The following is a 113,208-nucleotide window of genomic DNA, read 5'->3' as shown; positions in this document are numbered from 1 at the left end:
TCGCGTCTGGCCGGTAACGTGCTGCTGGTGCACGAGACCCTCAACCAGGTCAAGGAACCGCGTCTGGCCTGGCTGTACAACGCCGGTCAGCGTCGCGTGCGCCGCGCTCCGCAGGTGTCCTACGACGGTCCGGGTACCGCCTCCGACGGCCTGCGTACCTCCGACAACTTCGACATGTACAACGGTGCACCGGACCGCTACAACTGGCAGCTCAACGGCAAGAAGGAGATCTTCATCCCCTACAACGCCTACAAGCTGGATTCGCCGAGCCTGAAGTACTCCGACATCATCAAGGCCGGCCACATCAACCAGGACCTGACCCGTTACGAGCTGCACCGCGTCTGGCACGTGACCGCGACCCTGAAGGACGGCGAGCGCCACATCTACGCCAAGCGTGACTTCTTCATCGACGAGGACACCTGGCAGGCCGCGCTGATCGACCACTACGACGGTCGCGGTACCCTGTGGCGCGTGGCCGAGGCTCATGCCCAGTACTACTACGACAAGCAGGTGCCCTGGTACACCGTCGAGACCCTGTACGACCTGCTGTCCGGTCGTTACCTGGCCCTGGGCATGAAGAACGAGGAGAAACAGGCCTACGACTTCAACTACAAGGCAGCCGGCAGCGACTACACCCCGGCGGCGCTGCGCCAGGCGGGCGTGCGCTAAACCCTCGCGTCCTGCAACACGGAGAAGCCGGCCTTGTGCCGGCTTTTTCGTTGCTGCGCGCCGGCTTTCTTGGGCTGAGCACATGGCGCAGCCTGGTCAGCCGGTGTCGGCATCGCGGCGGACAAGCCTCTGGTATGTCCGCCCTACGGGGCCGCGGCCAGTCGAGGCCTGGTCTGCCAGGCGCAGCGCTTGCGCTTGCCCACTGGCTTTTTCGTTACCGACTGTAGCCGGCGCTTCAAATGGTCAGTGCAAGCCGCTAGGCTGGGTTCAGGTCGCGCCCGCTGCAGACACGAGACTTCCAAGAATTGGCCGATGACTGACCTTTCCCGTTCGCCAGGTTTCCCCTACATGCCGGCCACGCCGGTCGAAGCCCGTTTCTACCGGCCGCCGCTACCGGCAGGGCATACGCCCCGCGAGCGCTTGTGCCAGCGCCTGGAGGAGGGGCTGCAGGGGCGTCTGCTGCTGGTCTGTGCGCCGGCCGGGTTCGGCAAGAGTTCCCTGGCCATCGAATTCTGCGAGCGCCTGCCGGCCCATTGGCACAGCCTGTGGCTGGGCCTGAGCGAGCGCGATCGCGATCCCGGGCGTTTTCTCGAACGCCTACTGCAGGGCCTGCAGCAGTTCTACCCGAGCCTGGGGGAAGAGGCGCTGGGCCTGCTGAAGATGCGTCAGCGCCATCAGCCCTTCGCCTTCGAGCAGTGGCTCGACGGCCTGCTCGATGAACTGGCCCATGAACTGGACGGCGGTCAGCCGCTGCTATTGGTGCTGGACGACTATCACCTGGCCCAGGGGCCGGTGCTCGACCGTTGCCTGCAGTTCTTCCTCAATCACCTGCCACCCGGCGTCCTGTTGCTGGTGACCAGCCGCCAGCGGCCGGACTGGCACCTGGCGCGTCTGCGCCTGTCGCGCCAGCTGCTGGAGCTAAGCGAGCAGGATCTGCGCCTGACCGCCGACGAGCTGGACGCCCTGCTGGCCAGCCAGGGCGCCTGCCTGGAACGCCAGCAGGTCGCCGGCATCCTGCAGCGCAGCGAGGGCTGGGTCGCTGGCTTGCGTCTGTGGCTGCTGGCCGGCGAGGACCTGGGCGGCGAGGCGCCGGCCAGGCTCGAGCTGCATGGCGGCGAGGGGCTGATTCGCGACTACCTGCTGGAGGAGGTGATCGAGCGCCAGCCGGCCGAGGTGCAGCAGTTCCTCTACGACACCGCCTGCCTGGAGCGCTTCTGCGCCGAGCTGTGCGACGCGCTGCGCGACAGCCACGACAGCGCCGCGATCATCCGCCAGCTGCAGGCCAACCAGGTGTTCCTGGTGCCGCTGGACGAGCAGGGGCGCTGGTTTCGCTACCACCATCTGTTTTCCGATCTGCTCAACGCGCGTCCGGCCGAGGGCCTGAGTCGCTCGCGCGGCAGTTCGCACCTGCGCGCCTGTCGCTGGTTCGCCGCCGAGGGCATGCTCGATGCTGCCATCGAGCAGGCGCTGCTGGCCGGCCAGGCCGACGTCGCCGCCAGCCTGGTGCAGAACCTCTCCGAGGAGCAGCTGCTGGCCGAGCAGAACGTCGCCATGCTGCTGCGCTGGAAGACCAACCTGCCGGACGAGCTGCTGGCCAGCACGCCGCGGCTGATCATGCTCTATGGCTGGGCGCTGGCGCTGGCCTGCCAGCTGGATGCGGCGCAGGAGCTGCTCGAGCAACTGGGGCGCTTCCTGCCGGCGGCGGATGCGCCCAGCCAGTGCAGCCTGCTGGCGCAGTGGCAGGCGCTGGACGGGGTGATCGCCCGCGGTCGCGGCGACGCCGGGCGGGCCGAGCGGCAATGCGCCGAGGCGCTGGCCGGCTTGTCCGCGGAGCGCTACGGCCCGCATTTCATGTGCCTGTCCACCCTGGCCAACCTGGCCATGGTGCGCGGCGATCTGTGGCGCGCGCGCGGCCTCAATCGCGAGGCGCTGGAGCTGGCGCAGCGCATCGACAACCCGCTGTTCGAGGCCCTGGCCCATTACGAGCGGGCGCGCGTGCTGCAGGCCCGCGGCGAGGTGTTGCGCGCCCTGGACGAAGTGCGCCAGGGCCTGGCGCGCCTGCAGGACCTGGCGGCGCAGCGTAGCTATTCGGTGCGCGCGCGGCTGACCCTCTACGAAGGCTACCTGCTCAGCCTGCGTCTGCAGCCGCAGGCGGCGCCACGCCTGCGCGCCGGCATCGCCGAGGCGCGCGCCTGCCGCGATGTCGGCGTGCTGATCGGCTATTGCGTGCTGGCCAGCCTGGAAGGGCGCAGCGGCCGGCCGGCCGAGGCCTTCGCCCTGCTCGGCGAGGCCGAGCGGTTGATGCACGTGTGGGACGTGCCGGCGATCTACTACCTGGCGATGATCACCCTGAGCAAATGCGAGCTGTGGCTGCGCCAGGGCCAGGTCGAGCTGGCGGCGGCCTGGCTGCCGCAACTGGGCGAGACCTACGGTGCCCAGGGGCGGGCCGTGGCGCCGGAGTTCCACCCGCAGCTGGCGCTGCATATCGATGTGCAGCAGGCCGCGCTGGAGCGCCTGCAGGGGCAGACGGAGGCGGCCGAGCGGCGCCTGCGCGCGCTGCAGCAGCGTGCCCACGGCCTGGGCGGGCAACTGGTCGGGCTGATGGCGCAGGCGCAACTGACCCAGTTGCTGCGCCAGAACGGGCGCGAGCGCGAGGCGCAGCAACAGTTCGACGCCTGCCTGGAGGTGGCGCAGGGCGGTGCCTTGCTGCCCTTCGTCGAGCTGCTCCAGCACCAGCCGCAGTGGCTGCGCGAGCGTCTGCTCGCACGGCCGGTTTGCCCGCTGCGCGAGGCCCTGCTCGGGCAGTTGCCGACGGGGCAGGGCGAGGGCGAGGAGGCGCCGACGGAGGAGGGCGTGCTGACCGAGAAACTCAGCGCCCGCGAATTGGCGGTGCTGCAGCTGATCGCCGGCGGCTGTTCCAATCAGGAGATCAGCGAGCGCCTGTTCATCTCCCTGCACACGGTCAAGACCCACGCCCGCCACATCAACAGCAAGCTCGGCGTCGAACGCCGCACCCAGGCGGTGGCGCGCGCCAAGGGCCTCGGCCTACTGCGCTGAGCCCGGCAGCGACAGGTCCAGCGCCGGTGCCTTGGGCGCAGGTTTCAGCGGCTGCGCCAGCTTGGCCTGCACGTCCCGATGGATCATCTGCAGCACTGGCAGCAGCTCGGCCATATTGCTCTGCACCTGGGGATAACGATGGCCGCTCGCCAGCCCGTCGATGCGCGTCAGCAGCTGCGCCTGCACCTCGGCCGGCAAGTGGACGAACAGCTCCGGCAGTTGCTGGCTCAGTTCGGCGCTGTACAGCAGCAGCTCGTCGCGGCCGAAGGCCTGGGTCAGCTCCAGATAGTCCAGCGCGCTGCCGGTGAGCATCGCCGCCGCCGCCTTGGTCTCCTGCAAGCCCTGCAGGCGCACCGGGTTGCTCTGCTCGCTCTGCGACAGGGTCATCCAGAATTCGGTGGTGAGGGTGAAGAGGATGGCCTGCTGGCGCAGCGAATGGCTCATCAGGCCGAGGGCCTCGGCGGCGTAAGGCTGCTGCTTGGCGCGAAAATCGAAGTACAGGCGCATCAGCTCCTTGAGCTGGAACAGCACTTCGCGCGCCTCGTTCTGCCGCAGCTCTAGCGGCGCGTAGATATTCAGCTGCGGACGAAAGTTCTCCGCCGAGACCATGCGCTGGTAGATCGGCCCGGTGAATTCGCCGCTGCGCCGCGGCAGGGCGCCCGCCTGGGTCTTGTCGATCTGCTCCAGGGCCGCGTGCAACTGCTGGTAGTCGCCGCTGCGCCAGGGCTGGTGGATGTCCGGGATGCGCTGGCCCAGGTAGAACAGCTCGGCGGCGCCGGCCTGCGCCTGGCAGACCAGCAAAAGGATGGCCAGCGGCCAGAGCAGGCGACGTGCTAGGGTGGGCGACACGATGAACTTCCGCGGCTAGAGGCGGCTCCAGAGTACCCAGCTCGGGGGCCGGCGTCACCCGCGCCTTGGTTGGGGAGAGGGCATGGACGAGCTGGCCGAGCACGGGGCGATCCGCGCGGTGTTCGAGGACCTGGGCGGCTACGGCGCGCTGACCTCGCAGCAGGGCGGCGAGGGGCCGCTGGTCGGCCACCTGCAGCGCACCAATATCCAGCTGGCGGCGATTCCGCTGTTCGCCCGCAAGGGCCTGGAGCAGGTCACGGTGAACGACCTGCTGGAGGCCGCGCAGGTGTCGCGGCGCACCTTCTACAAGTACTTCGCCAACAAGATGGAGGTGCTCGAGGGCATCTACCAGACCTCGGTGCTGCTCCTGCTGGCGCGCTTTCGCGAGATGCAGCAGGTGGCCGGCAGCCCGCAGGCCTGGCTGCGCGCCATGGTCGGGCGGTTTTTCGACTACCACCTGGCGGTCGGCCCGATCATCCGGCTGATGCAGGAGGAGGCGTTGCGCGCCGAGTCGCCGCTGGCCGCGCATCGCCAGCGCGCCCATCAGGAGATGCTGCGCCTGCTGGTGGAGCGCCTGGAGCCGGAGCTTTCGCCGCGCGATCCGCTGGTCTATCAGGCGCTGATCTGGGCGCTGGAGGCCGCCTCCCTCGACCTGCTCGGGCGCAGCGCCAGTCGCGCGGAGATCGAGCGGGCCAAGGCGGTGCTCGGCGACCTGCTGATCGCCTCGCTGTGCCCCGGCTCAACCTAGGTTGGGCGGCGCGCGGGGTTTGCCCGTGCTCTGATACAGGGTGCCCATAACAAGATCGAGGTGCCCGCATGTCCGCCAACAGCCTGTCCCTGCAACCGCCCCTGGCCGCCGGTTTCGCCCGTCTGGGCTTCGGCGCCCTGCCGCTGGAGCGCCTCAAGGCCCGCTACGGCAATGCCGAGAGCGGTTCGCGCTATATCGAGCTGGACGGTTTCAATCTCCACTACCGCGACGAGGGCAGCCGCGACAAGCCGGCGCTGGTGCTGATCCACGGCGTGGTCGCCTCGCTGCACACCTGGGATGGCTGGGTGCAGGCCTTCGCCCCGCACTACCGCATCATCCGTTTCGACGTGCCGGGCTTCGGCCTCACCGGCCCGGCGCGCGACGGCGAGTATTCGGCCGAGCGCATGATCCGCGTGCTCGGCCTGTTGCTCGACTACCTGCAGGTGGATCGTGCGGATATCGCCGGCAACTCCCTCGGCGGCTATATCGCCTGGAACTTCGCGCTGGCCCAGCCGCAGCGGGTGAGCAAGCTGGTGCTGGTCGACCCGGCCGGCTACCCCATGGCCAAGGTGCCATGGATGATCGCCGCCGCCGCGCTGCCCGGCGCCACCCTGGCCATGCCGCTGTGGATGCCGCGTGCGCTGATCGCCCAGGGCATCAAGGAGGTCTACGGCGAGCCGGGGCGGATCAAGCCGGGGGTGGTCGACCGCTATTACGACCTGTCGCGCCGGCCCGGCAATCGCCGCGGCATGATGGATATCTTCCGCGTGCTGCTCAAGGTCAATAAGGAGGAGCTGCACGCCACGCCGCAGCGGGTGGCGCAGATTCAGGCGCCGACCCTGCTGCTGTGGGGCGAGCGCGACCGCTGGATCTCGCCCAAGCACGTGCCGCTGTGGCAGCGCGATTTGCCGGGCATCCAGGTCAAGACCTACCCGGGCGTCGGGCATATCCCCATGGAGGAAATTGCCGAGCAGAGCGCGGCCGATGCGATGAGGTTTCTGCTCGGTTGAGCGATGCGCCCTGGGCGTAGGATAGCCTGCGGCGGGTTACACCCGCCCTATCTGTAGCCCGGATGAAATCCGGGGTTTTCGGCGCAGAAGTCCCCGGATTTCATCCGGGCTACAGGTTGATCCATGCCTTGCTTGGCTGGCCCGTAGGGTGGATGTCGCTTTTTACATCCACCGGGGCGGTGGATCGATGAAGCGTGATCCACCTTACAGATGGCGCCGTTCAGGCCGCGCTGGCCTGAGGTTGCGGCGCGCCGTCGAACTCTTCGCGGGTGGCGTGCAGCAGCGCGAGGTTGTCGTGCTCCCAGGGGTGGAAGCCGTCCTTGAAGAAGTCCAGGTAGGTGCGGATCAACGGGCGGAACACGCCGTCCTTGCCCCACATCCAGCGCAGGCCGTCGCGCCACACGCGCCAGTTCCACAGCAGGCCGTCGACCTTGAGCATATGCGCCAGGCCGCGGCTGGTGTCGAGGACGAAGAAGAAGGTGCCCATGACCATCGCCCGGCGCAGCAACTTGCGGCTGCCGCACACCTGGTTGTAGACGTCGAAGGCCACCGCCTTGTGCTCGGTCTCCTCCAGCGCATGCCAGCGCCATAGGCGCACCAGGGTCGGATGGGCGCCGGCCATGTGTGCCGGGTTCTTCAGCAGGCCGTCGGCCATGATCGCGGTGATGTGCTCCAGCGCCGCGGTGGCGGCCAGCTGACGCTGTGGCGAGAACTTCTTCTGGGTATAGCGGATGCGCGCGCGGGCGCGCTTCTCGATGCGCTCGATGTCGTAGCCCAGGTCGCGCAGGCGCTGGCTGTATTCCAGGTGCTCGCGACTGTGATGGCCCTCCTGGCCGATAAAACCGCGGATCTGCTCTTTCAGCAGCGGGTCGTCGATGCGGTCGCGGAACTGGCGCACCGAGTCGATGAAGAAACGTTCGCCGTCGGGGAACAGCACCGACATGGCGTCGAATAGGTGGGTCTTGAAGGCGTCGCCGCCGTTCCAATGGCGCGGCAGCGGATTGGGCAGGTCGAAGTCCATGTGTCGGGGGCGGATCTGCAAACCTTCCGGGGTGGTGCTGGCCATAAGGGCTCCCTTGTGCTGATGAAGTGCCACCGACTATGGAGCCAGCGCGCTTGCCGGCACAGGTTCGCAACAGCCAATGTTGCAGTCATATCCGGCCATTGGCGCTTGGCCAGTGGAAAGTTGGGGAGTAGGGTGCGCCGTGCGCACCGCGTCTTAATTTGGTGCGCAAGGCGCACCCTGCGATGGATGGCCCCGCTACAACCGCTTCAGCTGGCCGGCGCGTCGAACTCGGTGCGGTACTGCTGCAGCAGATGCAGGTTGTCGTGCTGCCAGGGGTGGAAGTCGGCCTTGTAGAAGTCCAGATAGACCCGCACAAGCGGCCGGTAGATGCCGCGCGAGCCCCACAGCCAGGCCAGGCCGTCGCGCCACACCCGCCAGTTCCACAGCAGGCCGTCGCGCTTGAGCAGGTGGATCAGCCCCTTGCTGGTGTCGAGGGTGAAGAAGAAGGTGCTCTGCAGCATCGCCCGGCGGCGCAGCCAGGGGTTGCCGCTGACCAGCTGGAACAGGTCGAAGGCCACCGCCTTGTGTTCGGTCTCCTCCAGCGCGTGCCAGCGCCACAGGCGCGCCATGCGCGGGTCGGCGCCTTCCAGCCAGAGCGGGTTCTTCAGCAGGGCGTCGGCCATGATCGCGGTCAGGTGTTCCACCGAGACGGTGGCGGCCAGCTGCAGCTTGCTCGGCAGGTGCTTCTGCAGAAAGCCCAGGCGCCGCTTGAGGCCGCGCTCCAGGTAGTCGATGTCGTAGCCCAGTTCGCGCAGGCGCTGGCTGTACTCCAGGTGCTCGCGGCTGTGATGACCTTCCTGGCCGATAAAGCCGCGGATCTGCTCCTTCAAAAGCGGGTCTTCGACCCGGTCGCGGAACAGCCGCACCGAATCGATGAAGAAGCGCTCGCCGTCGGGAAACAGCACCGACATGGCGTTGAACAGGTGGCTCTTGAAGGCGTTGCCGCCATGCCAGTGTCGCGGCAGCGGAGCGGGCAGGGCGAAGTCGAGGTGACGCGGGCGGATCTGCAAGCCTTCCGGGGTGGTACTGGCCATGCCTGTTGCCTCCGGTTGCGGGACCATGGTGCAACTATGTGCTTGTCGCTTCGCCGCGGGCAAGGTTAAGGTCTGCCAAAAATTGGGTCATTTACGGCCACTCGCCCATAACAAGACGTGCCCATGAAGCAGCCGCTGAATTTCACCGCCGAACTGGTGCCGGTGGCCTACGCCGAGGCCCTGCTGGCGCTGGCCGAGGAACTGGGCGTGCCGCGCGCCGCGCTGTTCGCCGCGGCGCGGGTGCGCCCCGAGGTGCTCGGCAGCCCCAATGGCCGGCTGTCCTTCGTCGACTTCCATCTGCTCACCCAGGCGGCGCTGCAGCGCTGCGGCGAACCGGCGCTGGGCCTGGTGCTGGGCCAGCGGCTCAACGTCTCCACCCACGGCATCCTCGGCTACGCGGTGCTGTCCAGCGCCAACCTGGGCAAGGCGCTGCAGTTCGCCCTGAAGTACTACCGGGTGCTCGGCCTGGCCTTCGAGCTGGAGCTGGTGGAGCGGGGCGAGGACATGGAATTGCGCGCGGTCGAATCCTTCCCCATGGGGCCGCAGGCGCGCTTCGCCGCCGAAGGCCTGCTGACCAGCATCCACACCATCGCCCGTTTCCTCCTCGGCGAGGAGCTGCAGGGTCTTGCCGTCGGTTTCGCCCATGCCGCGCCGGCCCATGCCGCGCGCTATGACGAGGTGTTCGGCGTGGCGGCGCAGTTCGAGCAGCCCTGTCACTGGCTGCGTCTGCCGCGGCATTACCTGGAGCGACCCATGGCCCTGGCCAACCCGGCCACGGTGCAGATGTGCCAGCAGCAGTGCGAGGCGCTGCTGGCCAGCCTCGATGTGCAGGACGGCCTGCTCACCCGCGTGCGCCGCCTGCTGCTGGCGCGCCCCGGCGATTTCCCCGACCTCGACAGCGCCGCCAGCGCCCTGCACACCAGCGGCCGCAGCCTGCGCCGGCACCTGGCGCAGATGGGCACCAGCTACCAGCAGGTGCTCGACGAGGTGCGCAAGCGCCTGGCCCTGCAGTACCTGACCACCACGCATTTACCGCTGTACGAGATCGCCCAGTTGCTGGGCTTCAGCGACCCGTCCAACTTCCGCCGTGCATTCAGGAAATGGACGGGTAAACTGCCTGGCGATTACCGCAACGAGATCTGATGATGAGCACCGCCGCACAACCTACCCTGATCCGCGAAACCTTCCCCGTCGGCCCCTTGCAGTGCAACTGCACCATCATCGGCGATCCCGTGACGAAGAAGGCCATAGTGGTCGATCCGGGCGGCAACCCCGAGCTGATCATGGCGCGGCTCGAGGCGCACGGGCTCAAGGTGGTGAGCATCATCCACACCCACGCCCATCTCGATCACTTCCTCGCTTCCGGGCAGATGAAGGAGAAAACCGGCGCCACGCTGCACCTGCACAAGGAGGATCAGTTCCTCTGGGACAACCTGGAGATGCAGTGCCGCATGTTCGGCGTGCCCTACACGCCCGTGCCGGCGCCGGACCAGTGGCTGGCCGACGACGAGGCGCTGGCCTGCGGCTGCGGCGTGGCGCTGCACACGCCGGGGCATACGCCGGGTTCGATGAGCTTCTGGTTCGCCGATGCCAAGCTGCTGATCGCCGGCGACACCCTGTTTCGCCGCGGCATCGGCCGCACCGACCTGTGGGGCGGCGACTACGCCACCATCGAACGTTCGATCAAGCAGCGCCTGTACCGGCTGGACGAGGACGCCACCGTGGTCACCGGCCACGGCCCGGATACCCGCCTGGGCGACGAGATGCGCGAGAACCCGTTTATCCGCGCCTGAACCCGGCGCTTTGCGGGCTGTCTACACTGGCATTCTGCCGTCGTCCAAGGAGAGTTCGCCATGTCCCGCCTGACCCTGATCTCCGCCTGCTCCGCTGCCCTGCTGCTGGCCGGTTGCGCCTCGCAAAACCCCTACGATCAGAGCGCGCCGAGCTCGAACAAGACCGCCACTTACGGCGGTCTCGGCGCCTTGGCCGGTGCCGCCGCTGGTGCCTTGATCAGCCACGACGACCGCGGCAAGGGTGCGCTGATCGGCGCCGCGGTGGGCGGTGCGGCCGGCGCCGGCTACGGCTACTACGCCGACAAGCAGGAGGCCGAGCTGCGCCAGCAGATGCAGGGCACCGGCGTCGAGGTGCAGCGCCAGGGCGACGTGATCCAGCTGATCATGCCCGGCAACATCACCTTCGCCACCGATTCGGCGGAGATCGCCAGCAGCTTCTACGCGCCGCTGAACAATCTGGCCAACTCCTTCCGCCAGTACCACCAGAACAGCATCGAGATCGTCGGCCACACCGACAGCACCGGTGCCCACAGCTACAACATGGGCCTGTCTCAGCGCCGCGCGCAGAGCGTGGCCAGCTACCTGCTGGCCCAGGGCGTCGATGGTGGTCGGCTCAGCACCCGCGGCATGGGCCCGGATCAGCCGGTGGCGAGTAATGCTACGGCCGAGGGCAGGGCGCAGAACCGCCGTGTCGAGGTGACGTTACGGCCGCTGCCCGGCGTGCAGTAACGCTTGCAGATTGGGTCTGGGTCGCAGCCCGCTTGCCGGGCTGCTGGTAAGCTGGCGCGGAACTTCGGCCCGCCGTGGCGGCTCGAAGGCTCCGGCATGCTGCCGACACCAGAACCCATCCTAAGGAAGTCCCTATGAAGACCAGGCGTAATCTGATCGCGGCCAGCGCGGTCATGGCCTTGCTGGCCGGCTGTACCACCAATCCCTATACCGGCGAGCAGCAGGCCGGCAAGGCCGGCATCTACGGTGGCATCGGCGCGGTCACCGGTGCGGTGATCGGCGCGGCCACCTCGAGCAAGAAGGATCGCGGCAAGGGCGCACTGATCGGCGCCGCCGTGGGCGGTGCGGCCGGCGGTGGTTATGGCTACTACGTCGATACCCAGGAAGCCAAGCTGCGTCAGACCCTGCAGGGTACCGGCGTGCAGGTGCAGCGCAACGGCGACGATCTGAAGCTGATCATGCCGGGCAACATCACCTTCGCCAGCAACTCGGCGGACATCTCCAGCGGCTTCTACCCGACCCTCAATTCTCTGGTGCTGGTGTTCAAGGAGTTCGACAAGAACGGCGTGAACATCGTCGGTCACACCGACAGCACCGGCTCGCTGGAACTCAACCAGAGCCTGTCCAACCGTCGTGCGATGAGCGTGGCCAACTACCTGACCGCCAATGGCGTACCGGGTCAGCGCATCTCCTCCTACGGCGCCGGTCCCAGCCAGCCCATCGCCAGCAACGCCAACGAATCCGGGCGGGCGCAGAACCGCCGCGTCGAGATCAATCTGCGGCCGCTCTGAGACAGCGTCTTGCCGTAGCAGAGCCCCCGTCATTGGGGGCTTTTTTGTGACCGCCCGTCATCTCTTCTCTGGCAAAAGGCCAGCCATCCGAAACCTGACTAGACTGCTGGCTGTGGTTCTGTGAAGTCCGCGCGTCGGTCTGCTGGCGCGCGTTGGTTCTGGATGACCGAGGGAGAACAGATGGACGACAGGGCTGTCTCGCTGCCACCGAAACCCTGGCTGCCACTGGTCGTGGCGCTGGCCTTGCTGCTGGGCCTCGGCGCACTGATCGTCTGGCAGTGGCAGCTGACGCAGAGCCGCGAACGCGAGGACAGCGAGCAGCGCTTTCTGCTCGAGGCGCAGGACATCGGCCAGCGCGTGCTGAACCGCATGCAGGCCTACGAGATGGTGCTGCGCGGCGTATCCGGGCTGATGACCGGCAGCGATCGGGTCTCGCCTGCGGAATGGGACCGGGCCCTCGATCAACTGCAGTTGCAGGATCGCTACCCGGGGATTCAGGCGCTGGCCTGGTCGCGCTACCTGAGTCCTGCTCAGCTCGCTGGCTATCAGGACGAACTGCGGGCGGAGCAGCGTCTCGACTACCAGCTTTTCCCCGCCGGCGAACGCGACCGCTACCTGGTGATCCGCTACATCAGCCCGCTGGACTGGCGCAACCGCCGGGTGCTGGGCTTCGACATGCTCACCGAGCCGGTGCGCCTGAGCACCATCGAACGCGCCATCGACAGCGGCGAGGCCACCCTCAGCGCGCCGCTGATCCTGCGTCAGGAAACCCAGGTCGACGTGCAGGGCGGGGTGCTGCTGTTTCTGCCGGTGTTCCGCCCGGGCATGCCCTTGAGCACGCCGCAGGAGCGTCGCGAGGCCCTGCTCGGCACGGTGCATGGCGCCTTCCGCAGCCAGGATCTGATGGAAGGCATCCTCGGCCCGCAGAGCCGCCGCTTCGATATCGCCCTTGAGGATCTGCAGGCGCCGGAGGCCATGCTGCTCAGCGGCGATGCGCCGCGCGCCGACTGGCAACCGCGCTTCCAGCGCAGCCTGGAGCTGTCGCTGTACGGCCGCACCTGGGGCCTGCAGGTCAGCAGCACCGCCGAGTACGAGCGCGGCCTGGTCGGCCGCGGCAGTACCCTCGGCCTGTGGCTGGGCTTGGCCGCGGCGGCCCTGCTGGCGCTGCTGGTGGGCGGCCATCTGTACCAACGCGACCGCAAGCTGCACGCCAGCCAGCTGGTGGCGGCCAAACTGCAGGAGCGCGAGGAGCGTTTCCGCCTGCTGGTCGAGCGCCTGCCGGTGGCCACCCTGCTGTGCAATGCCGACGGGCGCATCGAGATGGCCAACCGCAGCGCCGCCGAGTTGCTCGACTGCGCCGCGCCGGCGCTGCTCGGCGAGCCGGTGGCGCGCTTTCTGCCGGCGGTCGATGCGCTGCCGACGCTGCAGGCGCAGCTGGCCGAGGGCGACGAGCTGCAGGCGCGCAGCCAGCGCGGCGAGACGATTCCGGTCAGCCTCAGCCTCAGCCGCCTGCGCGAGGGCGGCGACGCCGACTACCTGCTCAACCTGGTCGACCTGCGCGCGCGCAAGGGCGCCGAGGAGCGTTTCCGCCTGGTGGTCGAGGCCTCGCCCAACGCCATCCTGCTGGTCGACGGCCTGGGCCGTATCGCCATGGTCAACCGCCAGACCGAACTGATGTTCGGCTACGAGCGGCAGCTGCTGCTCGGCGAGCCGGTGGAGATGCTCCTGCCCAGCGCCCTGCGCGGCAGCCACGTGGCCATGCGCCGCGGCTACCAGGCGCTGCCGGAACCGCGGCGCATGGGTGGCAACCGCGAGCTGTTCGGCCAGCACCGCGAAGGGCGGATGATCCCGCTGGAGGTGGGCCTGTCGCCGATCCGCAGTGGCAGCGAGACCCTGGTGCAGGCGGTGATCATCGACATCAGCGAGCGCAAGGCGGCCGAGCACAAGCTGCGCGAGCAGGCCGAGCAGCTGCTGCTGGCCAACCGCTACAAGTCCGAGTTCCTCGCCAACATGTCCCACGAGCTGCGCACGCCGCTCAACAGCATCCTGATCCTCAGCGACCAGCTGCGGCAGAACCTGGCCGGCAACCTCACCGAGAAGCAGGCCAAGCACGCCGATATCGTCCATCGCGCCGGCAGCGACCTGCTGCAGCTGATCAACGACGTGCTGGACCTGGCCAAGGTCGAGTCCGGGCGCATGCAGCTCAAACTGGAGCCGCTGAACATGCAGGACGTGTTGGTGGAACTGGACGCCAGCCTGCGGCCGATGGCCGAGCTCAAGGGCCTGCGCCTGCACACCCAGCTCGACGCCGGGGTGCCGCGGGTGATTCACACCGACCGCGTGCGCCTGCACCAGATCCTGCGCAACCTGCTGTCCAACGCGCTGAAGTTCACCGAGCAGGGCGAGGTCAGCCTCAGCGTGAGCTGGGAGGAGCGCCTGGACGACGGTCGCGAGCTGCTCGGTTTCAGCGTGCGCGACACCGGCATCGGCATCGACCCGGCGCAGCACGAGCAGATCTTCCAGGCCTTCCAGCAGATCGACGGTTCCACCAGCCGGCGCTTCGGCGGCACCGGCCTGGGCCTGGCCATCACCCGCCAGTTGGTGCTGGCGATGGACGGCGACATCAGCCTGCATAGCGCGCCGGGGCAGGGCTCGGTGTTCAGCGTGCGGCTGCCGGTGCAGAGCGCGCCGGCCAGCGCCGAAGCACCGCTCGAGGGACCGCAGCGCGGCGGCGAAGGGCCGCCGCTGCTGATCGTCGAGGACGACGCCAACTTCGCCGCGGTGATCGCCGAGGCGGCGCATGGCCACGGCTTTTCCAGCGTGCATTGCCGCACCGGCCTGCAGGCGCTGAACCTGCTACAGCACGAGCCCTTCAACGCGGTGATCCTCGATATCCTGCTGCCGGACATCAGCGGCTGGCAGCTGTTTCGCCGCCTGCGCGGCCAGGTCGGCCATCGCCACACGCCGGTGCACATCATCTCCTGCGTGCCGCAGCCGGCCGGCTGGAACGACGACGGCACGCGCTACCTGGTCAAGCCGATCGACCGCGAAGAGCTGGAGCAGGTGTTCCTCGACCTGCAGCACGACCAGGCGGCGGATCAGACGCTGTTGCTGGTGGAGGACGTCGAGATCGAGCGCGAACACTACCGCGAGCACCTGAGCCAGCTGGGCTTCGCGGTGACCGCCTGCGCCAGCGCCGAGCAGGCCCGCGCCGCCTATGCCGGCGGCCAGTTCAGCGCCCTGGTGATCGACCTGGACCTGCCCGACCAGGACGGTTTCGCCCTGCTCGACAGCCTCAACCAGCTGCGCCCGCTGCAGGGCCTGCGGGTGGTGATCAACACCGGGGTCGACGTCACCCTGCAAAGCTTGCAGCGCCTGCGCCGTTACAGCGCGGTGGTGGTGCGCAAGCACGGCGACGACACCGCCGCACTGGATCAGGCGGTGCAGGGTTTTCTCGGCGAGGTGCGCGGCCCCGAGCAGGGGCGGCGGCGCGCCAATCCGCTGGAGGGGCGGCGCATTCTCCTGGTCGACGACGACATGCGCAACGTCTACGCCCTCAGCGCGCTGCTCGACGAAGTCGGCCTGCGCGTGACCGCGGCCAAGGACGGCGTCGAGGCCATCGCCTGCTACCAGCGCGAGCCGTTCGACCTGATCCTGATGGACATGGCCATGCCCAATATGGACGGCTACACCGCCACCCGCCTGCTCAAGCAGGAGCACGGCTGCAGCCTGCCGATCATCGCCCTGACCGCCCACGCGATGAAGGGCGACCGCGAGAAATGCATCACCGCCGGGGCCGACGACTACATGGCCAAGCCGATCAAGCGCGACGAACTGCTGGCCCTGCTGGAGCGCTGGCTCACGCCCATCGCACTGCCGCTGGCCGGCAATGATCTAACCTGAAGGGCAGGAGTAAGAGCGTGTTTACGATCTCGCGAGCTAGAGCCATACAAGGCGCAACGACCAACGGGAGTAACAGCCGAAGGCTGGCCCGAAGGGCAAGCGCCAGCGCGTCAAACAGGCGAGGAACGGTCGGAGTCGCGGGCGACTTTACTGGTGTAAATGAGCATTCCGAGCCTGTTTTTAACGCAGTAGGGCCGACGCGCAGCAGATCGTAAACAGGTTCTGAGCGGTGCAAGGCCAAAAGGACACAGGAGGTAGCATGGCCCAGGCGCAGACCAAGATCGACGCCGAGCAGGGAACGCAGATCCTGCTGGTGGTGGACGACCGTGCGGAGAATCTCGAGGCCATGCAGGCCCTGCTCGACGACGGCGACTGGCAGCTGCGCTGCGTGAGTTCCGGCGAGCAGGCGCTGCGCTGCCTGCTGGAGGAGGAGGTCGGCCTGGTCCTGCTCGATGTGCAGATGCCCAAGATGGACGGCTTCGAGGTGGCCCGGCTGATGCGCGGCAACCCGCGCACCCGCTTCACCCCGATCATCTTCGTCTCCGCCATCGCCCAGACCCAGGACGCCGTGCTGCGCGGCTACAACAGCGGCGCGGTGGATTTCGTGCTCAAGCCGTTCGACCCCACGGTGCTGCGCCACAAGATCCACAGCCTGCTGGATCACGAGCGCAACCGCAGCGAGCTGCAGCAACTGAGCCAGCAGCTCGACCGCGCGCGGGCGTTCAACGCCTCGGTGCTGAACAACGCCGCCGAGGGCATCCTGGTGGTCGGCGAGGACGGCCGCATCCAGTTCGCCAACCCGGCCATGGCGCAGATGCTCCAGGGCGAGGTCGCCGACCTCGAGGGCGCCGAGCTGCTGGCCTTCCTGCACAGCCCGCAGGTCGAGGGCGACTGGCAGCAGTCGGAGTTCTACCGGCACTTCAAGCGCGAGGCCACCTACCGGGTGCACGAGGCCAGCTTGCGCACCTTCGAGGGTGGCTACCTGCCGGTGGCGCTGTCCTGTTCGCCGCTGCCGCGCCTGCAGCGCGCCATGGTAGTGATCGCCCTGGACATGTCGGTGGTGCGCAACCTGCACGCACAGCTGGAGTCGCAGGCGGTCACCGACGCGCTGACCGGCCTGCTCAACCGCCGCGGTTTCCACCGCGCGCTGGAGTCGGCGCTGGCGCGCATCGAGCGCAGCGGCCAGCGCCTCGCCGTGCTCTACCTCGACCTGGACGGTTTCAAGCGGATCAACGACTCGCTCGGCCACGACGCCGGCGACCAGCTGCTGCGCCGCGTCGGCGAACAGCTCAAGGCCTGCCTGCGGCCCTACGACAGCCTGGCGCGCATCGGCGGCGACGAGTTCACCGCGCTGCTCGACAACCTCGGCCACCCCGAGGACGCGGCGCGGGTCGCGGAGAAACTGATCGAGCTGGTCTCGGTGCGCCATCACCTCGACGGCGTCGACTTCACCCTCGGCGCCAGCGTCGGCATCGCCTGCTTTCCCGAGTGCGGGCAGAGCGTCGAGGGCCTGCTGCGCGCCGCCGACATGGCGATGTACGAGGCCAAGCGCGCCGGGCGTCAGCAGTACCGCTTCTTCTCCCCGGAGATGAACGGCCGCGCGCGTTCGCGGCTGATGCTCGAGGAGAGCCTGCGCCACGCCATCGAGAACGACGATTTCGTGCTGGTCTACCAGCCCCAGGTGTATCTGGAGAGCGGCCGGCTGCGCGGTTTCGAGGCGCTGCTGCGCTGGCAGCACCGGGTCGCCGGCACCGTGGCGCCCAACGTGTTCATCCCGCTGCTGGAGGAGACCCGCCTGATCAATCGCCTGGGCGACTGGATCTTCCGCGAAGGGGCGCGTCAGCTGGCCGGTTTCAGCCGCCAGTTCGGCGACGAGCTGGTGCTCAGCATCAACGTCAGCCCGGTGCAGTTCGGTATGCCGCAGCTGGTCGACGACCTGCAGCGGGTGCTCGAAGCCCACGGCCTGCAGCCGCGCCAGCTGGAAGTGGAGGTCACCGAGAGCGCGCTGATGCAGGACCTGGAGCTGACCCAGGCGCAGCTGCGCCACCTGCGCGAGCTGGGGGTGAAGATCGCCATCGACGACTTTGGCACCGGTTACTCGTCGCTGGCCTACCTGCGCCATTTCGAGCTGGATACGCTGAAGATCGACCGCCTGTTCGTCGCCAACATGCTCGATTCGCCGCGCGACGCCGCGGTGGTCAGCACCATCATCGACCTCGGCCATCACCTCGGCCTGGAGGTGATCGCCGAAGGGGTGGAGACCCAGGCCCAGCGCGACTGGCTGGTGCGCCACCGCTGCAGCATCATGCAGGGCTTTCTGGTGGCGCCGGGCATCGCCGCCGAGACCGCGCTGCAGGTGCCGGCGCAGCTGGACTGGGCCAGCCTGCCGCTGTCGCGCGGCGGCCCGCCCGCATCGGACGACGGCCTGTAGGGTGCACCGCGCGCACCAGGGGCGGTGCGCATGGCCTGGGCGGCGCCGCGGCCGCCTTTAGGGGCGGCTACGCCGAGCGGCTGAGTGCGGCCAGTTCGGCGTCCTTCTCTTCCCACAGCTGGTTGACCCACTGCTGGAACGCCAGGCGGTAGGCTTCGTCCTGGTCGTAGTTGCGGCCGATGAACTCGCGCGGGATCGGCACCTGCTGGAAGCGCACCTGCACCGCGTCCAGGCGGCCGCAGAGCAGGTCCCAGAAGCCGGGCACGCCGTGCGGGTAGTGGATGGTGACGTTGACGATGCTGTGCAGCTGCTCGCCCATGGCGTCGAGGACGAAGGCGATGCCGCCGGCCTTGGGCTTGAGCAGGTGGCGGAACGGCGAGTTCTGCTGGGCGTGCTTGGCCGCGGTCAGGCGCGTGCCCTCGAGGAAGTTGAACACCGCCACTGGGTTGCTCTTGTAGCGTGCGCAGGCGCGGCGGGTGGTGGCCAGGTCCTGGCCGCGCTTCTCCGGGTGCTTGGCCAGGTATTCCTTGCTGAAGCGCTGCATAAAGGGGAACTCCAGCGCCCACCAGCACAGGCCGATCACCGGCACCCAGATCAGCTCCTGCTTGAGGAAGAACTTCAGCAGCGGCAGGCGGCGGTTGAGGATGTACTGCAGCACCAGGATGTCGACCCAGCTCTGGTGGTTGCTGGTCACCAGGTAGGAGTGGCGGGTGTCGAAGCGCTCCAGGCCTTGCACGTCCCAGTGGGTGCGGCCGACCAGGCGCATCCACCACTTGTTGATGCCGATCCAGGCCTCGGCGATGCCGTGCATGACGAAGCGCAGCGCGCGTTGCAGCGGGGCGAAGGGCAGCAACAGCTTGAGCAGGGCGACAAAGAACAGCGGCCAGCACCAGAACAGGGTGTTGAGCGCCAGCAGCAGACCGGCGAGCAGGCCGCGAAGCGGCGCGGGGAGAAAGTGCAGCATGCAAAGGAGGCCTTCTGACAGGGGGCTTCTGCCGGCCCCGGGGCGGTACGAAACGGCTGCGGCTATCCCTGCGCAGCTCTATCGGCTGACAAGGTTAACGCCTGTGCACTGACCTGCAAGTGCCAGGGCTGACCGCGAGGTTTCAAGGGCTCGTAGGGTGCGCCGCGCGCACCGGCGTTTCCGGCCGGCGAACGAGGGCGTCCTCCTTGGTGCGCGCGGCGCACCCTACGTTTTGCCCGGCTTCAGCCCGGCAGGTTGGCCGCCTGGATCGCGGTCAGCGCGATGGTGTAGACGATGTCGTCGACCAGGGCGCCGCGCGACAGGTCGTTCACCGGCTTGCGCAGGCCCTGCAGCATGGGGCCGACGCTGATGCAGTCGGCGCTGCGCTGCACCGCCTTGTAGGTGGTGTTGCCGGTGTTCAGGTCGGGGAACACGAACACCGTGGCACGCCCGGCCACCGGGCTGTTCGGCGCCTTCTGCCGGCCGACGCTGGCGATGGCTGCGGCGTCGTACTGCAACGGGCCGTCGAGCAGCAGCTCGGGGCGCATCTCGCGGGCCAGGCGGGTGGCGGCGCGCACCTTCTCCACCTCCTCGCCGCTGCCGGAGTCGCCGGTGGAGTAGCTGAGCATGGCCACCCGCGGTTCGATGCCGAAGGCACGGGCCGAGTTGGCGCTCTGCAGGGCGATTTCGGCCAGCTGTTCGGCGTTGGGGTCGGGGTTCACCGCGCAGTCGCCGTAGACCAGCACCTGATCCGGCAGCAGCATGAAGAACACCGAGGACACCAGGTTGTAGCCCGGCGCGGTCTTGATCAGCTGCAGCGCCGGGCGGATGGTGTTGGCGGTGGTGTGGATGGCGCCGGAGACCAGGCCGTCGACCTCGTCCAGGGCCAGCATCATGGTGCCCAGCACCACCGTGTCCTCCAGCTGCGCCTCGGCCATCGGCGCGTTGAGGCCCTTGCCCTTGCGCAGCTCGACCATGGGCTCGACATAGCGCCCGCGGATCAGGTCGGGGTCGAGGATTTCCAGGCCCGCCGGCAGTTCGATGCCTTGGGCGCGAGCCACGGCCTGCACCTCGTCGGGCTTGGCCAGCAGCACGCAGCGGGCGATGCCGCGCGCCTGGCAGATGGCCGCCGCCTGCACGGTGCGCGGCTCGCTGCCCTCGGGCAGGACGATACGCTTGGCCGCCGCCTTGGCCCGCTGCACCAACTGGTAGCGGAACGCCGGCGGCGACAGGCGCAGCTCGCGCGGGCTGCCGCAGCGGGTGGCCAGCCAGTCGTGGTCGATATGTCCGGCGACGAAGTCGGAGACCTTCTCCGCGCGCTCCTTGTCGTCGACCGGAATCTCCTTGTTCAGCCGGTTGAGGTTGGTCGCGGTGTCGTAGGAACCGGTGGCCACCGTCATCACCGGCAGGCCGCTGGTCAGGGCGCCGCGGCACAGCTCCATGATGCGCGGGTCGGGGGCGAAGTCGCTGCACAGCAACAGGCCGGCCAGCGGTACGCCGTTCATCGCCGCCAGCGCCGCGGAGAGGATGATGTCGTCGCGGTCGCCCGGGGTCACCACCAGGGTGCCGGGTTTGAGCAGCTGCACGCTGTTGGCCACGGCGCGGGCGCAGAGCACGATCTTCAGCATGCGCCGCTGTTCGTACTCGCCGGCGTTGAGGATGCGCGCGCCGAGCAGTTCGGCGACGTCCTTGGTGCGCGGCGCGTTCAGCTCCTCCTGCCAGGGGATGCAGCCGAGCAGGCGGAAGTCGGCGGTCTTGAGCAGCGGCGAGAGTTCCTGCAGGCGTTCGGCGAAGGCCGCCACGCCCTGTTCGCTGCGCACCTTGTTGAGGATCACGCCGAGCACCTTGGGATCCTTCGGCCCGCCGAACAACTGGGCCTGGATCTCGATGCGGTCGGACAGCTCGGTGAGGCTCTCGTCCTCCGGCGCGCTGACCAGGATCACGTCGGCGTCCAGGCTCTTGGCCAGGTGGAAGTTGACCCGCGCGGCGTAGCTGGCGTGGCGGGTCGGCACCATGCCCTCGACTATGACCACGTCCTTGTCCACGGCGGCCTGCTGGTAGAGGCTGATGATCTCCTCGAGCAGTTCGTCGAGCTGGCCGTCGCCGAGCATGCGTTCGACATGGCCGAGCGACAGCGGCTTGGGCGAGTCGAGGCCGTGGGTGCGGGCGATCAGCTCGCTGGAACGCTCCGGGCCCTCGTCGCCGGCATGCGGCTGGGCGATCGGCTTGAAGAAGCCGACCTTGAGGCCGCTGCGTTCCAGGGCGCCGACCAGGCCGAGGCTGATGGAGGTGAGGCCGACGCCGAAACCGGTGGGGGCGATAAAGAAGGTATGCATGGTCTCTCCTGATAGGGGGGGGCGCTGAGCACAGCGAAGCCCTGCGGGCGATTCGGGCTCAGGCGTCGAGCAGGGCCAGGGTATCCAGGGCGATCTGCCGCTCCTCGTTGGTCGGCACCACCAGCACCCGCGGGCTGCCGTCGGCCTGGATGGCCCCGGCGACGCCGCGCACGCAGCGGGCGTTGGCCGGCTGGTCCAGGTGCAGGCCGAGCAGGCGCAGGTGGTCGACGGTCTTGCTGCGGATCAGCGGCGAGTTCTCGCCGATGCCGCCGGTGAACACCAGGCCGTCCAGCCGCGGCAGGGCGCAGCTCATGGCCGCCAGCGACTTGGCCAGGCGGTAGCAGAACACCTCGACGGCCAGGCTGGCGCCGGCATGGCCCTGCTCGCGCGCCTGCTCCAGGGCGCGCATGTCGTTGGACAGCCCGGACAGGCCGAGCAGGCCGCTGTCCTTGTTGAGCATGGCGTCGATCTGCTCCAGGCTCCAGCCCAGGGCGCGCGCCAGGTGGCTGTGCAGGTTGGGATCGACGTCGCCGCTGCGGGTGCCCATCACCAGGCCTTCCAGCGGGGTCAGGCCCATGCTGGTGTCGCGGCTCTGGCCGTCGACTATGGCGCAGGTGGAGCAGCCGTTGCCCAGGTGCGCCACCAGCCAGCTGCTGTCGCCCAGGGCGAGGCCGGCCAGCTCCGCGGCGCGGCGGCTGACGTAGCGATGGCTGGTGCCGTGGAAACCGTAGCGGCGCACGCCGTGCTCGCGGTACAGCGCCTCCGGCACGGCGTAGCGGTAGGCGTACTCGGGCAGGGTCTGGTGGAAGGCGGTGTCGAACACCGCGACCTGCACCAGGTTGGGGAACAGTTTCATCGCCGCCTCGATGCCCAGCAGGTTGGCCGGGTTGTGCAGCGGCGCCAGCGGCGCGGTCTGGCGGATGGCCAGCAGGCTGATCTCGTCCAGCCGGCTGGCGGCGGTGAAGCGCTCGCCGCCGTGCACCACGCGATGGCCGATGCCGTGCAGCTCGCCGCCGGCGGCGCGTTGCACCAGCGGCAGCAGCTGGGACAGCGCCAGGCGATGGTCGGCGCCGGGGATCATCAGGCTGTCCCGGGTTTCGCCCTGCTGCCAGTGCAGGGCCGCCTCCGGGCTGCCCAGGCGCTCGGCCAGGCCGCTGAGGGGGAATGGCTCCTGGGCTTCGTTGACCAGGGCGAACTTGATCGACGAGCTGCCGCAGTTGATCACCAGAATATTGCGTGCAGGCATTTAGGCTTCCTTGAAATCATCGTTCGGCCGTCCCGTGGCGCACCAGCCGCAGGGAAAGGCGCTGCCCAGGCGGGCCTGGCGCTGTTCGGGGTCGAGCACCCAGGGGCGATTCTGCCAGGGCGGGCGATGCCGCAGGTGCTGAGTATGGCCGCAGGACAAGACTGCCACCCAGTCGCCGTGCTCGTCCTGACGGAAGTCAAGCAGGCGCGGCGCCGCGGCCGCCGGCCGTTTGTCCGGGCTCGGGTCGCAATCGCCTGCGGCCTTGGTTAAACTCGCCCGTTCATCATTCTTCTGCAAAAGGTCTCACCCATGCTGATCGCCGCCAACAAGGCCGTCTCCATCGACTATACCCTGACCAACGATGCCGGTGAGGTGATCGACAGCTCGGCTGGCGGCGCGCCGCTGGTCTATCTGCATGGTGCGGGCAACATCATCGCCGGTCTGGAAAAGGCCCTGGTCGGCAAGCAGGTCGGCGACGAGCTGGACGTCTCGGTCGAGCCGGAAGAGGCCTACGGCGAATACAGCGCCGAACTGGTCGCCACCCTCAGCCGCGCCATGTTCGAAGGCGTCGACGAGCTGGAAGTGGGCATGCAGTTCCACGCCTCCGGCCCGGACGGCAGCATGCAGATCGTCACCATCCGCGATCTGGACGGCGACGACGTGACCGTCGACGGCAACCACCCGCTGGCCGGCCAGCGCCTGAACTTCAAGGTCAAGGTGGTCAACGTGCGCGACGCCAGCGAAGAAGAAGTGGCCCACGGCCATATCCATGGCGAAGGCGGTCACCACCACTGATCGGCAGGGCGTGCGGATCGTCCGAAACGACTTTCGGTCGTTCCATCATGGCGATCCGCTGCTAAGCTCAATCTTGTAAAGAAGGCGCCCATGGGGCGCCTTTTTGGTGGTCTGCCATCCATGGCGCCCACCCTGCGGGCCGTCGCAAGCGACGTCATAAAACGCTCCAGGCGTTTTGTTGTCGCAGGCCATCGCAGAGCGCCGCCTTGTGGGCCGTCGCGCCGAATCTGTCGAGGAAGTCCGTCATGAGTGCTTTTCACGATCTCAACCTGCGTGCCCTGGATGGCCAGGACCTGCCGCTGGCGCCATACAAGGGCCAGGTGCTGCTGGTGGTCAACGTTGCCTCCAAGTGCGGCCTGACTCCGCAGTACGCCGGGCTGGAAAAGCTCCATCAGCAGTACAAGGGCAAGGGCTTCACCGTGCTCGGCCTGCCGTGCAACCAGTTCGCCGGGCAGGAGCCGGGCAGCGAGGAGGCGATCCGCGAATTCTGCAGCCTCAACTACGGGGTGACCTTTCCCCTGGGCAGCAAGCTGGAGGTCAACGGCCCCGGCCGCCACCCGCTGTATCGCCTGCTGGCCGGCGAAGGCGCGGAGTTTCCCGGCGACATCACCTGGAATTTCGAGAAGTTCCTGGTCGGCCAGGACGGCCGGGTGCTGGCGCGCTTCTCGCCGCGCACCGCGCCGGACGATCCGGCGCTGATCCAGGCCATCGAGAAGGCGCTCGGGCTGTAGGGGGCCGCGCGGCAGCCTAGGCTGCGCGCAGCGACTCCCGGGCTTCGGTGCCGGACAGTGGCACTGACCTGGATCAAATCGTCTCGTCTTGAATACGGCGTAATCGTCCTTATCTAGTCTTCATCCAGCGGGTATCGGTTTTCGGGGATTGTCGTCCCGGCCCGCGTCTCTAGAAGGAAGGACATTTATGCGTATCGACCGTTTGACCAGCAAGTTGCAACTTGCCCTCTCCGATGCCCAATCCCTGGCCGTGGGCATGGACCACGCCGCCATCGAACCGCTGCACCTGCTGCAGGCGCTGCTGGAGCAGCAGGGCGGTTCGATCAAGCCGCTGCTGATGCAGGTGGGCTTCGATATCGCCAGCCTGCGCCAGGGCCTGACCCGCGAGCTCGACCAGCTCGGCAAGCTGCAGAACCCCACCGGCGACATCAACCTGTCGCAGGACCTGGCGCGCCTGCTCAACCAGGCCGACCGCCTGTCGCAGCAGCGCGGCGACCAGTTCATTTCCAGCGAGCTGGTGCTGCTCGCGGCGATGGACGAGAACACCAAGCTGGGCAAGCTGCTGTTGGCTCAGGGCGTGTCGAAGAAGGCGCTGGAGAATGCCATCGCCAACCTGCGCGGTGGCCAGGCGGTCAACGACCCCAACGTCGAGGAGTCGCGCCAGGCGCTGGACAAGTACACCGTCGACCTGACCAAGCGCGCCGAGGAGGGCAAGCTCGACCCGGTGATCGGCCGTGACGACGAGATCCGCCGCACCATCCAGGTGCTGCAGCGGCGTACCAAGAACAACCCGGTGCTGATCGGCGAGCCCGGCGTCGGCAAGACCGCCATCGCCGAGGGCCTGGCCCAGCGCATCATCAACGGCGAAGTGCCCGACGGCCTCAAGGACAAGCGTCTGCTGGCCCTCGACATGGGCGCGCTGATCGCCGGCGCCAAGTTCCGCGGCGAGTTCGAGGAGCGCCTCAAGGCGGTGCTGGGCGAGCTGTCCAAGCAGGAAGGGCGGATCATCCTGTTTATCGACGAGCTGCATACGATGGTGGGGGCCGGTAAGGCCGAGGGCGCCATGGACGCCGGCAATATGCTCAAGCCGGCGCTGGCGCGCGGCGAGCTGCACTGCGTCGGCGCCACCACCCTGGACGAATACCGCCAGTACATCGAGAAGGACGCCGCGCTGGAACGGCGCTTCCAGAAGGTGCTGGTGGACGAGCCCTCCGAGGAGGACACCATCGCCATCCTCCGTGGTTTGAAAGAACGTTACGAGGTGCACCACGGCGTGACCATCACCGACGGCGCGATTATCGCCGCGGCGAAGTTGAGTCACAGGTACATCACCGACCGCCAGTTGCCGGACAAGGCCATCGACCTGATCGACGAGGCCGCCAGCCGCATCCGCATGGAGATCGACTCCAAGCCCGAGGCCCTCGACCGCCTGGAGCGCCGCCTGATCCAGCTGAAGATCGAGCGCGAGGCGCTGAAGAAGGAAGACGACGACGCCGCGCTCAAGCGCCTGGAGAAACTCAAGGAGGATATCGCCAAGCTCGAGCGCGAGTACGCCGACCTGGAGGAAATCTGGAAGTCGGAGAAGGCCGAGGTGCAGGGTTCGGCGCAGATCCAGCAGAAGATCGAGCAGGCCAAGGCCGACCTCGAGGCGGCGCGGCGCAAGTCCGACCTGCAGCGCATGGCCGAGCTGCAGTACGGCATCATCCCCGACCTGGAGCGCAGCCTGCAGATGGTCGACCAGCACGGCAAGGCGGAGAACCAACTGCTGCGCAACAAGGTCACCGACGAGGAAATCGCCGAGGTGGTGTCGAAGTGGACCGGCATCCCGGTGAGCAAGATGCTCGAGGGCGAGCGCGAGAAACTGCTGAAGATGGAAGGCCTGCTGCACCAGCGGGTGATCGGCCAGAACGAGGCCGTGGTGGCCGTGGCCAACGCCGTGCGCCGCTCGCGTGCGGGCCTGGCCGACCCCAACCGGCCGAGCGGCTCGTTCCTCTTCCTCGGCCCGACCGGGGTGGGCAAGACCGAGCTGTGCAAGGCGCTGGCCGAGTTCCTCTTCGACACCGAGGAAGCGCTGGTGCGCATCGACATGTCCGAATTCATGGAGAAGCACAGCGTGGCGCGGCTGATCGGCGCGCCGCCCGGCTATGTCGGTTACGAGGAGGGCGGTTACCTGACCGAGGCGGTACGCCGCAAGCCCTACTCGGTGGTGCTGATGGACGAGGTGGAGAAGGCCCACCCGGACGTGTTCAACGTGCTGCTGCAGGTGCTCGAAGACGGCCGCCTGACCGACAGCCACGGGCGCACCGTGGACTTCAAGAACAGCGTGATAGTGATGACCTCCAACCTCGGCTCGGCGCAGATCCAGGAGCTGGTCGGCGACCGCGAGGCGCAGCGCGCGGCGGTGATGGATGCGGTGAGCAGCCACTTTCGCCCCGAGTTCATCAACCGCATCGACGAGGTGGTGGTGTTCGAGCCGCTGGGCCGCGAGCAGATCGCCGGCATCGCCGAGATCCAGCTCAAACGCCTGCGCGGCCGCCTGGCCGAGCGCGAGCTGAGCCTGGAGCTGACGCCGGAGGCGCTCGACAAGCTGATCGCCGTCGGCTACGACCCGGTCTACGGTGCGCGGCCGCTGAAGCGGGCGATCCAGCGCTGGATCGAGAACCCGCTGGCGCAGCAGATCCTCGCCGGCGCCTTCGCCCCGGGCGCGCTGGTACATGCCAAGGTGGAGGGTGAGGAGATCGTCTTCGCCTGATCGCTGCCGGTAACAACCAAGGCCCGCCAAATTGGCGGGCCTTGTCTTTTGTAGCCCGGATGCAATCCGGGAAATCGCGGTCAGGTTGCCCCGGATTGCATCCGGGCTACGTCGCTGGGCTTTGGCGTTGTGGGAGTGGCTTTCGGCTCGGGCATCCTGCTTCGCTCTACCTCCTGCATCCATGCAGTCGTAGCCGCGACTGTCGCCGCTGAAGCGCCTCCCACGGGCGTGCTTAATGCTCCTGTCCGCAACACCCACCCCAATGCTTCTGCTTCGAGGTATGGCCGATGCCGGGGTTGAAGCTGTTACTCGGGTCCAGTTCGCGGTAAAAGCCGGCCAGCGCCGGCTTGGCCACGTACAGGTGGCCGACGTTGTGCTCGGCCGGGTACTCGGCGCGGCGCTCGTCGAGCAGCGCCCACATGCGGTGCTCCATCGCCAGCGGGTCGACGCCCTTCTTGACGATGTAGTCCTGGTGGAACACGTGACAGAAGAAGTGTCCGTAGTAGAGCTTGTGCACTATCTGCTCCTCCAGCTCCGCCGGCAGCTGCTCGACCCAGTCGCGGTCGTTGCGGCGCAGGGCGATATCCAGCGCGACTATGTCCTCCACGCTGGCGCGGTGTGTCTCGCGGTAGCGGATCGCCGCGCCGGCGATGGCGAAACGATGGAGGAAGGCCTTGCGCCCCTCCTCGGCGTCGCACTCGAAGTAGGCGCCGCTGGCGCGTCCGGCGAAATACCCGGTGAGAAAGCTGCGGGTCTGTTCCAGGGTGTCATTGGACACCCGCAGCAGCAGGTGATGCTCGTAACGCTCGCGGTACTCGCGCATGCGCTGGGGCAGGTGGCTGGGCAGCAGGTTCATCGCCGCCTGCAGCACCCGGTCGGTCACCCCGCGCAGGCCGAAGCGTTCGAAGAAGCCGTCGATGCGGCTCTTCAGGGCGAAGGCGGCGGGCACCTTGGCGGTGCCGAACTTGTCGATCACCAGGAAGCTGTCCTTGCCGTACTTCTCGCCGATATCGAAGGCGGTGCGGTGGATGTACTCGCCGGCAATCGGCAGGCGCGGCAGGTGGGTGAGCAGGTGGCGGCGCACCTCGGTCAGATCCTGCGGATCGTTGCTGCCGATATAGAACACCGTGCTCGCTTCCTTGGGGAAGGTGTCCAGGCGCACGGCGAACAGGCACAGTTTGCCGGCCGAGCCGGAGGCCTCGAACAGGCGTGAGGGGTCGGCGTTGAAGCGCGCCGGAGTGTCGGCATCGACGTCGCGCACGTGCTCGCTGTAGCGGGCGTCGGAGGCCTTGGCGGTGGCCTCGTTGCGCACCTGTTGCGGTGTGTAATCGCCGTTCTGCAGGCGGGTGAGGATCTCCTCGGGGCTGTCGCCCAGCTCGATGCCCAGGTGGTTGATCAGTTGCAGCGTGCCGTCCTCCCGCACCTGGGCGTACAGCGCCAGCTCGGTATAGGCCGGGCCGCGGCGCACCAGGGCGCCGCCGGAGTTGTTGCAGATGCCGCCGAGCACCGAGGCGCCGATGCAGGACGAGCCGATCACCGAATGCGGCTCGCGGTTCAGCGGCGCCAGGGCCTGTTCCAGGCGGTCGAGGGTGGCGCCGGGCAGGCACACCACCTGCTCGCCGTCGTTGATCAGCTGAACGCCGGCGATGCGCAGGGTGCTGATCAGCACGATCTCGCGGTCATAGTCGTCGCCGTCCGGCGTCGAGCCGCCGGTCAGCCCGGTGTTGGCCGCCTGCATGATGACGATGCGGTCGGCCGCCACCGCCGCCTGCAGCACGCGCCACTGTTCCAGCAGCGAACCGGGGCGCACCACCGCCAGCACGCTGCCCTGGCCGGTGCGATGGCCCTTGCGAAAGCGTCGGGTGGCCTGTTCGCCGGTCAGCACGTAGGCATCGCCCACCACCTGGCGCAGCTGCGCCAGCAGGGCATCACGGGACAGGGCGGTGGTGACGGCAGCGGTCATCGGCTCAAGCCTCCTTTACCAGCAGGTCGGGGTTGATCTCGGCGATCGACTTGGCGCCGGTGAGCACCATGGCAACGCGCATTTCCTTCTCGATCAGCTCCAGCAGGTTGCTCACCCCGGCGCCGCCGGCGGTGGCCAGGGCGTAGACGAAGGCGCGGCCGAGCAGCACGCTGTCGGCGCCGAGGGCGAGCATGCGCACCACGTCCAGACCGGTGCGGATGCCGGAGTCGGCGAGGATCTTCAGCTCGCCCTTGACCGCATCGGCGATGGCCGGCAGGGCGCGGGCGCTGGACAGCACGCCGTCGAGCTGGCGACCGCCGTGGTTGGACACCACTATGCCGTCGGCGCCGAACTTGACTGCGTCGCGGGCGTCGTCGGCGTCGAGGATGCCCTTGATCACCATCGGCCCTTCCCAGAAGTCGCGGATCCACTGCAGATCCTTCCAGGAAATCGACGGGTCGAAGTTGGCGCCCAGCCAGCCGATATAGTCGGCCAGGCCGGTGGGGTTGCCGCGGTAGGCGGAGATATTGCCCAGGTCGTGCGGCTTGCCCAGCAGGCCGACGTCGAGCGCCCAGCTCGGGTGGGTCATGGCCTGCAGCATGCGCCGCAGCGGCGCGTTGGGGCCGCTCATGCCGGAGTGGGCGTCGCGGTAGCGCGCGCCCGGCACCGGCATGTCGACGGTGAACACCAGGGTGCTGACGCCGGCGGCCTTGGCCCGCTCCAGCACGTTCTTCATAAAGCCGCGGTCCTTCAGCACGTAGAGCTGGAACCACATGGGCCGGTCGATGGCCGGCGCCACCTCCTCGATCGGGCACACCGACACGGTGGACATGGTGAAGGGAATGCCCTTGGCCGCCGCCGCCTTGGCCGCCTGCACCTCGCCGCGCCGCGCGTACATGCCGGTCAGGCCGACCGGGGCCAGGGCCACTGGCATCGCCAGCGTCTCGCCGAACAGCTCGGTGGACAGATCCAGCGCCGACATGTCCTTGAGCACGCGCTGGCGCAGGGCGATGTCGGCCAGGTCGGCGACGTTGCGCCGCAGGGTGTGCTCGGCGTAGGCGCCGCCGTCGAGGTAGTGGAATAGGAAGGGCGGCAGCTTGCGCTGCGCGGCGGCGCGGTAGTCGGTGGAGGCAGAAATGATCATGAACTCGTCCTGTGCTGAAAAGGGGGGCGTGGGGCCCTAATACGCGCGCCCCGACGGGTCGGGGCGCGCGGGGCGGCGGCGGTCAGTGGGCGATCAGCGGGTCGCTGACGCCCAGGGCATAGATCGCCACCATCGCGATGACTCCAGTAAAGAACACGTAGTACAGGGTCGGCCAGATGGTCTTGCGCAGGGTGCTGCCCTCGCGGCCGAGCAGGCCGACGGTGGCCGAGGCGGCGACCACGTTGTGGATCGCCACCATGTTGCCGGCGGCGGCGCCGATGGCCTGCACGGCGACGATCAGCGCGCCGGAGATGCCCAGGCTGCTGGCCACGCCGAACTGGAACTGGCTGAACATCATGTTGCTGACGGTATTCGAGCCGGCGATAAAGGCGCCCAGGGCGCCGATGCTCGGCGCCAGCAGCGGGTAGATGCCGCCGACGCTGTCGGCCACCCAGCGCGCCATGAGGATCGGCATGCTGGCCAGCTCGGCGCCATTGACCCCGGAGTTGATCAGGATGCGCACCATCGGCACGGTGAACAGCAGGACGAAGCCGGCGCTGAGCAGCACGCTGGACGATTCCTTCACCGCGGCGGTGAGTTCGCGCAGCTTCATGCCGTGCAGGAAGAAGGTGGCCAGCACCACGGCGACCAGGATGCCGCCCGGCAGGTACAGCGGCTGGAAGTTGGCGCCGATGCCGGCCTCGCCGAGCAGGTCGGGGAAGTTCACCACCACCGCCTTGAGGGCGTTGCCGACCTCGGGGAACACCCGGCTGATCACCAGCAGCACGCCGACCAGCACGTAGGGCAGCCAGGCGCGCAGGGCGCTCATCGGCTTGGCGGTGAGCTCGTCCAGCTTCATCTCGACGCTGCCCAGCCATTCGCTCGGCCACTTGTCGGCCGGGGCGAAATCCCAGCTGGTCTTGGGTACCAGGAAGCCGAAGCGGGCGGCGCTGGTAACGATGGCCAGGCCGATCAGGCCACCGAGCAGCGAGGGGAATTCCGGGCCGAGCAGCACGCCGGTGGCGGCGTAGGGCAGGACGAAGGCGAGGCCGGCGAAGATCGCGAACGGCAGCACTTCCAGGCCGGCCTTCCAGCTTTTCTCCTGACCGAAGAAGCGGGTCAGCATCATCGCCATCACCAGCGGCATGACCACGCCGACCGTGGCATGGATGATCGCCACCTGGCTGGTGATCAGCTGCAGGAACTGCGCCCAGCTCGAGCCCTGCTCGAGCAGCTGCGCGCCGATGCTGGCGGTGTCCAGGCCGGTGTTGACGCCGACGATGATCGGCGTGCCGACCGCGCCGAAGGACACCGGCGTGCTCTGCACCAGCATGCCCATCAGCACCGCGGCCATGGCCGGGAAGCCGATGGCCACCAGCAGCGGCGCGGCGATGGCGGCCGGGGTGCCGAAGCCGGAGGCGCCCTCGATAAAGCAGCCGAACAGCCAGGCGATGATGATCGCCTGGATGCGCCGGTCGGGGCTGATGGTGGCGAAACCGGCGCGGATCGCGGTGATGCCGCCGGAGTGCTTGAGGGTGTTGAGCAGCAGGATGGCGCCGAAGATGATCCACAGCAGGCCGAGGGTGATCAGCAGGCCCTGCAGGGTCGAGGCCAGCACGCGGTTGAGGCTCATGTCCCAGGCGAACAGGCCGACCGCGGCGGTGACCAGGTAGACCAGCGGCATGGCGTGCTTGGCCGGCCAACGCAGGCCGATCAGCAGCACGGCGGCCAGCAGGATGGGGGAGAACGCCAGCAGGGCGAGAATTCCGTTGGACATGGGGCTCACTCCGCGGCGAGGCGCACGCGGCGCAGTGGGGACGAAGCGGTGGCGGGCAGACGTGCGGCGCTGTGGGGTGTCATGGCGTGACCTCGACGACTCGTTCTTGTTATCGGTATGGATTAATTGGTAAGACCAATTTACAAAGTTGCCGGCTCAGGTTAAAAGTCGATCAATGACCTGTCAAATCGTCGGGCTAAGACTTTGGTCGTAGAGGCTCGTCTTGTCCGCGTTCGGCCTGGGCGATAGGCTTGCGCCTCAGGGCCAGGCCTGCTGGTGGCCTGGTCAAACCAATGGAGAAGTTCGGGATGGAAGTAGGGCAGGTGCGGCAGCGCCGTTTATCGGACGATATCGTCGCGCAACTGGAAACCATGATTCTCGAAGGCACCCTGCGTGCCGGCGAGCGCCTGCCTGCCGAGCGCACCCTGGCCGAACAGTTCGGCGTGTCGCGCCCGTCGCTGCGCGAGGCGATCCAGAAGCTGGTGGCCAAGGGCCTGCTGGTCAGCCGCCAGGGCGGCGGCAACTACGTCGCCGAATCGCTCGGCTCCACCTTCAGCGACCCGCTGATGCAACTGCTGGAAAACAAGGAGGACGCCCAGCGCGACCTGCTGGAGTTCCGCCACACCCTGGAAGGCTCCTGCGCCTACTACGCCGCCAAGCGCGCCACCGATATCGACCGCCAGCGCCTGACCGAGGCGTTCCAGGCGCTGCAGGACTGCTACACGCGGGTCGGCAAGGTCACCCGCGCCGAGGAGGGCGCCGCCGATGCGCGCTTCCACCTGGCCATCGCCGAGGCCAGCCACAATGCCGTGCTGCTGCACACCATTCGCGGCCTGTTCGACCTGCTCAAACGCAACGTGGTGACCAATATCGGCGGCATGTACGCCCAGCGCGAGGAGACCCGCGACATGCTGATCAGCCAGCACCGCGCGCTGTACGAGGCGATAGTCGAGGGCCGCGCCGAGGACGCCCGGGCGCTGTCGGATCGGCATATCGACTACGTGCAGGAAGTGCTGGCGGAGGTGCAACTGGAGGCACGGCGGGTGGAGCGGGCACAAAGGCGCGGAGCGGTCAGGCCGTAGGGTGCGCCGCGCGCACCGCTGCTGGCTCGTTACGGTAATCCGGTTGCCAGTCGAAGGGCGGCGGGCGCGCACGATCTAGGCGGTCCCGCGACACCCTACCGAGTGCTCAGTCGTCCTTGCCCTTGCTGCGCATGGCGCGCTGCACTTCGCGGTCGGCGTCGCGTTCCTTCTCGACGTGGCGCTTGTCGAAGTCCTTCTTGCCCTTGGCCAGGGCGATCTCGCACTTGACCAGGTGCTGCTTCCAGTACAGCGACAGCGCCACGCAGGTGTAGCCCTTCTGCTGCACCGAGCCGAACAGCTTGTCCAGCTCGCGCTTGTTCAGCAGCAGCTTGCGGGTACGGGTCGGGTCGGCGATGACGTGGGTGCTGGCGGTCTGCAGCGGGGTGATGTGCGCCCCCATCAGCCAGGCCTCGTCGTCCTTGAGCAGCACGTAGCTGTCCACCAGCTGCGCCTTGCCGGCGCGCAGGCTTTTCACTTCCCAGCCGGACAGCACCAGGCCGGCCTCGAACTTGTGTTCGATGAAGTAGTCGTGCAGCGCCTTCTTGTTCAGCGCGATGGTGCCTTGGGGATGTTTCTTTTGCTTAGCCATAGGGCGCGCATTATAGGGAGTCGCCAACGCCTGCGCCATGGGCGTAATCGGCGCCGAACTTGAGCCCATGCGGCGAATCTCCGACAATGCGCGATCTTTTTCCCGCAGCATGGGTTTGGCCGCATATGGCGAACGACAAAGTCTCGATTCACGGCGCCTGGGCCAGTCGCTGGGTGTTCATCCTGGCGGCCACCGGCTCGGCGGTCGGCCTCGGCAATATCTGGAAGTTTCCCTATATGACCGGGGTCTACGGCGGCGGGGCCTTCGTCGTCATGTACCTGTTCTGCATCGCCCTGGTCGGCGTGCCGATCATGCTGGCCGAGACCCTGATCGGCCGCCGCGGCCGGCAGAGCCCGGTCAACGCCATGAAGAGCCTGGCCGTCGAGGCCGGCGCCGCGAAGCACTGGTCGCTGGCGGCGCTGATGGGCATGGTCGCCGCGCTGCTGATCCTGTCGTTCTACAGCGTGGTGGCCGGCTGGTCGCTGGACTACATCCTGGGCATGGGCCGCGGCGATTTTACCGGGGTCACGGCCGACGGCGCCGGCGCCGCCTTTGGTGGCCTGACCGGCGATCCCTGGCGCCTGACCCTGTGGCACAGCCTGTTCATGCTGCTGACTGCCGTGGTCATCGCCAAGGGCGTGGTCGCCGGCCTGGAGCGCAGCCTGCGCATCATGATGCCGCTGCTGTTCGTCCTGCTGCTGGTGCTGCTGGGTTACAGCTTCACCACCGGACACTTCTGGCAGGGCTTCGATTTCCTCTTCCATTTCGATCCGAGCAAGGTGCAGGACGGCATCCTCGCCGCCATGGGCCACGCCTTCTTCACCCTCAGCGTCGGCGTCGGTTCGATCATGGTCTACGGCGCCTACATGCCGAAGCGGGCCTCGATCGGTGCCACGGTGCTCACCGTCGGCCTGCTCGACACCCTGGTGGCGCTGACCGCGGGGCTGGCGCTGTTTCCCATCGTCTTCGCCGCCGGCCTGGAGCCGGGCGGCGGTCCGGGCCTGATGTTCGTCACCCTGCCCATTGCCTTCGGCAATATCGCCTTCGGCCAGGTCATGGGGCTGATCTTCTTCGTGCTGGTGGCAGTGGCGGCCTGGAGTTCGTCGATCTCCATGCTCGAGCCGGCGGTGGCCTACTTCGTCGAGAAAACCGGGCGCAGTCGTGCCAAGGTAACCGCCGTGCTGGCGCTGCTGTGCTGGCTGGTGGGCATGGGCACCGTGCTGTCGTTCAACCTGTGGGCCGAGGCCAAGTTCTTCGTCTTCGCCGCTGACGGTTTCCACCTGCTTCAGTGGGGCGCCGAGGGCGGCAAGACCTTCTTCGACAGCATCGACTACCTCACCAGCCGCATCCTGCTGCCGCTGGGCGGGCTGTCCTTCGCCCTGTTCGCCGGCTGGGTGCTGAGCCGCGATGCGGTGCGCGAGGAGTTGGCGATCAGCAGCCCGCTGCTGTTCAATCTGGCCCTCTGGCTGATTCGCGTGGTGGCGCCGATCGGCGTGCTGATCGTCTTTGTCGCGGAGCTGAGCAAATAAATGACCACGCTCATCCAACGCTCGGCGCTGCTGCCCTATCCGGCGCAGGCGCTGTTCGACCTGGTCAACGACGTGGCCAGCTATCCCGAGTTCCTGCCCTGGTGCCGCGCCAGCCAGGTGCTGGAGGTCAGCGAGGTCCATATGCTGGCCAGCCTGGAGGTGGCCAAGGGCAGCCTCAGCCAGCGCTTCGTCACCCGCAACACGCTGCAGCCCGGGCAGCGCATCGAGATGAACCTGCAGGAGGGCCCGTTCACCCGCCTGCACGGCGTGTGGGAGTTCAAGGCGCTCGGCGACAAGGCCTGCAAGATCAGCCTGGACCTCTCCTTCGACTATGCCGGCCCGCTGGTGCGCGCTACCCTGGGGCCTCTGTTCAACCAGGCGAGCAACACCCTGGTCGACGCCTTCTGCCAAAGGGCCAAGCAGTTGTATGGATAAGCGCAACATCGCCATCGAAGTGGTCTACGCCCTGGCCGACAAGCAGAAGCTGTTGCGCCTGTCGGTGCCGGCCGGCACCACGGTGCGCGAGGCGGCGCTGGCCTCGGGCATGCAGCAGCATTTTCCCGGCCTGGACCTGCAGCAGGCGCCGCTGGGCATCTTCGGCAAGGCGGTGGCCAAGCCCGAGGAGCGGGTGCTGGAAGAGGGCGAACGGGTGGAAATCTACCGGCCGCTGATCGCCGACCCCAAGGAAGTGCGCAAACAGCGTGCGGCCAAGGCCAAGGCGAAAGACGACGAGTCGAGCTGAGCGCCAGACATGAAAAAGCCCGGATCGCTCCGAGCTTTTTCATGTCTGGGTGTTACTGCGGGTCGGTATCCAGCGGCTCCGGTACCGGTACCGGCACGGTCTCCACCTGATCCACCTCGCGCTGGATCTGTTCCAGCAGCGAGCCCGGTGCGGGCGGGGTGTCATCCTGTTGCTGCGGCTGGGCTTGCGGGGTGGTCACGCCGCTGTCCTCGCCGAGAATCGCCTGGTCGCGGCTGACGCCGGGCATGAAGTCGCCGGCCAGGCCGACCAGTTGATCGTTGCCGTCGAACACCAGGCTGACGCGCTCCTGCAGGCGCTGAGTGCCACCCGGCTGGATGCTGTAGAGATAGTCCCAGCGGTCGGCGTGGAAGGTGTCGGTGATCAGCGGGTTGCCCATGATAAACCGCACTTGGCGTCGGGTCATTCCCGGGCGCAGCTGGTCTATCATGTCCTGTGTCACGACATTGCCCTGTTGGATGTCGATCTTGTAAACCCCGGGGAATGAACAACCGGCGAGTGCGAAGAGCCCGGTCAGCGACAGGCTGGTCAGCAAGAGCTTGGTTTTTTGCATCGGAGGGTGACTTCCACTATCTTGGGCAACTTGAACCCCGGATCATACCCGTATTGAAGGGTGCTGCGAAGCAGCATCCATGAGAAAGCAGACCATGGTTGAAAATAGCGAACTGCGCAAAGCTGGACTGAAAGTGACTCTGCCGCGGGTGAAAATCCTGCAGATGCTGGACAACGCCGAGCACCGTCACATGAGTGCGGAAGACGTCTACAAGGCGCTGATGGAAGCCGGCGAAGACGTCGGCCTGGCCACCGTGTACCGCGTGCTGACCCAGTTCGAGGCGGCCGGCCTGGTGGTGCGCCACAACTTTGACGGCGGTCACGCGGTGTTCGAGTTGGCCGACAGCGGCCACCACGACCATATGGTCTGCGTGGATTCCGGCGAGGTGATCGAGTTCTTCGATCCAGAGATCGAGAAGCGCCAGAAGGAGATCGTCAAGGAGCACGGTTTCGAGCTGGTGGATCACAATCTGGTGCTGTACGTGCGCAAGAAGAGCTGATGCTTCTGCTGCGATAAGAAAGGCGACCCTCGGGTCGCCTTTTTAGTTTTGCGTTTTATCGTAGCCCGGATGCAATCCGGGAAAACGCTGTCCGGCATCCCCGGATTTCATCCGGGCTACGATTTCGTGGGCCTAGGCAGCCTGCGCCTTGCTCACCATCTTGCGCGCGTGGGCCAGGGATTCCTTGGTCAGATCGACGCCGCCGAGCATGCGCGCGATTTCCTCGATACGGCCGTCGTTGTCCAGCTTGCTCACCGCCGTGGCAGTGGCGTCCTCGTCGCGGCGCTTGTGCACGAACAGGTGCTGATGGCCCTGCGCGGCCACCTGCGGCAGGTGGGTGACGCACAGCACCTGGCCGCGTTCGCCGAGGCGGCGCAGCAACTGGCCGACCACTTCGGCGGTGGGGCCGCCGATGCCGACGTCCACTTCGTCGAACACCAGGGTCGGCACGCGCGAGGTCTGCGCGGTGATCACCTGGATCGCCAGGCTGATGCGCGACAGTTCGCCGCCCGAGGCCACCTTGGCCAACGCACGCAGCGGCTGGCCGGGATTGGCGCTGACCAGGAACTCCACGTTTTCCAGGCCGCCGGCCTGCGGCTCGTCGCTGTCCAGCAGTTGCAGCTGGATGCTGAAACGCCCGCCGGGCATGCCCAGCGCCTGCATCTCCTGCTCCACCGCGGCGCTCAGGCGTGCGGCGGCCTGGGCGCGCAGTTTGCTGAGTTCTTCGGCCTTTTCCCGGTAGTGGCGGGCGTAGGCGGCCAGTTCCTCGGCCAGGCGCTCGCCGGCTTGGTCGTCGGCATTCAGCCCTTCCAGCTCCTCGAACAGCTGCTGTTGCAGGCTGGCCAGTTCGGTGGGTTGGATGCGGTGCTTGCGCGCCAGGGTATAGATGCTGTCCAGGCGCTCCTCGAGATACTGCTGGCGCTCGGGGTCGGCGTCGAAGTGATCGAGGAAGCGGTTCAGCTCGCCGACGGCTTCTTCCACCTGGATCTGCGCGCTGGCCAGCAGGTTGCTGGCTTCGCCGAGGGCGCCGCCCTGGCCGGCGAAGCCGCCGAGACGATTGAGGCTGGCGGTCAGCGCCGACAGCACGTTGCCGGCATCGCTCTCGCTGCACAGCTCGAGCACCTGGCGGCAGGCGCCGAGCAGGGCTTCGGCATTGCTCAGGGCCTTGTGCTCCTGTTCCAGCTGTTCCAGTTCGTGCTCGCCCAGGGCCAGGTTGTCCAGTTCTTCCAGCTGGTAGCTGAGCAATTGATGGCGCGCGCGTTGCTCGTCGCCCTGGCTGGAAACGCGCTGCAGCTCGTTGCGCGTCTGCTTCCAGCGCTGCGCGGCCAGTTGCACCTGGCGCGCCAGCTCCTGGCTGGCGGCGTATTCGTCGAGCAGGCGGCGATGGGTGTCGGTCTTCAGCAGCGACTGGTGCTCGTGCTGGCTGTGGATATCGATCAGCAGCTCGCCGAGGGCCTTGAGGTCGCCCTGCGGACAGGGTGAGCCGTTGATATAGCCACGCGAGCGGCCCTCGGCGGTGATCACCCGGCGCAGGATGCACGGGCCGTCGTGGTCCAGGTCGCGTTCGGCGAGCCAGGCGCGGGCTTCGGCAATGTCCGTCAGGTCGAAGCTGGCGAGGATGTCGGCCTTGTCCGCGCCGGGGCGCACCACGCCGCTGTCGGCGCGGTCGCCCAGGCACAGGCCGAGGGCGTCGAGCATGATCGACTTGCCGGCGCCGGTCTCGCCGCTGATGGCGCTCATGCCGCGGTCCAGTTCGAGGTCGAGGTGGTCGACGATGGCGTAGTTGTGAATGGACAGGTGCACCAGCATGGCGAACGCTCCCGAAGTAAAGTCTGGTTATTTATACAGTGTTTTTTCTTTTCCTGGCAATCCTCGCTATCGCCCCTTGAAAGTTGGGGATTTGGCTCCATATAGGCGGGCAGGTGCGCGAGTCGAGTTCGCGCCGGTTTATTCGAGAGGAGAGAGGCATGGCTGACGAACAGACCCTGGATACGCAGAACCCCGAGGCGCAAGCGGTAGATGCGGCTGCGGGCGACGACCTGGCTGCTCGCGTGCAAACGCTGGAAGAGCAACTGGCCGCTGCGCAGGATCAGTCGCTGCGCATGGCTGCCGACCTGCAGAACGTGCGCCGCCGCGCCGAGCAGGATGTGGAGAAGGCGCACAAGTTCGCCCTGGAAAAATTCGCCAACGACCTGCTGCCGGTGGTCGATAGCCTGGAGCGCGGCCTGGAGCTGTCCAGCCCGGACGACGAGGCGATCAAGGCGGTGCGCGAAGGCATGCAGCTGACCCTCAAGCTGTTCCACGACACCCTGGCGCGCTACCAGCTGGAGGCCGTAGACCCGCACGGTGCGCCGTTCAACCCGGAACACCACCAGGCCATGGCCATGGAGGAGAGCATCCACGCCGAGCCCAACTCGGTGCTCAAGGTGTTCCAGAAGGGTTATCTGCTCAACGGTCGCCTGCTGCGTCCGGCGATGGTCGTGGTCAGCAAGGCGCCGCAGACGCCGCCGCCGTCCATCGACGAGCAGGCTTGAAATTTCTGCGGGCGACCCCATTTTTCAGTCAAGCGTTTTAGTGCTACCGCCGCCCAGCCAACGAGGCGACGGGTAATCAAAGTTTCGGGAGAACATTCATGGGCAAAATCATCGGTATCGACCTGGGGACCACTAACTCCTGCGTCTCCATTCTGGAAAACGGCAACGTCAAGGTGATCGAGAACGCCGAAGGCGCGCGCACCACGCCGTCGATCATCGCCTACGCCAACGATGGCGAGATCCTCGTCGGCCAGTCGGCCAAGCGCCAGGCGGTGACCAACCCGCACAACACCCTGTACGCGGTGAAGCGTCTGATCGGCCGTCGCTTCGACGAAGAAGTGGTGCAGAAAGACATCCAGATGGTGCCGTACAAGATCGTCAAGGCCGACAACAACGACGCCTGGGTCGAGGTCAACGGCCAGAAGATGGCGCCGCCGCAGATCAGCGCCGAAGTGCTGAAGAAGATGAAGAAGACCGCCGAGGACTACCTGGGCGAGCCGGTCACCGAGGCCGTCATCACGGTTCCCGCGTATTTCAACGACAGCCAGCGCCAGGCCACCAAGGATGCCGGCCGCATCGCCGGTCTCGACGTCAAGCGCATCATCAACGAGCCGACCGCGGCGGCGCTGGCCTACGGCATGGACAAGGCCAAGGGCGACCACACCGTGATCGTCTACGACCTGGGCGGCGGCACCTTCGACGTGTCGGTGATCGAGATCGCCGAAGTCGACGGCGAGCACCAGTTCGAGGTGCTGGCCACCAACGGCGACACCTTCCTCGGTGGCGAGGACTTCGACATCCGCCTGATCGACTACCTGGTCGACGAGTTCAAGAAAGAAACCGGCATGAACCTCAAGGGCGACCCGCTGGCCATGCAGCGCCTGAAGGAAGCCGCGGAGAAGGCCAAGATCGAGCTGTCCTCCAGTCAGTCGACCGACGTCAACCTGCCGTATATCACCGCCGATGCCACAGGGCCCAAGCACCTCAACGTGAAGATCTCCCGCGCCAAGCTGGAGTCGCTGGTCGAGGACCTGGTGCAGCGCACCATCGAGCCGTGCCGCATCGCGCTGAAGGACGCCGGCATCGACGTGGCCAAGATCGACGACGTGATCCTGGTCGGCGGTCAGACCCGCATGCCGCTGGTGCAGAAGACCGTCGCCGAGTTCTTCGGCAAGGAAGCGCGCAAGGACGTCAACCCGGACGAAGCCGTGGCCATGGGCGCCGCCATTCAGGGCGCGGTACTGGCCGGCGACGTCAAGGACGTGCTGCTGCTCGACGTCAGCCCGTTGACCCTGGGTATCGAGACCATGGGCGGGGTGATGACCGCGCTGATCGAGAAGAACACCACCATCCCGACCAAGAAGTCGCAGGTGTTCTCCACCGCCGACGACAACCAGAGCGCCGTGACCATCCACGTGCTGCAGGGCGAGCGCAAGCAGGCTGGCCAGAACAAGTCGCTGGGCAAGTTCGACCTGGCCGAGATTCCGCCGGCGCCGCGCGGCGTGCCGCAGATCGAGGTGACCTTCGACATCGACGCCAACGGCATCCTCCACGTGTCCGCCAAGGACAAGGCCACCGGCAAGCAGCAGTCCATCGTGATCAAGGCCAACTCCGGCCTGTCCGAGGACGAGATCGAGCAGATGATCCGCGACGCCGAGGCCAACGCCGAGGAAGACCGCAAGTTCGAGGAGCTGGCCACCGCGCGCAACCAGGGCGACCAACTGGTGCACGCCACCCGCAAGATGCTCAGCGAGGCCGGCGACAAGGCCAGTGCCGATGAGAAGGCCGCCATCGAGAAGGCCATCGGCGATCTGGAAGCCGCGCTCAAGGGCGACGACAAGGCCGCCATCGAAGCCAAGATGAACGCCCTGTCCGAGGCCACCACGCCGCTGGCGCAGAAGATGTACGCCGAGCAGCCGCAGGCCGGCGCCGCCCAGCCGGGTGAAGGCGATGCCAAAGGCGCCGCCGACGACGTGGTCGACGCCGAGTTCGAAGAGGTCAAGGAGAACAAGTAAGGGTCGCGGTTCGCACGCGAACCGCCCCTGCTTTCGCTCCACCGTCGCCTGGCGACGGGCAGGATTCGCCGCGCGGGAGCCCTCTCCCGCGTCGGCGTATCTGGAGCTCACGAATCTGAGAGTGCAGCACGACTATGGCAAAACGAGACTATTACGAAGTCCTGGGTGTGGAGCGCGGCGCCAGCGAGGCCGAGCTGAAGAAGGCCTATCGGCGCCTGGCGATGAAGTTCCACCCGGACCGCAACCCGGACGACAAGGGCGCCGAGGAGAAATTCAAGGAGGCCAACGAGGCCTACGAAGTGCTCTCCGACGCCGGCAAGCGTTCGGCCTATGACCAGTACGGTCATGCCGGCGTCGACCCGCAGATGGGCGGCGGTGGCGGTGCCGGTTTCGGCGGCGCCAACTTCTCCGACATCTTCGGCGACGTGTTCAGCGACTTCTTCGGCGGCGCCCGCGGCGGTTCGCGCGGCGGTGCCCAGCGCGGCTCGGATCTGCGCTACACCCTGGAGCTGGACCTGGAAGAGGCGGTGCGCGGCACTACCGTGACCATTCGTGTGCCGACCCTGGTCGGTTGCAAGACCTGCGATGGCTCGGGCGCGAAGAAGGGCACCAGTCCGGTGACCTGTACCACCTGCGGCGGTATCGGCCAGGTGCGCATGCAGCAAGGCTTCTTCTCCGTACAGCAGACCTGTCCGCGCTGCCACGGCAGCGGCAAGATGATCAGCGACCCCTGCGGCAGCTGCCACGGCCAGGGTCGGGTGGAAGAGAGCAAGACCCTGTCGGTCAAGGTGCCGCCGGGCGTCGACACCGGTGACCGCATCCGCCTGTCCGGCGAGGGCGAGGCGGGTTCCCATGGCGGGCCGGCCGGCGACCTCTACGTGGTGGTCAACGTGCGCGAGCACGCGATCTTCCAGCGCGACGGCAAGCACCTGTACTGCGAAGTGCCGATCAGCTTCGCCGACGCGGCATTGGGCGGTGAGCTGGAGGTGCCGACCCTGGACGGCCGGGTCAAGCTGAAGATCCCCGAGGGTACCCAGACCGGCAAGCTGTTCCGCCTGCGCGGCAAGGGCGTGGCGCCGGTGCGCGGCGGTGCGGCGGGCGACCTGATGTGCCGGGTGGCGGTGGAAACCCCGGTCAACCTGAACAAGCGCCAGCGCGAGCTGCTCGACGAGTTCCGCAAGTCGCTGCAGGGCGACGACTCCCACTCGCCCAAGGCCAGTGGCTGGTTCGAAGGCGTCAAGCGCTTCTTCGGCGACGTATAAAACAGCCGCAAGCTGCAAGCCACAAGCCGCAAGAGGCTTGGCTTGCAGCTTGAGGCCCGCAGCTTGGAGCTGATGCTATGCAACGTATCGCAGTGATGGGCGCCGCCGGGCGCATGGGCAAGACCCTGATCGAAGCCGTGCGCCAGGCCGAGGGCGCGCAGCTGACCGCCGCCATCGACCGCGCCGACAGCAGCCTGATCGGCGCCGACGCCGGCGAATTGGTGGGGCTGGGCAAGATTGGTGTGACCCTGGCGGGTGACCTTAATACCGTGATCGACGATTTCGATGTGTTGATCGACTTCACTCACCCGTCGGTGACCCTGAAGAACCTGGCGGTCTGCCGTCAGGCGGGCAAGGCCATGGTCATCGGCACCACGGGCTTCACCCCAGAAGAGAAGCAGCAGCTCAGCGAGGCGGCCAAGCAAATCCCCATCGTCTTCGCCGCCAACTTCAGCGTCGGCGTCAACCTCTGCCTGAAGCTGCTGGATACCGCCGCCCGCGTGCTGGGCGATGATGTCGATATCGAGATCATCGAGGCCCACCACCGGCACAAGGTCGACGCGCCGTCCGGCACCGCGCTGCGCATGGGCGAAGTGGTGGCCGATGCCCTCGGTCGCGACCTGCAGAAGGTGGCGGTCTACGGTCGCGAAGGCCAGACCGGTGCGCGGGCACGCGAGACCATCGGCTTCGCCACCGTGCGTGCCGGCGACGTGGTCGGCGACCACACCGTGCTGTTCGCCGCCGACGGCGAGCGGGTGGAGATCACCCACAAGGCCTCCAGTCGCATGACCTTCGCCAAGGGCGCGGTGCGTTCGGCGCTGTGGCTGCAAGGCCGTGCGCCGGCCCTGTACGACATGCAGGACGTGCTGGGGCTGCGCTGAGGCGAAAGTGTGACCGGGGCGTCTTATCGGGTGGACCGAAAAAGGGTTTTCCTGTAAGCTTCCCGCTTTAGTGTGTCCACTAAAAGTTACGCAGAAATGGCTCTGATAAAAAAGCGGGATGACCTTCACACGTCATCCCGCTTTTTTACAATCTGCGTTTGCTTCAAGCCTTGATCGAGACGGAGGTCTTCTTGACTAAGCCAGCCCCTAAACCCGCCATTCTGGCCCTCGCTGACGGCAGCATCTTTCGCGGCGAATCCATCGGGGCCGATGGCCAGACCATCGGAGAGGTGGTGTTCAACACCGCCATGACCGGCTATCAGGAAATCCTCACCGATCCTTCCTATGCCCAGCAGATCGTCACCCTGACCTACCCGCATATCGGCAACACCGGCACCACGCCGGAGGACGCCGAGTCCAACCGCGTCTGGGCCGCCGGCCTGATCATCCGCGATCTGCCGCTGATCTCCAGCAACTGGCGCGACAAGCAGCCGCTGGACGAGTACCTCAAGGAAAACGGCACCGTCGCCATCGCCGGCATCGACACCCGCCGCCTGACCCGCATCCTGCGCGAGAAGGGCTCGCAGAACGGCTGCATCCTGGTGGGCGAAGGCGCCACCGAGGAGAAGGCGCTGGAACTGGCGCGCAGCTTCCCCGGCCTCAAGGGCATGGACCTGGCCAAGGTGGTCAGCTGCGAGCAGCCCTACGAGTGGCGCTCCAGCGTGTGGAACCTGGACAGCGACAGCCATCCGGAAATCGCCGCGGCCGAGCTGCCCTATCACGTGGTCGCCTACGACTACGGCGTCAAGCTGAACATCCTGCGCATGCTGGTCGCCCGCGGCTGCCGCCTGACCGTGGTGCCGGCGCAGACCCCGGCCAGTCAAGTGCTGGCGCTGAACCCGGACGGCGTGTTCCTCTCCAACGGCCCCGGCGACCCCGAGCCGTGCGACTATGCCGTCGCCGCGATCAAGGAAATCCTCGAGACCGAGATTCCGGTGTTCGGCATCTGCCTCGGCCACCAGCTGCTGGCCCTGGCCTCCGGCGCCAAGACCCTGAAGATGGGCCACGGCCACCACGGCGCCAACCACCCGGTGCAGGACCTGGATTCCGGCGTGGTGATGATCACCAGCCAGAACCACGGTTTCGCCGTGGACGAGAACAGCCTGCCGGGCAACCTGCGGCCGATCCACAAGTCGCTGTTCGACGGCACCCTGCAGGGCATCGAGCGTACCGACAAGGTGGCGTTCAGCTTCCAGGGCCACCCGGAAGCCAGCCCCGGCCCGCACGACGTGGCCCCGCTGTTCGACCGCTTCATCTCCGCCATGGCGGCCCGTCGCTGATCGCTGAGTCCAGGAATTCGAGAGTTACCCCATGCCAAAACGTACAGATATCAAAAGCATCCTGATCCTCGGCGCCGGCCCCATCGTTATCGGCCAGGCCTGCGAGTTCGACTACTCCGGTGCCCAAGCGTGCAAGGCGCTGAAGGAAGAAGGTTTTCGCGTCATCCTGGTGAACTCCAACCCGGCCACCATCATGACCGACCCGTCGATGGCCGACGCCACCTACATCGAGCCGATCAAGTGGGCCACCGTGGCCAAGATCATCGAGAAGGAGCGCCCGGACGCGCTGCTGCCGACCATGGGCGGCCAGACCGCGCTGAACTGCGCCCTGGACCTGGAGCGCCACGGCGTGCTGGAGAAGTTCGGCGTCGAGATGATCGGTGCCAACGCCGACACCATCGACAAGGCCGAAGACCGCTCGCGCTTCGACAAGGCGATGAAGGACATCGGCCTGGCCTGCCCGCGCTCGGGTATCGCCCACAGCATGGAAGAAGCCTACGGCGTGCTGGAGATGGTGGGCTTCCCCTGCATCATCCGCCCGAGCTTCACCATGGGCGGCACCGGCGGCGGTATCGCCTACAACCGCGAGGAATTCGAGGAAATCTGCGCCCGTGGTCTGGATCTGTCGCCGACCAACGAGCTGCTGATCGACGAATCGCTGATCGGCTGGAAGGAATACGAGATGGAGGTGGTCCGCGACAAGAAGGACAACTGCATCATCGTCTGCTCCATCGAGAACTTCGACCCGATGGGCGTGCACACCGGCGACTCGATCACCGTGGCGCCGGCGCAGACCCTGACCGACAAGGAATACCAGATCATGCGCAACGCCTCGCTGGCGGTGCTGCGCGAGATCGGCGTGGAAACCGGCGGCTCCAACGTGCAGTTCGGCATCTGCCCGAACACCGGGCGCATGGTGGTGATCGAGATGAACCCGCGCGTGTCGCGCTCCTCGGCGCTGGCCTCCAAGGCCACCGGCTTCCCGATCGCCAAGATCGCCGCCAAGCTGGCCGTCGGTTACACCCTCGACGAGCTGTCCAACGACATCACCGGCGGGCGCACCCCGGCGTCGTTCGAACCGGCTATCGACTACGTCGTGACCAAGGTGCCGCGCTTCGCCTTCGAGAAATTCCCCAAGGCCGACGCCCGTCTGACCACTCAGATGAAGTCGGTGGGCGAAGTCATGGCCATCGGCCGTACCTTCCAGGAATCGGTGCAGAAGGCCCTGCGCGGCCTGGAAGTGGGCGTCGCCGGCTTCGACCCGAAGCTCGATCTGAACGATCCGGAAGCCGAGAGCACCCTGCGCCGCGAGCTGACCGTGCCCAGCGCCGACCGTATCTGGTACGTGGCCGACGCCTTCCGGGCCGGCAAGACCATCGCCGAGGTGTTCGAGCTGACCCGCATCGACGAATGGTTCCTGGTGCAGATCGAGGACCTGGTCAAGGACGAGGAGAAGGTCAAGACCCTCGGCCTGTCCGCCATCGACTTTGAGCTGATGTTCAAGCTCAAGCGCAAGGGCTTCTCCGACGCCCGTCTGGCCAAGCTGCTCGGCGTCTCCGAGAAGAGCCTGCGTGCCCATCGCCACAAGCTGAAAGTGCTGCCGGTGTACAAGCGCGTGGACACCTGCGCCGCCGAGTTCGCCACCGACACCGCCTACATGTACTCGACCTACGAGGAAGAGTGCGAAGCCGCGCCGTCGACCCGCGACAAGATCATGATCCTCGGTGGCGGCCCCAACCGCATCGGTCAGGGCATCGAGTTCGACTACTGCTGCGTGCACGCGGCGCTGGCCATGCGTGAAGACGGTTACGAGACCATCATGGTCAACTGCAACCCGGAAACCGTGTCCACCGACTACGACACCTCCGACCGCCTGTACTTCGAGCCGGTGACCCTGGAGGACGTGCTGGAGATCGTCCGCGTCGAGCAGCCGAAAGGCGTCATCGTGCAGTACGGCGGGCAGACCCCGCTGAAGATCTGCCGCGCCCTGGAAGAGGCCGGCGTGCCGATCATCGGCACCAGCCCCGAGGCCATCGACCGCGCCGAAGACCGCGAGCGCTTCCAGCAGATGGTCCAGCGCCTGGGCCTGCGCCAGCCGGCCAACGCCACCGCGCGCAGCGAAGACGAGGCCCTGGCCCTGTCCAAGGGCATCGGTTACCCGATGGTGGTGCGTCCGTCCTACGTACTGGGCGGCCGGGCGATGGAAATCGTCTACCAGGAAGAAGAACTCAAGCGCTATATGCGCGAAGCGGTGAAAGTCTCCAACGACAGCCCGGTGCTGCTGGATCGCTTCCTCAACTGCGCCATCGAGGTGGACGTGGATGCGGTGTGCGACGGCGAGACCGTGGTGATCGGCGCGATCATGCAGCATATCGAACAGGCTGGTGTGCACTCCGGTGACTCCGCCTGTTCGCTTCCGCCTTACTCGCTGCCGGCGCATATCCAGGACGAGATCCGCGAGCAGGTCAAGAAGATGGCCCTGGAGCTCGGCGTGGTCGGCCTGATGAACGTGCAGATGGCCGTGCAGGGCGAGGACATCTACGTCATCGAGGTCAACCCGCGCGCCTCGCGGACCGTGCCGTTCGTCTCCAAGTGCGTCGGCGAGTCGCTGGCCAAGGTGGCCGCCCGGGTCATGGCCGGCAAGAGCCTGGCCGAGGTCGGCTACACCAAGGAAATCATCCCGCCCTTCTTCAGCGTCAAGGAAGCGGTGTTCCCCTTCGCCAAGTTCCCCGGCGTCGACCCGATCCTCGGCCCGGAAATGAAATCCACCGGTGAGGTGATGGGCGTCGGCGACAGCTTCGGCGAAGCCTTCGCCAAGGCCCAGCTGGGCGCCAGCGAGATCCTGCCGAACTCCGGCTGCGCCTTTATCAGCGTGCGCGAGGACGACAAGCCGGAAGCCGTGCAGGTCGCCCGCGATCTGGTGGCGCTGGGCTTCGAGGTGGTCGCCACCGCCGGCACCGCCAAGGTGATCGAGGCCGCCGGGCTGCCGGTGCGTCGGGTCAACAAGGTGACCGAAGGTCGTCCGCACGTGGTCGACATGATCAAGAACGACGAAGTCACCCTGATCATCAACACCACCGAGGGGCGTCAGTCCATCGCTGACTCCTACTCGATCCGTCGTAACGCTCTGCAGCACAAGATCTACTGCACCACCACCATCGCGGCGGGGCAGGCGGTCTGCGAGGCGCTCAAGTTCGGTTCCGAGAAGACCGTGCGCCGGCTGCAGGATCTGCATGCAGGAATCAAGGCATGAACAAGTACCCCATGACCGTCCAGGGCGCGCGCGCCCTGGAAGAGGAACTGGCGCACCTGACCAAGGTGCTGCGTCCGCAGCTCAGCCAGGCCATCGGCGAGGCGCGCGAGCTGGGCGACCTCAAGGAAAACGCCGAGTACCATGCCGCGCGCGAGCAGCAGGGCATGGTCGAGGCGCGTATCCGTGACATCGAAGGCCGCCTGCAGAATGCGGTGATCATCGACGTCACCAGCATCGCCCACACCGGCAAGGTGATCTTCGGCACCACGGTGGAAATCGCCAACGTCGAGACCGACGAAAGCGTGACCTACCAGATCGTCGGCGAGGACGAGGCCGACATCAAGCAGGGCAAGATCTCCGTCGGCTCGCCCATCGCCCGCGCCCTGGTGGGCAAGGAAGAGGGCGACGTGGTGACGGTGCAGACGCCCAGTGGCCTGATCGAGTACGAGATTGTCGAAGTCCGCCACCTATAAGCTGAGCCAGCCGTCGCGGGCCGGCGCCGTCAGCTGGCAGCTGGCCCAGACGCTGTGGGTCGGCGGCCTGTGGTTGCTGCAGTTCGTCATCCTGCCGGCCATCGGCCAGCTCGGCCTGGCGCCGCTGCTGGTCGAGGAGATCGCCACGCGGCTGGTGCCGCTGCTGGTGGGGATGACTGCCGTTTGCGTCGGCGTGCAGGTGGTGGCGCTGCTGCGCGGCGAGGGGCTGGTCAGCCTCTGGCGCGACTTGCGCGGTCAGCTGCTGCTGACCGTGGCGGTCATGGCGCTGAGTTATGGCGTGGTGCTGCGCTACTGGCCGGAGGCCGGGCAGTGGCTACGCTTCAGCTACCTGGTGATGGCATTCTGCGGGCTGCTGCTGGTGCTGCAGCCCGTGCCGGGGCAAACGCGCGGGGCTTGATGGCGCGGCTTAGCCCTGGTGGCGAATGACGTTGGACAGGTTGCGGTTCGGCTTGGGGTTCTTGCGATAGAGCAGGGCCATCTTGCCGATCACCTGCACCAGTTCGGCCCGGCCGCTCTGGCACAGCGCCTCGATGGCGGCCAGGCGGTCTTCGCGCTCGGCGACGCGCAGCTGCACCTTGATCAGTTCGTGATCGTTCAGGGCGCGCTCCAGTTCGGCCAGCACGCCTTCGGTCAAACCGTTGTCGGCCACGATCAATACAGGTTTCAGGTGGTGGCCGATAGATTTGAACTGTTTCTTCTGCTCTTGAGTGAGCGGCATAATCTGACCCCTAAGTTCGGTCTGGAAAAACGGCGCCTATCTTACCCGAGCCGGCGCGGTTATTCATGACCCGTTAAATCCGAGGTTTTGCGTGGCCCGTTCCAAGACCAGCCAGCGTTGGCTGAAAGAACATTTCGACGATCCCTACGTGAAGATGGCGCAGAAGGACGGCTATCGTTCGCGCGCCAGCTACAAGCTGCTGGAGATCCAGGACAAGGACCGCATCCTGCGCCCGGGCATGACCGTGGTCGACCTGGGCGCCGCACCGGGCGGCTGGTCGCAGGTGACCAGTCGGGTGATCGGCGACAAAGGCCGGCTGATCGCCTCCGATATCCTGGAGATGGACGCCATTCCCGACGTTGCCTTCATCCAGGGCGACTTCACCGACGATGCGGTGTTCGCGCGGATTCTCGACGCCATCGGGGAAAACCCGGTGGACCTTGTGATTTCCGACATGGCCCCCAATATGAGTGGGGTGAGAACCGCCGATCAGGCGCGCGCCATGTACCTGTGCGAGCTGGCGCTGGATCTGGCCGGGCGCGTGCTGCGTCCGGGCGGCGATTTTCTGATCAAGATTTTCCAGGGCGAAGGTTTCGACGCCTATCACAAGCAGGTGCGCGAGACGTTCGACAAGGTGCAGATGCGCAAGCCGCTGTCGTCGCGCGATCGCTCCCGCGAGCAGTACCTGCTGGCCCGCGGATTTCGCGGGGTCTAGGGTGAAACCGGCGCGCCCGGAGCGGGTCTCAATGTTAGAGACCTCATAAAGGGTTACAGACGGTGCCTGCCAGATGCGGGCGTTTGGTGTAAGTTAGGTCGGTATATCACTGGTCGTCATGGGAAGCCTGCTTCGCCACGAGGCCTGCTTCAGAGGGTAGCTAATTGAACGACATGGCAAAGAACCTGATCCTGTGGCTGATCATCGCGGCCGTACTGGTCACCGTGATGAACAACTTCTCCAGCCCGAGCGAGCCACAGACCCTGAGCTACTCGCAGTTCATCGAGCAGGTCAAGGAGGGGCGCGTCGAGCGCGTCACCGTCGACGGTTTCGTGATCACCGGCAAGCGCACCGACGGCGAAGGCTTCAAGACCATTCGTCCGGCGATCCAGGACGGCGGCCTGATCGGCGACCTGATCGACAACAACGTGGTGATCGAGGGCAAGCAGCCCGAGCAGCAGAGCATCTGGACCCAGTTGCTGGTGGCCAGCTTCCCGATTCTGGTGATCATCGCCGTGTTCATGTTCTTCATGCGCCAGATGCAGGGCGGCGCCGGCGGCAAGGGCGGGCCGATGAGTTTCGGCAAGTCCAAGGCGCGGCTGCTCTCCGAAGACCAGGTCAAGACCACCTTCGCCGACGTCGCCGGTTGCGACGAGGCCAAGGAAGAGGTCAGCGAGTTGGTGGAATTCCTTCGCGACCCGGGCAAGTTCCAGCGCCTGGGCGGACGCATCCCGCGCGGCGTGCTGATGGTCGGCTCGCCGGGTACCGGTAAGACGCTGCTGGCCAAGGCCGTGGCCGGCGAAGCAAAAGTGCCGTTCTTCACCATCTCCGGCTCCGATTTCGTCGAGATGTTCGTCGGCGTGGGCGCTTCCCGCGTACGCGACATGTTCGATCAGGCCAAGAAGCACGCGCCCTGCATCATCTTCATCGACGAAATCGACGCCGTCGGTCGCCATCGCGGCGCCGGCATGGGCGGCGGGCACGACGAGCGCGAGCAGACCCTCAACCAGCTGCTGGTGGAGATGGACGGCTTCGAGATGAACGACGGCATCATCGTCATCGCCGCCACCAACCGTCCGGACGTGCTCGACCCTGCGCTGCTGCGCCCCGGTCGTTTCGACCGTCAGGTGGTGGTCGGCCTGCCGGATATCCGCGGTCGGGAACAAATCCTGAAAGTGCATATGCGCAAGGTGCCGATGAGCGACGACGTGCAGCCGGCGGTGATCGCCCGCGGCACCCCGGGCTTCTCCGGTGCCGACCTGGCCAACCTGGTCAACGAGGCCTCGCTGTTCGCCGCCCGCGCCGGCAAGCGCCTGGTGGAGATGAAGGAATTCGAGCTGGCCAAGGACAAGATCATGATGGGCGCCGAGCGCAAGACCATGGTCATGTCCGACAAGGAGAAGCTCAATACTGCGTTCCACGAGGCCGGTCACGCCATCGTCGGGCGCCTGGTGCCCGAGCACGACCCGGTCTACAAGGTGTCGATCATTCCGCGCGGTCGCGCCCTGGGCGTGACCATGTTCCTGCCGGAAGAGGATCGCTACAGCCTGTCCAAGCGCGCGCTGATCAGCCAGATCTGCTCGCTGTTCGGCGGCCGTATCGCCGAGGAAATGACCCTGGGCTTCGACGGTGTCACCACCGGTGCCTCCAACGACATCATGCGCGCCACCCAGCTGGCCAAGAACATGGTGACCAAGTGGGGCCTGTCCGAGAAGCTCGGCCCGCTGATGTATGCCGAGGAAGAGGGCGAGGTGTTCCTCGGGCGCAGCATGGGCAGCCAGCACAGCAATGTGTCCGGCGAAACCGCCAAGCTGATCGACGAGGAAGTGCGGCGCATCATCGACGAGTGCTACGCCACCGCCAAGAAGCTGCTGGTGGAGAACCGCGACAAGCTCGACGCCATGGCCGAGGCGCTGATGAAGTACGAAACCATCGACGCCGAGCAAATCGACGACATCATGAACGGCCGCGAGCCGCGTGAGCCGCGCGGCTGGGATGGCGGCGGCGACTCCGGTGCGCCGCAGGCCAAGGTCGACGAGGTCGATCGTCCCGAGAAGCCCATCGGCGGACCGGCGGCCGAGCACTGATTGACTATGCCCCTCGCGCAATACCCGAGCCGGCTGCCCTGTGGCAGCCGGCTTCTTGATTTGTCCCGTCCGCAGGTGATGGGCATCCTCAATGTCACCCCCGATTCCTTCTCCGATGGCGGCCGCTTCACTGCGCGCGACGCCGCGCTGCGCCATGCCGAAGCGATGGTCGCGGCAGGGGCGACGCTGATCGACGTCGGCGGTGAGTCGACGCGTCCCGGCGCGCGCGTGGTTTCGCCGACCGAGGAGCTGGAGCGCGTGGCGCCGGTGGTCGAGGCCATCGCCCGCGAGCTGGACGTGATCATCTCGGTCGACACCTCGACTCCGGCGGTGATGCGCGAAACGGCGCGACTCGGTGCCGGGCTGATCAACGACGTGCGTTCGCTGCAGCGCGACGGCGCGCTGGATGCCGCCGCCGACAGCGGCCTGCCGGTGTGCCTGATGCATATGCGCGGCGAGCCCGGCAATATGCAGGACGACCCGCAGTACCCGGATATCCTGGTCGAGGTGCGCGACTTTCTTGAAGAGCGCATGGCGGCCTGCGCGACGGCTGGTATTCCCGCCGAGCGGATCGTGCTCGATCCGGGCTTTGGTTTCGCCAAGACCCTGGAGCACAATCTGGCCCTGTTCAAGCGTATGGGCGAGCTCTCCGTCCTCGGCCGCCCGCTGCTGGTTGGCGTGTCGCGCAAGAGCATGATCGGCAAGGTGCTTGGTCACGAGGTGGGCGAGCGCCTGTATGGCAGTCTGGCGCTGGCGGCCCTGGCGCTGACCAAGGGCGCCCATATTTTGCGTGTGCACGACGTCGCCGAAACGGTGGACGTGGTGCGGATGATCGCCGCGGTGGAAGCGGCGCACTAACAAGGAAAGCGGTATGGCTAGAAAATACTTCGGCACCGACGGCATTCGTGGCCGCGTCGGGCAATTCCCCATCACACCGGATTTCATGCTCAAGCTCGGCTGGGCGGCGGGCACGGCCTTCCGCAAGCAGGGCAAGTGCCGCATCCTGATCGGCAAGGACACGCGAATTTCCGGCTACATGTTCGAATCCGCCCTGGAGGCCGGTCTGGCCGCCGCCGGTGCCGACGTGCAGCTGCTCGGGCCGATGCCGACCCCGGCCATCGCCTACCTGACGCGCACCTTCCAGGCCGACGCCGGCATCGTCATCAGCGCTTCGCACAACCCGCACGACGACAACGGCATCAAGTTCTTCTCCCGCGAGGGCACCAAGCTGCCCGACGATGTGGAGTTGATGATCGAGGAGCTGCTCGATCAGCCGATGACCGTGGTGGAGTCCGCCGGCATCGGCAAGGCCTCGCGGATCAACGATGCCTCGGGGCGTTACATCGAATTCTGCAAGGGTAGCGTGCCCAGCGGCACCAGCTTCAAGGGGCTGAAGATCGTCGTCGACTGCGCCCACGGCGCCGCCTACAAGGTCGCCCCCAGCGTGTTCCGCGAACTGGGCGCCGAGGTGCGGGTGATGGCGGCACAGCCCGACGGACTGAACATCAACGACGCTTGCGGCTCGACCCATATCGCCGCCCTGCAGGCCGAGGTGGTCGCGCAGCAGGCCGATCTGGGCATCGCCTTCGACGGCGACGCCGACCGGGTGTTGATGGTCGATCAGCACGGCGCGGTGGTCGATGGCGACGAACTGTTGTTCATCATCGCGCGCGATCTGCAGGAGCGCGGTCGTCTGCGCGGCGGCGTGGTCGGCACGCTGATGAGCAACCTGGGCCTGGAACTGGCCCTGGCCGAGCTGAACATCCCCTTCGTGCGGGCCAAGGTCGGCGACCGCTACGTGATCGCCGAGCTGCTGGCGCGCAACTGGCAGCTGGGGGGGGAGAATTCCGGACACCTGGTGTGCTTCCAGCACACCACCACCGGCGACGCGATCATCGCCGCGCTGCAGGTGCTGATGGCGCTCAAGCGTCGCGAGCAAACCCTGGCCGAGGCGCGTGGCGGAGTGAAGAAGTGCCCGCAGGTGCTGGTCAACGTGCGCCTGGGCGGCGATGTCGATCCGCTCGCGCACCCTTCGGTGCAGGAAGCCTGCAATCGGGTGACCGAGCGCATGGCCGGTCGCGGTCGGGTGCTGTTGCGCAAGTCGGGAACCGAGCCGTTGGTGCGGGTGATGGTCGAGGGCGACGAGGAAAGCTCGGTGCGCGGCTATGCCGATGAATTGGCTAAGATTGTTGCCGAAGTCTGTGCTTGATTGAGCTTGCTACCGAGGGTGCTCTTGGGTAACATCTGCGCCCTCTTTGATCGACGAGGTAAAACATGCGTCGCCCCTTGGTCGCCGGTAACTGGAAAATGCACGGTACCCGCGCCAGCGTCGCAGAGCTGATCGAAGAGCTTCGCCAGCTGGAGCTTCCGGCTGAAGTCGAAGTCGCGGTATTCCCTGGCAGCTTGCATATCGCCCAGGCCGTGGCCGCTCTGGCCGCTGGTGCCGTGAAAGTGGGTGCGCAGAATTGTGCGGTACAGGTGGAACAGGGCGCCTTGACCGGTGAGCTGGCGACGAGTCAGTTGGTCGATGCCGGATGCGAGCTGGTGCTGGTTGGCCACTCCGAGCGGCGTCTGATCCTGGGCGAGGGCGACGAAGCGGTGATTCGCAAGTTCGCCGCCGCGCAGGCTGCAGGTCTGGTGCCGGTGCTGTGTCTCGGCGAGACGCGCGAGCAGCGCGAAGCCGGTGCGACACTGGATGTGGTGGGTGCTCAGTTGGCTGCCGTGATCGACGCTCTGGGCGTCGAGCCGCTGGCGAAGGCGGTGCTGGCTTACGAGCCGGTTTGGGCCATAGGCACCGGGCTGACCGCTACGCCCGAGCAGGCCCAGGAAGTCCACGCGGCGATCCGTGCCCAGGTTGCGCAGGCGGATGCCGGGGTGGCGAGCGGTCTGAGAATTCTTTATGGCGGCAGTGTGAAGGCCGCCAGTGCAGCCGAGTTGTTCGGCATGCAGGATATCGATGGGGGGCTTGTGGGTGGAGCCTCTCTGAATGCGGATGAATTCGGTGCGATCTGTCGCGCTGCAGGAAACTGAAGAATGCTGGAAACAGTCATTGTGGTTCTGCACCTGCTGGGTGCGATCGGTGTAGTGGTGCTGGTGCTGTTGCAGCAGGGCAAGGGTGCCGATGCTGGCGCGTCGTTCGGTTCGGGGGCTTCGGCAACCGTATTCGGAAGCCAAGGTTCCTCTACCTTTCTGAGTAAGTTTACTGCTATACTCGCCACCGGTTTTTTCATTACTAGCTTGGGCTTAGCGTTCTTTGCTAAAGAAAAAGCTGATGCACTGACCCAGGTTGGTCTGCCAGATCCAGCGGTTCTGGAAGTTCAACAAAAGCCGGCAGCAGAAGATGTGCCGGTGCTCGAAGAGCAAACGCCCGCCGCCGATTCGTCGGATGTGCCGGAGGCTCCCGAGCAGTAACAGTTTTGCCGAGGTGGTGGAATTGGTAGACACGCTACCTTGAGGTGGTAGTGGCCATAGGCTGTAGGGGTTCGAGTCCCCTCCTCGGTACCATACTCAAGAAAGCCCGCAGTTCGCGGGCTTTCTTGTTGCTGGAGTCTCGGTTGACCCTCGAGGGGGGCAGCCGTATAATTCCGGCCCAGCTTTGACGCGGGGTGGAGCAGTCTGGTAGCTCGTCGGGCTCATAACCCGAAGGTCGTTGGTTCAAATCCAGCCCCCGCAACCAGTTTCAGCAGGCCCCTTTTCAGGGGCTTTTTGTTAGCTGAAAGACAGTGTCCGCCGGTATTTCAGGCGGTTCGAAGGGATGGGCGTTTCGCCCATTTTTTATTTGCACAGCATGCGCGAGGGCCGTTAAGTGTCGAGCAAGCTAGAACAGTTGCAGGCCTTGTTGGCCCCGGTAATCGAAGCACTCGGTTATCAGTGTTGGGGCATCGAGTTCCTGTCGCAGGGGCGTCATTCGCTGCTGCGTGTCTATATCGACAAGGAAGGCGGCATCCTGATCGACGATTGCGAGATCGTCAGCCGTCAGCTCAGCGGTGTGCTGGACGTCGAGGATCCCATTACCTCGGAGTACACCCTGGAAGTGTCTTCGCCCGGCATGGACCGGCCGTTGTTCACCCTGGAGCAGTTCGCCACCCACGTCGGCGAGCAAGTGAAGATCAAGCTGCGTTCGCCTTTCGACGGGCGGCGCAACTTTCAAGGCCTCCTCCGCGGTGTGGAGGAGCAGGACGTGGTAGTGCAGGTGGATGACCACGAGTACCTGTTGCCGGTCGACCTGATCGACAAGGCCAATATCATTCCCCGATTTGATTGAGACGCGGATCCCGCGAGAGCTCTGCGGCTAGCGCGAATGGCGCAAGTAGCGCACATGGCGCAAGTAGCGCGGATTGTGCAGATCCAATGGATTGCGAAAGGCGAGGCGTACGATGAGCAAAGAAGTACTGCTAGTTGTTGAGTCGGTATCCAACGAAAAGGGTGTGCCGGCTAGCGTAATTTTCGAGGCGCTGGAGTTGGCTCTGGCGACCGCAACCAAGAAACGTTTCGAAGACGAAGTCGATCTGCGCGTGGCGATCAACCGGCAGAACGGCAGCTACGAGACCTTCCGGCGCTGGACCGTGGTAGACGAGTCCGAGTTCGAAGACCCGGCCTACCAACTGACCGAAGACATGCCGCAGGCCATGGAAGCCGGCGCCAAGATCGGCGACGTGCTGGAGGAGAAGGTCGAGTCCATCGAGTTCGGCCGCATCGCCGCGCAGACCGCCAAACAGGTCATCGTGCAGAAAGTGCGCGAGGCCGAGCGTGCGCAGGTGGTCGACGCCTACCGCGAGCGCCTGGGCGAGATCATCTCCGGCACCGTGAAGAAGGTCACCCGCGACAATGTCATCGTCGACCTGGGCAACAACGCCGAGGCGCTGCTGGCCCGTGAAGACATCATTCCGCGCGAGACTTTCCGCGTTGGTGTGCGTCTGCGTGCCCTGCTCAAGGAAATTCGTACCGAGAACCGCGGCCCGCAACTGATCCTGTCGCGTACCGCTCCGGAAATGCTGATCGAGCTGTTCCGCATCGAAGTACCGGAAATCGCCGAAGGGCTGATCGACGTCAAGGCCGCCTCCCGTGATCCGGGTTCGCGCGCCAAGATCGCCGTACGCTCTAAGGACAAGCGTATCGACCCGCAGGGTGCCTGCATCGGTATGCGTGGTTCGCGCGTCCAGGCCGTTTCCGGCGAGCTGGGCGGTGAGCGCGTGGATATCGTGCTGTGGGACGACAACCCCGCGCAGTTCGTCATCAATGCCATGTCGCCGGCTGAAGTGGCTGCGATCATCGTCGATGAAGATGCCCATGCCATGGACATCGCCGTTGGCGAAGACAACCTGGCCCAGGCCATTGGTCGTGGCGGTCAGAACGTGCGTCTTGCCAGTCAGTTGACCGGCTGGACGCTGAACGTGATGACCGAAGCGGACATCCAGGCCAAGCAACAGGCAGAAACCGGCGACATCATGCAGTCCTTCATCGACGAGCTGGAAGTCGACGAAGAACTGGCTCAAGTCCTGGTTGAAGAGGGTTTCACCAGTCTCGAAGAGATTGCCTACGTACCCATGGAAGAAATGCTCAGTATCGACGGCTTCGACGAGGAGATCGTCAATGAGCTGCGTGCACGGGCCAAGGATCGTCTGCTGACCAAGGCGATCGCCAACGAGGAGAAGTTGGCCGATGCCCATCCGGCAGATGATTTGCTGGAACTGGAAGGCATGGACAAGGCGCTGGCTCTGGAGCTTGCGCTGCGCGGCGTGATTACCCGTGAAGACCTGGCCGAGCAGTCGATTGACGACCTGCTCGACATCGACGGCATCGACGAAGAGCGTGCCGGCAAGCTGATCATGGCCGCCCGAGCCCATTGGTTCGAATAAGCGGTTGCGGCCTGAGGAGAAAGATGCATGACGCAAGTCACGGTGAAAGAACTGGCCACAGTGGTCGACACCCCGGTTGAGCGCCTGCTGCAGCAGATGCGTGAAGCTGGGCTGTCCCACAGCAGTGCCGAACAGGTAGTGACCGATAGCGAGAAACAGGCCCTGCTGGCCCATCTCAAGAGCAGTCACGGCGACAAGGTCGAAGAGCCGCGCAAGATTACCTTGCAACGCAAGACCACCAGCACGCTGCGCGTCGCTGGTAGCAAGACCATCAGTGTTGAAGTGCGCAAGAAGAAGACCTTCGTCAAGCGCAGCCCGGAAGAGCTGGAAGCCGAGAAGCAGCGCGAGCTGGAAGCTCAGCAGGCCGCTGCCGAGGCCGAGCGCCTGAAGGCCGAGGAAGAAGCCAAGCGCAAGGCCGAAGAAGAAGCCAAGCGCCAGGCAGCTGCGGCCCCGGCGGCGGTTGACGGCGTTGCCGCGGTTGCCGCGCCGGTCAGCGAACCGGTGGTGGCTGCTCCTGTGGTCGAGGTCGAACGCAAGAAGGAAGAAGTGCGTCGTCCCGAGAAGGCACGCAGCGACGACGACGAGCGCCGCGATCGCAAGCACACCCAGCATCGCCCGACCGTCAAGGAGAAGGCGCCGGCTCCGCGCGTCGCGCCGCGCAGCGTCGACGAAGAGAGCGACGGTTTCCGTCGCGGTGGCCGTGGCAAGGCCAAGATGAAGAAGCGCAACCAGCATGGCTTCCAGAGCCCGACAGGCCCTATTGTGCGCGACGTATCGATTGGCGAGACCATTACTGTTTCCGATCTGGCCCAGCAGATGGCCATCAAAGGCGCGGAAATCGTCAAGTTCATGTTCAAGATGGGCACCCCGGTGACCATCAACCAGGTGCTGGATCAGGAAACCGCCCAGTTGATCGCCGAGGAATTCGGCCACAAGGTCAAGCTGGTCAGCGACAACGCCCTGGAAGAGCAACTGGCCGAGTCGCTGAAGTTCGAGGGCGAGGCCTTCCAGCGCGCGCCGGTAGTGACCGTCATGGGCCACGTCGACCACGGCAAGACCTCCCTGCTCGACTACATCCGTCGCGCCAAGGTGGCCTCCGGTGAGGCGGGTGGCATCACCCAGCACATCGGCGCCTACCACGTGGAAACCGACCGCGGCATGGTGACCTTCCTCGACACCCCGGGCCACGCTGCGTTTACCCAGATGCGTGCCCGTGGTGCCCAGGCCACCGACATCGTCATCCTGGTGGTGGCGGCGGACGACGGCGTGATGCCGCAGACCCAGGAAGCGGTGCAGCACGCGAAAGCGGCTGGCGTGCCGATCGTGGTCGCGGTGAACAAGATCGACAAGCCCGATGCCAACCCGGACAACATCAAGAACGGCCTGGCCGCTCTCGACGTGATCCCGGAAGAGTGGGGCGGCGATGCACCTTACGTGCACGTTTCGGCCAAGATGGGTACCGGTATCGACGAATTGCTCGAAGCCGTATTGCTGCAGGCTGAAGTGCTCGAGCTGAAAGCCACGCCGTCGGCCCCGGGCCGTGGTGTGGTGGTTGAATCGCGCCTGGACAAGGGCCGCGGCCCGGTGGCCACGGTGCTGGTGCAGGACGGTACCCTGCGTCAGGGCGACATGGTCCTGGTCGGCGTCAACTACGGCCGCGTGCGTGCCATGCTTGACGAGAACGGCAAGTCGATCAAGGAAGCCGGTCCGTCGATTCCGGTCGAGATTCTCGGCCTGGACGGCACGCCGGATGCCGGTGACGAGATGATGGTGGTGGCCGACGAGAAGAAGGCCCGCGAAGTTGCGCTGTTCCGTCAGGGCAAGTTCCGCGAGGTCAAGCTGGCTCGTGCGCACGCCGGCAAGCTGGAAAACATCTTCGAGAACATGGGCCAGGAAGAGAAGAAGACCCTCAACATCGTGCTCAAGGCCGATGTGCGTGGTTCTCTGGAAGCCCTGCAGGGCTCGCTCAGCACCCTGGGCAACGACGAAGTGCAGGTGCGCGTGGTCGGTGGCGGCGTCGGTGGCATCACCGAGTCCGATGCCAACCTGGCGCTGGCCTCCAACGCCGTGCTGTTCGGCTTCAACGTCCGTGCCGACGCCGGTGCGCGCAAGATCGTCGAGGCCGAAGGCCTGGACATGCGCTACTACAACGTCATCTACGACATCATCGAGGACGTCAAGAAGGCGCTCACCGGTATGCTCGGCAGCGACGTGCGGGAGAACATCCTGGGCATCGCCGAGGTGCGTGATGTGTTCCGTTCGCCGAAGTTCGGCGCGGTGGCCGGCTGTATGGTCGTCGAAGGCACCGTCTACCGTAACCGTCCGATCCGCGTACTGCGCGAGGACGTGGTGATCTTCGAGGGCGAGCTGGAGTCCCTGCGTCGCTTCAAGGACGACATGTCCGAGGTGCGTAACGGCATGGAGTGCGGTATCGGCGTGAAGAGCTACAACGACGTCAAGGTCGGCGACAAGATCGAAGTGTTCGAGAAGGTCCAGGTGGCGCGCAGCCTGTAAATACAGCTGCAAGCCTCAAGCGGCAAGCTTCAAGAGGTGGCCTGGCCTACCTGTTGAGCTTGCCGTTTGGCTTTTTAGTATTTTTTAGCTTGAAGCTTAGAGCTTGAAGCTTGAGGCAGCTTTTATGGCCAAAGACTACAGCCGTACCCAGCGTATCGGCGATCAGATGCAGCGCGAGCTGGCCCTGATGATCCAGCGCGAGATCAAGGATCCGCGCCTGGGCCTGGTGACCATCACCGCGGTGGACGTCAGCCGCGACCTGTCCCATGCCAAGGTGTTTATCACCGTGATGGGCAAGGACGACGATGCCGAGCAGATCAAGCTCAACCTGGAGATCCTCGGCGAGGCGGCGGGCTACCTGCGCATGCTGCTGGGCAAGTCGATGAAGGTGCGCACCATTCCGCAACTGCACTTCCAGTACGACGCCAGCATCCGCCGCGGCGCCGAGCTGTCGGCGCTGATCGAGCGGGCGGTGGCGGAAGATCGCAAGCACCAGGACGGCGGCGAGGAGTAAGGCGTGGCCCAGGTCAAACGTATACGGCGCAAGGTCGACGGCATCATCCTGCTGGACAAGCCGCGCGGCTTCACCTCCAACGCCGCGCTGCAGAAGGTGCGCTGGCTGCTCAACGCGGAGAAGGCCGGCCACACCGGCAGCCTCGACCCGCTGGCTACCGGCGTGCTGCCGCTGTGCTTCGGCGAGGCGACCAAGTTCTCCCAGTACCTGCTCGATGCCGACAAGGGCTACGAGACCCTGGCCCAGCTCGGTGTCACCACCACCACCGGCGATGCCGAGGGCGAGGTGCTGGAGCGCCGTCCGGTGACCGTTGGTCGCGCCGAGATCGAGGCGCTGCTGCCGCGTTTTCGTGGCGAAATCAAACAGATACCGCCGATGTACTCGGCCCTGAAGAAGGACGGCCAGCCGCTGTACAAGCTGGCCCGTGCCGGCGAGGTAGTGGAGCGCGAGGCGCGTTCTGTTACTATTGCGCGCCTGGATTTGCTGGCCTGCGAGGGCGAGCAGGCCCGCCTGGCGGTCGATTGCAGCAAGGGCACCTATATTCGCACCCTGGTCGAGGATCTCGGCCAACTGCTCGGTTGCGGCGCGCACGTCGCCGAGCTGCGCCGGACCAAGGCGGGCCCGTTCGACCTGAGCCGCACCGTGACCCTGGAAGAGCTGGAAGCGGCGCATGCCGAAGGCGGCAACGAAGCGCTGGATCGCTTCCTGCTACCGGCCGATAGCGGTCTGCAGGACTGGCCGCTGCTGCAGTTCTCCGAGCACAGCGCGTTCTACTGGTTGCAAGGGCAGCCGGTGCGAGCGCCGGAAGCACCGAAGTTCGGCATGGTGCGGGTGCAGGATCACAATGGTCGCTTCATCGGCATCGGTGAGGTGAGTGACGATGGGCGTATCGCTCCGCGTCGATTGATTTATACCGGTGCGTAGCACCGAAAGGTTCGGCCGAGATGGCTGAAAGCCTGATGCTGACGACGTCGTCATCAGGTGCTGCGAGGGTGGCTGTTAGTAGGCACGGTCATACCTCTTTTTAAAACACGGGAAGCGATTCCCGGCCTATTGAGACTGCTTCGGCAGTTTCCAGATGAGAGGAAGCCAACATGGCACTCAGCGTTGAAGAAAAAGCCCAGATCGTTAACGACTACAAGCAAGCTGAAGGCGATACCGGTAGCCCGGAAGTGCAGGTTGCCCTGCTGACCGCCAACATCAACAAGCTGCAAGGTCACTTCAAGGCCAACGGTAAGGATCACCACAGCCGTCGTGGTCTGATCCGTATGGTTAACCAGCGTCGTAAGCTGCTGGACTACCTGAAGGGTAAGGACACCAGTCGTTACAGCGCCCTGATCGGTCGCCTGGGCCTGCGTCGTTAATAGACGCGAGCTGCACAAGTTGGAAGCTGGGAGTTCGGCGTCGCGAGTGGGGAGTGATCCTCACCTCGTGGCGCTGGGCTTCCAGCTTTTGGCTTTTCGAGGGATGCACCGGGTCCGACTCCCGCGCTTCTTTCCAATTTCCCCCAAGGCAACAAAGAGAAGGAAAACACCGTGAACCCGGTAATCAAGAAATTCCAGTTCGGTCAGTCGACCGTTACCCTCGAGACTGGCCGTATCGCCCGTCAAGCCTCCGGCGCAGTGCTGGTCACCGTCGACGACGACGTCAGCGTGCTGGTCGCCGTAACCGGCGCCAAGACTGCCGACCCGAGCAAGGGCTTCTTCCCGCTGTCCGTGCACTACCAGGAAAAGACCTACGCTGCCGGCAAGATCCCCGGCGGTTTCTTCAAGCGTGAGGCGCGTCCCTCCGAGAAGGAAACCCTGACCTCGCGTCTGATCGACCGTCCGATCCGCCCGCTGTTCCCGGAAGGCTTCCAGAACGAAGTGCAGGTCATCTGCACCGTGGTTTCCACCAGCAAGAAGACCGATCCGGACATCGCCGCGATGATCGGTACCTCGGCCGCCCTGGCCATCTCCGGCATCCCGTTCAACGGCCCGATCGGTGCTGCGCGCGTCGCCTTCCATCCGGAAACCGGCTACCTGCTGAACCCGAACTACGAGCAGCTCAAGGCTTCGAGCCTGGACATGGTCGTGGCCGGCACCAAGGACGCCGTGCTGATGGTCGAATCGGAAGCCAAAGAGCTGACCGAAGACCAGATGTTGGGCGCCGTACTGTTCGCCCATGAGGAGTTCCAGGTGGTCATCCAGGCTGTCGCCGAGCTGGCTGCCGAAGCCGGCAAGCCGACCTGGGACTGGCAGCCGAAGCCGGAAAACACCGCACTGCTGAACGCCATCCGTGGCGAGTTCGGTGACGCGATTTCCCAGGCCTACACCATCACCATCAAGCAGGACCGCTACGCGCGTCTGGGCGAGCTGCGCGATCAGGTGGTTGCCAAGTTCTCCGGCGAAGAAGGGCAGCCGAGCGCCGGTGAAGTCAAAGACGCCTTCGGCGAGATCGAATACCGCACCGTGCGCGAGAACATCGTCAACGGCAAACCGCGTATCGATGGTCGTGACACCCGCACCGTGCGTGGCCTGAACATCGAAGTCGGGGTACTGGACAAGACCCACGGCTCGGCGCTGTTCACCCGTGGCGAAACCCAGGCGCTGGTCGTGGCCACCCTCGGTACCGCCCGCGACGCGCAACTGCTCGACACCCTCGAAGGCGAGAAGAAAGACCCCTTCATGCTGCACTACAACTTCCCGCCGTACTCGGTCGGTGAGTGTGGCCGCATGGGCGCTACTGGCCGTCGCGAAATCGGCCATGGCCGTCTGGCCCGTCGTGGCGTTGCCGCCATGCTGCCGAGCGCTGACGAGTTCCCGTACACCATCCGCGTGGTGTCGGAAATCACCGAGTCCAACGGTTCTTCCTCCATGGCTTCGGTGTGCGGCGCTTCGCTGGCGCTGATGGACGCCGGTGTGCCGATGAAGGCGCCGGTGGCCGGTATCGCCATGGGCCTGGTGCTGGAAGGTGAGAAATTCGCCGTCCTGACCGACATCCTCGGCGACGAAGACCACCTGGGCGACATGGACTTCAAGGTAGCCGGTACCGCCAAGGGCGTCACCGCGCTGCAGATGGACATCAAGATCCAGGGCATCACCGAAGAGATCATGGAGCAGGCGCTGGAGCAGGCGCTGGAAGCGCGCCTGAACATCCTCGGCCAGATGAACCAGGTCATCGCCCAATCGCGCAGCGAACTGTCGGCCAACGCGCCGACCATGCTGGCGATGAAGATCGACCAGGACAAGATCCGCGACGTCATCGGCAAGGGTGGCGCCACCATCCGCGCCATCTGCGAAGAGACCAAGGCTTCGATCGATATCGAAGACGACGGCTCGATCAAGATCTTCGGCGAAACCAAGGAAGCGGCCGAGGCTGCCAAGCAGCGCGTGCTGGCCATCACCGCGGAAGCCGAGATCGGCAAGATCTACGTCGGCAAGGTCGAGCGCATCGTCGACTTCGGCGCCTTCGTCAACATCCTGCCGGGCAAGGACGGCCTGGTGCACATCTCCATGCTGAGTGATCAGCGCGTGGAGAAGGTCACTGACGTGCTGAAGGAAGGCCAGGAAGTGAAAGTGCTGGTGCTGGACGTGGACAACCGCGGCCGTATCAAGCTGTCGATCAAGGACGTCGCTGCTGCCGAGGCCTCTGGCGTCTAAGCACGTTTAGTCTGTTCGAACGAGAAGGGCTCCTGCGGGAGCCCTTTTTTGTGCGCGATCGTCAGGGTTCGTCACTGCCGACTTGAGATGCGCCGGCGATGCATGCATGCGTTTACTCGGTTATCGGATCATGCAAATTGCCCGAGAGTTTTTTTGCGACTCGGCGAAATGCAATCAAAAGCATAATGGCGATTTTGTTTAAGTGTTTGTTTTTAAAGGATTTAATTTAATTTAAAGACCTGGCACAGGCCCTGCAACAGTACTGCTGAACCTGCAACCAGGAGTTGGTTTGCAGATTGTCTGGAACGTACAGGAGTCGAACCATGAAACAGCCAATCAAGCGTATTGCTCTCGCCACCCTGACCGCCACTGCCCTCGGCCTGTCGCTGGCGTCCACGGCGTTCGCCCAGCCGGCCGAGGCCGTGCAGCCGACCCTGCTGGCCGCCAATACCAGCGTGGACAAGGCCGAGCAGGCGGTGTCCGACACCTGGATCACCAGCAAGGTCAAATCCAGCTTTATCGCCGACCAGAGCCTGAGCGGCCTGGACATCAAGGTCGAGACCAATCAGGGCGTGGTCGCGCTGTCCGGCGTGGTGGCCAGCGAGGCCGAGCGCGAACTGGCCATCGCCAAGGCCAAGGAAATCGAAGGCGTGCGTGACGTGTCGGCCGACGGCCTGAAAGCCGCCGACTGATAAGTGAGCGTGGCGGGTCGAGGCCCGCCGCTTCGCCAACCACAGGGAGCCATGACCATGAACAGCGACATCATCAAGGGTAAGTGGAAGCAGCTCAGCGGGCGCATCAAGGAGCGCTGGGGCAACCTCACCGACGACGACCTGGACGTCGCCGAGGGCCACAGCGAGTACCTCGCCGGCAAGCTGCAGGAACGCTATGGCTGGACCAAGGAGAAGGCCCAGCAGGAGTTGCGCGACTTCAGCGACAAGCTCTGACGCCGCGTTACAGACCAAGGCCCCGCCGGCATCGCCGGCGGGGCCTTGGCGTATGTGCGCGCATCAGATGCCGCGCTTGCTGCGAATCTCCACCAGGCGCCCGCCCTCGAAGCGCAGGAAGTGGTACATGCCGCCGCGTGGCCCGTAGGTCCATTCCTCGACGGCGACCTCGTTGCGAAAGCCGTACTGGTCGAGCACTTCCTTGTAGCCGAGAAAGTCGCGGCTCAGCGGTTCACCGCATTTGCCCTGGACTTCGCTGATCGGCGCGCTGGTGCTGACCAGGGCGCTGCCGCAGCGGTAGGTGGAGGAGGCTTCGGCCAGCGGCAGGGCCAGCAGTAACAGCAGCGGGGCGTGGTTGAGGCGGATCACTGGCGGTTCCTGGTGTGGTTTCAGTGCTGACGACGGCGTTCGATGGCGACCAGGCGGTTGCCCTCGAAGCGCAGGATGCTGAGCATGCCGTTGCTCGGCCCGTAGACCCATTCCTCGACCAGGTATTCGCGGCGGTCGTAGGAGCCCAGGGTGTAACCGATGGGATCGCGATGCAGCGGCTCGCCGCACTTGCGTTCGACCTCGAAGGGACGGTCGCCGAGGCTGACCAACTGGCTGCCGCAACGCAGGGTATCGGCGTGCAGGGGGGCGCTGGCCAGGGCGGCCAGCAGCGCGTAGAGGGCGGTGAAGGGGCGACGACGCATGGCGCTACTCGCTGTCCAGGTGGAGCGGGGTGAGCACGCGGCCATCGGCCTCGGGCTCTCCTAGATTGACATCGATCAGGTACAGGCGTTCGTCGGCCAGGCCGCCTTGGGCGACCAGGTAGTCCTTGATCGCCGCCGCGCGTTGCTGGGCCAGCTGGCGCAGCAGCAGCTTGCTCTGCGCCCAGGAGTCGAGCACGGCCTGGCGCATACGCTGATGACGCTGCTCGTCGTCGAGTTCGGCCCATTCGGCCGGCGGCTGCTGCTTGAGGCGGGCGCGGTAGATGCCTTCGAGCAGGATCGCCTGGTCGTCCTCGTCCACCACCAGCTCGTCGGCGCTGGCCGGCACCTTGTCGCCGCGGCGCTGCAGCATCTTGTACCAGGTCTCGCGGAACTCGCGTTGCAGACGCTGCTCGGCCAGCAGCGGGCCGTCGGCGCGCTGGGCACTCTGGCCTTCCACTTCCAGGCGCAGCGCCGGGCGTTCCTGCAGGGCCTTGGCCAGGGTGTCGAGGGCCTGGCGTGCGTCGTCGCCCAGGGCGTCCGAGCCGGCGTCGAACGGCACGGTGCTGAGGTCGACGTCGCTGCCGCCGGCGACCAGGCCGGCGACGAACTTGAACGGTGCCTGCGCCGCGCGCAGCACCAGGTTGCGCAGGGTCTGCCAGACGATGGGCATGACGCTGAACTCGGGGTTGTTGAGGTCGCCCTTGACCGGCAGCTCGATGGCGATCTTGCCCTCGGTGTCCTTGAGCAGGGCCACCGCCAGGCGGATCGGCAGGTCGACGGCGTCCGGGCTGTCGACCTTCTCGCCCAGCTGCAGGTTCTCCACCAGCACCTTGTTCTCGGCGTTGAGCTGGCCCTTCTCGATGCGGTAGTGCAGGTCGAGGTTGAGCCGGCCCTTGCGGATGCGGTAGCCGGCGAACTTGCCGGAGTAGGGGGTGACGGTGGTCAGCTCGACGTTCTTGAAGCTGGTGGCGATGTCCAGGCTGTTGAGCGGGTCGAAGGGGGTGAGCTTGCCCTTGACGCTGACCGGCGCGTACTTGTCCACCTTGCCTTGGATGTCGACGCTGGCGGCCTGCGGGCTCTGGTTGTCGAGGATGCCGATGCGCCCGTTCATCTGCTGGATGGCGGTGGCGAAGCTGGGGGTCAGGCTGAAGTCGGCGAAGTTGGCCGAGCCGTCGTTGATGGTCACGCCGCCGATGCGCACGGCCAGCGGTTTGCCCGCATCCGCCTGAGCCGCAGCCGGCGCGGCAGGCTGCGGCACGATCAGCTCGCTGACGTTGGTGCTCAGGTTCTCGTTGATCACGAAGCGCGCATAGGGCTGATCCAGCTCGACCTGGTCGATGGCCAGGCTTTCGCCGTGGCGATAGTCGAGGCCGTTCACCCGCACCTGCTGCCAGCGCAGGAAGTCGCGCTCGCGCAGGGTATCGAGGGTGTGCAGCTGGTCGAGCCTGGCGTTGCCGCTCACCTGGAGCGCCAGCGGTGCGGTGCTCTCGAGTTGCACCTCGAGGTCGCTGCCGAGCAGGCCGCTGCGCAGTTCCAGGCGGATAAAGGGGCTGAGGTAGGCCTGGGCCAGGCGCAGGTCGATGTCCTGGGTGGCGACCTTGAGCTGGGCGCTGGTGGGCTGCAGCTGCACCTGGCCGGCCGCCTGCAGCTTGCCCTGTTTGCCCAGGCCGGTCTCCAGCTTGAGGCCGAAGGGCTTGTCGCCGAGGCTGTCGAAATCGCTCAGCTCGAGGTTCAGCGGGCCGACCTCCAGCGCCACCTCCTGCTGCGGCACGCGGTCGACCAGGTGGGCCTGGTAGTCGCGCAGCTGCACGTCGCGCAGCAGCACCTGCCAGGGCTTGCTCGCTGCTTCTGCCGGCGCCGGCTCGCTGGCTGCCGTCGGCTGGCCGGCAAACAGCTTCTGCCAGTCCAGTTCGCCGTCGGCCTCGCGCGCGGCCCAGGCTTCCAGGCCCTGGCTGCGTACCTGGCCGATGACCACCTGCTGCTTGGCCAGGTCCAGGCTGGCGTCGGCGACGTCGAGGCGCTGCAGGCGCAGCAGCGGCTTGCCTGCGGGGCTGTCGATGGCGAAGGGCGCCAGCTGGATGGCGAGCTTGCTCAGTTGCAGCTCGGTGCCGCTGGAAAGATCGAGGCGGTAGTCGCTGCTGAGGTCGATCTGGCCCTCCTTCAGCTCTAGCGGCAGGGCATCGCGCACGTAGGGCCAGATGGCACGCAGGCGGCCGTCGCTGAGCTTGAGGCTGCCGCTGGAGGTGAGCGGCACCAGGCCTATGCGGCCCTGCCAGTCGATGCGGCCGCCATGGGGGCCGGTGGCGGCCAGGGTCATTGCGGCGTTGTCGCCTTCCAGGGTGCTGAGGTTGTGCAGTTCCAGGTTGAGCGAGTCGTAGGCGAACTCCACCGGCTCGCTGGGGCGCAGGTCCTGGAAGTACAGGGAGTTCTCGCGCAGGCCGACCTTGTCGATGCGCAGCGGGAAGGGTTCGCTCGGCGGCGCTGCGGCGGCGTCCGCCGGGCTCTCCGGCAGTTTGAACAACTGCGTGAGGTTGAGCGTGCCGTCCTTGGCGAACAGCACCTCGGCGTGCGCGCCGTCCAGCTCGACCTCGGCCAGGTGCAGGGCGCCGCTCCACAGGCTGTCCAGTTGCAGGTTGGCGTACAGCTGCGTGAAGCCGAGCTGTTGCAGTTGCGGCTCGCCGATGGCCAGGCCCCACAGGCGCAGCTCCAGGCTGAAGGGGTTGAGCTGCAGGCGCTGCAGGCTGGCCGGCACGCTGGCGTACTGCGTCAGTTGCTGGTTGGCGATGCGCAGGGCGATGCCCGGCAGAATCAGGAAGCCGATCAGGCTGTAGAGGAAGAGGGCGATCAACAGGGCGCTCAGCGCGCGCTTCAGTCCTTTGGGCATGGCGAGGCGTCATCTATCCAGACGAAGAGATGCCTTGGAGTATGGCACGCCGGTTCGGTTCCGGGCGTGCGCCGCGCCGCGCATTTTTCTCTGCCGTGGGCCGCTCAGAACCTCAGGATCAGGGTCTTCAGCGGCGGCTTGGCGTCGTGCGAGGGGAAGTCGGCGGCCGGCGCCAGCACCTGGCAGTCGCCTACCGGGCGGCCGAGCTTGGCGGCGCAACGCAGCACCTGTTCGCGCCAGTCGGCCAGCTCCACCTTCGCCAGGTTGTTGCAGCACACCAGCGTGCCGCCCTCGGCGGTGGCCAGGATGGCCGGCTTGAGCAGGCTCTGGTAGTCGCGCAGCAGGTCGACGGTGCCGAAGGCGCTCTTGGCCCAGGCCGGCGGGTCGAGGAACACCAGGTCGAACTGGCGCGGCGCCAGGCGCGGGTAGGCCGGCAGCTTCTGCCCGCGGCGGCTGGCGATGGGCAGGTCGGCCAACTGGCGGATCGCCGGGAAGTAGTCGGACTGGACGAACTGCATGGCCGGCAGGCCGGGGTTCAGCGCGCCGTTCTCGCGGCCCACCGCCAGGTTGCCTTCGGCGAAGTCGAGGTTGACCACCTCGCGCGCGCCGCCGGCCGCGGCGCAGAGGCCGACGCCGCAGGTGTAGGCGAACAGGTTGAGCACGGACTGGCCGGCGCTGTTGGCCTTGATCCAGCCGCGGGCGTTGCGCAAATCGAGAAACAGCAGCGGGTCCTGCCCGGGATGGCGGCCACGCACCCGGTAGTTCAGGCCCCATTCCTGGCCGAGCATATCGTCCAGCGCCTCGGGCGTGGCCTGGTACACCGCGTCGCGGCGGTCGACGCGCGAATTGCCGCCTGCGCGGTCGTTGTAGACCAGGTGCAGGTCGAGGCCGAGACGCTCGTTGATGGCGCTGTGCAGCGCGAGCAGCACTTCGCGCTGCAGCGGTTGGTGAAAACTTTGCACCAGCAGCTGCGGGCCGTAGCGATCGAGGGTGAGGCCGGGGGCGCCTTCCTGGCTGCCGTGGAACAGGCGGTAGCAGTCGGTGCCTTGGGCGTGCAGCTCGGCCAGCAGCGACTGGCGGGCAGCGAGGGCGGCGGAGAGCGCCTGGTCGAGAGAGGACATGCGCGGCGTCTCGGAACGGGAGGGCGCGCAGTTTACCAAGAAAAACGCCGGCTCTCGGCCGGCGTTGCGTAGGTTGGGCTGAGCGCAGCGAAGCCCAACGGCGGGCTGCAGGGCACGACAGGTGCCTATCCCGTTGGGCTTCGGGGCTGCGCCCCTCAACCCAACCTACGATGCGTGCAGGGCGGGTGAAGCGAGGGGCGTTCGCGAATTACACCCGCCCTACGGTCAGGCGCGTTCGATCGCCAGCGCCACGCCCTGGCCGCCGCCGATGCACAGGGTGGCCAGGCCCTTCTTCGCGTCGCGCTTGATCATCTCGTGCAGCAGGCTGACCAGCACCCGGCAGCCCGAGGCGCCGATGGGATGGCCGAGGGCGATGGCGCCGCCGTTGACGTTGACCTTCTGCGCATCCCAGCCCAGTTCCTGGCCGACCGCCAGGGCCTGGGCGGCGAAGGCCTCGTTAGCTTCGATCAGGTCCAGCTCGGCCAGGTTCCAGCCGGCCTTGTCCAGGCAGCGGCGGGTGGCCGAGACCGGGGCGATGCCCATGATCGCCGGGTCGACCCCGGCATTGGCGTAGGCCTTAATTTTGGCCAGCACCGGCAGGCCGAGCGCCTGCGCCTTGGCCGCGCTCATCAGCAGTACCGCGGCCGCGCCGTCGTTAAGGCTGGAGGCATTGCCGGCGGTAACGCTGCCGTCCTTCTTGAACGCGGGCTTGAGCTTGCCCAGGCTTTCGGCCGTAGTCCCGGCGCGCGGCTGCTCGTCGCTGGCGAAGGCGACGGGCTCGCCCTTGCGCTGCGGGATCAGCACCGGAGCGATCTCGGCGGCGAAGCGAGCGCTCTCGATGGCGGCGCAGGCCTTCTGCTGCGAGGCGGCGGCGAAGGCGTCCTGGGCTTCGCGGGAAATCCCGTATTTCTCCACCAGGTTCTCCGCGGTGATGCCCATATGGTAGTCGTTGAAGGCGTCCCATAGTCCGTCGAGGATCATGCTGTCCTGCAACTGGGCGTGGCCCATGCGCAGGCCGGTGCGGGCCTTCGGTAAGACATAGGGCGCCAGGCTCATATTTTCCATGCCGCCGGCGATGATCACTTCGGCGTCGCCGCAGCGAATCGCCTGGGCGGCCAGGTGCAGGGCTTTCAGACCCGAGCCGCAGACCTTGTTCAGGGTCAGCGCCGGCACGGCGTGGGGCAGGCCGGCGCGGATGGCCGCCTGGCGCGCCGGGTTCTGCCCGGAGCCGGCGGTCAGCACCTGGCCGAGGATCACCTCGTCGACCTGAGCGCCGTCGAGGCCGGTCTGCTCCAGCAGGCGCTTGATCACGATAGCGCCGAGCTCGGGCGCGGGAATCTCGGCCAGGCTGCCCTGGAAGCTGCCGATGGCGGTGCGGGTGGCGGCAACGATGACGACGTCTTGCATGTGCAGATCCTCGATTCGGTTCAGACAATGACCGGAAAGACGCTGATGGTCGCATGGCTGGCTGTGACCGGCCAGCCACGCCTGCTAAGGCGCCAGGCGACGGCGGGCGCGCTGTGCGGCGCTGTTGCGCACGGCCCAGCGCAACAGGTTGGCGGTGCGCTGCACGCTGGCGCGGATCAAGGGGCGGCGCCAGGCCGCCTGGCGTTCGCCGAGCAGGTCGCTGGCCCAGTCCGGCAACAGGTCGACGCCGGCCTGCAGCATCAGGCTGCCGAAAGGCTTGGCCAGGATGCTCGGCATCGGCGCGGCGTAGAGCAGTCGCACCACTTCGCGGGTGCACTCATCGCAGAGCAGGTGCGGGCGCAGGCGCTGCAGATAGTCGGCGATGGCCTGTGTCGATTTTGGGACCTCCTGCGCGCCGAGGCGTTCGGCGATTAGCGCTACTTCGCGGTAGTAGCGATCCTGCTCGGCCACTGGCAGCTGCGGGTCGACGTAGCGCAGGTAGCCGGCGAGAAATTGGCTGACCTCGGAGACATGCACCCAGGTCAGCAGCTCGGGATCGCTGGCGCTGTAAGGGCGACCGTCCGGCGCATGGCCGACCACCTGCAGGTGGATGCGGCGCACCTTGTCGATCAGCTGTTCGGCATCGTGTCGGCCGCCATAGGTGGTGCCGGCGATAAACAGGCTGGTGCGGCGCAGGCGGCCGAGCATGTCCTGGCGAAAGCTGGAGTGATCCCAGACGCCGGCCAGCGCCAGCGGGTGGAGCATCTGCAGGAGCAGCGCGGAGATGCCGCCGACCATCATCGCGGTGAAGTCGGCGTGCACTTGCCAGACCATCGACTGCGGGCCGAACAGGCCGGCATCGCCGCGCGGTTGGTCGAGGTCGAGCACGCCCAGCGAGGCGCCGGTGAGGCTGTGCACCTGTTTTTCGATCTGACGACGTAGGCTTTCCATGGCGCGCAGTGTCGAGCCTTGGTTCGGCAGACGCAAGACAGAGCCCCGTAGGGTGCGCCGTGTGTACCTTCACACGCCGCGGCGGCTTCCGCGGTGCGCGCGGCGCACCCTACGTTGGGTTCAGCGGTTCAGCGGTTCAGCGGTTCAGGCGCTGGCCGATCAGGCTGTCGACCACGCTGGGGTCGGCCAGGGTCGAGGTGTCGCCCATACTGTCCAGCTCGTTGCAGGCGATCTTGCGCAGGATGCGTCGCATGATCTTGCCCGAGCGGGTCTTGGGCAGACCCGGCGCCCACTGGATCAGCTCCGGCTTGGCGAAACTGCCGATCTCCTTGCCGACCAGGGCCAGCAGGTCCTTCTTCAGCTCGTCGGACGGTTCCTGGCCATTCATCAGGGTGACGTAGGCGTAGATGCCCTGGCCCTTGACGTCGTGCGGGTAGCCGACCACGGCTGCTTCGGCCACCGCATCGTGCAGCACCAGCGCGCTTTCCACCTCGGCGGTGCCGATGCGGTGGCCGGAGACGTTGATCACGTCGTCGACGCGGCCGGTGATCCAGTAGTAGCCGTCCTCGTCGCGGCGCGCACCGTCGCCGGTGAAGTAGTAGCCGGGGTAGGGCTTGAAGTAGGTGTCGATCATGCGCTGATGATCGCCGTAGACGCTGCGGATCTGGCTCGGCCAGCTGGCCTTGATGGCCAGCACGCCGCTGCCGGGGCCGTCGATCTCCTTGCCCTGTTCGTCGAGCAGCACCGGCTGCACGCCGAAGAAGGGGCGGGTGGCCGAGCCGGGCTTGAGGTCGGTGGCGCCGGGCAGCGGGGTGATCAGGATGGAGCCGGTTTCGGTCTGCCACCAGGTATCGACGATGGGGCAGCGCATGTCGCCGACCACATGGAAATACCATTCCCAGGCCTCGGGGTTGATCGGCTCGCCCACCGTACCGAGCAGACGCAGGCTCGAACGCGAGGTGGACTTGACCGGCGCCTCGCCTTCGCGCATCAGCGCACGCAGAGCGGTGGGGGCGGTGTAGAAGGTATTGACCTGGTGCTTATCGATCACCTGCCAGAAGCGCGAGGCGTCCGGGTAGTTGGGCACACCCTCGAACATCAGTGTGGTGGCGGCGTTGGCCAGCGGGCCGTAGACGATGTAGCTGTGCCCGGTGACCCAGCCGACATCGGCGGTGCACCAGTAAATGTCGCCCTCGTGGTAGTCGAACACGTATTTGTGGGTCATCGCCGCACCGAGCAGGTAGCCGCCGGTGCTGTGCAGCACGCCCTTGGGTTTGCCCGTCGAGCCCGAGGTGTAGAGGATAAACAGCGGGTCCTCGGCGTCCATCGGCTCGGCCGGGCAGTCAGCCTCGACCTCCTTGAGCGCCTGGTGATACCAGAGGTCTCGGCCTTCCACCCAGGCCACGTCGCCCTGGGTGCGCTCGACCACCACCACGGTGGAAACGTTCGGGCAGCTCTGCAGGGCCTTGTCGACGTTGTTCTTCAGCGGGATGTATTTGCCGCCGCGCACGCCCTCGTCGGCGGTGATCACGGTACGGCAGTCGGCATCGAGGATGCGGTCGCGCAGGGCATCGGGCGAGAAGCCACCGAACACCACCGAATGCACGGCGCCGATGCGCGCGCAGGCGAGCATGGCGTAGGCCGCCTCGGGGATCATCGGCATGTAGATGCACACCCGGTCGCCCTTCTTCACGCCACGGCTTTTCAGCACGTTGGCCAGGCGGCTGACGTTGTGGTGCAGCTTGTTGTAGGTGATATGCGCCGACTCGGCCGGGTTGTCGCCTTCCCAGATGATGGCGATCTGTTCGCCGCGCTGCTGCAGGTGGCGGTCGATGCAGTTGTAGGCGACGTTGAGCTGGCCGCCCTTGAACCATTCGGCACGGCCCTGTTTCAGGTCGCTGGTGTGCACCCGGTCCCAGGGCTGGAACCAGTCGAGGAAGGCCTTGGCCTGCTCGGCCCAGAAGCTCTCGGGCTGCTCGACGGACTGCCGGTACAGGCGCAGGTAGGCGTCGTTGTCCAGGTGCGCGCGCTGGCGCACCGCGTCGGCCACGGGGTGGCGGGTGATCTCGAACATGGCGGGGTCCTTGTTGTTGTCTGTCCGCAACGTCCCCAAGGGTGCACCCAAGCAGGCGCTCGGTTCAAGTGCGTCGCTTGCCTGAGCGCCGCGATAGCGGTGATGCCCGCGCCGGGCGCCTGGGTATCGCTGCGCTCAACCCAGGCCAGCAGATTGTGCGATCAGCCGCGATGATGCTCGCGGAAGTGCTCGATCAGGCCCTGGGTCGAGGCGTCGGCGGCGGCGCTGTCGACCTGGCCGACCAGGCGCTGGTAGACCTCCTTGCCCATCTCCTTGCCCAGCTCCACGCCCCACTGGTCGAAGGCGTTGATGCCCCAGATCGCGCTCTGCACGAACACCTTGTGTTCGTACAGCGCTACCAGGGCGCCGAGGTTGAACGGCGCGATGCGGTTCATCACCAGGATATTGCTCGGCCGGTTGCCGGGAATCTCCTTGTGCGGCGCCAGGCGCTGCACCTCGTCCTCGCTCAGGCCCTTGGCGCGCAGCTCGGCCTCGGCCTCGGCGCGGCTCTTGCCCTGCATCAGCGCCTGGGCCTGCGACAGGCAGTTGGCGAACAGCCACTGGTGGTGGTCCGACAGCGGGTTGTAGCTGTTGACCGGGACGATGAAGTCGGCCGGCACCAGCAGGCGGCCCTGGTGCAGCAACTGGTGGTAGGCGTGCTGGCCGTTGCAGCCGACGCCGCCCCAGATCACCGGGCCGGTGGCGATGTCCAGGGCGCTGCCGTCCTGGCGCACGCTCTTGCCGTTGGATTCCATGTCCAGCTGCTGCAGGTGCTTGGTGAAGTTACGCAGGTAGTGGTCGTAGGGCAGGATCGCGTGGCTCTGCGCGCCCCAGAAGTTGCTGTACCAGATGCCCAGTAGGGCCATCAGCACCGGCATGTTCTCCGCCAGCGGCGCCTGGGTGAAGTGCTGGTCCATGGCGTAGGCGCCGGCCAGCAGTTCCTTGAAGTTGGACACGCCGATGGCCAGGGCGATGGGCAGGCCGATGGCCGACCACAGCGAGTAGCGGCCGCCGACCCAGTCCCACATGGGGAAGATGTTCTGCTCGCCGATGCCGAACTCGATGGCCGCCTTGCGGTTGCTGGTCACGGCGATGAAGTGGCGGTGCAGCTCGGCCTCCGGGCCGCCCATGGCCAGGTACCAGTCGCGCGCGGCCAGGGTGTTCTTCAGCGTCTCCAGGGTGCCGAAGGACTTGCTGGAGACGATGAACAGGGTGGTTTCTGGGTTGAGCCGGGCGGTCAGCTCGCGGAACTCGCTGCCGTCGATATTGGCCAGGTAGTGGCAGCGCACGCCGCGCTGGGTGAAGGGGCGCAGCGCCTCGGAGACCAGCTGCGGGCCGAGGAAGGAGCCGCCGATGCCGATATTGACCACCTCGGTGATCGGCTTTTCGCTGTAGCCGCGCCACAGGCCGCTGTGGATGCGGCTGACCAGTTCGGTCATCTGGTTCAGCACGCGGTGCACCTGCGGGATGATGTCCACGCCATCCACCACCAGGCGCCGGCCGATCGGGCTGCGCAGGGCGGTGTGCAGGGCGGCGCGGCCTTCCGAGGCGTTGACCGGCTCGCCGTTGTACAGGGCGTCGATGGCGCCTTGCAGACCGGCCTGCTCGGCCAGCTGGATCAGCAGCTCGAGGCTGCGTTCGTCGATCAGGTTCTTCGAGTAGTCCAGTAGCAGGCCGCAGCTGTTCAGCGAGAAGCGCTGGAAGCGGCGGGCGTCCGTGGCGAAGGCCTCGCGCATGCTGAACCCGGCCATCTCGGCGCGGTGTTGCTGCAGGGCGTGCCAGGCGGGCAGGCGGGTGACGTCGTGCGGCTGCTGGTAGTAGGCCATCGGGACTCCTGATGCGGAAAAACGAAAGGCCCGGAATTATCCGGGCCTGGCGAGTGTAACCGGCGGTCTCGCGGCGCAGCTACTGGGCGGGCAGCTCCACCAGCAGATTGTCGATCAGCCGGGTGCTGCCCAGGTGGGCGGCGGTGAGCACCACCAGCTGGCGGTCGTCGAGCTGGGCCGGACGCAGGCTGAGGGCGTTGCGGATTTCCAGGTAGTCCGGGGCGAAGCCGGCTGCGCGCTGCTGGGCCTGGGCCGCCTCGATCAGTCGGGCGTAGTCGCGGGCGCCGCGTTGCAGCTCAGCGGCAATGCCCTGCAGGCTGCGGTACAGCGCCGGGGCGGCGGCGCGCTGCGCGGCGTCGAGGTAGCCGTTGCGCGAGGACAGCGCCAGGCCGTCCTCGGCGCGCTGGGTCGGCGCGCCGATGATCTGGATCGGCATGTTGAGGTCGTGCACCAGGGCGCGGATCACCGCCAGTTGCTGGTAGTCCTTCTCGCCGAACACGGCCAGATCCGGCTGCACCATGTTGAACAGCTTGGTCACCACCGTGGCCACGCCCTCGAAGTGGCCGGGGCGGCTGGCACCGCACAGGCCTGCGGAGACGCCGGGCACTATCACCCGGGTCTGGTCGGCCATGCCGTGCGGGTAGATCTCCGCCACGTCCGGGTGGAACAGCAGGTGGCAGCCGGCGGCCAGGAGTTTCTCCTGGTCGGCGGCGAGGGTGCGCGGGTAGCTGGCCAGGTCCTCGCCGGCGCCGAACTGCAGCGGGTTGACGAAGATGCTGGCGACCACGAAGTCGGCGCGCTGGGCGGCGGTCTCCACCAGGGAGACGTGGCCGGCGTGCAGGTTGCCCATGGTCGGCACGAAGCCGATCTGCTTGCCCTCGGCGCGGGCCTGGGCGACGGCGGCGCGCAGTTCGCGCAGGGTCTTGACCGTGTTCATGCCGAGAACCCGTGTTCGGCGGCGGGGAAGCTGCCGTCCTTGACCGCCTGGACGTAGGCGGCGAGGGCGCCCTGGATGCTGCTCTGGCCGTCCATGAAGTTGCGCACGAACTTCGGCGCGCGGCCGGACAGCGACAGGCCGAGCATGTCGTGCTGCACCAGCACCTGGCCGTCGGTGGCGGGCCCTGCGCCAATGCCGATCACCGGAATCTTCACCGCCTGGCTGATTTCCGCGGCCAGTTCGCTGGGCACGCATTCGAGCAGCAGCATGGCGGCGCCGGCCTGTTCCAGGGCCATGGCGTCGGCGCGCATCTGCCGCGCCTGGGCCTCCTGGCGGCCCTGCACCTTGTAGCCGCCGAGGATGTTCACCGCCTGCGGGGTCAGGCCCAGGTGGGCGCATACCGGCACGCCGCGCTCGGCCAGCAGGCGGATCGGCTCGGCCAGCCAGCCGGCGCCCTCCAGCTTGACCATATGGGCGCCGGCCTGCATCAGCCGGGCGCTGTTGCTCATGGCTTGTTCATGAGTGGCGTAGGCCATAAAGGGCAGGTCGGTGATGATCAGCGCGCCCTGGTTGCCGCGTTTGACGCAGGCGGTGTGGTAGGCCATCTCCTCGACGCTGACCGGCAGGGTGCTGTCGTGCCCCTGCAGCACCATGCCCAGGGAATCGCCGACCAGCAGCACGTCGACCCCGGCCTGGCAGGCGGCCTGGGCGAAGGTGGCGTCGTAGCAGGTCAGCATGGCGATCTTGGCACCGCTGTGCTTGAGGCTCTGCAGGGTGGTCAGGGTAACGTCAGGCATTTCAAGGGTCCTCGCTCAGGCTCGGTCGCGGCTTCTAAGCGGCGGCAATCCGGCCTGGATTGGCGTAAAGGTGCGCCCGGCGGCGGGCGACGGGACGCCTATAGTCCCGATGGGGGCAGGCGAAGTCAATTGCAGGTGTTACCCGGCTGTTACGGGCGTTACCGCCAATGCGCGGGATGGCGGGTTACGCAAGGGGCCGCCCTGTGGCGGGCGCTTCAGCGGCGAGCTTGTCGGGTCGCGGCTGAAGCGCCTCCCACAGCGGCCGGCCGGGCTACTCGGCCAGGCGTTCCAGGCCGGTGAAGGGGCAGGCGGCCAGCAGTTCGCTCAGGCGGCGGCCGTCGGGCAGCTGCAGCTCGGCGGCGAGTTCGGCCAGCGGGTAGAGCACGAAGGGCCGCGCGTGCATATGGTAGTGCGGCACCCTCAGGCGTTCGTCGGCGATCAGGCGCTCGCCGAACAGCAGGATATCCAGGTCCAGGGTGCGCGGCCCCCAGCGTTCGGCCTTGCGCACGCGGCCCTGTTCCTGCTCGATGCGCTGCAGGGCGTCGAGCAGCGTCCAGGGGGCCAGCGCCGTGTCCAGCGCCGCCACGGCGTTGACGTAGCGCGGCTGGTCGGGCGGGCCGAGCGGGTCGCTGGCATAGAAGGAGGAGTGGGTGAGCAGCCTGGTGTCCGGCAACTGGGCGAGGGCGGCGAGGGCGTCGCGCAGCTGCTGCAGCGGCTCGGCCAGGTTGCTGCCGAGGCCGATATAGACGCGCTCCATCATTCCTCGCCGGCGCCGCCCGCGTCGTCGCGCTTGCGCCGGCCGCTGCTGCGCCGGCGTTTGCGTGGCGCGCTGCCGGCCGCTTCGGGCTTGCCGGCGAGGTCGCGGATCATCTGCCGGCGCTGGCTGTCGCTGGCGTCCTGGTAGTCGGTCCACCAGTCGCCGAGGCCGCCGGTGTCCTCGCCGGCATGCTCGCGCAGCAGCAGGAAGTCGTAGCCGGCGCGAAAGCGCGGGTTGTCCAGCAGCAGGTCGGCGCGCTTGCCGCTGCGCCGCGGCAGGCGCTCCTGCATGTCCCAGATCTCGCGGATCGGGATGGTGAAGCGTTTGGGCACGGCGATGCGCTGGCACTGCTCGGCGATCAGCTCGTGGGCGGCTTCCTGCATCGCCGGGATCGGCGGCATGCCCCTGTCCTGCAGTTGCAGCACGCGAGCCGGCAGGGCCGGCCAAAGCAGCGCGGCGAAGAGGAAGGCCGGGGTCACCGATTTGCCCTGGGCGATGCGCTCGTCGGTGTTGATCAGCGCCTGGCGGATCAGCTGCTCGGTGTACTCGGGGTTGCGCCTCAGCGCCTCGCCGCTGGCCGGGAACAGCTGGGCGAACAGGTCGTGCTCGAGCAGCAGGTCGAAGGTGTATTCGGCATAGCCGGCCAGGAATAACTTGAGCACCTCGTCGAACAGGCGTGCGGCGGGGATGTCGCGCAGCATCGGCGCCAGGCGGCGGATCGGCGCGGCGCTGTGCTTCTCGATGTCGAAGTCCAGCTTGGCAGCGAAGCGCACCGCGCGAAGCATGCGCACCGGGTCTTCCAGGTAGCGCTGCTCGGGGTCGCCGATCAGCCGAACCTGGTGGTTGCGCACGTCGTGCATGCCGCGCGCGTAGTCGAGGATGTGTTCCTGGGAGGGGTCGTAGTACAGCGCGTTGATGGTGAAGTCGCGGCGCTGGGCGTCGTCCTCCAGGCTGCCGTAGACGTTGTCGCGCAGGATGCGCCCGCTCTCGTGGCGCGCCGCCAGGTTGCTGTTTTCTTCGTCGTCGCCCTGCGGGTGGTTGGCGCGGAAGGTGGCGACTTCGATGATCTCGCGGCCGAAATGCACGTGCACCAGCTTGAAACGACGGCCGATCACCCGTGCGTTGCGGAATTCCGCGCGCACCTGCTCGGGGGTGGCGCTGGTGGCCACGTCGAAATCCTTGGGTTCGATGTCCAGCAGCAGGTCGCGCACGCAACCGCCGACCAGGTAGGCCTGGTAGCCGGCCTTTTGCAGGCGTTCGACCACGCTGATGGCATGGCGGCTGATCTCGTTGCGGTTGATCGGGTGTTGCCGGCTGCTCAGCACCTCGGGGGTGCTGCGCGGGCGCTGCGCGCGGCGCAGGGGCGAGCGGAAAGACTTGAACAGCTTCTTCAGCATGGGATGCACTGTGTGGAGAAATGACCGGCCAGACGAAACGATGACCGCATGATTGCTGCGGATTCTAGCATCGTGTCGGGAGAAGGTGTGTAGGGCGGCAGGCGGGGATCCGGGGAGCGGAAGCTACTGGGGGAGCCTAAGCTCCCCCCCAAGTTGGTGCGTGCTTCGTTTTTATTGTTATTGAGGGCGCGTTGTTTTTGTTGTTTCGCCCTTCCCAAACGACCGTGGTCGGTTGGGTGCTCCCTGAAAGCGGGAGCCAATAGCAAACGGATTTCTTTGGACGCTGATGCTGCCATGACACTTGCGTGATCCAACCAGTACGGGTGCTGCCTCGGGGCAGTTTTATTGTTCTCGGCCTGGTCGTGGGGCGAACCCCAAGGGCAACTCCTCTCCAAAAGAATCAGTTAGCTGCGCCTCCATCTTGTTGTTTTTGTTGTTTTGGAGTCGTTACGTCTTGTTCTTATTGTGTGGGGCTTTGCTTGTTATTGTTGTTGTGCCAGAGATAAAGCAGATGCCGTGCCAGTTTTTGCGATTCCTTGTAAATCAAGGGTTTGCGAAAGATGAGGGGTGGTCGGAGGGGAGAAAAAAGCCGGGTTTTCGTTACCATTAGACCCGGCTTTTGTTACGAGATATTGATTCGGTAACAACCCGCGGAACCTGCGTGCAGGTCGGTTGTCACCCGGCGTGCGCGGTCAAGGGCCGCTGGTCACGCCGGATTTGCGCCGCGGGATGCCCAGGCGCTGGCGGCGTTCCCACAGGCACTTGCGGCTGATGCCGAGCTTGCGCGCCAGTTCGGTCTCGGTCATGTGATCCTGGTGCTCGAGCACGAAGTGCTGGAAATAGTCCTCCAGCGACAGGTCTTCGGTGGGCTCGTGGCTGTTGCCGCTGCTCTGCCCGGCAGCCGCTGGCAGGCCGAAGTCGTCGTCCAGGTCGTCCAGCTCGATATCGATGCCCAGCAGGTCGGCGGAAATTTCCGCGCCCTCGCAGAGGATCACCGCACGCTCGATGGCGTTCTCCAGCTCGCGCACGTTGCCCGGCCAGGGGTAGTGACGGATGGCCTGCTCGGCATCCTGGGCGAAGCGCAGCGGCTCGCGGCCCATGCGCGTGCACTGGCGCGCGAGGAAGGCCTGGGCGATTTCGCTGACGTCGCTGCCGCGCTCGCGCAGGGCGGGCAGCTTGAGGGCGATGACGTGCAGGCGGTAGTAGAGGTCTTCGCGGAACTGGCCGGTCTTGGCCAGGGTCTTGAGGTCGCGGTGGGTGGCGGCGATCAGGCGCACGTCGACCTTCTGCGACTGCACCGAGCCGACCCGGCGAATCTCGCCTTCCTGCAGCACGCGCAGCAGGCGCGCCTGGGCTTCCAGCGGCAGTTCGCCGATCTCGTCGAGGAACAGGGTGCCGCCGTCGGCCGCTTCCACCAAGCCGGCGCGACCGGCGCTGGCGCCGGTGAAGGCGCCCTTCTCGTGGCCGAACAGCTCCGATTCGATCAGGGTTTCCGGAATCGCCGCGCAGTTGACCGAGATCAGCGGCGCCTTGGCGCGCTTGGACAGGTTGTGCAGCGCGCGGGCGACCAGCTCCTTGCCGGTGCCGGACTCGCCCTGCACCAGCACGTTGGAGTCGGTGGGGGCGACCTTGCGGATCTTGCCGTAGAGCTCCTGCATGGCGGCGCAGGAGCCGATGATGCCGATTTCGCCGTTGGCGTTGTCCGCCGCTTTCTCGCCTCCGCCACTGCGCGGGCTGGCAGCGTTGGCCGCGGCTGGCGTGCTCTTGGCTTCCTGGCGATCGCGCAGGATGCGCGCCACGGCCTGCAGCATCTCGTCGTGGTCGAAAGGCTTGGCGATGTAGTCGACCGCGCCCATCTTCATCGAGTCCACCGCCGAGCGCAGGCTGGCGTAGCTGGTCATGATCAGCACCGGGGTGCCTTCGGCCAGCTTGATCAGCTCGGTGCCGGGCGCGCCGGGCAGGCGCAGGTCGCTGACGATCAGGTCGAAGCCGGGAATGCCGTAGCGTTCCTGGGCTTCCTGCACCGAGCCGGCTTCGCTGACCTGGTACTGGTTGCGTTCGAGCAGGCGGCGCAAGGCAGAGCGGATAATGGTTTCGTCTTCGACGATAAGAATATGTGGCATCAATTCGGTCTCTCGACGGTCTCTGGGGCGCCGCCGATCTGCAGGCGCCCTCTGTCGCTGGTTACATCGCTACGGACGTCGCCTCGACATGCCGCGGCAGGGTGACCCGAATGCGAGTGCCGAGTTGGCGCTCGGGGTCGGCCGGGCTGTCGATTGTTATCTGCCCATAATGCTCTTCCACGATCGAATAGACCAGCGCGAGGCCCAGGCCGGTGCCCTCGCCGGGGTCCTTGGTGGTGAAGAACGGCTCGAACAGGCGGTCGACGATCGCCTTGGGAATGCCGCTGCCTTCGTCCTCGACGATCAGGTCGACGGTGTGCTCGGACGCCTCGCTGCGCACGCGGATGGCGCCGCCCGGCGGCGAGGCGTCGCGGGCGTTGGACAGCAGGTTGATCAGCACCTGGGCCAGGCGCTGCGGATCGCCCTCGGCCCAGTGCTGCGGATCGCAGAGGTTGTAGAACTGGATGTCGAAGTTGCGCTTGTTCAGCGACAGCAGGCCGATGGCGTCCTGCGCCACGTCGGCCAGGCACACCGGCTCCTCGCTGCGCTGGTGGCTGCCGGAGTGGGCGAAGCTCATCAGCGACTGGACGATGCGCGACACGCGCTTGGTCTGCTCGAGGATCTGCCCGCTGATCTCGATCAGCTCGGGGTCGCTTTCGCGCTCCTCGCGCAGGTTCTGCGCCAGGCAGGCGATGCCGGTGATCGGGTTGCCGATCTCGTGGGCTACCCCGGCGGCCAGGCGGCCGATGCTGGCCAGGCGCTCGGAGTGCACCAGCTTGTCTTCCAGCAGCTGGGTTTCGGTGAGGTCCTCGACCAGCAGCACCAGGCCGCTGTTGCCCGGCGCCAGCGGCTCGTCGATGGCCGCCTTGTGCAGGTTGAGCCAGCGGATCTGGCCGTCGACGGCCAGGTGCTGCTTGTGCAGGTGCTGGTCGGGCAGTTCGATAAAAGTCTGCAGCAGGCCCTGCCAGGGCTCGGCCAGTGCCGACAGGCGCGAGCCGACGATGCGCTGCGCGGGAATCTCGGTAAGCTCCTCCATGGCCCGGTTCCACATCAGGATCTCCTGATCCTTGGCCAGCGAGCAGACGCCCATCGGCAGCTCCTGCAGGGTCTGGCGGTGGTAGCGGCGCAGCGCGTCGAGCTCGGCGGCGAGGCCGGTGAGGCGCGACTGGTAGTCCTCCAGGCGGCTCTCGATGAAGTGGATGTCCTCGGTGACGTAGCCCTCGCTGCCGGATTTGTAGGGCAGGAAGGTCTCGACTATGTCCTGCGCCACGCTGGGGCCCATCAGGCCGGAGAGGTTGGCCTCGATGCGGTCGCGCAGGCGACGCAGGGCATAGGGGCGGCTCTCGTCGAACGGCAGGTGCAGGTCGCGCAGGGCCTGCTCCACCTCGCGCTGGGCGGTCTTGGCGCCGAGCGGCTTGGCCAGCTGGGCGGCGAATTCCTGCGGCGACACCGCCACCAGCTCGCGGCGTTGCGGGCGGCGCACGTTGTCCACCGCGCAGGCCTCGGCGGCGCTCTTTTCCTCGGCGCTGGCCTCGGTGAACAGCGACACCAGGGTGAACACCAGCACGTTGGCCGCCAGCGAGGCGATGGCCGCCAGGTGCCAGCTGGCATCGTCGAGCACGTAGATGACGTTGAACAGCGGCAGGTAGAAGCCTTCCAGGTTGCCCAGCAGCGGCAGCAACATGGTCAGCGCCCAGACGCCGATGCCGGCCAGCAGCCCGGCGAGGAAGCCGCGGCGGTTGGCGGTCGGCCAGTACAGCACCGAGAGCACGCCGGGGAGGAACTGCAGGGTGGCGACGAAGGCGACTATGCCCAGGTTGGCCAGGTCCTGCTGGGCGCCGAGCAGCAGGTAGAAACCGTAGCCGGCCATGATGATGGCGAGAATCAGCGCGCGCCGCGTCCACTTCAGCCAGCGGTAGATATTGCCCTCGGCCGGCGGCTGGTACAGCGGCAGCACCAGGTGGTTGAGTGCCATGCCCGACAGCGCCAGGGTGCTGACGATGATCAGCCCGCTGGAGGCGGACAGGCCGCCGACGTAGGCGAGCAGCGCCAGCGCCTCGCTGTTCACCGCGATGCCGAGCCCCAGGGTGAAGTACTCGGGGTTGGTGGTGGCGCCGAGCTTGAGCCCGGCCCAGAGAATCAGCGGCACCGCCAGGCTCATCAGCAGCAAAAACAGCGGCAGGCCCCAGCTGGCGCTGACCATGGCGCGCGGGTTGAGGTTCTCGGTGAAGGTCATGTGGTACATGTGCGGCATGACGATGGCCGAGGCGAAGAACACCAGCAGCAGGGTGCGCCAGGGGCCTTCCTGCAGCGGCGTGTGCAGGGTCGCCAGCGCCGCCTGGTTCTGCACCAGCCACATCTCCAGCTCGCGCGGGCCGCCGAACACCTGGTACAGCGCGTACCAGCCGATCACGCCGAGGGCCACCAGCTTGACCAGCGACTCGAAGGCGATGGCGAACACCAGGCCTTCGTGCTTCTCGCGGGTGGCGATATGGCGGGCGCCGAACAGGATGGTGAACAGGATGATCAGCCCGCAGTAGCTCAGCGCCACCTTCTCCTGCAGCGGCTCGCGGCTGAGGATGCCGATGGAGTCGGCCACCGCCTGGATCTGCAGGGCCAGCAGCGGCAGCACGCCGATCAGCATGAACAGGGTGGTCAGCACCCCGGCCCAGGTGCTGCGAAAGCGGAAGGCGAACAGGTCGGCCAGCGACGACAGCTGGTAGGTGCGGGTGATGCGCAGGATCGGGTAGAGCAGCACCGGCGCCAGCAGGAAGGCGCCGGACACCCCCAGGTAGCTGGCGAGGAAGCCGTAGCCGTACTGGTAGGCCAGGCCCACCGTGCCGTAGAAGGCCCAGGCGCTGGCGTAGACGCCCAGCGACAGGGTGTAGGTCAGCGGGTGGCGGATGATCCAGCGTGGAATCAGGCCGTGTTCGCTGACCCAGGCGACGCCGAACAGGATCAACAGGTAGCCGGCGCTGATCAGGATCAGCTCGCTCAGGCTAAAGCTCGTCAGCATCGCGTTGGCTCTGCGAATGGGAATAGGGGGCGGGCACCCGAGGGGCGCCGGTTCGAGTCAGAGTTCATCGGCATCGCGTTGGCTCTGCAGGATGAAGGTGACGACGATCAGGATCAGCCACAGCAGGTAGGGCCGGTACCAGGCGCCATTGGGGTCGATCCACCAGTCCATGATGGCCGGGGAGAACAGGTAGATCCCCACCACCAGGATCAGCACCAGTCGGTAGATATACATGCGCTATCTCGTCGGAGGATGCGGCGATGGTAAAGGAAGCCGCGCGTTGCAAGCCACAAACTTGAGGCTTGCCGTAGGGTGCGCTGTGCGCACCGATGTCCAGGCGTTATCCAACGTAGCCCGGATACCGTCCGGGGAGCGCGGTGGCGGGTTGCCCCGGTACGGCCTAGGCGGCCCCGGCTCTCAGCGCAGCTGCGCCTCGGCCAGGGTGCGGCTGCGCGGAATGCGGCTGGCGTCCCAGTGGGCGCTGCCCCAGGCCAGCAGCTCGGCGGGCGCGGCGCCCTGCAACTCGGCGGGCGCTTGCTGGCCGAGGGCACGCAGGGCGCGCAGCAGCAGGGGACTGGCCTGTTCGGCGGGCAGCGGCGGCGAGCGGTAGCTCTTGCCCAGCTTGTGGCCGTCGGGCTGGATGATCAGCGGCACGTGCAGGTAGCGCGGCTGCGGCAGCCCGAGCAGTTCCTGCAGGTACAGCTGGCGCGGCGTGGAGTCGAGCAGGTCGGCGCCGCGTACCACGTCGGTCACCCCCTGCCAGGCGTCGTCCAGCACCACGGCGAGCTGGTAGGCGAACAGGCCGTCGCGGCGGCGGATGACGAAATCGCCCACCTCGCGTCCCAGCTGCTGGCCGAACTCGCCCTGCACGCGGTCGACGAAGCGGTATTCCAGTTGCGGCACGCGCAGGCGGATGGCGGCATCATGCCCGGCGTGGCCGGCATCGCGGCAGGTGCCGGGGTAGATGCCGCCGTGCCCGGCCAACTGCTTGCGCGAGCAGGTGCAGGCATAGGCCAGGCCCTGAGCCAGCAGCCGCTCGATCACCGCGGCGTACTCGGCATGTCGATCGCGCTGGTAGACCAGCTCGCCGTCCCAGGCGAAACCGTAGCTTTCCAGGGTGCGCAGGATGGCGTCCTGGGCGCCGGGCACTTCGCGCGGCGGGTCGAGGTCTTCCATGCGCAGCAGCCAGCGACCGCCGGCGGCGCGGGCGTCGAGGTAGGAGGCGAGGGCGGCGACCAGCGAGCCGAAGTGCAGGTAGCCGCTGGGGGTGGGGGCGAAGCGCCCGACGTAGGAGCTGTTCATCGGCGCGGGGCTGGAAGCTTGTTGAATCTGTAGGGTGGACATGCCGAAGGCTTGTCCACCACCTCGGTGGCAACGGTGGACAAGGCTGGCGCCATGTCCACCCTACTGCATCCGGAAACAGAGCGGGGCGCCTAGGCGCCCCGTCGTCGGTTCAGGAACCGATCTGCTTTTCCTTGATTTCCGCCAGGGTCTTGCAGTCGATGCACAGGGTGGCGGTGGGGCGGGCTTCGAGGCGGCGGATGCCGATTTCCACGCCGCAGGAGTCGCACCAGCCGTAGTCGTTGTCTTCGATCAGTTGCAGGGTCTCGTCGATCTTCTTGATCAGCTTGCGCTCGCGGTCGCGGGCGCGCAGTTCCAGGCTGAATTCTTCTTCCTGGCTGGCGCGGTCGGCCGGATCGGGGAAGTTGGCCGCCTCGTCCTGCATATGGTGCACGGTGCGGTCGACTTCCTGCATCAGCTCCAGCTTCCACTTGTTGAGGATGCCGGTGAAGTGAGCGCGCATCGGCTCGCTCATGTATTCCTCGCCCTTCTTCTCTTCGTAGGGCTGGAAACCGCGAACCAGCTGGCTAGTGCTCTTTGCTTTTTCTTTGGTGGGCATGGATGACCGCCTCTCACTCTCTCGAATCCACTGCGCAGGTTGTGTCCATTGCCGATCTGAGCTCGGCCCTGCGGCTGCAAGCGGGCGAACTTACCAGATCGAATCGGGGTGCGCTACTCCCGGTTGTCCATGGTATGCCGCCCTCGTACGCAAAAGCTCGAAGCCCGTCCGTGGTTTTGTCGAGCCCTGCTAGAATCCGCGCCTCGAAACCTCGCGAGGCAGGCTCATGGCTCAGCTCTACAGTGCGCGCAGTCGCGCCATCGAACCCTTTCACGTCATGGCGCTGCTGGCGCGGGCCAACGAACTGCAGGCCGCCGGCCATGATGTCATCCACCTGGAAATCGGCGAGCCGGACTTCACCACCGCCGCGCCCATAGTCGAGGCCGGCCAGGCGGCGCTGGCCGCCGGCCACACCCGCTACACCGCGGCGCGCGGTGTGCCGGCGCTGCGCCAGGCCATCGCCGACTTCTACGCCGCGCGGCATCGGCTAAGCATAGACCCTGAACGCATCCTCATTACCCCGGGCGGTTCCGGCGCGCTGTTGCTGGCCGCCAGCCTGCTGGTCGACCCGGGCAAGCACTGGCTGCTGGCCGACCCCGGCTACCCCTGCAACCGCCATTTCCTGCGCCTGGTGGAAGGGGCCGCGCAACTGGTGCCGGTCGGCCCCGAGGTGCGCTACCAACTGACCCCGCAACTGGTCGAGCGGCATTGGGATGCCGATAGCGTCGGCGCGCTGGTCGCCTCGCCGGCCAATCCCACCGGCACCTTGCTGCACAGGGACGAGCTGGCGGCGCTGTCGAGCTGCCTCAAGCAGCGCGGCGGCCATCTGGTGGTGGACGAGATCTACCACGGCCTGACCTACGGCTGCGACGCGGCCAGCGTGCTGGAAGTGGACGACGATGCCTTCGTGCTCAACAGTTTCTCCAAATATTTCGGCATGACCGGCTGGCGCCTCGGCTGGCTGGTGGCCCCGGAAAACGCGGTGCCCGAGCTGGAGAAGTTGGCGCAGAACCTCTATATCAGTGCGCCCTCCATGGCCCAGCATGCCGCGCTGGCCTGCTTCGAGCCGGCCACCCTGGCGATTCTCGAAGCGCGTCGCCACGAGTTTCAGCGCCGCCGCGACTACCTGCTGCCGGCGCTGCGCGCGCTGGGCTTTGGCATCGCCGTGGAGCCTGAGGGCGCCTTCTATCTATATGCGGACATCTCGGCCTTCGGCGGCGACGCCTTCGCCTTCTGCCGCCACTTTATCGAGACCGAGCATGTGGCCTTCACCCCGGGGCTGGATTTCGGTCGGCATCAGGCCGGCCATCATGTGCGTTTCGCCTATACGCAGAACATCGAGCGCCTGGAGCAGGCGGTCGCGCGCATCGCCCGCGGCCTGCGGAGCTGGAACCCCGATGCGCTTTGATCCGCCGCTGCAGGAGGGGCGCCTGCTGCGCCGTTACAAACGCTTTCTCGCCGATATCGAGAGCGCCGGCGGCGAGCTGCTGACCATCCACTGCGCCAACACCGGCTCGATGCTCAACTGCATGAGCGAGGGTTGCCGGGTGTGGTTCAGCCGCAGCAACGACCCCAAGCGCAAGCTGCCGGGCAGTTGGGAGCTGAGCGAAACGCCGCAGGGGCGCCTGGCCTGCATCAATACCGCGCGGGCTAATGGGCTGGTGGAGGAGGCGCTGCGCGCCGGGCTGATCGCCGAGCTGGCCGGCTTCGTTGCGCTCAAGCGCGAAGTGCCCTATGGGGTGGAGAACAGCCGCGCCGATTTTCGTTTGGACTACGCCGACGGCCCGGTCTACGTCGAGGTCAAGAGCGTCACCCTGGGTTTCGCTGGCACGGATGTGGCGGCCTTTCCCGATGCGGTGACCGCACGCGGCGCCAAGCACCTGCGCGAGCTGGCCGCCCTGGCGCGCCAGGGCGTGCGCACGGTGCAGCTGTACTGCGTGAACCTGTCCGGCATTCGCGCCGTGCGCGCCGCCGAAGAGATCGATCCCACCTACGCCGCCGGTCTGCGCGAGGCCAAGGCGGCCGGCGTGGAAGTGCTGGCCTACGGCGCCGAACTCAGCCCGCAAGGTATCGCCTTGATGCGCCGACTGGAGGTGCTGGCGTAGGCCGGGCATGGCGCAGCCTTGTCCGGCACGGGATTGTGGCGACGGTGGACAAGCCTGCGGCATGTCCCCCCTAGGTCTCGATCCAGATACCGGCGGCGTCCTCGCGGCACTCGATGGCCTGCAGCGCCTGCCCGGCGCAGGGGCCGGCGACGCATTCGCCGGAGTCGATCAGAAACAGCGCACCGTGGGTGGCGCACTGGATCAGGCTGCCGCTGTCGTCGAGAAAACGGTCCGCCTGCCACTCCAGCGGCACGCCGCGGTGTGGGCAGCGATTGAGGTAGGCATGCACCCGGCCGTCCTTGCGCACGGCGAGCAGGTTCAGTCGCTCGAGCAGAAAGCCCCGGCTCTGGCCTTCGGCCAACTCGCTCGGGGCGCATAGGCGGATCATCGCGGTCTCCGTTAGCGTGGCAGTCGCATAGCGACGACCTCTGATGACCTTCTCCCTCTGGGAGACGGTGGCGCGTAGCGCCGGAAGAGGGGCGGATTATCCCGCAGGAACAAAAGCGGCGCATCCCTGCGCCAAGTGGAGCCTTAGAACTGCCAGGACGCCGAGACGCGGAAGCTGCGCCCGGGTTCGCTGTAGTAGTCGGCGGGTTGCGGGCTGGTGCGGCCGCCGGCGCCGGGCACGTTCAGCGCGTTCCAGTACTGCTTGTCGAACAGGTTGAACAGGCCGGCCTGCAGCCTGACGCCGTCCAGCGCCGCCGGTTGCCAGTAGCCGCTCAGATCGACCACGGCGTAGCCCGGGGCCTGGAAGTCGCCGTCGTTCTCCACCTTGTCGCGGCGGCGCGCGGCGGTCAGCGTCAGGTCGGCGCCATGGCGCTGCTGGGTGTAGCTCAGGCCTAGGGTGGCGGTCAGCGGTGCCACCGAATTGAGGTGCTGCTGGGTCTCGCGATCCTTGCCGACGGCCCAGGCCACCGAGCTCCAGGCCTGCCACGCCGGGGCGAACTGCCAGTGCGCGGTGCCTTCGGCGCCGTAGATGCGCACCTTGTCGCGGTTCTCCATGACTTCGAAGAAGGTGGGGAACTCGCCGGGCTGGAAGCCGTAGTCCTCTTCGTTGGCGGCGATGCTGTCGATGAAGTTCTTGTAGCGGTTGTCGAACAGGCTGACGGAGCCGCCTAGACGCTCGTCGCCCAGGCGCGCGCCGACTTCGTAGCCGCTGCTCTCCTCGGGCTTCAGGTTGGGGTTGCCGACCCGGGCGTAACCCATGCCGGCGTTGGTGAAGGTGCTGTACAGCTCGTTGACGTCGGGCGCCTTGAAACCCTGCGCCCACTGCGCGTAGAGGGTGGCCAGCGGGTGCGCTTGCCAGGTCAGCAGTAGGCTGCCCGACCACTTGGCGTCTTCGTTCTCGGTCAGCATCGGGCTGTCGCCGTCCAGCACGTAGCCGCTGGTGTTGCTCTTGGGTTTGTACGCGTAGCGGTCGTAGCGCAGGCCGGGGGTCAGGGTCAGGCTGTCGCTCAGGCCGATCTCGTCCTTCAGGTACAGGGCGTACAGGGTGCCCGGGGTCTTGGGCATCTCGGCCTGGTTGGTGTGCAGGTTGAGGCAGGAGAAATAGACCCCCGCCGGCGTGCCGCCCGGCAGGAACGGCGGGATCAGCACGCTGGGGCAGGCGTCGTAACCGCTGCTGTACTGCTCGGCCTCGATGCGGCTGGCCTCGGCGCCCAGGCTCAGGTTGTGCCGACCCAGCTGCTTGCCCAGGCTGCCGGTGATGCCGTACTGGGTCTTCTCGATCTCGTTGTTGCGGCCGAACGGGCCGGCCAGCGTGCCGGCGCGGGTGGCGTCGACCCGGTCCTCGCGGCGCAGCTTCTGCCAGTAGAGGATGGTTTGTGCCCAGTCGAGCGCGGCGCCGGCGTCCTCGGCCTGGTAGTGGTGGTCGAGCGACAGGCGCTGGCGCTCGTTGGTTTCGCGGGCGTCGTAGTGAGCGGGGTAGGTGACCGTGCCCTGGTTGATGCGGCTGTCGATGTCCTCCTCGCGCTCGAAACGCTCGGCGGTCAGACCCAGGCGGTGGCCGCCCTGCAACTGCTGCTGCAGCTTGAACAGCAGGCTGTGCTGGTCGCTATCGCTGGGGTCGGGCTCGCTGCGCAGGCTGCCGAGGACATCGTCGTCGCCCATGTTGTCGCGCTCGTGGCCCTGCCGGCCGCCCGCCTGCAGCAGCCAGGCGGTGTCGTTGAAGCGCCCGGCCAGCGCGGCATTCAGCCCCCAGCTGTGGTCGGCGCTGTCATGGTCGCTCTTGATCAGGCCGGCGAAGTCGTCCTGCGCGGCGAGCAGATCGTCCGGGCTCAGGGTGCGCAGCTGCAGCGCGCCGCCGAGGGCGCCCGAGCCGACCTGGCTGGAGTTGGCCCCGCGGACCACGTCGATCGCCGACAGGCTCTGGAAGTCGATGCTGTCCAGGCCGCCGTTGACCTCGCGCACGGCGTCGTTGAGCCAGGGCATGCGGATGCCGTCGATGGTGGTCAGCACGCGGTCGCGGTCCAGGCCGCGGATGTTGATGCTGTTGTTGCTGCGGTTGTAGGTCACGCCCGGCTCGGCGCGCCGCGACAGGTCGTCGAAGCTGCGGATCTGGCGGCGCTCGAGGGTTGCAGCGTCGGTGCTGGTGGTGGTCGGCAACGGCTCGGCGGCGGGGTGGGCGGTGACTTCCACGGCCGGCAGCTCGGCCGGCGTGCTGGCCAGCGCCAGGGATGGGCAGAGCAGCAGCAGGGCGAGCCAGGGACGGCGGGCGAACGGCGGACGAACGGGCATGGCGGTGACTCCTGGGGCGTGCGGGGCAGTTCTGCGACTGCCTGGTTGGCGACGGCGGCAGACGGTAAACGGATTATTTATCCGATGCAAATAATTCTCAGATAGATTATCGTTTGTGTGTTTTGACACTGCCGTGCCGCTTGGCGCTCGCCTCGTCGGCGGCAGAAGCAACGATCCGCGAAAGAGGAAGAGTCCCCATGAGTACCGTACCCAAGGCCGCCGTGCAGGCGGCCGATCTGTATCAGGCCTGGCAGGATCTGCGCCGCCAGCAGCCGCGCCTGCGTGCCCGCGAGGCCGCCGCCGCGCTGGGCGTCAGCGAGGCCGAACTGACCGCCAGCCGCCTCGGCGTCGATGCCGTGCGCCTGCGCCCGGACTGGGCCGCGCTGTTGCCGGCGCTGGGCGAGCTGGGCCAGGTGATGGCGCTGACCCGCAACGCGCACTGCGTACACGAGCGCAAGGGCCCGTACCGCGAGGTTAGCGTCACCGCCGCCGGGCAGATGGGCCTGGTGGTGTCCGCCGATATCGACCTGCGTCTGTTCCTCGGCGGCTGGGCCAGCGTCTTCGCCGTGGCCGAGGACACGAGCAAGGGCGTGCAACGCAGTGTCCAGGTGTTCGACCGCCAGGGCGTCGCCGTGCACAAGGTCTATCTCACCGAGTGCAGCGAAGTGGCCGCCTGGGCGCCGCTGCTGCAGCGTTTCGCCGCCGCCGAGCAGAGCGCCGAGCTGGAGCTGCAGGCGCTGCCCGCGGCGCCGGCGCGCAAGAGCGATGCGCAGATCGACCGCCAGGCCCTGCGCGACGGCTGGGCGGCCTTGCAGGACACCCACCACTTCTTCGCCCTGCTGAAGAAGCACGAGGTCGCCCGCACCCAGGCCCTGCGTCTGGCCGGCAGCCAGTGGGCCGAGCCGCTGGCCACCAGCGAGCTGACCCGGCTGATGGAGCAGGCCGGCGAGCGCGAGGTGCCGATCATGGTCTTCGTCGGCAACCGCCACTGCATCCAGATCCACTCCGGGCCGGTGCGCAACCTGCGCTGGCTGGACAGCTGGTTCAACGTGCTCGATGCCGAATTCAACCTGCACCTGCAGACCGCCGGCGTGGTCGAGCTGTGGCGCGTGCGCAAGCCCAGCGTGGACGGGGTGATCACCAGCCTGGAGGCCTTCGATGCCGATGGCGAGCTGGTGGTCCAGCTGTTCGGCGCGCGCAAGCCGGGCATGGCCGAGCGCGACGATTGGCGCGAACTGGTCGAAGCGCTGCCCGTGCTGGGCTGAAGCCACTTTCAAGGAGTCTTGCCCATGCGTCTTGCGCATATCCTCGGCGGCCTGGCGGCCGTCCTGCTGTTGCCCACCCCGGCCCTGGCGGCCGAGCCCTTGCCGCAGCGCTGGGTCAGTTCCGGCGGCGCGATCAGCGAATGGGTGGTGGCCCTGGGCGGCGAACGCCGGCTGGTCGGCGTCGACACCACCAGTCGCCATCCCGCCTCGCTGAGCCGGTTGCCGAGCGTCGGCTACCAGCGCGCGCTGTCGGCCGAGGGCATCCTGGCGCTGCGCCCGGACCTGCTGCTGGGCAGCGAGGAGATGGGCCCGCCGCCGGTGCTGGAGCAACTGACCGCCGCCGGCGTGCGCATCGAACGACTACCGGCGCGCGCCGAGCTGGACAGCCTGCAGGCCAACCTGCTGCGCCTGGGCCAACTGCTCGGCGACGAGGCGGCGGCGCAGCGGCTGTTCGCCGACTACCAGGGGCGGCTGCAGACGCAGCGGCGCTGGGTCGAGCAGGCGCAGCGCAGCCAGGCGGCACCGGGCGTGCTCCTGCTGCTCGGCCACGCCGGCGGCAGTCCGCTGGTGGGCGGCATCGACACCGCGGCCGACTGGCTGATCGGCCAGGCCGGCGGACGCAACCTGGCGCGCCACAGCGGTTACAAAGCGTTGTCCAGCGAGGCGCTGCTGGCGCTCGACCCGCAGGTCCTGGTGATCGCCGACCGTGCCCTGGAAGGCGAGGCGGCCCGGCAGGCGCTGCTCCAACACAACCCGGCCTTGGCCGGCACCCGTGCGGCGCGCGACGCTCGCCTGCTGGCGCTCGACCCGACCCTGCTGGTTGGCGGCCTCGGCCCGCGCGTGCCGGATGGGCTGGCGATGCTGGCCGCGGGCTTTTATCCTGCCAGCCAACCTCAGACCGCCGAAGCCCAGCGCCAGCCATGACTCCCACCCTTCAAGCACGCCCATTGTTCATCGTCCTGGGCCTGTTGCTCGCGCTCGCGCTCTGGCTGTCGCTGGCCCTGGGGCCGGTCAGCCTGGCGCTGGACGATACCCTGCGGGCCGCCTTGCGCCTGCTCGGGCTGCCCCTGGCCGGCGACGCGGCGGTCGAGCAGGCCGAACTGATCCTGGCGCAGATTCGTATGCCGCGCACCCTGCTCGGGCTGGCGGTGGGCATGGTTCTGGCCTTGTGCGGGGTGGCCATGCAGGGCCTGTTCCGCAACCCGCTGGCCGACCCCGGCCTAGTCGGCGTATCCAGCGGCGCGGCACTGGGGGCGGCGCTGGCGATAGTCGGCGGCGCCGCGTTCGGCGGCCTGCCGGAGGCTTTCGCCCCCTATCTGCTGTCCGCCTGCGCCTTCGTCGGCGGCCTGCTGGTCACCGCCCTGGTCTACCGCCTGGGGCGGCGCGACGGGCAGACCAGCGTCGCCACCATGCTGCTGGCCGGCATCGCCCTCACCGCCCTGGCGGGGGCGGCCATCGGCCTGTTCACCTACCTGGCCGACGACGCCACCCTGCGCACCCTGACCTTCTGGAACCTGGGCAGCCTCAACGGCGCCAGCTACGCCCGGCTCTGGCCGCTGCTGCTGGCCACCGCGGCGGTGGCGCTGTGGTTGCCGCGCCGCGCGCGCGCCTTGAATGCGCTGCTGCTGGGCGAGTCCGAGGCGCGCCACCTGGGCTTCGAGGTGGAGCGGCTCAAGCGCGAACTGGTGTTCTGCACCGCGCTGGGCGTCGGCGCCGCGGTGGCGGCGGCCGGCCTGATCGGCTTTATCGGCCTGGTGGTGCCGCACCTGATGCGCTTGCTGGTCGGCCCCGACCATCGCCTGCTGCTGCCGGCCTCGGCGCTGGCCGGCGCCAGCCTGCTGCTGCTGGCCGACCTGGCTGCGCGCCTGGTGCTGGCTCCGGCCGAGCTGCCGATCGGCATCGTCACCGCGCTGATCGGCGCGCCGTTCTTCCTTTATCTGCTGGTGCGGGGGCGGAGCTGATGCTGCGGGCCGAACAACTGGAAGTCCGCCGCGGCCAGTGCGCCGTGCTCAGCGGTATCGACCTGCAGCTGCAGGCGGGCGAGGTGCTCGGCGTGCTCGGACCCAACGGCGCCGGCAAGAGCAGCCTGCTCGCCGCCCTGGCCGGCGAGCTGCCGCCCAGCGCCGGGCAGGTCAGCCTGGATCGCCGCCCGCTCGACGACTGGCCGGGGCCGGAACGCGCCAGGCGCCTGGCGGTGTTGCCGCAGAGCTCGAGCCTGAATTTCGCCTTTCGCGTCGAGGAGGTCGTCGCCATGGGCCGTCTGCCCCATGCCAGCGGCCGCGCGCGCGACGCGCAGATCGTCCAGGAGGCGCTGCGTGCGGCGGATGCCGCGCACCTGGCCGGGCGCAGCTACCTGGCGCTGTCCGGCGGCGAGCGCCAGCGCGTGCACCTGGCGCGGGTGCTGGCGCAGCTGTGGCCGGGCGGGGCAGGGCAGATCCTGCTGCTCGACGAGCCGACCTCGATGCTCGACCCGCTGCACCAGCACACCTGCCTGCAGGCCGTCCGGCGTCTGGCCGAGGCCGGCGCCGCGGTGCTGGTGATCCTCCACGACCTCAACCTGGCCGCCCGCTACTGCGACCGCCTGCTGTTGCTGGAGCGGGGCAGGGCACATGCCTTCGGCACGCCGGCCGAAGTGCTGCGCGCCGAACCGCTGCAGGCGGTGTTCGGTCTGGAGGTGCTGGTGCAGACTCATCCCGAGCGCGGTCATCCGTTGATCGTGGCGCGCTGATCACTCGGGGGCATCCATGCGCATCCTGCTGTTCTGCTGTCTGGTTCTGGTCGCGGCCTGCCAGTCCCGCGAGGTGCTGCCGCCGCCGGCGCCCATCGCGCCGCTGGGGCGCGAGCACGCCGACCTCGGTCGCATCCTCGAGCTGGCCAGCGGTCGCTCGATCAGCCCGCAGCAGCTGCTCGAGCGGCTGGCACGGGCCGAGCGGGTGCTGGTCGGCGAGCAGCACGACAATCCCGATCACCACGCCCTGCAGCTGTGGCTGTCGCGCGAGCTGGCCAAACGGCGTCCGCAGGGCAGCGTGCTGCTGGAGATGCTCACGCCCGATCAGCAGGACAAGGTCGCCGCCGCCCAGGCCGCCGCCCGCGCCGGTCGACTGCCCGGCGACCCCTTCGACGCGCTGAACTGGCAACCGGGCTGGGACTGGTCGCTGTACGGGCCGCTGGTGCTGCACCAGCTGCGCCAGCCCTATCCGTTGCTGGCGGCCAACCTGGATCGCGCCGAGATCGGGCAGATCTACCGGCAGCGGCCGCTCCTGCAGGGCGAGCGCTCCGCGGCGACGGAGGTGCAGGCCAGGCTGCTGGAGGATATCCGCGAGTCGCATTGCCAACTGCTGCCGGACAGTCAGCTGCCGGCCATGCTCGCCGTGCAGCAGCAGCGCGACCGGCGCATGGCCGAGGCGCTGCTGGCGGCGCCGCAGCCGAGCCTGCTGCTGGCCGGTGCCTTCCATGTGCGCAAGGATCTGGGCGTGCCGCTGCACCTGGCCGATCTGGGCGCCGGCGCGGGGCAGGCGGTGCTGATCCTCGCCGAGGTCGGCAAGCCGGTCGGCGCCGCGCAGGCCGACTACGTCTGGTTCACCGCGGCGCAGCCGCAGCAGGATCACTGCGCCAAACTACGGTCCTAGGGCCTTTCAGGGCGTATTCGCCGTAGGCGGTCTGTGAGCAAGGCCAACGGCGGACTGTTCGCCGGCGTTCCCGAGTCCACCCTGCGGGCTTTTGCGCAGGCAAAAAAAGACCCGGCAAGAGCCGGGTCAATAACCGTGATTAGCCTGATGAGGAGATAATCTGAAGAGTCCGACTGAATGGTCTCTTTAGCTTATCGGCTGATCTCGCGACCAGTTGAGGTAATAATAACAATTCTCATTTCATAGTCAACGGCTTTTTGAGAATTTTTCTCAGCAGGCTTTCCCGGCGTCCAGAAAGGCAAAACCCCGGCGCCTGGCCGGGGTTGGCGTGTCGAGCGCGGGCTCAGGACGCGGCGGGCTGGCGCAGCTGGGTGACTTCCTTGTTGAGCAGGTCGATGCGCCGCGCCATGCTCTCGATCAGGCTGTGGGCGATGCGCGGGTTGCTCTGCATCAGGCTGAGGAATTGCTCCTTGGGAATCACCATCACCGTGCAGGGTTCGCTGGCCACCACCGTGGCGCTGCGTTTCTCGCGGGTGAACACGGCCATGGCGCCGAAGATCTCGTCCTTCTGCACGTCGCCGACCTTCTGCCCGTCGACATGGGCCTCGGCGTGGCCCTCGATGATGATGAACACGTGATCGGCCTCGTCGCCCTGGTGGATCAGCTCCTCGCCGGCGGCGAAGTGCTGGAAGCCGGTGGCGGGGCGAATCTCCGGCTGCTTCAGGCGCGCCAGGGCGTCGGAGAGCAGGGCGGTGTGGCCGATCAGGTAGTGGATGAACTGTTCCTGGCGCTGCTCGCTGGCGTAGATGTGCTGGAACACCTCGCTGCGCGAATAGGGAATCAGGCTGATCGGCTCCTCGCTGCTGTAGCGGCAGCTGGGCAGGTCGATGCCCTGGCGCAGGCCGACCAGGTCGCCTTCCTGCAGGTAGAACAGCGGCCGTTCGTCGACCACCGCGTGGAGCAGGCCATTCTCGATGATGAACAGCTGGTTGCCCGGCAGCACCTGGGCCAGGTCCTCGACCCGTTCCAGACGCAGCGGCGCGCCCACGGCCTGCAGCCCTTCCAGCAGCTGCGTGGGGATGCTCTGCAGGCGGTTGATCAGCTGATCGGCGTAGGCCGGTTGCTCCCCGAGTAAATACATAACCGTAATTCCTTGAACTGGCTGGGCTGGCTGACCACACGAAGGTCCCTGAAACAATAGGCTGCGGCGCCTTGCGCGTAAATCCTCTCGCGCTGGGGTTGTGAGCTAGCTCTTGTTGTAGCTCTGGGCTTCGTCGAGGCGGCCGTTGAGTTCGGCCTTGTGCGCCGGCGGCAGCTCGTTCCAGTGCACGTCGAGCAGGGCGCCCTCGATGGCGTAGAGCAGCACCTTGGAGGCGCGAAAACCGCGGGCGCGCACTGCACGATAGGCGCCGACCGCACCGTAGCGGCGCAGGTCGTTGGCGCTGTGGATGCCGACGGCGTGCAGCCATTGCGCCGAGGTCTTGCCCAGGTTCTTCAGGTGTTGCAGCTCGTCGTTCATCGGGCCTCCATGCGTGGCGTGAGGAAGAGGTTCACGTAGGCGTGCCTGCCAGGAAGTGTAGCGGCCAATTGACAGTGCGCCGCTCGCCGTCGTCGCCCCAGGCGGCGCGCAGCGCCGGCGTCAGCTCGGCCACCGGGTCGCGGCCGTGACGCTGCTCCCAGCGTTGCACCGCCGACCAGGTGCGCAGGTAGCCGAGCAGTTGCGCCAGGTCCCAGTGCGCCGAGAGGGCGAAGGGCGGCACTGGCAGGGGCTGCAGCGGCGCCTGGATATCGCGGTAGCCGGCATCGACGCTGCCGCGGCCCGTCGGCCAGCAGCCGGCCAGGGTGCTGGCGTAGAAGTGCTCGATCAGCGGATCGAGCCGCGCATCGATGCTCATCAGGCTGTAGCACCAGGCGCAGAACAGCCCGCCAGGGCGCAGCAGACGGGCGACTTCGGCGAAGAACGCGGCGTCGGCGAACCAGTGCAGGGCCTGGGCGACGACGATCAGGTCGACGCTGGCGTCGGCCAGCGGCTGCTGGCGCGCATCGGCTGCCAGCAGGTGCAGGCCGGCGGCCGGGGGCGTTTGCGCCAGCTGGGCGGCGCTGGCGTCGCAGGCCAGCACCCGTTCGAAGTGGCGCAGCAGGGGATGGCTGGCCTGGCCGTTGCCGCAGGCGATATCCAGCGCCAGGCGCCGGCCCGGGCTGTGTGCGGCCAGCCAGTCGAACAGGGCGTCCGGGTAGGCCGGGCGGAAGCTGGCGTAGGCGTCGGCGCGCGCGCCGAACAGTTGGGCAACGTCGCTCATGTCACTTGCTGCGATAGCGCAGGCGGGTGCCGAAATTCACCGACATGAGAATTTCGTCCGCGCTCAGTTCGACCGGAAAGTAGGCGCCGGAAATCTGCGCGTGGGCCAGGCTGGCGCCCTCCAGCCGGGCGTGGCGCAAATCCAGGCCGCGCAGATCGGCTCCGCGGAAGTAGGCATCGGTGAAGATCACCCCGGCGGCGTCCAGGCTGCGCAGGTCGAGCCCGCGAAAGTCGCCGCCGGACAGGTCGACGGCGACATCCGTGGGTTTCTGCGCGTTGAAGGCGGCGATGTCGTCGTTGCGCAGCAGACGATAGAGCGGGTGGTCGAGCTGGCGTGGTTGGCTCATGGGGGCTACCGGTGGCGAGTTCACCGGCAGTATAGAAGCCGCGCCGCGCTTTGCCCGGCGCGGCGTGCCAACTTGTGCTGGACGGGGCTCAGAGCCCCGGCAGGCGTTGGCGGATACGCTCCACCAGGCTGTCCAGGCTGGCGCTGTCGTGGGTGTCGACGCGCTTGCTGTGGGCCAGCTCGTCGTCGTCGAGCGCCTCGCGCGTGGCCTGCTGCGCCTGGATCACCTCGAGGGTGGCGTCGGAGGGGTCGCGCCCCTCGTTCTGGCGCTGCGCCAGCCAGCCGGCGATCACCGCTTCGGGCGCCTGGCAGTCGAGGATCAGCAAGGGCGTACCGGTCTGTTCGGCGACTTCGCTGGCGGCCCGGCGTTGCTCGGCCTTGAGGTAGGTGGCGTCGATCACCACCGGGAAGCCGGCCTGCAGCGTCTGGCGCGCCAGCTGGTGCAGGCGCGTGTAGGTGGCGGCGCTGGCATCGGCGCTGTAGATGCCGTCCGCCAGTTGGCCCTGGTGGGCGGCGTCCTGCTCGCCGAACAGGCGCTTGCGCTCGACGTCGGAGCGCAGGCGGATGGTGCCCAGGGCCTCGACCAGGCGCAGCGCCACGTGACTCTTGCCGACGGCCGAGACGCCGTGGGTGATGGCCAGAAAGGGCGAGGGAATGGCGCTGTAGCTTTCCGCCAGGGCGGCGTAGGCGCGGTATTGGCGCAGGATCACCGCGCGCTGCACCGGGTCCTGCTCCTGGCCGAGGCGTAACAGCGCGACCTTGCCGCGCACCATGGCGCGGTAGGCCTTGTAGAAGTTCAGCAACTGCAGCGCGGCATAGTCGCCGGTGCGCTCCAGCCAGGCGCTGACGAAGCGCCGCGACAGGCACTTGAGGCCGCGGTCTTCCAGGTCCATGGCGAGGAAGGCGGCGTCCGCGGTGACGTCGATCAGGCGGAACGGCTCGTTGAACTCGATGCAGTCGAACAGCACCACGCGGCCGTCGATCTGCGCGACGTTGCCCAGGTGGATGTCGCCGTGGCACTCGCGAATGAAACCTTGTGCCTTGCGCTCGGTCAGAAGCGGCTGCAGCCGTGCGTAGCTGGACTGCGCCCAGGCTTCGAGGGCATCGAGTTGCTGCAGATCGGCCTTGTCGGCGAGCAGCGGGCGGATCTGTTCGAAGTTCTGCTGCACCGGGGCCATCACCGCCTCAGCCGTGCCCAGCGGGTGCTCCTGCGGCACCCGCGGCGCGCTCAGGTGGAAGGCGGCGATCTGCTCGGCGAGCGCGTCGATATGCGCATCGCCCAGCTCGCCGCGCGCCTGCACGGCGCTGAGCAGCTGCTCCTGGGGAAACTGGCGCATCTTCAGCGCGTACTCGATGGCCGGCGTGTCGCCGCCCAGCACCGGCGCCTCGGCGCTGCCGCCGATGGCCAGGACCTCCAGGTACAGGCCGTCGGTCAGGCGTTGGTTCAGGCGCAGCTCTTCCTCGCAGAAGTGCTTGCGCGCGGCGAGGTCGGTGAAATCGAGGAAACCGAAGTTGACCGGTTTTTTGATCTTGTAGGCATAAGAACCAGTGAGCAAAACCCAGGAAATGTGGGTCTCAATCAGTTGAAACCCCTCCACAGGATGCGGATACAGGGCCGGGTTCTGCAATGCGGCAATCAGGGCTTGGCTCACGTTCGATCCTTGTTATAGACGCTGTTCGAGGTCGGCATTATGGCCGCTGTGAGCTGCTCTGCAAACCGTCCGGGCGGCGCTGCTGGCCCCTATGTAAAGTGCGTATAATCCCGCCATGACTCGAAAACGCTCCCCCCGCTCAAGCAAGAAATCCCGTTCCTCCGGTCTGCGTCCCTGGCTCGCCTGGGGGCTCAAGCTCGGCCTGGTCGGCCTGGTGATCCTCGCCGGTTTCGCCGTTTACCTCGACGCCGTGGTGCAGGAGAAATTCTCTGGCAAGCGCTGGACGGTGCCGGCCAAGGTCTACGCGCGGCCGCTGGAACTGTTCGTCGGCCAGAAGCTGGGCAAGGACGACTTCCTGCGCGAGCTCGACGCCCTGGGTTACCGCCGCGAAAGCGTGGCCTACGGCCCGGGCGCGGTGTCGGTGGCCGGCAACAGCATCGAACTGCACAGCCGCGGCTTCCAGTTCTACGAGGGCGTCGAGCCCTCGCAGCGGGTGCGCGTGCGCTTCTCCGGCGACTACGTGGCGGGTCTGACCCAGGCCGATGGCGGCAACCTGGCGGTGGCGCGGCTGGAGCCGCTGCTGATCGGCGGGCTGTACCCGGCGCACCAGGAAGACCGCATCCTGATCAAGCTGGACCAGGTGCCGGCCTACCTGATCGATGCGCTGGTGGCGGTCGAGGACCGCGACTACTTCGATCACTTCGGCGTCTCGCCCAAGGGCATCGCCCGCGCCATGTGGATCAACGCCACCTCGGGGCGCCTGGTGCAGGGCGGCAGTACCCTGACCCAGCAGTTGGTGAAGAACTTCTACCTGACCAACGAACGCACCCTGGTGCGCAAGGCCACCGAAGCGATGATGGCGGTGCTGCTGGAGCTGCACTACGACAAGCGCGAGATCCTCGAGGCCTATATGAACGAGGTGTTCCTCGGTCAGGACGGCCAGCGCGCGGTGCACGGCTTCGGCCTGGCCAGCCAGTACTTCTTCAGCCAGCCGGTCGCCGAGCTGAAGCTGGAGCAGGTCGCGTTGCTGGTCGGCATGGTCAAGGGGCCGACCTTCTACAACCCGCGGCGCAACCCCGAGCGCGCGCTGGAACGACGCAACCTGGTGCTCGACCTGCTCGCCGAGCAAGGGTCGATCACCGTCGAGGAAGCCGCCGCCGCCAAGCAGAAACCCCTGGGCGTGACCGCGCGCGGCAGCATGGCCGACAGCACCTTCCCGGCCTTCCTCGACCTGGTCAAGCGCCAGCTGCGCGAGGACTACCGCGAGCAGGACCTGACCGAAGAAGGCCTGCGCATCTTCACCAGTTTCGACCCCATCCTCCAGCTCAAGGCCGAGGAGGCGCTGGCCGAGACCCTCAAGCGCCTGGCTGGGCGCAAGGGGGTGGACGAGGTGCAGGCCGGCATGGTGGTGACCAACCCGGAAACCGGCGAGGTACAGGCCCTGATCGGCAGCCGCCAGCCGCGCTTCGCCGGCTTCAACCGCGCGCTCGATGCGCTGCGGCCGATCGGCTCGCTGATCAAGCCGGCAATCTACCTGTCGGCGCTGGAGCGGCCCAGTCAGTACACCCTGACCAGCTGGCTGGAGGACGAACCCTTCTCCATCAAGGGCCAGGACGGCCAGGTGTGGAAGCCGCAGAACTACGATCGCAAGGCCCACGGCACCATCTACCTGTACCAGGGGCTGGCGCAGTCCTACAACCTGTCCACGGCCAAGCTCGGCCTGGAAATCGGCGTACCCAACGTGCTCAAGACCCTCGAGCGACTGGGCGTCGAGCGCCAGTGGCCGGCTTATCCGTCGATGCTGCTGGGCGCCGGCGCGCTGACCCCGATGGAAGTGGCGGACATGTACCAGACCCTGGCCAACGGCGGCTTCAATACGCCGTTGCGCGGCATTCGCAGCGTGCTCACTGCCGACGGCGAGCCGCTCGGTCGCTATCCCTTCCAGATTCAGCAGCGTTTCGATCCGGGCGCCATCTACCTGGTGCAGAACGCCATGCAGCGCACCATGCGCGAGGGCACCGGGCGTTCGGTGTACAGCCAGCTGCCCAGCTCGCTGAACCTGGCGGGCAAGACCGGCACCAGCAACGACTCGCGCGACAGCTGGTTCGCCGGCTTCAGCCAGGATCTGCTGGCGGTGGTCTGGCTCGGCCGCGACGACAACGGCCCGACCCCGCTGACCGGCGCCACCGGCGCCCTGCAGGTGTGGGCCGGCTTCATGCGCAAGGCCGACCCGCTGCCGCTGGACATGCCGATGCCGGACAACGTCACCCAGGCCTGGGTCGACGGCTACAGCGGCCAGGGTTCGGCTTCGGGTTGCCCGAATGCGGTGCAGATGCCTTATATTCGCGGCAGCGAGCCGGCCCCCGGGCCTGCCTGCGGCATCCAGGCGCCGGTCGAGTCGGTGATGGACTGGGTGCGCGGCTGGCTGAACTGAGGGGCGGACGGATTTGGCGTTTTCTGAAGAGGATTGCATGTGAACAACAAGTGGCTTGCCGCGATGCTGGCAACGACGGTGCTGGGCGGTTGTAGCACGGTGCCGCAGGGCTCGATTCCGGTCATCGACGCCGGCGCTCCGCTGTCGTCCGGCAGCGTCGGCGGTGGATCCCCCGCGGGAAGTCCGGCGGCCGCGCCGCAGCGGATCGAAGAGGATTCCGGGGTGGTGGTGATGGTGCCGCAGGGCGTCGTTTCGGCCCCGCTGCAGACCAGCCCGCAGCCCATTAGCTCCAGCGGCGGCCTGACCTTCGACCCGCCGCCGGTCAGCCAGCCGGCGGTGCCGGCCCAGGGCGGTTTCAGCGCGCCCGCGCCAAGCATGCCCAGCGGCATCTCCAGCGGCGGCGGCCTGGCCGCCGACGAACAGCTCGACGGCCCGGTGCTGGCGCTGTTGACCACGGCCCAGCAGCAGCAGGGCAGCGGCGACCTCAACGGCGCGTCCTCCAGTCTGGAGCGTGCCCAGCGCATCGCCCCGCGCGAGCCACAGGTGCTCTATCGCCTAGCCGAGGTGCGTCTGGCCCAGGGCGATGCGGCGCAGGCCGAGCAGTTCGCCCGTCGTGGCCTGACCTACGCCAGCGGTCGTCCGGCGTTGCAGGCCAGCCTGTGGAACCTGATCGCCCAGGCGCGCGAGCGCCAGGGCGACCCGGCCGGCGCCGCGCAGGCGCGCGAACGGGCGCGGGTCAGTCTCTGATGGAGGCCCGCGTCGCGTTGTTGGCCGAGCAGTTGTTGCTGATTGAGCGTGAGTTGCGTCTGCTCGGCTGGTGGGAGGAGCAGGCGCCCTGCGCCGAGGCCCTGGCCAGCCAGGAGCCGTTCTGCGTCGACAGCCTGACCTTCGAGCAGTGGCTGCAGTGGATCTTCCTGCCGCGCATGAAACAGCTGCTCGAGGCGGACGCCGCGCTGCCGTCGGTATCGGGGATTCAGGTCATGGCCGAGATGGTCTATCGCGAACAGCCGGGCGTTGCGCGCCGGCTGCTGGAGTTGTTGGGCGAGTTCGATCGCCTGCTGACGGCTGCGCCCTGACGGGCGCACGCAGGATGGGTCAGTTGCAGTTTTCCGCGATGGACTTCTTCAGCTCGGCGATACGCTCCTGACGCTCGTTCTCGTCGATGCGGCGCACCTCGCCTTCGTCCTCGATGCGCAGGCGCGGATTGTTCTCCAGTTGCGCCAGGTTGGTGCGGGCGCTTGCGCAGTATTGCTTGCGCTCGGCCTCCTGCTTCGCCACGTCTTCCTTGACCTTCTTGTCGATAGCCGCCTGTTCCGGGTCGAGCAGCTCCTCGACGCTGGGCGCGGGCTCGGCCGGCGCCTGGCGCGGCGGCGGGGCGGAGGTGTTGATCGCGGTGGCTGATTGGCCCTGCGGCGGCTGCGCGCTGAAATGGGTCACGCCCTGCGCATCCACCCACTTGTAGACCTGGCTGGCCATGGCGGTTGCGCTCAGGGCAAGCATCAAACTGCCAGTAAGAATCATGTGGCGCATGCGGTTTCCTTTCTCAAGAGCTGCGGTGCTGCCGGTTACTATAACCAAAAGCCGGCAATCTTCATCCTGCGCTGCGTCACAGCGAAGGATCGAATAATCGGTTAGACATCGCTTGACTTGCCCCCGTCGAACCCGAACAATCCAGCCTTCCCCGCAGTGGAGTCCGCCGCAAGCGTCCTCCAGCTCGGGGCAAAGAGGCGCTACCCGCGCCGAACCGTGACACCCGCAACGCGTTACCTCGCGCTGGGAGGGTCAGCCCCGCAAGACCATGGGCTGCTCCGTTACTCGTCAAGCTGATGTTCCGAATCCACGATCACCGTCGTGCGTGTCCGCTGACAGTAAGACCTACTTAGGGCTACCCGTTGGCGGGTGGCATACTGGCGTTCAAGAGGTGAACAACGTGGAGCTTTTATCTGGCGCTGAAATGGTCGTCCGCTTCCTGCGTGACGAAGGCGTTAAGCACATCTACGGGTACCCTGGTGGTGCTCTCCTGCATATCTACGATGCCCTGTTCAAAGAACCGGAAGTGACCCACATCCTGGTTCGTCACGAACAGGCAGCGACCCATATGGCCGACGGCTATGCCCGCGCCACCGGCAAGGCCGGCGTGGTGCTGGTGACCTCCGGCCCCGGTGCGACCAATGCCATCACCGGCATCGCCACCGCCTACATGGACTCCATCCCGATGGTGGTGATCTCCGGCCAGGTGCCGAGCGCCATGGTCGGCACCGATGCCTTTCAGGAAACCGACATGATCGGTATCTCCCGGCCCATCGTGAAACACAGCTTCATGATCAAGCACCCTTCGGAAATTCCCGAAGTGATGAAGAAGGCCTTCTATCTCGCCGAATCCGGCCGTCCTGGCCCGGTGGTGGTGGACATTCCCAAGGACATGACCAACCCGGCCGAGAAGTTCGAGTACGTCTATCCGAAGAAGGTCAAGCTGCGCTCCTACAGCCCGGCCGTGCGTGGTCATTCCGGGCAGATCCGCAAGGCCGCCGAGATGCTCCTGGCCGCCAAGCGTCCGGTGATGTACTCGGGCGGCGGGGTGATCATGGGCGGCGCCGCGGCGCCGTTGACCGAACTGGCGCAGATGCTCAACCTGCCGGTGACCAACACCCTGATGGGGCTGGGCGGCTACCCGGGCACCGATCGCCAGTTCCTCGGCATGCTCGGCATGCACGGCAGCTACACCGCCAACCTGGCGATGCATCATGCCGACGTTATCCTGGCCGTCGGCGCGCGCTTCGACGACCGGGTGATCAACGGCCCGGCCAAGTTCTGCCCGAACGCCAAGATCATCCACATCGACATCGACCCGGCCTCGATCTCCAAGACCATCAAGGCCGACATCCCGATCGTCGGTCCGGTGGACAGCGTGCTGACCGAGATGGTCGCCATCCTCAAGGAAATCGGCGAAACCCCGAACAAGGACACCGTCGCCAGCTGGTGGAAGCAGATCGACGAGTGGCGCGGCAGCGGTCGCCTGTTCCCCTACAACGAGGGCGACGGCTCGATCATCAAGCCGCAGACCGTGATCGAAACCCTGTGCGAAGTGACCCGCGGCGATGCCTTCATCACCTCTGATGTCGGTCAGCACCAGATGTTCGCTGCGCAGTATTACCGTTTCAACAAGCCCAACCGCTGGATCAACTCCGGCGGCCTGGGCACCATGGGCTTCGGTTTCCCTGCTGCGATGGGCATCAAGCTGAACTTCCCGGATGCCGACGTGGCGTGCGTCACCGGCGAGGGCAGTATCCAGATGAATATTCAGGAGCTGTCGACCTGTCTGCAGTACGACCTGCCGGTGAAGATCGTCAACCTGAACAACGGTGCGTTGGGCATGGTCCGCCAGTGGCAGGACATGCAGTACAACAGCCGCTACTCGCACTCCTACATGGAGTCGCTGCCGGACTTCGTCAAGCTGGCCGAGGCCTATGGCCACGTGGGCATGCGCATCACCCAGCTCAAGGACCTCAAGCCCAAGCTGGAAGAAGCCTTCGCCCTGAAGAACCGTCTGGTGTTCCTCGACATCGCGGTGGACGACAGCGAGCACGTCTATCCGATGCAGATCAGAGACGGTGCCATGCGCGACATGTGGCTGAGCAAGACGGAGCGGACCTAAGATGCGACACATCATCTCCCTGCTGCTGGAAAACGAGCCGGGCGCACTGTCCCGTGTGGTCGGTCTGTTCTCCCAGCGCAACTACAACATCGAAAGCCTGACCGTGGCGCCGACCGAGGACCCGACCCTGTCGCGTCTGACGCTGACCACTGTCGGTCATGACGAGGTGATCGAGCAGATCACCAAGAACCTCAACAAGCTGGTCGAGGTGGTCAAGCTGGTCAACCTGTCGGAGAGCGCCCATATCGAGCGCGAGCTGATGCTGGTCAAGATCAAGGCCACCGGCGCCCAGCGCGCCGAGGTCAAGCGCACCACCGACATCTTCCGTGGGCAGATCGTCGACGTGACCAGCAGCGTCTACACCGTGCAGTTGGCCGGAACCAGCGACAAGCTGGACAGCTTCATCCAGGCCATCGGCACCGCGTCGATCCTGGAGACTGTGCGTAGTGGCGTCACCGGTATCGCCCGCGGCGACAAGGTACTGAGTATCTGAGCGCAGCGTCGAGAAGAGCCCCGCCTGGTGCGGGGCTTTTTATTGCCTGGATTACTGTTGGCGGTTCCAGAACGCCGCGATCAGCGGATCCTTGAGGCGCTTTTCCAGGGCAAACAGGCCGATGTCGTAGGCGGTCAATGGCGGCTGGATATCGTAGATGCGGATGCGCGCGGTCAGGGGGCTGTTGTCGAGGACGATCTGCGGCACCACGCCGATGCCGAAGCCCAGGCTGACCATGCTGACGATGGCTTCGTTGCCGCTCACCTGGGCATAGATCCGCGGTTTGATGTTGTGGCTTCTCAGCCAGCGATCGGTGCGGGTGCGGGCCAGGCCCTCCTCCGAGAGAATCATCGGCACGTCCTTCCAGCTCTCCGCGCTAGGTTGCCTAAGCTGTTCCTCGGTCAATAGCTGAGGTGACTGCGGGCCGATAAAGCAAAGGGCCGAGCGGGCGATTGATTGAAAGGCGACGCCGACCGGCAAGCTGTCTGGGCGGGCGCCGATGGCGAGATCCTCCAGCCCCTGCTGCACCCGTTCGACGGCGGTTGCCGGGTCGCCGGTGTGCAGCTTCATTTCGATGCGTGGGTAGTCCTGGCGGAAGCTGCTGAGGATGTCGTAGAGGAAGCTGTAGCTGGCCGTTACCGAGCAGTACAGGGACAGTTCGCCGTGCAGGATCAGCTGATCCTGCTTGAACCGCTGGCGAATGGCCTGCCAGCCGTTGATGACCTCGCTGGCATATTCGCGAAACTGTTGCCCCTCGCGGGTCAGGCGGACCGAGCGATTGTCGCGCAGGAACAGTGTTGCGCCGAGTTCGTCTTCCAGTTGCTTGATGCTGCGACTGAGCGCGGAAGGGCTGACGTGCTGCTCGCGGCTGGTTTTGCCGAAGTGCAGGTTGTCGGCCAGGGACAGAAAGAGCCTGAGTGCGTGGCTATCCATAACTGCTTCATATATCGGCATGTTGTATTGCAAATATATCATTTTACGCAATGGGGCGGATCACTTAAGGTGCCTCTGTCGCGGTGCTTGCACCCCCATCCCTTTCGATTCAAAGAGCCAAGACCATGAAAGTTTATTACGACAAAGATTGCGACCTCTCGATCATTCAGGGCAAGAAAGTCGCCGTTATCGGCTACGGTTCCCAGGGCCATGCCCAGGCGTGCAACCTGAAGGACTCCGGTGTCGACGTCACCATCGGTCTGCGCAAGGGCTCCGCTACCGTTGCCAAGGCCGAAGCCCATGGCCTGAAGGTCACCGACGTGGCCAGCGCCGTTACCGCCGCCGACCTGGTCATGATCCTCACCCCGGACGAGTTCCAGGGCCGCCTGTACAAGGAAGAGATCGAGCCGAACATCAAGAAGGGCGCCACCCTGGCCTTCTCCCACGGCTTCTCGATCCATTACAACCAGGTCGTACCGCGTGCCGACCTCGACGTGATCATGATTGCGCCGAAGGCTCCGGGCCACACCGTACGCTCTGAGTTCGTCAAGGGCGGCGGTATCCCTGACCTGATCGCCATCTACCAGGACGCCTCCGGTAATGCCAAGAACGTCGCCCTGTCCTACGCCGCTGGCGTCGGCGGCGGCCGTACCGGCATCATCGAAACCACCTTCAAGGACGAGACCGAAACCGACCTGTTCGGCGAGCAGGCCGTGCTCTGCGGCGGTTGCGTCGAGCTGGTCAAGGCCGGTTTCGATACCCTGGTCGAAGCCGGTTACGCGCCGGAAATGGCCTATTTCGAGTGCCTGCACGAGCTGAAGCTGATCGTCGACCTGATGTTCGAAGGCGGCATCGCCAACATGAACTACTCGATCTCCAACAACGCCGAGTACGGCGAGTACGTCACCGGTCCGGAAGTGATCAACGAGCAGTCGCGCGAAGCCATGCGCAACGCGCTCAAGCGCATCCAGAACGGCGAGTACGCCAAGATGTTCATCAGCGAAGGCGCCACCAACTACCCGTCGATGACCGCCTACCGCCGCAACAATGCCGCGCACGGCATCGAAGTGGTCGGCGAGAAGCTGCGTGCGATGATGCCGTGGATCTCCGCCAACAAGATCGTCGACAAGACCAAGAACTAAGGTCTGCGATGTGCGAAAGAACGCGGCTCGATGCCGCGTTTTTTCATTCTGCGGCAAGGCTTCTGGTATAAAGCCTGGGCGTTGAGCGCTGCCCGTGAGGGCGCGCGGTGCGCCATTCTTCAAATCAGTTGCAAGGTGTTGTTCATGAGTGAAGGTCACGAAGAGCCGAAGCGGGGCGCCGACGAGGTCGAAAGCCTGCTGCCGATCGATGAGCACGTGGAGGAGGGGCAGGACGCCGAGGGGCGCAAGGTGCGTCATCGCGGCATCTACCTGCTGCCCAACCTGTTCACCACGGCCAACCTGTTCGCCGGTTTCTACGCCATCATCAATGCGATGAACGGCAACTTCTACGTCGCCGCGGCGGCGGTGTTCGTCGCCATGGTGCTCGACAGCCTGGATGGTCGTGTCGCCCGCCTGACCAACACGCAGAGCGCCTTCGGCGCCGAGTACGATTCGCTGTCCGACATGGTCGCCTTCGGCGTCGCCCCGGCCCTGCTGGCCTTCGAGTGGGCGCTGGGCAGCATGGGCAAGGTCGGCTGGATGGTCGCCTTCATCTATGTCGCCGGCGCGGCGTTGCGTCTGGCGCGTTTCAATACGCAGATCGGCAGCGTCGACAAACGCTACTTCATCGGCCTGGCCAGCCCGGCTGCGGCCGGCGTGGTGGCCGGCACGGTGTGGGCCTTCAGCGACTTCGGCATCAAGGGCTCGAACATGGCCTTCGCCGTGGCGGTGCTGGTGGCGGCGGCCGGTATGCTGATGGTCAGCAATATCAAGTACTACAGCTTCAAGGATCTGGATCTGAAGGGGCGTGTGCCCTTCGTCGCCATCCTCGCGGTGGTGCTGGTGTTTGCCGTGGTGTTCAGCGATCCGCCGCGCATCCTGCTGATCATCTTCCTCGCCTATGCGGCCTCCGGCCCCATTCAATATTTGTTGCAACTGCGCCGCCGCAAGACCGCGGACTGATGTAATAAAACCTCGGCTCCGCGGTCTATTGGCCCGTCACCTGCCTTTGCCGCGGAGCCATCATGCTGATTCGAATTCCTCCCGCCTCTGCCGCCTCCGAGTCCGAGGTCACCGCAGAAGCCGTTTACCTCTCCCGGCGCCGGTTCATGGGCGGCAGTCTCGGCCTGGCCTCGCTCGCCGCCTTGCCCGCTCTGTCCTTCGCAGGCGGCAGTGGTTACGCCGATGTGGAGGCGGTCGACGAGCCGGCCTGGTTCAAGGGCAAACTCGGCAGCGTGCGCTGGCAGGCGGTTACCGCCGGCGACGAAGCCATCACGCCGTACAAGGATGCGTCGCGCTACAACAACTTCTACGAGTTCGGCCCCAACAAGGGCGACCCGGTGCGGCATGCCGCGCAGTTCAAGGTCGAGCCCTGGACGGTGCTGATCGATGGCGAGGTCGGCAAGCCCGGGCGCTACGACATGGCGGTGCTGGCCGAACCGCAGCAGTTGGAGGAGCGCATCTATCGGCTGCGCTGTGTCGAGGCCTGGTCGATGGTCATTCCCTGGCTGGGTTTTCCCCTGGCGGATCTGCTCAGCCAGGCCGAACCCACCAGCCAGGCCAGGTACGTGCGTTTCGAGACCCTGGTCGACGCCGAGCGCATGGTCGGCCAGCGCTCCGGGTTTTCCCTAATCGACTGGCCCTACGTCGAAGGCTTGCGTTTGGACGAGGCCATGCATCCGCTGGCTTTCATGGCGGTGGGCATGTATGGGCGCACGCTGCCGGCGCAGAACGGCGCGCCGCTGCGTCTGGTGGTGCCGTGGAAATACGGTTTCAAGAGCATCAAGTCCATCGTGCGCATCAGCCTGGTACGGGACGAGCTGGTCAATACCTGGCAGGCGCTGGCACCCAATGAGTATGGCTTCTACGCCAACGTCAACCCGCAGGTGGATCATCCGCGCTGGTCGCAGGCGCAGGAGCGGCGTCTGCCGAGCAGCCTGTTCAGCCCCAATGTGATGAAGACCCGGCTGTTCAACGGCTATGACGAAGTCGCCGGCCTCTATAGCGGTCTCGATCTAAGGAAGCACTACTGATGCGTTATCTCGGGTGGCGCAGCGCGGTATTCATGGCGGCCTTGGCGGTGCCGCTCTACTGGCTGTACCAGGCCTGGATCTTTGCCCTGGGCGCCGACCCGGGCAAGACGCTGGTCGATTATCTGGGGCTGGGCGCCCTGGTTCTGCTGTTGCTCACCCTGTCGATGACGCCGTTGCAGCGTCTCAGCGGATGGGGTGGCTGGATCGCCGTACGCCGGCAGCTTGGCCTCTGGTGCTTTACCTATGCCGTGCTGCATCTGTCGGCCTATGCGGTGTTTCTGCTGGGGCTGGATGTCGAGCAGCTGCTGGTCGATCTGCGCAAGCGGCCCTATATCATCGTCGGCATGCTGACCTTTATCGGCTTGTTGCTGCTGGCCCTGACCTCCAATAGGTTCAGCATTCGCCGGCTCGGCAAGCGCTGGAAGGCGCTGCACCGGCTGGTTTATCCGATTCTGCTGCTGGCGCTGCTGCATATGCTCTGGGTCGTGCGTGCTGATCTGGGCGAGTGGCTGCTGTATGCCGTGATCGGTGCCTTCCTCTTGCTACTGCGTTTCCCGCCGATATCTGCGGCCTGGCAGGGCTTTGGGCAGTGGTTGCGCAATACTTTGCGCAGGAACCCAATAAAAGCTTGACGCGTTTTCCTCAGACGGTAGAATGCGCGCCACTTCAGCGATGAAGCTCTTCAAAAACTTCTTGTTAATCAATAAGTTAAGTTTAAAAGAGGGGTTGCAAAGCTGGATCTGGCGTGTAGAATGTGCGCCGGTCGACAGGGTGCTGGTTGGATCCTGTCGGTGCTTCGGTCGAATGGATCGAAGGCGGTAAAAGAGGTGGTTGACAGCGGTTTTGAACGCTGTAGAATGCGCCTCCCGCTGACGAGAAGATGTTCGGATCGAAGGCGCAAGCGGTTGAGTAGAAAAGAGTTTCTCCGGAAACAAATTCGAAAAACAGCTTGACGGAAAGATGAGGTGCTGTAGAATGCGCGCCTCGGTTGAGGCGAAAGACTTGGCCAACTGTTCTTTAACAACTGAATC

97 protein-coding genes and 2 tRNA genes (1 of these 99 only partly in view) are annotated in these 113,208 nt (G+C 66.6%); 59 read left to right on the top strand and 40 right to left on the bottom strand.

Features of this window, described 5'->3' with window-relative positions; genetic code table 11:
* On the top strand, positions 1-669 hold the end of the coding sequence (locus ACIGKL_RS09150; RefSeq protein ID WP_397486352.1) for a DUF1329 domain-containing protein. 699 nt of this gene lie to the left of the window's left edge; 669 of the gene's 1,368 nt are visible here — the last part of the coding sequence; its start codon lies beyond the left edge, outside the window; it ends in the stop codon at positions 667-669.
* 312 nt (positions 670-981) lie between these two features.
* Positions 982-3,726 carry a LuxR C-terminal-related transcriptional regulator gene (locus tag ACIGKL_RS09145; RefSeq protein WP_397486351.1) on the top strand — a complete coding sequence of 915 codons (2,745 nt, stop codon included), beginning with the start codon at positions 982-984 and terminating at the stop codon, positions 3,724-3,726.
* On the opposite strand, the gene ACIGKL_RS09140 is transcribed toward ACIGKL_RS09145, so the two are convergent.
* Entirely contained in the window at positions 3,715-4,575 is an 861-nt protein-coding gene (locus ACIGKL_RS09140) for a hypothetical protein (RefSeq protein WP_397486350.1), read from the bottom strand. The two genes, ACIGKL_RS09145 and ACIGKL_RS09140, sit on opposite strands and share 12 nt — an antisense overlap.
* Positions 4,576-4,657: 82 nt before the next feature.
* On the opposite strand from ACIGKL_RS09140, the gene ACIGKL_RS09135 reads away from it, so the two are divergent.
* Entirely contained in the window at positions 4,658-5,323 is a 666-nt protein-coding gene (locus ACIGKL_RS09135; protein WP_397486349.1) for a TetR/AcrR family transcriptional regulator, read from the top strand.
* Positions 5,324-5,391: 68 nt separating this feature from the next.
* Complete coding sequence (locus ACIGKL_RS09130) at positions 5,392-6,333, top strand: alpha/beta fold hydrolase (protein WP_397486348.1); 942 nt, start codon at positions 5,392-5,394, stop codon at positions 6,331-6,333.
* 220 nt (positions 6,334-6,553) lie between these two features.
* Here ACIGKL_RS09130 and ACIGKL_RS09125 read toward each other — a convergent pair whose 3' ends face one another.
* Together ACIGKL_RS09125 and ACIGKL_RS09120 are read right to left on the bottom strand one after the other, a co-directional pair.
* Entirely contained in the window at positions 6,554-7,399 is an 846-nt protein-coding gene (locus ACIGKL_RS09125; RefSeq protein ID WP_397486347.1) for a metal-dependent hydrolase, read from the bottom strand.
* Positions 7,400-7,605: 206 nt separating this feature from the next.
* On the bottom strand, positions 7,606-8,433 hold the full coding sequence (locus ACIGKL_RS09120; protein ID WP_397486346.1) for a metal-dependent hydrolase: 828 nt from the start codon (positions 8,431-8,433) through the stop codon (positions 7,606-7,608).
* Between the two features lie 123 nt (positions 8,434-8,556).
* Here ACIGKL_RS09120 and ACIGKL_RS09115 point away from each other — a divergent pair, with 123 nt between their 5' ends.
* The 6 genes from ACIGKL_RS09115 (at position 8,557) to ACIGKL_RS09090 (ending at position 18,080) form a co-directional block, all read left to right on the top strand.
* Positions 8,557-9,576, top strand: coding sequence for an AraC family transcriptional regulator (locus tag ACIGKL_RS09115; protein ID WP_397486345.1), 1,020 nt, complete (start codon positions 8,557-8,559; stop codon positions 9,574-9,576).
* Positions 9,577-9,578: 2 nt separating this feature from the next.
* Positions 9,579-10,226 (top strand): MBL fold metallo-hydrolase, encoded by a 648-nt coding sequence (locus tag ACIGKL_RS09110; RefSeq protein WP_397486850.1) that lies wholly within the window; start codon positions 9,579-9,581, stop codon positions 10,224-10,226.
* Positions 10,227-10,286: 60 nt separating this feature from the next.
* On the top strand, positions 10,287-10,955 hold the full coding sequence (locus ACIGKL_RS09105; RefSeq protein ID WP_397486344.1) for an OmpA family protein: 669 nt from the start codon (positions 10,287-10,289) through the stop codon (positions 10,953-10,955).
* 134 nt (positions 10,956-11,089) lie between these two features.
* Positions 11,090-11,746 carry an OmpA family protein gene (locus ACIGKL_RS09100; protein WP_397486343.1) on the top strand — a complete coding sequence of 219 codons (657 nt, stop codon included), beginning with the start codon at positions 11,090-11,092 and terminating at the stop codon, positions 11,744-11,746.
* A gap of 180 nt (positions 11,747-11,926) precedes the next feature.
* A complete protein-coding gene (locus tag ACIGKL_RS09095; protein ID WP_397486342.1) occupies positions 11,927-15,649 on the top strand; it encodes a response regulator in 3,723 nt (1,240 codons plus the stop codon).
* A 259-nt stretch (positions 15,650-15,908) separates the two neighbouring features.
* Positions 15,909-18,080, top strand: a complete 2,172-nt coding sequence (locus tag ACIGKL_RS09090; protein WP_397486341.1) for a putative bifunctional diguanylate cyclase/phosphodiesterase — start codon at positions 15,909-15,911, stop codon at positions 18,078-18,080.
* 67 nt (positions 18,081-18,147) lie between these two features.
* On the opposite strand, the gene ACIGKL_RS09085 is transcribed toward ACIGKL_RS09090, so the two are convergent.
* The 4 genes from ACIGKL_RS09085 to ACIGKL_RS09070 form a co-directional block, all read right to left on the bottom strand.
* Positions 18,148-19,044 carry an acyltransferase gene (locus tag ACIGKL_RS09085; protein ID WP_397486340.1) on the bottom strand — a complete coding sequence of 299 codons (897 nt, stop codon included), beginning with the start codon at positions 19,042-19,044 and terminating at the stop codon, positions 18,148-18,150.
* A gap of 242 nt (positions 19,045-19,286) precedes the next feature.
* Entirely contained in the window at positions 19,287-21,380 is a 2,094-nt protein-coding gene (pta, locus tag ACIGKL_RS09080; protein WP_397486339.1) for a phosphate acetyltransferase, read from the bottom strand.
* A 58-nt stretch (positions 21,381-21,438) separates the two neighbouring features.
* A complete protein-coding gene (locus tag ACIGKL_RS09075) occupies positions 21,439-22,626 on the bottom strand; it encodes an acetate kinase (RefSeq protein WP_397486338.1) in 1,188 nt (395 codons plus the stop codon).
* A complete protein-coding gene (locus tag ACIGKL_RS09070; protein ID WP_397486337.1) occupies positions 22,627-22,923 on the bottom strand; it encodes a DUF3565 domain-containing protein in 297 nt (98 codons plus the stop codon).
* Between the two features lie 12 nt (positions 22,924-22,935).
* Here ACIGKL_RS09070 and ACIGKL_RS09065 point away from each other — a divergent pair, with 12 nt between their 5' ends.
* The 3 genes from ACIGKL_RS09065 (at position 22,936) to clpB (ending at position 26,904) form a co-directional block, all read left to right on the top strand.
* Positions 22,936-23,421: a peptidylprolyl isomerase gene (locus ACIGKL_RS09065; protein WP_397486336.1), complete on the top strand. Its 486-nt coding sequence runs from the start codon at positions 22,936-22,938 to the stop codon at positions 23,419-23,421.
* 245 nt (positions 23,422-23,666) lie between these two features.
* Positions 23,667-24,152, top strand: a complete 486-nt coding sequence (locus ACIGKL_RS09060; RefSeq protein ID WP_397486335.1) for a glutathione peroxidase — start codon at positions 23,667-23,669, stop codon at positions 24,150-24,152.
* A 187-nt stretch (positions 24,153-24,339) separates the two neighbouring features.
* The gene (gene clpB, locus ACIGKL_RS09055) at positions 24,340-26,904 is read left to right on the top strand and encodes an ATP-dependent chaperone ClpB (protein WP_397486334.1); all 2,565 of its coding nucleotides are present in this window, start codon (positions 24,340-24,342) and stop codon (positions 26,902-26,904) included.
* Positions 26,905-27,136: 232 nt separating this feature from the next.
* On the opposite strand, the gene dld is transcribed toward clpB, so the two are convergent.
* From dld to ACIGKL_RS09040, 3 genes are all read right to left on the bottom strand, one after another.
* On the bottom strand, positions 27,137-28,867 hold the full coding sequence (dld, locus tag ACIGKL_RS09050) for a D-lactate dehydrogenase (protein WP_397486333.1): 1,731 nt from the start codon (positions 28,865-28,867) through the stop codon (positions 27,137-27,139).
* A 4-nt stretch (positions 28,868-28,871) separates the two neighbouring features.
* Positions 28,872-30,011 (bottom strand): FMN-dependent L-lactate dehydrogenase LldD, encoded by a 1,140-nt coding sequence (lldD, locus tag ACIGKL_RS09045; protein WP_397486332.1) that lies wholly within the window; start codon positions 30,009-30,011, stop codon positions 28,872-28,874.
* An 82-nt stretch (positions 30,012-30,093) separates the two neighbouring features.
* Entirely contained in the window at positions 30,094-31,788 is a 1,695-nt protein-coding gene (locus ACIGKL_RS09040) for an L-lactate permease (protein ID WP_397486331.1), read from the bottom strand.
* A 308-nt stretch (positions 31,789-32,096) separates the two neighbouring features.
* Between ACIGKL_RS09040 and ACIGKL_RS09035 the strand changes: the two genes are divergently transcribed.
* Positions 32,097-32,870: an FCD domain-containing protein gene (locus ACIGKL_RS09035; protein ID WP_021446392.1), complete on the top strand. Its 774-nt coding sequence runs from the start codon at positions 32,097-32,099 to the stop codon at positions 32,868-32,870.
* A 106-nt stretch (positions 32,871-32,976) separates the two neighbouring features.
* On the opposite strand, the gene smpB is transcribed toward ACIGKL_RS09035, so the two are convergent.
* Positions 32,977-33,459 carry an SsrA-binding protein SmpB gene (gene smpB / locus ACIGKL_RS09030; RefSeq protein WP_021444625.1) on the bottom strand — a complete coding sequence of 161 codons (483 nt, stop codon included), beginning with the start codon at positions 33,457-33,459 and terminating at the stop codon, positions 32,977-32,979.
* Positions 33,460-33,584: 125 nt separating this feature from the next.
* On the opposite strand from smpB, the gene ACIGKL_RS09025 reads away from it, so the two are divergent.
* From ACIGKL_RS09025 to ACIGKL_RS09015, 3 genes are read left to right on the top strand one after another with little or no spacing between them, the layout of a single operon-like run.
* Positions 33,585-34,988: a sodium-dependent transporter gene (locus tag ACIGKL_RS09025; RefSeq protein WP_397486330.1), complete on the top strand. Its 1,404-nt coding sequence runs from the start codon at positions 33,585-33,587 to the stop codon at positions 34,986-34,988.
* Entirely contained in the window at positions 34,989-35,423 is a 435-nt protein-coding gene (locus ACIGKL_RS09020) for a type II toxin-antitoxin system RatA family toxin (protein WP_397486329.1), read from the top strand.
* On the top strand, positions 35,416-35,730 hold the full coding sequence (locus tag ACIGKL_RS09015; protein WP_397486328.1) for an RnfH family protein: 315 nt from the start codon (positions 35,416-35,418) through the stop codon (positions 35,728-35,730). The genes ACIGKL_RS09020 and ACIGKL_RS09015 overlap by 8 nt, the downstream gene beginning before the upstream one ends.
* Positions 35,731-35,782: 52 nt before the next feature.
* Here the strand turns inward: ACIGKL_RS09015 and ACIGKL_RS09010 are convergent, their stop codons facing one another.
* Entirely contained in the window at positions 35,783-36,301 is a 519-nt protein-coding gene (locus ACIGKL_RS09010) for an outer membrane protein assembly factor BamE (RefSeq protein WP_021444621.1), read from the bottom strand.
* 94 nt (positions 36,302-36,395) lie between these two features.
* Between ACIGKL_RS09010 and fur the strand changes: the two genes are divergently transcribed.
* Positions 36,396-36,800 (top strand): ferric iron uptake transcriptional regulator, encoded by a 405-nt coding sequence (gene fur / locus ACIGKL_RS09005; RefSeq protein WP_397486849.1) that lies wholly within the window; start codon positions 36,396-36,398, stop codon positions 36,798-36,800.
* 132 nt (positions 36,801-36,932) lie between these two features.
* On the opposite strand, the gene recN is transcribed toward fur, so the two are convergent.
* A complete protein-coding gene (gene recN, locus ACIGKL_RS09000; protein ID WP_397486327.1) occupies positions 36,933-38,609 on the bottom strand; it encodes a DNA repair protein RecN in 1,677 nt (558 codons plus the stop codon).
* Between the two features lie 158 nt (positions 38,610-38,767).
* Between recN and grpE the strand changes: the two genes are divergently transcribed.
* The 8 genes from grpE to ACIGKL_RS08960 all read left to right on the top strand — a co-directional run bounded on the left by grpE (position 38,768) and on the right by ACIGKL_RS08960 (position 48,976).
* On the top strand, positions 38,768-39,334 hold the full coding sequence (grpE, locus tag ACIGKL_RS08995; RefSeq protein ID WP_397486326.1) for a nucleotide exchange factor GrpE: 567 nt from the start codon (positions 38,768-38,770) through the stop codon (positions 39,332-39,334).
* Between the two features lie 98 nt (positions 39,335-39,432).
* Positions 39,433-41,349, top strand: a complete 1,917-nt coding sequence (gene dnaK / locus ACIGKL_RS08990) for a molecular chaperone DnaK (RefSeq protein ID WP_397486325.1) — start codon at positions 39,433-39,435, stop codon at positions 41,347-41,349.
* A gap of 134 nt (positions 41,350-41,483) precedes the next feature.
* A complete protein-coding gene (gene dnaJ, locus ACIGKL_RS08985; RefSeq protein WP_397486324.1) occupies positions 41,484-42,611 on the top strand; it encodes a molecular chaperone DnaJ in 1,128 nt (375 codons plus the stop codon).
* Positions 42,612-42,688: 77 nt separating this feature from the next.
* Positions 42,689-43,492, top strand: coding sequence for a 4-hydroxy-tetrahydrodipicolinate reductase (gene dapB, locus ACIGKL_RS08980; RefSeq protein ID WP_397486323.1), 804 nt, complete (start codon positions 42,689-42,691; stop codon positions 43,490-43,492).
* A 191-nt stretch (positions 43,493-43,683) separates the two neighbouring features.
* Positions 43,684-44,832: a glutamine-hydrolyzing carbamoyl-phosphate synthase small subunit gene (carA, locus tag ACIGKL_RS08975; protein ID WP_397486322.1), complete on the top strand. Its 1,149-nt coding sequence runs from the start codon at positions 43,684-43,686 to the stop codon at positions 44,830-44,832.
* Between the two features lie 31 nt (positions 44,833-44,863).
* Entirely contained in the window at positions 44,864-48,085 is a 3,222-nt protein-coding gene (gene carB, locus ACIGKL_RS08970) for a carbamoyl-phosphate synthase large subunit (RefSeq protein WP_397486321.1), read from the top strand.
* Positions 48,082-48,558, top strand: coding sequence for a transcription elongation factor GreA (gene greA / locus ACIGKL_RS08965; protein ID WP_021444612.1), 477 nt, complete (start codon positions 48,082-48,084; stop codon positions 48,556-48,558). Before carB ends, greA begins: the two co-directional genes overlap by 4 nt.
* Positions 48,536-48,976, top strand: a complete 441-nt coding sequence (locus ACIGKL_RS08960) for a DUF4149 domain-containing protein (protein ID WP_397486320.1) — start codon at positions 48,536-48,538, stop codon at positions 48,974-48,976. Before greA ends, ACIGKL_RS08960 begins: the two co-directional genes overlap by 23 nt.
* 9 nt (positions 48,977-48,985) lie before the next feature.
* On the opposite strand, the gene yhbY is transcribed toward ACIGKL_RS08960, so the two are convergent.
* Positions 48,986-49,297: a ribosome assembly RNA-binding protein YhbY gene (gene yhbY / locus ACIGKL_RS08955; protein WP_031303274.1), complete on the bottom strand. Its 312-nt coding sequence runs from the start codon at positions 49,295-49,297 to the stop codon at positions 48,986-48,988.
* 91 nt (positions 49,298-49,388) lie between these two features.
* Between yhbY and rlmE the strand changes: the two genes are divergently transcribed.
* The 17 genes from rlmE (at position 49,389) to ACIGKL_RS08870 (ending at position 65,573) form a co-directional block, all read left to right on the top strand.
* A complete protein-coding gene (gene rlmE / locus ACIGKL_RS08950; protein WP_397486319.1) occupies positions 49,389-50,012 on the top strand; it encodes a 23S rRNA (uridine(2552)-2'-O)-methyltransferase RlmE in 624 nt (207 codons plus the stop codon).
* A 173-nt stretch (positions 50,013-50,185) separates the two neighbouring features.
* Entirely contained in the window at positions 50,186-52,099 is a 1,914-nt protein-coding gene (gene ftsH / locus ACIGKL_RS08945) for an ATP-dependent zinc metalloprotease FtsH (RefSeq protein ID WP_397486848.1), read from the top strand.
* 6 nt (positions 52,100-52,105) lie between these two features.
* A complete protein-coding gene (folP, locus tag ACIGKL_RS08940; protein ID WP_397486318.1) occupies positions 52,106-52,957 on the top strand; it encodes a dihydropteroate synthase in 852 nt (283 codons plus the stop codon).
* 13 nt (positions 52,958-52,970) lie between these two features.
* The gene (glmM, locus tag ACIGKL_RS08935; protein ID WP_397486317.1) at positions 52,971-54,308 is read left to right on the top strand and encodes a phosphoglucosamine mutase; all 1,338 of its coding nucleotides are present in this window, start codon (positions 52,971-52,973) and stop codon (positions 54,306-54,308) included.
* A gap of 65 nt (positions 54,309-54,373) precedes the next feature.
* Positions 54,374-55,129, top strand: coding sequence for a triose-phosphate isomerase (gene tpiA / locus ACIGKL_RS08930; RefSeq protein ID WP_397486316.1), 756 nt, complete (start codon positions 54,374-54,376; stop codon positions 55,127-55,129).
* A 3-nt stretch (positions 55,130-55,132) separates the two neighbouring features.
* The gene (secG, locus tag ACIGKL_RS08925; RefSeq protein WP_397486315.1) at positions 55,133-55,510 is read left to right on the top strand and encodes a preprotein translocase subunit SecG; all 378 of its coding nucleotides are present in this window, start codon (positions 55,133-55,135) and stop codon (positions 55,508-55,510) included.
* Between the two features lie 7 nt (positions 55,511-55,517).
* Positions 55,518-55,603, top strand: a tRNA-Leu gene (locus ACIGKL_RS08920).
* 95 nt (positions 55,604-55,698) lie between these two features.
* Positions 55,699-55,775: transfer RNA gene (locus tag ACIGKL_RS08915), tRNA-Met, on the top strand.
* A 129-nt stretch (positions 55,776-55,904) separates the two neighbouring features.
* Entirely contained in the window at positions 55,905-56,363 is a 459-nt protein-coding gene (rimP, locus tag ACIGKL_RS08910) for a ribosome maturation factor RimP (RefSeq protein WP_397486314.1), read from the top strand.
* Between the two features lie 112 nt (positions 56,364-56,475).
* A complete protein-coding gene (nusA, locus tag ACIGKL_RS08905) occupies positions 56,476-57,957 on the top strand; it encodes a transcription termination factor NusA (RefSeq protein WP_397486313.1) in 1,482 nt (493 codons plus the stop codon).
* Between the two features lie 27 nt (positions 57,958-57,984).
* Positions 57,985-60,471 (top strand): translation initiation factor IF-2, encoded by a 2,487-nt coding sequence (gene infB / locus ACIGKL_RS08900; RefSeq protein WP_397486312.1) that lies wholly within the window; start codon positions 57,985-57,987, stop codon positions 60,469-60,471.
* 124 nt (positions 60,472-60,595) lie between these two features.
* Complete coding sequence (rbfA, locus tag ACIGKL_RS08895; RefSeq protein WP_397486311.1) at positions 60,596-60,985, top strand: 30S ribosome-binding factor RbfA; 390 nt, start codon at positions 60,596-60,598, stop codon at positions 60,983-60,985.
* Positions 60,986-60,988: 3 nt separating this feature from the next.
* Complete coding sequence (truB, locus tag ACIGKL_RS08890; RefSeq protein WP_397486310.1) at positions 60,989-61,909, top strand: tRNA pseudouridine(55) synthase TruB; 921 nt, start codon at positions 60,989-60,991, stop codon at positions 61,907-61,909.
* A 170-nt stretch (positions 61,910-62,079) separates the two neighbouring features.
* The gene (gene rpsO / locus ACIGKL_RS08885; RefSeq protein WP_004424394.1) at positions 62,080-62,349 is read left to right on the top strand and encodes a 30S ribosomal protein S15; all 270 of its coding nucleotides are present in this window, start codon (positions 62,080-62,082) and stop codon (positions 62,347-62,349) included.
* 171 nt (positions 62,350-62,520) lie between these two features.
* Entirely contained in the window at positions 62,521-64,626 is a 2,106-nt protein-coding gene (gene pnp, locus ACIGKL_RS08880; protein ID WP_397486309.1) for a polyribonucleotide nucleotidyltransferase, read from the top strand.
* A gap of 323 nt (positions 64,627-64,949) precedes the next feature.
* Positions 64,950-65,318 carry a BON domain-containing protein gene (locus tag ACIGKL_RS08875; protein WP_397486308.1) on the top strand — a complete coding sequence of 123 codons (369 nt, stop codon included), beginning with the start codon at positions 64,950-64,952 and terminating at the stop codon, positions 65,316-65,318.
* A 57-nt stretch (positions 65,319-65,375) separates the two neighbouring features.
* Positions 65,376-65,573 (top strand): CsbD family protein, encoded by a 198-nt coding sequence (locus ACIGKL_RS08870; RefSeq protein WP_074916313.1) that lies wholly within the window; start codon positions 65,376-65,378, stop codon positions 65,571-65,573.
* 63 nt (positions 65,574-65,636) lie between these two features.
* Here the strand turns inward: ACIGKL_RS08870 and ACIGKL_RS08865 are convergent, their stop codons facing one another.
* From ACIGKL_RS08865 to dksA, 17 genes are all read right to left on the bottom strand, one after another.
* On the bottom strand, positions 65,637-65,939 hold the full coding sequence (locus tag ACIGKL_RS08865) for a DUF2845 domain-containing protein (protein WP_397486847.1): 303 nt from the start codon (positions 65,937-65,939) through the stop codon (positions 65,637-65,639).
* 23 nt (positions 65,940-65,962) lie between these two features.
* Positions 65,963-66,265 (bottom strand): DUF2845 domain-containing protein, encoded by a 303-nt coding sequence (locus ACIGKL_RS08860; RefSeq protein ID WP_397486307.1) that lies wholly within the window; start codon positions 66,263-66,265, stop codon positions 65,963-65,965.
* A gap of 4 nt (positions 66,266-66,269) precedes the next feature.
* Positions 66,270-69,149: a DUF748 domain-containing protein gene (locus tag ACIGKL_RS08855; RefSeq protein WP_397486306.1), complete on the bottom strand. Its 2,880-nt coding sequence runs from the start codon at positions 69,147-69,149 to the stop codon at positions 66,270-66,272.
* A gap of 104 nt (positions 69,150-69,253) precedes the next feature.
* Entirely contained in the window at positions 69,254-70,270 is a 1,017-nt protein-coding gene (locus tag ACIGKL_RS08850; protein ID WP_397486305.1) for a class I SAM-dependent rRNA methyltransferase, read from the bottom strand.
* A gap of 225 nt (positions 70,271-70,495) precedes the next feature.
* Positions 70,496-71,677, bottom strand: coding sequence for an acetyl-CoA C-acetyltransferase (locus ACIGKL_RS08845; RefSeq protein WP_397486304.1), 1,182 nt, complete (start codon positions 71,675-71,677; stop codon positions 70,496-70,498).
* 84 nt (positions 71,678-71,761) lie between these two features.
* Positions 71,762-72,628, bottom strand: coding sequence for an oxygenase MpaB family protein (locus tag ACIGKL_RS08840; protein WP_397486303.1), 867 nt, complete (start codon positions 72,626-72,628; stop codon positions 71,762-71,764).
* A 136-nt stretch (positions 72,629-72,764) separates the two neighbouring features.
* Complete coding sequence (acs, locus tag ACIGKL_RS08835; protein ID WP_397486302.1) at positions 72,765-74,702, bottom strand: acetate--CoA ligase; 1,938 nt, start codon at positions 74,700-74,702, stop codon at positions 72,765-72,767.
* Positions 74,703-74,863: 161 nt separating this feature from the next.
* Positions 74,864-76,528 (bottom strand): glucose-6-phosphate isomerase, encoded by a 1,665-nt coding sequence (gene pgi, locus ACIGKL_RS08830; protein WP_397486301.1) that lies wholly within the window; start codon positions 76,526-76,528, stop codon positions 74,864-74,866.
* A 79-nt stretch (positions 76,529-76,607) separates the two neighbouring features.
* Positions 76,608-77,465, bottom strand: coding sequence for a pantoate--beta-alanine ligase (panC, locus tag ACIGKL_RS08825; RefSeq protein WP_397486300.1), 858 nt, complete (start codon positions 77,463-77,465; stop codon positions 76,608-76,610).
* Positions 77,462-78,262, bottom strand: coding sequence for a 3-methyl-2-oxobutanoate hydroxymethyltransferase (panB, locus tag ACIGKL_RS08820; RefSeq protein WP_397486299.1), 801 nt, complete (start codon positions 78,260-78,262; stop codon positions 77,462-77,464). Before panB ends, panC begins: the two co-directional genes overlap by 4 nt.
* Before the next feature lie 271 nt (positions 78,263-78,533).
* Positions 78,534-79,022: a 2-amino-4-hydroxy-6-hydroxymethyldihydropteridine diphosphokinase gene (folK, locus tag ACIGKL_RS08815; protein WP_397486298.1), complete on the bottom strand. Its 489-nt coding sequence runs from the start codon at positions 79,020-79,022 to the stop codon at positions 78,534-78,536.
* Positions 79,019-80,416, bottom strand: a complete 1,398-nt coding sequence (locus tag ACIGKL_RS08810; protein WP_397486297.1) for a polynucleotide adenylyltransferase PcnB — start codon at positions 80,414-80,416, stop codon at positions 79,019-79,021. The genes folK and ACIGKL_RS08810 overlap by 4 nt, the downstream gene beginning before the upstream one ends.
* Before the next feature lie 692 nt (positions 80,417-81,108).
* On the bottom strand, positions 81,109-82,539 hold the full coding sequence (locus ACIGKL_RS08805; RefSeq protein ID WP_397486296.1) for a sigma-54-dependent transcriptional regulator: 1,431 nt from the start codon (positions 82,537-82,539) through the stop codon (positions 81,109-81,111).
* Between the two features lie 61 nt (positions 82,540-82,600).
* Positions 82,601-85,555 carry a sensor histidine kinase gene (locus tag ACIGKL_RS08800; RefSeq protein ID WP_397486295.1) on the bottom strand — a complete coding sequence of 985 codons (2,955 nt, stop codon included), beginning with the start codon at positions 85,553-85,555 and terminating at the stop codon, positions 82,601-82,603.
* A gap of 57 nt (positions 85,556-85,612) precedes the next feature.
* A complete protein-coding gene (locus ACIGKL_RS08795) occupies positions 85,613-85,789 on the bottom strand; it encodes a hypothetical protein (RefSeq protein ID WP_003244646.1) in 177 nt (58 codons plus the stop codon).
* A 183-nt stretch (positions 85,790-85,972) separates the two neighbouring features.
* Complete coding sequence (gene gluQRS, locus ACIGKL_RS08790; protein ID WP_397486846.1) at positions 85,973-86,857, bottom strand: tRNA glutamyl-Q(34) synthetase GluQRS; 885 nt, start codon at positions 86,855-86,857, stop codon at positions 85,973-85,975.
* Positions 86,858-87,008: 151 nt separating this feature from the next.
* On the bottom strand, positions 87,009-87,455 hold the full coding sequence (gene dksA, locus ACIGKL_RS08785; protein WP_021441858.1) for an RNA polymerase-binding protein DksA: 447 nt from the start codon (positions 87,453-87,455) through the stop codon (positions 87,009-87,011).
* Positions 87,456-87,681: 226 nt separating this feature from the next.
* Between dksA and ACIGKL_RS08780 the strand changes: the two genes are divergently transcribed.
* Both ACIGKL_RS08780 and sfsA read left to right on the top strand, forming a co-directional pair.
* Positions 87,682-88,863: a pyridoxal phosphate-dependent aminotransferase gene (locus ACIGKL_RS08780; protein WP_397486294.1), complete on the top strand. Its 1,182-nt coding sequence runs from the start codon at positions 87,682-87,684 to the stop codon at positions 88,861-88,863.
* Complete coding sequence (gene sfsA / locus ACIGKL_RS08775; RefSeq protein ID WP_397486293.1) at positions 88,853-89,560, top strand: DNA/RNA nuclease SfsA; 708 nt, start codon at positions 88,853-88,855, stop codon at positions 89,558-89,560. Before ACIGKL_RS08780 ends, sfsA begins: the two co-directional genes overlap by 11 nt.
* Positions 89,561-89,630: 70 nt before the next feature.
* Here sfsA and ACIGKL_RS08770 read toward each other — a convergent pair whose 3' ends face one another.
* On the bottom strand, positions 89,631-89,948 hold the full coding sequence (locus ACIGKL_RS08770; protein WP_397486292.1) for a Rieske (2Fe-2S) protein: 318 nt from the start codon (positions 89,946-89,948) through the stop codon (positions 89,631-89,633).
* 143 nt (positions 89,949-90,091) lie between these two features.
* Complete coding sequence (locus ACIGKL_RS08765) at positions 90,092-92,296, bottom strand: TonB-dependent hemoglobin/transferrin/lactoferrin family receptor (RefSeq protein ID WP_397486291.1); 2,205 nt, start codon at positions 92,294-92,296, stop codon at positions 90,092-90,094.
* 197 nt (positions 92,297-92,493) lie between these two features.
* Between ACIGKL_RS08765 and ACIGKL_RS08760 the strand changes: the two genes are divergently transcribed.
* The 5 genes from ACIGKL_RS08760 to ACIGKL_RS08740 are packed head-to-tail and all read left to right on the top strand — an operon-like array spanning position 92,494 to position 97,190.
* Complete coding sequence (locus ACIGKL_RS08760) at positions 92,494-93,561, top strand: hemin-degrading factor (protein ID WP_397486290.1); 1,068 nt, start codon at positions 92,494-92,496, stop codon at positions 93,559-93,561.
* A 24-nt stretch (positions 93,562-93,585) separates the two neighbouring features.
* Entirely contained in the window at positions 93,586-94,485 is a 900-nt protein-coding gene (locus ACIGKL_RS08755; RefSeq protein ID WP_397486289.1) for a hemin ABC transporter substrate-binding protein, read from the top strand.
* The gene (locus ACIGKL_RS08750; protein WP_397486288.1) at positions 94,482-95,522 is read left to right on the top strand and encodes a FecCD family ABC transporter permease; all 1,041 of its coding nucleotides are present in this window, start codon (positions 94,482-94,484) and stop codon (positions 95,520-95,522) included. The genes ACIGKL_RS08755 and ACIGKL_RS08750 overlap by 4 nt, the downstream gene beginning before the upstream one ends.
* The gene (locus ACIGKL_RS08745; RefSeq protein WP_397486287.1) at positions 95,522-96,289 is read left to right on the top strand and encodes a heme ABC transporter ATP-binding protein; all 768 of its coding nucleotides are present in this window, start codon (positions 95,522-95,524) and stop codon (positions 96,287-96,289) included. The genes ACIGKL_RS08750 and ACIGKL_RS08745 overlap by 1 nt, the downstream gene beginning before the upstream one ends.
* Before the next feature lie 16 nt (positions 96,290-96,305).
* Positions 96,306-97,190, top strand: a complete 885-nt coding sequence (locus ACIGKL_RS08740; protein ID WP_397486286.1) for a ChaN family lipoprotein — start codon at positions 96,306-96,308, stop codon at positions 97,188-97,190.
* Positions 97,191-97,533: 343 nt separating this feature from the next.
* On the opposite strand, the gene ACIGKL_RS08735 is transcribed toward ACIGKL_RS08740, so the two are convergent.
* The 5 genes from ACIGKL_RS08735 to ACIGKL_RS08715 form a co-directional block, all read right to left on the bottom strand.
* Positions 97,534-98,331: a cyclic nucleotide-binding domain-containing protein gene (locus ACIGKL_RS08735; protein WP_397486285.1), complete on the bottom strand. Its 798-nt coding sequence runs from the start codon at positions 98,329-98,331 to the stop codon at positions 97,534-97,536.
* A gap of 105 nt (positions 98,332-98,436) precedes the next feature.
* Positions 98,437-98,709 (bottom strand): TfoX/Sxy family protein, encoded by a 273-nt coding sequence (locus ACIGKL_RS08730; RefSeq protein ID WP_021445779.1) that lies wholly within the window; start codon positions 98,707-98,709, stop codon positions 98,437-98,439.
* A gap of 31 nt (positions 98,710-98,740) precedes the next feature.
* A complete protein-coding gene (locus ACIGKL_RS08725; protein ID WP_397486284.1) occupies positions 98,741-99,490 on the bottom strand; it encodes a class I SAM-dependent methyltransferase in 750 nt (249 codons plus the stop codon).
* 1 nt (position 99,491) lies between these two features.
* Entirely contained in the window at positions 99,492-99,836 is a 345-nt protein-coding gene (locus ACIGKL_RS08720) for a pentapeptide repeat-containing protein (RefSeq protein ID WP_397486283.1), read from the bottom strand.
* 88 nt (positions 99,837-99,924) lie between these two features.
* Positions 99,925-101,487 (bottom strand): AAA family ATPase, encoded by a 1,563-nt coding sequence (locus ACIGKL_RS08715; protein ID WP_397486282.1) that lies wholly within the window; start codon positions 101,485-101,487, stop codon positions 99,925-99,927.
* Positions 101,488-101,602: 115 nt separating this feature from the next.
* On the opposite strand from ACIGKL_RS08715, the gene mrcB reads away from it, so the two are divergent.
* The 3 genes from mrcB to ACIGKL_RS08700 all read left to right on the top strand — a co-directional run bounded on the left by mrcB (position 101,603) and on the right by ACIGKL_RS08700 (position 104,997).
* On the top strand, positions 101,603-103,921 hold the full coding sequence (gene mrcB / locus ACIGKL_RS08710) for a penicillin-binding protein 1B (RefSeq protein ID WP_397486281.1): 2,319 nt from the start codon (positions 101,603-101,605) through the stop codon (positions 103,919-103,921).
* A gap of 63 nt (positions 103,922-103,984) precedes the next feature.
* Positions 103,985-104,668: a tetratricopeptide repeat protein gene (locus ACIGKL_RS08705; RefSeq protein WP_397486845.1), complete on the top strand. Its 684-nt coding sequence runs from the start codon at positions 103,985-103,987 to the stop codon at positions 104,666-104,668.
* Positions 104,668-104,997, top strand: coding sequence for a YqcC family protein (locus ACIGKL_RS08700; protein ID WP_397486280.1), 330 nt, complete (start codon positions 104,668-104,670; stop codon positions 104,995-104,997). Before ACIGKL_RS08705 ends, ACIGKL_RS08700 begins: the two co-directional genes overlap by 1 nt.
* Before the next feature lie 19 nt (positions 104,998-105,016).
* Here ACIGKL_RS08700 and ACIGKL_RS08695 read toward each other — a convergent pair whose 3' ends face one another.
* Positions 105,017-105,451, bottom strand: a complete 435-nt coding sequence (locus ACIGKL_RS08695; protein WP_397486279.1) for a DUF4124 domain-containing protein — start codon at positions 105,449-105,451, stop codon at positions 105,017-105,019.
* Positions 105,452-105,851: 400 nt separating this feature from the next.
* On the opposite strand from ACIGKL_RS08695, the gene ACIGKL_RS08690 reads away from it, so the two are divergent.
* Together ACIGKL_RS08690 and ilvN are read left to right on the top strand one after the other, a co-directional pair.
* Complete coding sequence (locus ACIGKL_RS08690; RefSeq protein WP_397486278.1) at positions 105,852-107,576, top strand: acetolactate synthase 3 large subunit; 1,725 nt, start codon at positions 105,852-105,854, stop codon at positions 107,574-107,576.
* Position 107,577: 1 nt separating this feature from the next.
* Positions 107,578-108,069: an acetolactate synthase small subunit gene (gene ilvN, locus ACIGKL_RS08685; protein WP_397486277.1), complete on the top strand. Its 492-nt coding sequence runs from the start codon at positions 107,578-107,580 to the stop codon at positions 108,067-108,069.
* Positions 108,070-108,120: 51 nt separating this feature from the next.
* Here the strand turns inward: ilvN and ilvY are convergent, their stop codons facing one another.
* The gene (gene ilvY / locus ACIGKL_RS08680) at positions 108,121-109,002 is read right to left on the bottom strand and encodes an HTH-type transcriptional activator IlvY (RefSeq protein ID WP_397486276.1); all 882 of its coding nucleotides are present in this window, start codon (positions 109,000-109,002) and stop codon (positions 108,121-108,123) included.
* Between the two features lie 125 nt (positions 109,003-109,127).
* On the opposite strand from ilvY, the gene ilvC reads away from it, so the two are divergent.
* The 4 genes from ilvC to msrQ all read left to right on the top strand — a co-directional run bounded on the left by ilvC (position 109,128) and on the right by msrQ (position 112,809).
* Positions 109,128-110,144 carry a ketol-acid reductoisomerase gene (gene ilvC, locus ACIGKL_RS08675; RefSeq protein WP_397486275.1) on the top strand — a complete coding sequence of 339 codons (1,017 nt, stop codon included), beginning with the start codon at positions 109,128-109,130 and terminating at the stop codon, positions 110,142-110,144.
* Positions 110,145-110,288: 144 nt separating this feature from the next.
* Positions 110,289-111,107 (top strand): CDP-diacylglycerol--serine O-phosphatidyltransferase, encoded by an 819-nt coding sequence (pssA, locus tag ACIGKL_RS08670; protein ID WP_397486274.1) that lies wholly within the window; start codon positions 110,289-110,291, stop codon positions 111,105-111,107.
* A 62-nt stretch (positions 111,108-111,169) separates the two neighbouring features.
* Positions 111,170-112,177, top strand: coding sequence for a protein-methionine-sulfoxide reductase catalytic subunit MsrP (gene msrP / locus ACIGKL_RS08665; RefSeq protein WP_397486273.1), 1,008 nt, complete (start codon positions 111,170-111,172; stop codon positions 112,175-112,177).
* Complete coding sequence (gene msrQ / locus ACIGKL_RS08660; RefSeq protein WP_397486272.1) at positions 112,177-112,809, top strand: protein-methionine-sulfoxide reductase heme-binding subunit MsrQ; 633 nt, start codon at positions 112,177-112,179, stop codon at positions 112,807-112,809. The genes msrP and msrQ overlap by 1 nt, the downstream gene beginning before the upstream one ends.
* The last annotated feature ends 399 nt before the right edge of the window (positions 112,810-113,208 follow it).

It is taken from the genome of Pseudomonas sp. NPDC077186 (assembly GCF_044543505.1).
In the GTDB taxonomy this organism is placed as follows: domain Bacteria; phylum Pseudomonadota; class Gammaproteobacteria; order Pseudomonadales; family Pseudomonadaceae; genus Aquipseudomonas.
Note: the sequence above shows the minus strand (reverse complement) of the source record. Positions and strands in the feature narration are given on the sequence as shown.

Excerpts from the sequence above, each read along its gene's own strand:
- ACIGKL_RS09145 (WP_397486351.1), top strand. The coding sequence starts at position 982 with ATGACTGACCTTTCCCGTTCGCCAGGTTTCCCCTACATGCCGGCCACG.
- ACIGKL_RS09135 (WP_397486349.1), top strand. The coding sequence starts at position 4,658 with ATGGACGAGCTGGCCGAGCACGGGGCGATCCGCGCGGTGTTCGAGGAC.
- ACIGKL_RS09130 (WP_397486348.1), top strand. The coding sequence starts at position 5,392 with ATGTCCGCCAACAGCCTGTCCCTGCAACCGCCCCTGGCCGCCGGTTTC.
- ACIGKL_RS09125 (WP_397486347.1), bottom strand. The coding sequence starts at position 7,399 with ATGGCCAGCACCACCCCGGAAGGTTTGCAGATCCGCCCCCGACACATG.
- ACIGKL_RS09120 (WP_397486346.1), bottom strand. The coding sequence starts at position 8,433 with ATGGCCAGTACCACCCCGGAAGGCTTGCAGATCCGCCCGCGTCACCTC.
- ACIGKL_RS09115 (WP_397486345.1), top strand. The coding sequence starts at position 8,557 with ATGAAGCAGCCGCTGAATTTCACCGCCGAACTGGTGCCGGTGGCCTAC.
- ACIGKL_RS09110 (WP_397486850.1), top strand. The coding sequence starts at position 9,579 with ATGAGCACCGCCGCACAACCTACCCTGATCCGCGAAACCTTCCCCGTC.
- ACIGKL_RS09105 (WP_397486344.1), top strand. The coding sequence starts at position 10,287 with ATGTCCCGCCTGACCCTGATCTCCGCCTGCTCCGCTGCCCTGCTGCTG.
- ACIGKL_RS09100 (WP_397486343.1), top strand. The coding sequence starts at position 11,090 with ATGAAGACCAGGCGTAATCTGATCGCGGCCAGCGCGGTCATGGCCTTG.
- ACIGKL_RS09095 (WP_397486342.1), top strand. The coding sequence starts at position 11,927 with ATGGACGACAGGGCTGTCTCGCTGCCACCGAAACCCTGGCTGCCACTG.
- ACIGKL_RS09090 (WP_397486341.1), top strand. The coding sequence starts at position 15,909 with ATGGCCCAGGCGCAGACCAAGATCGACGCCGAGCAGGGAACGCAGATC.
- ACIGKL_RS09085 (WP_397486340.1), bottom strand. The coding sequence starts at position 19,044 with ATGCTGCACTTTCTCCCCGCGCCGCTTCGCGGCCTGCTCGCCGGTCTG.
- pta (WP_397486339.1), bottom strand. The coding sequence starts at position 21,380 with ATGCATACCTTCTTTATCGCCCCCACCGGTTTCGGCGTCGGCCTCACC.
- ACIGKL_RS09075 (WP_397486338.1), bottom strand. The coding sequence starts at position 22,626 with ATGCCTGCACGCAATATTCTGGTGATCAACTGCGGCAGCTCGTCGATC.
- ACIGKL_RS09065 (WP_397486336.1), top strand. The coding sequence starts at position 22,936 with ATGCTGATCGCCGCCAACAAGGCCGTCTCCATCGACTATACCCTGACC.
- ACIGKL_RS09060 (WP_397486335.1), top strand. The coding sequence starts at position 23,667 with ATGAGTGCTTTTCACGATCTCAACCTGCGTGCCCTGGATGGCCAGGAC.
- clpB (WP_397486334.1), top strand. The coding sequence starts at position 24,340 with ATGCGTATCGACCGTTTGACCAGCAAGTTGCAACTTGCCCTCTCCGAT.
- dld (WP_397486333.1), bottom strand. The coding sequence starts at position 28,867 with ATGACCGCTGCCGTCACCACCGCCCTGTCCCGTGATGCCCTGCTGGCG.
- lldD (WP_397486332.1), bottom strand. The coding sequence starts at position 30,011 with ATGATCATTTCTGCCTCCACCGACTACCGCGCCGCCGCGCAGCGCAAG.
- ACIGKL_RS09040 (WP_397486331.1), bottom strand. The coding sequence starts at position 31,788 with ATGTCCAACGGAATTCTCGCCCTGCTGGCGTTCTCCCCCATCCTGCTG.
- ACIGKL_RS09035 (WP_021446392.1), top strand. The coding sequence starts at position 32,097 with ATGGAAGTAGGGCAGGTGCGGCAGCGCCGTTTATCGGACGATATCGTC.
- smpB (WP_021444625.1), bottom strand. The coding sequence starts at position 33,459 with ATGGCTAAGCAAAAGAAACATCCCCAAGGCACCATCGCGCTGAACAAG.
- ACIGKL_RS09025 (WP_397486330.1), top strand. The coding sequence starts at position 33,585 with ATGGCGAACGACAAAGTCTCGATTCACGGCGCCTGGGCCAGTCGCTGG.
- ACIGKL_RS09020 (WP_397486329.1), top strand. The coding sequence starts at position 34,989 with ATGACCACGCTCATCCAACGCTCGGCGCTGCTGCCCTATCCGGCGCAG.
- ACIGKL_RS09015 (WP_397486328.1), top strand. The coding sequence starts at position 35,416 with ATGGATAAGCGCAACATCGCCATCGAAGTGGTCTACGCCCTGGCCGAC.
- ACIGKL_RS09010 (WP_021444621.1), bottom strand. The coding sequence starts at position 36,301 with ATGCAAAAAACCAAGCTCTTGCTGACCAGCCTGTCGCTGACCGGGCTC.
- fur (WP_397486849.1), top strand. The coding sequence starts at position 36,396 with ATGGTTGAAAATAGCGAACTGCGCAAAGCTGGACTGAAAGTGACTCTG.
- recN (WP_397486327.1), bottom strand. The coding sequence starts at position 38,609 with ATGCTGGTGCACCTGTCCATTCACAACTACGCCATCGTCGACCACCTC.
- grpE (WP_397486326.1), top strand. The coding sequence starts at position 38,768 with ATGGCTGACGAACAGACCCTGGATACGCAGAACCCCGAGGCGCAAGCG.
- dnaK (WP_397486325.1), top strand. The coding sequence starts at position 39,433 with ATGGGCAAAATCATCGGTATCGACCTGGGGACCACTAACTCCTGCGTC.
- dnaJ (WP_397486324.1), top strand. The coding sequence starts at position 41,484 with ATGGCAAAACGAGACTATTACGAAGTCCTGGGTGTGGAGCGCGGCGCC.
- dapB (WP_397486323.1), top strand. The coding sequence starts at position 42,689 with ATGCAACGTATCGCAGTGATGGGCGCCGCCGGGCGCATGGGCAAGACC.
- carB (WP_397486321.1), top strand. The coding sequence starts at position 44,864 with ATGCCAAAACGTACAGATATCAAAAGCATCCTGATCCTCGGCGCCGGC.
- greA (WP_021444612.1), top strand. The coding sequence starts at position 48,082 with ATGAACAAGTACCCCATGACCGTCCAGGGCGCGCGCGCCCTGGAAGAG.
- yhbY (WP_031303274.1), bottom strand. The coding sequence starts at position 49,297 with ATGCCGCTCACTCAAGAGCAGAAGAAACAGTTCAAATCTATCGGCCAC.
- ftsH (WP_397486848.1), top strand. The coding sequence starts at position 50,186 with ATGGCAAAGAACCTGATCCTGTGGCTGATCATCGCGGCCGTACTGGTC.
- folP (WP_397486318.1), top strand. The coding sequence starts at position 52,106 with ATGCCCCTCGCGCAATACCCGAGCCGGCTGCCCTGTGGCAGCCGGCTT.
- glmM (WP_397486317.1), top strand. The coding sequence starts at position 52,971 with ATGGCTAGAAAATACTTCGGCACCGACGGCATTCGTGGCCGCGTCGGG.
- tpiA (WP_397486316.1), top strand. The coding sequence starts at position 54,374 with ATGCGTCGCCCCTTGGTCGCCGGTAACTGGAAAATGCACGGTACCCGC.
- secG (WP_397486315.1), top strand. The coding sequence starts at position 55,133 with ATGCTGGAAACAGTCATTGTGGTTCTGCACCTGCTGGGTGCGATCGGT.
- nusA (WP_397486313.1), top strand. The coding sequence starts at position 56,476 with ATGAGCAAAGAAGTACTGCTAGTTGTTGAGTCGGTATCCAACGAAAAG.
- infB (WP_397486312.1), top strand. The coding sequence starts at position 57,985 with ATGACGCAAGTCACGGTGAAAGAACTGGCCACAGTGGTCGACACCCCG.
- rbfA (WP_397486311.1), top strand. The coding sequence starts at position 60,596 with ATGGCCAAAGACTACAGCCGTACCCAGCGTATCGGCGATCAGATGCAG.
- rpsO (WP_004424394.1), top strand. The coding sequence starts at position 62,080 with ATGGCACTCAGCGTTGAAGAAAAAGCCCAGATCGTTAACGACTACAAG.
- ACIGKL_RS08875 (WP_397486308.1), top strand. The coding sequence starts at position 64,950 with ATGAAACAGCCAATCAAGCGTATTGCTCTCGCCACCCTGACCGCCACT.
- ACIGKL_RS08870 (WP_074916313.1), top strand. The coding sequence starts at position 65,376 with ATGAACAGCGACATCATCAAGGGTAAGTGGAAGCAGCTCAGCGGGCGC.
- ACIGKL_RS08860 (WP_397486307.1), bottom strand. The coding sequence starts at position 66,265 with ATGCGTCGTCGCCCCTTCACCGCCCTCTACGCGCTGCTGGCCGCCCTG.
- ACIGKL_RS08855 (WP_397486306.1), bottom strand. The coding sequence starts at position 69,149 with ATGCCCAAAGGACTGAAGCGCGCGCTGAGCGCCCTGTTGATCGCCCTC.
- ACIGKL_RS08850 (WP_397486305.1), bottom strand. The coding sequence starts at position 70,270 with ATGTCCTCTCTCGACCAGGCGCTCTCCGCCGCCCTCGCTGCCCGCCAG.
- ACIGKL_RS08845 (WP_397486304.1), bottom strand. The coding sequence starts at position 71,677 with ATGCAAGACGTCGTCATCGTTGCCGCCACCCGCACCGCCATCGGCAGC.
- ACIGKL_RS08840 (WP_397486303.1), bottom strand. The coding sequence starts at position 72,628 with ATGGAAAGCCTACGTCGTCAGATCGAAAAACAGGTGCACAGCCTCACC.
- acs (WP_397486302.1), bottom strand. The coding sequence starts at position 74,702 with ATGTTCGAGATCACCCGCCACCCCGTGGCCGACGCGGTGCGCCAGCGC.
- pgi (WP_397486301.1), bottom strand. The coding sequence starts at position 76,528 with ATGGCCTACTACCAGCAGCCGCACGACGTCACCCGCCTGCCCGCCTGG.
- panC (WP_397486300.1), bottom strand. The coding sequence starts at position 77,465 with ATGAACACGGTCAAGACCCTGCGCGAACTGCGCGCCGCCGTCGCCCAG.
- panB (WP_397486299.1), bottom strand. The coding sequence starts at position 78,262 with ATGCCTGACGTTACCCTGACCACCCTGCAGAGCCTCAAGCACAGCGGT.
- folK (WP_397486298.1), bottom strand. The coding sequence starts at position 79,022 with ATGATGGAGCGCGTCTATATCGGCCTCGGCAGCAACCTGGCCGAGCCG.
- ACIGKL_RS08810 (WP_397486297.1), bottom strand. The coding sequence starts at position 80,416 with ATGCTGAAGAAGCTGTTCAAGTCTTTCCGCTCGCCCCTGCGCCGCGCG.
- ACIGKL_RS08805 (WP_397486296.1), bottom strand. The coding sequence starts at position 82,539 with ATGCCACATATTCTTATCGTCGAAGACGAAACCATTATCCGCTCTGCC.
- ACIGKL_RS08800 (WP_397486295.1), bottom strand. The coding sequence starts at position 85,555 with ATGCTGACGAGCTTTAGCCTGAGCGAGCTGATCCTGATCAGCGCCGGC.
- ACIGKL_RS08795 (WP_003244646.1), bottom strand. The coding sequence starts at position 85,789 with ATGTATATCTACCGACTGGTGCTGATCCTGGTGGTGGGGATCTACCTG.
- gluQRS (WP_397486846.1), bottom strand. The coding sequence starts at position 86,857 with ATGAACAGCTCCTACGTCGGGCGCTTCGCCCCCACCCCCAGCGGCTAC.
- dksA (WP_021441858.1), bottom strand. The coding sequence starts at position 87,455 with ATGCCCACCAAAGAAAAAGCAAAGAGCACTAGCCAGCTGGTTCGCGGT.
- ACIGKL_RS08780 (WP_397486294.1), top strand. The coding sequence starts at position 87,682 with ATGGCTCAGCTCTACAGTGCGCGCAGTCGCGCCATCGAACCCTTTCAC.
- sfsA (WP_397486293.1), top strand. The coding sequence starts at position 88,853 with ATGCGCTTTGATCCGCCGCTGCAGGAGGGGCGCCTGCTGCGCCGTTAC.
- ACIGKL_RS08770 (WP_397486292.1), bottom strand. The coding sequence starts at position 89,948 with ATGATCCGCCTATGCGCCCCGAGCGAGTTGGCCGAAGGCCAGAGCCGG.
- ACIGKL_RS08765 (WP_397486291.1), bottom strand. The coding sequence starts at position 92,296 with ATGCCCGTTCGTCCGCCGTTCGCCCGCCGTCCCTGGCTCGCCCTGCTG.
- ACIGKL_RS08760 (WP_397486290.1), top strand. The coding sequence starts at position 92,494 with ATGAGTACCGTACCCAAGGCCGCCGTGCAGGCGGCCGATCTGTATCAG.
- ACIGKL_RS08755 (WP_397486289.1), top strand. The coding sequence starts at position 93,586 with ATGCGTCTTGCGCATATCCTCGGCGGCCTGGCGGCCGTCCTGCTGTTG.
- ACIGKL_RS08750 (WP_397486288.1), top strand. The coding sequence starts at position 94,482 with ATGACTCCCACCCTTCAAGCACGCCCATTGTTCATCGTCCTGGGCCTG.
- ACIGKL_RS08745 (WP_397486287.1), top strand. The coding sequence starts at position 95,522 with ATGCTGCGGGCCGAACAACTGGAAGTCCGCCGCGGCCAGTGCGCCGTG.
- ACIGKL_RS08740 (WP_397486286.1), top strand. The coding sequence starts at position 96,306 with ATGCGCATCCTGCTGTTCTGCTGTCTGGTTCTGGTCGCGGCCTGCCAG.
- ACIGKL_RS08735 (WP_397486285.1), bottom strand. The coding sequence starts at position 98,331 with ATGTATTTACTCGGGGAGCAACCGGCCTACGCCGATCAGCTGATCAAC.
- ACIGKL_RS08730 (WP_021445779.1), bottom strand. The coding sequence starts at position 98,709 with ATGAACGACGAGCTGCAACACCTGAAGAACCTGGGCAAGACCTCGGCG.
- ACIGKL_RS08725 (WP_397486284.1), bottom strand. The coding sequence starts at position 99,490 with ATGAGCGACGTTGCCCAACTGTTCGGCGCGCGCGCCGACGCCTACGCC.
- ACIGKL_RS08720 (WP_397486283.1), bottom strand. The coding sequence starts at position 99,836 with ATGAGCCAACCACGCCAGCTCGACCACCCGCTCTATCGTCTGCTGCGC.
- mrcB (WP_397486281.1), top strand. The coding sequence starts at position 101,603 with ATGACTCGAAAACGCTCCCCCCGCTCAAGCAAGAAATCCCGTTCCTCC.
- ACIGKL_RS08705 (WP_397486845.1), top strand. The coding sequence starts at position 103,985 with ATGCTGGCAACGACGGTGCTGGGCGGTTGTAGCACGGTGCCGCAGGGC.
- ACIGKL_RS08700 (WP_397486280.1), top strand. The coding sequence starts at position 104,668 with ATGGAGGCCCGCGTCGCGTTGTTGGCCGAGCAGTTGTTGCTGATTGAG.
- ACIGKL_RS08695 (WP_397486279.1), bottom strand. The coding sequence starts at position 105,451 with ATGCGCCACATGATTCTTACTGGCAGTTTGATGCTTGCCCTGAGCGCA.
- ilvN (WP_397486277.1), top strand. The coding sequence starts at position 107,578 with ATGCGACACATCATCTCCCTGCTGCTGGAAAACGAGCCGGGCGCACTG.
- ilvY (WP_397486276.1), bottom strand. The coding sequence starts at position 109,002 with ATGGATAGCCACGCACTCAGGCTCTTTCTGTCCCTGGCCGACAACCTG.
- ilvC (WP_397486275.1), top strand. The coding sequence starts at position 109,128 with ATGAAAGTTTATTACGACAAAGATTGCGACCTCTCGATCATTCAGGGC.
- pssA (WP_397486274.1), top strand. The coding sequence starts at position 110,289 with ATGAGTGAAGGTCACGAAGAGCCGAAGCGGGGCGCCGACGAGGTCGAA.
- msrP (WP_397486273.1), top strand. The coding sequence starts at position 111,170 with ATGCTGATTCGAATTCCTCCCGCCTCTGCCGCCTCCGAGTCCGAGGTC.
- msrQ (WP_397486272.1), top strand. The coding sequence starts at position 112,177 with ATGCGTTATCTCGGGTGGCGCAGCGCGGTATTCATGGCGGCCTTGGCG.